Source organism: Bacillus cereus group sp. MYBK5-2 (genome assembly GCF_051915685.1).
In the GTDB taxonomy this organism is placed as follows: Bacteria; Bacillota; Bacilli; order Bacillales; family Bacillaceae_G; genus Bacillus_A; species Bacillus_A cereus.
Map to the genome: position 1 here is coordinate 1 of NZ_JBQAFE010000001.1, position 112,913 is coordinate 112,913.

Genomic DNA, 112,913 nt, shown 5'->3' on the forward strand with positions numbered 1-112,913 from the left:
AAGCTAGTAAGATCCCTGAAAGATGATCAGGTTGATAGGTTCGAGGTGGAAGCATGGTGACATGTGGAGCTGACGAATACTAATAGATCGAGGACTTAACCATATAATATGTAGCAATGTTATCTAGTTTTGAAAGAATATAAAAAACTTGTTGACTTTCAGAAGCGAATAAGTTATAATGATTCTTGTCTTAAATGAATACAGTCTGGTAATGATGGCAGAGAGGTCACACCCGTTCCCATACCGAACACGGAAGTTAAGCTCTCTAGCGCCGATGGTAGTTGGGACCTTGTCCCTGTGAGAGTAGGACGTTGCCAGGCAAAATGGAGGATTAGCTCAGCTGGGAGAGCACCTGCCTTACAAGCAGGGGGTCGGCGGTTCGATCCCGTCATCCTCCACCATATATGTCGGAGGGGTAGCGAAGTGGCTAAACGCGGCGGACTGTAAATCCGCTCCTTCGGGTTCGGCAGTTCGAATCTGCCCCCCTCCACCATTCTTAATTAATGGGCTATAGCCAAGCGGTAAGGCAACGGACTTTGACTCCGTCATGCGCTGGTTCGAATCCAGCTAGCCCAGCCATTAAGAGCCATTAGCTCAGTTGGTAGAGCATCTGACTTTTAATCAGAGGGTCGAAGGTTCGAGTCCTTCATGGCTCACCATTTTAATAAAATATGCGGGTGTGGCGGAATTGGCAGACGCACTAGACTTAGGATCTAGCGCCTTTGGCGTGGGGGTTCGACTCCCTTCACCCGCACTTTTAATAAAATAACTCATACATGTCTTGCGGAAGTAGTTCAGTGGTAGAATACAACCTTGCCAAGGTTGGGGTCGCGGGTTCGAATCCCGTCTTCCGCTCCAATTTTCAATATGACATGCCGGGGTGGCGGAACAGGCAGACGCACAGGACTTAAAATCCTGCGGTGGGTGACCACCGTGCGGGTTCGACCCCCGCCCTCGGCACCATATGCGCCCGTAGCTCAATTGGATAGAGCGTTTGACTACGGATCAAGAGGTTAGGGGTTCGACTCCTCTCGGGCGCGCTTTTATTAACGGGAAGTGGCTCAGCTTGGTAGAGCACCTGGTTTGGGACCAGGGGGTCGCAGGTTCAAATCCTGTCTTCCCGATATTCCCAAAAAACATGGGGCCTTAGCTCAGCTGGGAGAGCGCCTGCCTTGCACGCAGGAGGTCAGCGGTTCGATCCCGCTAGGCTCCACTTTATTTAATATATGTCTCGGAGGTATACCCAAGTTCGGCTGAAGGGATCGGTCTTGAAAACCGACAGGCGGTGAGAATCGCGCGGGGGTTCGAATCCCTCTACCTCCTCCATTTTTTCTTTAATGGTTTAGACATATAATAATAAAATATTTATTTTTTCCTTCATGGAGGTATACCCAAGTTCGGCTGAAGGGATCGGTCTTGAAAACCGACAGGCGGCGAGAGTCGCGCGGGGGTTCGAATCCCTCTACCTCCTCCATTTTTTAAAACTTTATATTGTCGCGGGGTGGAGCAGCACGGTAGCTCGTCGGGCTCATAACCCGAAGGTCGCAGGTTCAAATCCTGTCCCCGCAACCAAATGGTCCCGTGGTGTAGTGGTTAACATGCCTGCCTGTCACGCAGGAGATCGCCGGTTCGACCCCGGTCGGGACCGCCATTTATGTTGGCTCGGTAGCTCAGTCGGTAGAGCAGAGGACTGAAAATCCTCGTGTCGGCGGTTCGATTCCGTCCCGAGCCACCATTTTTTTTATGCCGGCTTAGCTCAATTGGTAGAGCAACTGACTTGTAATCAGTAGGTTGGGGGTTCAAGTCCTCTAGCCGGCATCATTTAGGGGCATAGTTTAAAGGTAGAACTGAGGTCTCCAAAACCTCCAGTGTGGGTTCGATTCCTACTGCCCCTGTAAAGTATATGGGCCTATAGCTCAGCTGGTTAGAGCGCACGCCTGATAAGCGTGAGGTCGATGGTTCGAGTCCATTTAGGCCCACCATATATTATTCCGCAGTAGCTCAGTGGTAGAGCTATCGGCTGTTAACCGATCGGTCGTAGGTTCGAGTCCTACCTGCGGAGCCATGGCCCGTTGGTCAAGTGGTTAAGACACCGCCCTTTCACGGCGGTAACACGGGTTCGAATCCCGTACGGGTCATACAAAAAGAGTCAGCATTATGCTGGCTCTTTTTTATTTTGTTAATCCTTTTTATTACGTTACTTTCCAGAAATAAATAAAGGAATTTTGGAAAAGCTATGGTATGTATAAAAAGGAGGAAATCATAATGACACGAGTGAGAGACTTAATGAGTACCCATATTGTACATTGTACACCGCTAGACAATGTATATGAGGCAGCTGTAAAAATGAAGGAAGAATCGGTTGGATTAATTCCTGTTGTTGAAAATGAGCAAGTTGTTGGGCTTGTTACTGATCGTGATTTAGTCGTTCGAGGGATTGCTGAAAAACATCCTGGATCTAATAAGATTACAAATGTAATGACAACAAATATTATCTCAGTTTCTCCAAATGATTCTATTGAAAAAGCTACAGAGCTAATGGCACAGCATCAAATTAGACGATTACCAGTAGTTGATAGTGGTCAACTTATTGGCATGTTAGCACTAGGAGATTTAGCTATAAGGGAATCAGCAGATGATCAAGCTGGATTTGCCTTGAGCGAAATCTCAGAGCGTACAGAGTAAATTGAAACTTTCATTAACCGAGAGTTTAATGGTCACTCATAAAGAGCTAAATTATATATAAATTTCAGATACATTATTCTAGTATATATGGATTAAACTAATATGTTAGCGTGATGTATCTGAGACATTATATAATAAGTATGTGGTTAATAATTTCGACATTTTTTTAAAATTTGTTATTCTTAATTTTTAATAAGAGAAAAGATGATATACTGATAGATATAAGTATTATGAGAGATTTTGAATATAACAATATTAATTTTTAGTGGTGCGATAATAAATTAATATTTCCTACATAGATGAAAAGGGAAGGGGAATTATATGAAGGCTGTACAGGGCGATCCAAATTGGAATTTGGTTACAGATACATATATAGAACCAAATAATTTCGCTGAATTATTTTCTTTGCTTGTACCTTGTCACCCAAAAGGTGAGGGGAAAGAACGAACTATATTAGTATGGAAAGAGAAAGAATTTTATAAAGAAGAAAATTTAGCGGCATTTATCGTATATGGCATGAATAAAGCAAAGAAATTACCGCAGTTTCATAAAGATGAAATTCCAACTTTAGTGCGTATTCTTCGCTTATGCCAAGAGATTGGTTGGTATGAAGAGGCAAATGATTTTATGATAGCGCAAGGATTAGCTGAGTTTGTTCATACTTCATTGGAATATGAAACATGGGATCTTTTGACGCAATCAGTTGCTTTAAATTATTTAATTATTAAATATCGTATAGGTGAATTGACAGATAGGGATATTGAAATTTGGGATAGAGTTAAATTTAATGAGAAGTGTATAACCGATTGTAAACATTTATTATCTCATAAAGAAGTATTGGAATTTACATTCTTTTATATGTGCAAGAGAGCGAAATCATTATCAAAAGAGCAATTAAATAGTGATATGATGAGTTTAGCAATGTATTGTAATACTTTTGTATATGATTTGTATACACATGATTTATTACGGAAATATCGTAAGTGTACAGATTTCCTATCATATTATGGACCTAGTCAGGCAGTTTTAGCATGTCAAAGAGCTGTATTATCTCAAATTTCCGATCGCTTAGACCCATTAAAGACAACGCATGTAGATGATTATTTATATGTGATGAAAGAAATGATGGAGCATATGACGATAGGAGTAATGGATCGATATGGTCATTTTATTGGAAAGCTACTATCTTATGTGCCATTTTTCGAAATGATACAAGTTCCACAGCATGCATATTATTGTGAAGAATTACTGTATATTTGTAAGGGCATTGAATATAAAGAAGAAACACTACGCAATTATATATTTATACAATTACATGATTGTTTACCATCATTCTTTAGGCTATTTCTTAAAAATAAGCGTTACGCAACGATTCATGATATTCTTTTCTATTGGTGCGATGACGAACAGCGAATGAGCTTAGAGAAAAAATATAACCTGAGCTTTATTTATGAAAAATATGCTTGTGGATAAACAATATTTTCGATATGAAAAATTAATATAAATTAAAAAGGATCTCCAGTTTATGTGAGATCCTTTTTTGTTAGTAAAACAAGGAGAAAGTGATTAAGACAAGAAACAACATTCCATATAGGAGAAGTTGTGCAGTATAACTTCCTTGTATACCAAAAAAAGTATTGGCTTTCTTATACAAATTCAATATGTATTTTATTGGAGTATCTTTGAAAGATTGGTACACAGTGTCTCCTCTTTCTAAGCTTCTTGTTTTTGTTTTTGTTTTTGGTTATAAGGGACATTAATATATCTAGCTACAAATAATAAAACAGCCATAAAGAATACTGGAAATACAGTAGATAAATAAAAGCCATTACTAATTATATTTGTTATGAGAGCACTCAAAAGAAAAATAGCATTATAAATATGGGCAATTTTTTGTTTTAGTTGCACTTGAAATGATTCCATCATAATTTCTAATGCAACAAAAGCAATAATAATAGATAAAAATACAATGTTTGTATTGTAAATGATTAAACAACAGATTAAACCTAAAAAGGCTACGTATTCAATTATAAGAGGTATATTGCGTGGCATACAATTTACCTAACTAAATATGGCAGTGGATTTACTGCATTTGTTTTTTCAAAATTCCATTCTCCATTATGTAATTCAAAATGAAGATGTTGCCCGTATGAATGACCTGTGTTTCCCATATGACCTATTAATTGTCCAGTTTGTACTTGATCACCAGCTTGTACAGTGCGATCCCTCATATGAGCATAAACAGTTGTATATAATTTCCCATTGATTTGATGCGCAATGAAAACAACATTGCCATAGCTAGCTGAATAATAAGATTTCACAACTTTACCTGCAGCAGCAGCTTGGATAGAGACGTTTCCTGGAGCGGCAATATCTATACCATAATGCATTTGTTCCCAGCGTATATCAAAGGTTGAGCTAATTCTTCCTTGAGCGGGGAATTTGAAAGCAGCTGGAATTGATGAAGGCTGATCTGTTTTAGCTTGTGGTTGATTTTGTACTACATAGTGTTTTGCTACATATCCGTATCCTGTGCCAAAACGAATTTTATACCAAGTACCTACAGTTTCTACTACTTGTACTTGTGTACCGTTTTGTAATGAACCGAGTAGAGCGCTACTTGTACTAGCGGTGCTACGTACATTTAGATTAGGTGTTGCAACAGTATATTTTGTATTATTTTGAACGGTGATTCCTTTTACTAAGGGTTGTGAACCATTAGAGATGAATGCTTTTTGTACGTAACCTGTTTGGCCATTATGTGATATTTTATACCATTCGCCTTGATCTTCTTGAACGGTAATAAACTTACCATTTGGTAATACATCTAAAATGGAAGATTCTAAATTAGGTTCAGAGCGAACGTTTAATGCATTAGCATTAACGATGTATTGATCATTAGATTGAAGTTTGTTTTTTAGTAAAATAGCATCTTTTTGTACATAACCTACTTTATTATGAACAGATACTTTATACCAACCATTAGTTGTTTCAAGGATGTTCACTTTTGTATTAAAGCGAATTGTATCAATTGATGTGCTTTTTACGTTATCTTCTGTATGTAATGCTACTTGATCGACTTTGACATACCCAGTTTTAATATTAGATAATTGTTCAGCGTTTGCTTTTTGTACATTTGTTTCACCCATAGAAGGAAGTAAAGAAGCAATCGCTACAGTAGTTGCTGTTAAAGCAGTAGCTTTCATATTCATGGAATAGAGACCTCCTCTAGTTGTATAGTTGTAATTTTATTATAGTATAAAGATATAATATAGTGGGGGTATTCACATAAATGTAATATGAAATCAATATAAAAATAAATTTTTTGAGGATAATGATTCCTTTTTATACAATTAATTGGGGTTTTATTTTCTAAAATAGAATGTATGTATTGTATAATTTTGATATTATGTTGATAATTAAGAAAATTAAAAAAGTTGATGATGTCTTATTAGGGTGTTATACTGACAGTGATAATTTTATAGTTTGCTAGGAGAGCTGGTGTTGCCAGCTGAGAGTAGGCCGTAAGCCTTTGATCCTTTTTATTACCTGATCTAGATTATGCTAGCGTAGGGAAGCAATTCGGACACTAACAATGAGTCCCCGTTTCTTTGCGTATAGAAACGGGGCTTTTTTATTTGAAAATTTCATATTGAAACCACTAGGGGTGCTTGACTTGCTGAGAGAGGAATAATCCTTAACCCTTACAACACCTGATCTAGGTAATACTAGCGAAGGGAAGTGGAACATCGAATAAATGTATAACTTTATTTGCTGTAACCACTTCTTATATATAGAAGTGGTTTTTTATTTAGATACATATATTGAAAGGGGATAGAGAAATGAAATTTTGCGATAGATTATTAGAAACTGTGCAACCGGTTTGGGAGATGAGTCATAATCATCCGTTTGTAGTGGGTATGGGAGATGGCACGTTAGAAAAAGATAAATTCCAGTATTATATTATTCAAGATTATTTATATCTGCTAGATTATGCAAAGTTATATGCGATTGGTGTTGTAAAAGCAACGAATCCACAAGTAATGGGAAAGTTCGCTGAACAAATTGATGGAATATTAAATGGCGAAATGACAATCCATAAACAATATGCAAAAAGACTTGGAATTTCTATAGAGGAGATAGAGTCTGCGAAACCATCTGCTAAAAATTTAGCTTATACAAATTACATGATGTCTGTATCTCAAAATGGCACACTTGCGGAATTAATAGCAGCGCTTCTTCCATGTATGTGGAGCTATTGGGAAATTGGAAAGCGTTTAAATGATATTCCTGGAGCAAGAGATCATGAGTTTTTTGGTGAGTGGATTCAAGGATATAGTTCGGAAGAATACGGTAATCTTTGTATTTGGTTAATAGATTTATTAAATGAAATGGCAGTTGGAAAGTCTGAGAAAGAACTAGAAAGATTAGAGGAGATCTTCTTATATTCCAGTCGATTTGAATATTTATTCTGGGATATGTCCTATCGTAAGGAGATGTGGGGATTTGAGGAGCAAGAACATACTACAGTTTCATAATGTTTCTTTTCATTACGATGAGAAACCAATCATCCATGAATTAAATGCTTCTATACATGAGAAAGAGTTTGTCAGTATTATCGGACCGAGTGGATGTGGAAAAAGTACTTTATTTCGCCTTATTACAGGTCTAGAAAAGGTAAGTACTGGACAGATAGAACTGACAGAAACAAAGAACCATCCTGTAGGATATATGCCGCAAAAAGATATGCTTTTGCCGTGGAGAACAATTATTGAGAATGCTGCCCTGCCGCTAGAGTGCCAAGGTGTACAGAAGAAAGAAGCAGAAGTAAAGGCAAAGGAACTGTTACATAAATTTGGTTTGCAAGGGTATGAGAAAAAATATCCGAAAGATTTATCTGGTGGTATGAGACAACGTGTATCTTTTATTCGAACTTTATTAACAGGCGGGGAGATATTGCTGTTAGATGAACCATTTAGTGCGTTGGATGCTTTAACGAAGACCTCTTTGCAAGAATGGTTGTTTGAACAATGGCAAGAGTGGGAAAAAACAATTTTATTCATTACTCATGATGTTGAAGAAGCGTTATTTCTTTCAAACCGAGTTTTAGTAGTGGAACAGCAGCCGATAACGACTTTGACTGAACGGACTGTACCGCTTGATCATAACAGAACACGAAAAGATTTATATAAACCGGAAGTATTAGCGCTGAAAGATGAGCTTCTTAGTATGTTACAAAGGCAGGTACTTGTGTGATGAACCGATTGAAAGAATTAGTTCCTGCTATTACACTTTCTAGTATTTTACTAGCTGTGTGGGAAATAGGAGCAAGAATTGTAGATGAGATGTACATTTTACCGTCACCTTCTGCGATTTTAATGAAGATATGGAAACTAAAAGACATATTATTTACAGTTCATTTACCTGCAACGTTATACGTCGTTTTAATAGGTGTTGTTATCTCTATCGTATTAGGTGTAGGGCTAGCGATGTTAATGGATGCGAGTACATGGATGGAGAGAGCATTTTATCCATTATTAGTTGCTTCACAAACGATTCCGATTACTGCGCTTGCTCCGCTATTTGTTTTATGGTTTGGATATACAATTTGGAGTAAGGTTGTTGTCACAGTTTTAATTACGTTTTTCCCAATTGCGGTCAATACGTATGATGGACTGCGTAGTACGAAAAAAGAATGGGAGGAGCTCTTAGTTACATATGGAGCAACAAAAAGAGATATTTTTCTTAAATTAAAGTTGCCGTCTGCTCTTCCTTATTTTTTCTCAGCTTTAAAAATTGCAGTTCCGCTTAGTGTTATCGGAGCAGCAATTGGAGAATGGCTCGGTGCACAAGCTGGGCTTGGATATTTCAGTAAGAGAATGATGACGCAGTTAGATGGAGCTGGCGTATTTGCACCTATTGTATTGTTATCATTATTAGCTATTTTCTTCGTCGTAATTATTTCCATATTAGAAAAGAAATTCATTAGTTGGAGGAAGCATTCATGAAATTTTTAAAGCGCATCTTTGTGTTTACATTATTAATTGCAATAATTGCAGGATGTTCGAGTAATTCAGCATCAGACAAAAGTAAAAAAGAGAAAGAAATAACAGTTATGTTAGATTGGTATCCAAATGCGGTACATAGCTTTATCTATGCAGCAATTGAAAAAGGATACTTTAAAGAAGAAGGTGTAAAGGTAAATATTAAATTCCCTTCTAATCCGACTGATCCATTAACGCTGGCAGCAGCAGGGAAGGTGACAGTTGGCTTGTATTATCAGCCAGATGTTGTTATGGCGAGAGCGAATGAGCAAATTCCAGTGAAATCAATTGGGGCTGTCGTACGTTCACCATTAAATCATGTTGTATCACTGAAATCAGCGGGCATTCAATCACCGAAAGATTTAGAAGGAAAAACAGTAGGATACTCTGGAACACCATTAAGTGAGATGTATTTAAAAACGATGGTAAAAGAAGCTGGTGGTAATCCTGATACAGTGAAAGTAGTAGATGTTGGCTTTGATTTAGTACCAGCATTAATTACGAAGAAAGTAGATGCGGTAACAGGGGCATACATTAACCATGAAGTACCTGTTATGCGTCATGAAGGCCATGAACCAGCGTACTTTAATCCAGCTGATTACGGAGTACCAAACTATCATGAGCTTGTGTTTGTAACAGGTGATAAAACGTTGAAAAAAGATAAAGAGGCGTTGCAAGCTTTCTTACGTGGTACGAAAAAAGGCTATGATTTCATGAAGAAAAACCCAGATGAAGCATTGAATATTTTATTAAATCATCAAGAAAAAGAAAACTTCCCACTTGTGCCAGAAGTTGAAAAGGAAAGTATGAAAATTTTATTAGAGAAGATGGAAACGAAAGATGAGCCATTCTTATCAGATTCAAAAGAATCTTGGGAGAAACAAAATAAGTGGCTGAAGGACAAAGGAATGACGAAAGAAACCGTCCCAGCCGATGAATTATTCGAAAATATTTTAAAGTAGGCGAATGAATATGAAAAATGAGCTCCACGTAATCTCAAATGGCCATATGCCATTCGAAGAGTTAGTGAATGTAGCGATGCAAATTGAGAGTGAGATTGATTATTTGCATATTCGTGAGCGTGAGAAGAGTACGAAGGAATTATATGAAGGTGTGGAAAGTCTATTAATGGAGGGCTTTCCGGCTTCTAAAATTGTCATAAACGATCGAATTGATATTGCAATTTTATTAAATATTCCTCGTGTTCAACTAGGATATCGAAGTACAGATGTAAAGTCAGTGAAAGAAAAGTTTTCGTATTTGCATGTCGGTTATTCTGTGCATTCGCTAGATGAAGCAATAGTAGCTTTTAAAAATGGAGCGGATTCACTCGTTTATGGCCATGTATTTCCGACAGATTGTAAAAAAGGTGTGCCAGCGAGAGGGCTTGAAGAAATTTCAGACATTGCAAGGTGTTTATCTATACCGATTACAGCAATTGGAGGAATTACCCCAGAAAACACAGTGGATGTTCTTACTAACGGTGTAAGCGGTATAGCAGTTATGTCTGGAATTGTAAGTAGTAGTAACCCGTATAGCAAAGCGAAATCTTATAAGGAATCAATAAGAAAGTGGGCGGAAAAACATGTGTGAGAAGTATGATGTAGCGATTATTGGTGGTGGTGTAATTGGTAGTTCAATTGCACATTTTCTAGCAGAAAGAGGACATAAAGTAGCGATTGTGGAGAAGCAAAGTATTGCATCGGAAGCTTCAAAAGCAGCTGCTGGTTTACTTGGTGTTCAGGCAGAATGGGATGCGTATGATCCGCTATTTGAACTTGCTAGAGAAAGCCGAGCTATATTTCCACAACTTGCAGCAGTTTTACGTGAAAAGACGGGTGTTGATATTGGATATGAAGAAAAAGGAATTTATCGTATTGCTCAAAATGAAGATGAGAAGGAAAGAATTCTTCACATTATGGATTGGCAGCAGAAAACAGGTGAAGATTCTTATTTTCTAACGGGAGACCATGTGCGGGAAAAAGAGCCATATCTATCCGAATCTATTATAGGAGCAGTATATTATCCGAAAGACGGTCATGTTATTGCACCAGAGCTTACGAAAGCATTCGCACATTCTGCAGCGATTTCCGGTGCTGATATATATGAACAGACAGAAGTATTTGATATCCGTATTGAAAATAATAAAGTGACTGGAGTTATTACAAGTGAAGGTATTGTCACATGTGAGAAAGTCGTTATTGCAGGAGGTTCATGGAGCACGAAGTTACTCAGTTATTTTCACCGCGATTGGGGTACATATCCAGTTAAAGGAGAAGTGGTTGCGGTAAGAAGTAGAAAACAACTTTTAAAAGCACCTATTTTTCAAGAAAGATTTTACATTACTCCAAAGCGCGGTGGACGTTACGTAATTGGGGCAACAATGAAGCCACATACGTTCAATAAAACTGTGCAGCCAGAAAGTATAACTTCTATATTAGAGCGTGCTTATACAATATTGCCAGCTTTAAAAGAAGCAGAATGGGAAAGCACGTGGGCAGGATTAAGACCACAATCGAATCATGAAGCTCCTTATATGGGAGAGCATGAAGAAATAAAAGGTTTATATGCTTGCACGGGCCATTATCGAAACGGTATTTTATTAAGTCCTATTTCTGGCCAATATATGGCTGATTTAATAGAAGGAAAGCAAGAGAATCATTTGCTAGATTCATTGCTTTCTAGAAGAGTTTAGAAAGGGGATGGAAGTTTGAATTTAAAAATTAATGGTAACCAAATTGAAGTGCCAGCGAGTGTAAAAACAGTAGCTGAGCTACTTACACATTTAGAGCTAGATAACAGAATTGTTGTAGTAGAGCGTAATAAAGATATTTTACAAAAAGATGATCATACAGATACATCTGTTTTTGATGGAGACCAAATTGAGATTGTAACTTTCGTAGGAGGCGGTTGATTATGTTAAACATTGGACCATTTTCATTTCATTCTAGACTTTTATTAGGAACAGGTAAATTCCCTGATTTTGACGTACAGCAAAAGGCAATTGACGTTTCTGAAGCTGAAATTTTAACGTTTGCAGTACGTCGTATGGATATCTTTGATGCAAAGCAACCTAATTTATTAGAGAAACTTGATGTGAAAAAATATACGTTATTACCAAATACAGCAGGAGCAAAAAACGCTGAAGAGGCTGTTCGTATTGCAAAATTAGCAAAAGCTTCTGGGCTTTGTGACATGATAAAGGTAGAAGTTATTGGTGATGATAGAACGTTATTACCTGATCCGGTAGAAACATTAAAGGCATCTGAAATGTTACTGGAAGAAGGATTTATCGTACTTCCGTATACATCTGATGATGTTGTATTAGCACGTAAATTACAAGAGCTTGGTGTGCATGCGATTATGCCAGGAGCATCTCCAATCGGATCAGGACTTGGTATTGTAAATCCATTAAATTTGAGCTTCATTATTGAACAAGCGACAGTACCAGTTATCGTTGATGCCGGTATTGGTAGCCCAGCTGATGCGGCATTTGCAATGGAATTAGGAGCAGATGGCGTGTTATTAAATACAGCTGTATCAGGAGCAAAAGATCCTATTAAAATGGCACAAGCAATGAAATTAAGTATTGAAGCAGGCCGTTTAGGATTTGAAGCAGGTCGCATTGCACGTAAGCGTTGTGCAACTGCAAGTAGTCCTTTAGAAGGAATGAGCGTAGTTGAATAATCGATATTCTCGCCAAGAACTATTTTCTCCAATTGGAGAAGAAGGACAGCAAAAGATAAGAGAAAAGCATGTGCTTATTATCGGTGCAGGTGCATTAGGTAGTGCAAATGCAGAGATGTTTGTAAGAGCAGGTGTTGGCAAGATAACAATTGTTGACCGTGATTATGTAGATTGGAGTAATTTACAAAGACAACAATTGTATGCAGAGAGCGACGTAAAGAATAATCTTCCAAAAGCTATAGCGGCTAAAAAACGTTTAGAAGAGATTAATAGTGATGTAACAATAGAAGCTCTCGTTCAAGATGTAACAGCTGAAGAGCTAGAAGAACTTGTTATAAATGTTGATGTAATTATTGATGCGACTGATAATTTCGAAACGCGCTTTATTGTAAATGATATATCACAAAAATATTCTATTCCATGGATTTACGGTGCATGTGTAGGTAGTTACGGTCTTTCTTACACAATCCTTCCTAGTAAAACACCATGTTTATCATGTTTATTACAGTCGATTCCGCTTGGCGGGGCAACATGTGATACAGCGGGTATTATATCACCTGCTGTATCTCTTGTCGTTTCTCATCAAGTAACAGAAGCTCTTAAACTGTTAGTAGAAGATTACGAATCACTTCGAGATGGGCTTGTATCGTTTGATATGTGGAAGAATGAGTATTCATGTATGAATGTGCAAAAACTTCGCCAGCATAATTGTCCTTCATGCGGAGAGAATGCATTATATCCGTATTTAAATAAAGAAAACACATCAAAAACAGCAGTTTTATGCGGGCGAAATACAGTTCAAATTAGACCACCTCATAAAGATGAAATGAATTTTGAACAATATAAAGAGTTGTTGGAAGGTCGTGTAAATGATTTAAATATAAATCCATATTTACTATCATTTTCTGTTGAAGACAAGAGGTTAGTAGCCTTTAAAGATGGCCGTGTGCTCGTACATGGAACGAAAGATATAAGCGAAGCAAAAACGATTTATCATCGCTATTTTGGATAGAAAAGGATGAGTGGGATGAAAGTGAATAAAGCTTTAACAATTGCAGGGTCTGATAGCGGCGGCGGTGCTGGAATTCAGGCAGATTTAAAAACATTCCAAGAGCTTGGTGTATACGGAATGACGGCTATTACGGCAATTACTGCTCAAAACACGCTTGGCGTTCAAGGGGTATATCCTGTTCCATTAGAAGGTATTACAGAACAGCTGAATTCAATTGGTACGGATGTAACACCAGATGCAGTGAAACTAGGAATGTTATTTAGTAGTGAAATAATTCAAATTGTTGCAGAACAAATTAAAAAGTTTGGCTGGAATAATATTGTGCTAGATCCCGTTATGATTGCAAAAGGCGGTGCATCATTATTACAGCAAGAAGCAGTTCATGCATTAAAAGAATATTTATTACCAGTAGCAACCGTTATAACACCGAATGTTCCAGAAGCAGAAGTGTTAACTGGGGTGGAGATTCATAATGTTGAAGATAGTAAGGAAGCTGCAAAAGTATTGCACGAATTAGGTGCTAAATATGTGCTTATGAAGGGCGGACATGCAGAATATCAAGGTAATGAAGTAATTGATTTCCTCTTTGATGGAGAAGAATTTATTGAGTTTAGAAGCGAGCGAATTCCTTCAAAGCAAACGCACGGAAGTGGGTGCACATTTGCTTCAGCGGTCACAGCAGGACTTGCGAAAGGATACTCAATTGAAGATGCTGTTCAAGAAGCAAAACGATTTATTAGTATAGCAATTGAAGAGCCATTGAATATTGGTAGTGGTCATGGACCGACGAATCATTTTGCGTATAAAGTGAATAGAACGCGTGTATAGATAAGTGAAAAGCCAGTTTTATAACTGGCTTTTTTTCTGTTTACTTTTTCAAAATACAGGAGTAATATATCAGCCAGAATACATTTTTTTGTAAACGCTGAGTCCAATTATATGGAGCGGAGGAACCAATTTGTGCAGTGTCACTAGGGGTGAATCTTTCAAGTTTGAAAGTAGGGCTACTCTCAAAGTCCGAATCCGACAGCTAACTTCGTAAGCGTCTTGAGAGAGGACGGTGCCATGATGGATACATCACTTCATCGATCTGATTAGTATAGGGGAATATCAATCTATGTTTGATTTCTTTTATACTAAGGAGGATGAGGTACATGGAACTAACACTTATTTGTGTTGGAGAAGAAAGTAAGGTAAATAGTTTAAGAGATTTAGTATCATTTCAACATGAGTTAATTATTTTTACAGCAAATGAAGAGATAGCGGCTGAAGTTAGGAATTGTGGGTTTGATTGGACTTATAGCTGCAGTAAGGAGCAGGACTTTACTAGTATTTGTGAGTGTATTAAGAAGGTGATTTTACTAGGGGATGAGCTTCCAATCGTTAGTTTTTTCACAGAACACATTCGCTTTTCTTTTCAAGCACCTATTACTGTTGTTACAAGGAATAAACGATATCCAGCGAGGCTCTATGAAACAATTGGAGCTAAGTTTGTCGTGTTTACAAATTGTGATAATATTTCTTTTTTATTTTTTGAATAGGGCGGGGGAAGAAATGATGAAGGTACTATTACTTGGAGATATAGCAAATCGTTGGGCAGTATCGGTAGAGCGAGTTCAAGAATTGGTTCAGATCGATCCCCTTTTTCCAGGGCCGTATATTATATTACCATCAAAAGATGCTTTGTATTTAGAGGTAGATATTACCGAGTATGAGCAGCTACATGCAGAATTGACACAAGTTTATATTCGCGGGAGAAATTTACGTGCATTTTTACGAGGAGAATAAAGGTTGAATAAAAAAGAGCGAATGCTGAGTGCAACAAGCTATGCACTTCATGTCATTCGCTCTTTTTATTTCATATTTAAAAGGTCATTTTTAAGAAAAGAGAAGAGAAATAAAGAAAAGAGATGAAATAATAGTAATAATCTTCAATGTAAGCGTTTAAATGAATGTAAATATTATTATTTTCAGTAATTTACTCCTTTACAAGTGAAATATAGAGGAGTATATTTACTCTCATAAATCATTCATAAAATTTCCAAAAAAACCTAAAATCGCTGAGTTCCAGAAATGGAGCGGGGGAACCAATTTTGTGCATCGTCACTTGGGGTGAATCTTTCAGTTTTGAAAGTAGGGCTACTCTTTAGGCCCGAATCCGACAGCTAACCTCGTAAGCGTTTAGAGAGGAGGTTTACTTTTTGTTGTTCATTTTTTGAACACTGAGTAGAGCTCAGTGTTCTTTTTTAATATTTAAATGGTAAATTTTAACAAAAATAAAGTGAGGGATAGCTATGTTAGATGTTGTAATGGTCGGGATTTTTATTTTATTAGTTGCATCAATGGCAAGTCTTGCAAGTTGGTCAGATAAAGTTGTGAAAGAAGGAAAGCAATCATGATGATTGTCTTATCGGTTATTGTCGCAGCAATTACAGTGTATTTAGTGTATGCATTATTAAATCCAGAGAAGTTTTAATTAGGGGGAATCATTCATTATGATTTGGGTTGCAGTCATTATTACAATGCTCTTGTTTATTTTAGTAGCAAAGCCAACGGGGGTTTATTTAGAAAAAGCTTTTCAAGGTAGCAAAACGCTAGATAAAGTATTTGGGCCTTTTGAAAAACTTATTTTTAAAATTACGGGTGTAAAAGAATACAATCAAACGTGGAAACAGTACGCATTATCATTAGTTTTACTCAACGGATTTATGATTGTTGTTGTATATTTCATTTTCAGATTACAAGGTGTGCTGCCGCTAAATCCAGCGCATATTGAAGGGATGGAGCCTACGCTCGCTTTTAATACAGCGATTAGTTTTATGGCTGATACAAATTTACAGCATTATAGCGGTGAAAATGGTTTATCCTATTTATCACAATTAATCGGGATTACATTTTTAATGTTTGCGGCACCAGCAACGACATTAGCGCTCGTTATGGCTTTTATAAGAGGACTTGCTGGAAAAGAACTTGGTAACTTTTTCGTTGATTTTACGAGAGCGTTAACGAGAGTGTTTCTTCCTATCGCATTTATTGCGGCACTAGTTTTTGTCGCACTTGGCGTACCGCAAACGTTAGATGGGGCGGTTACAGCACAAACGATTGATGGGGCAAAGCAAAGTATATTACGTGGACCTGTTGCATCATTCGTTTCCATAAAGGAACTTGGAAATAACGGCGGTGGATTTTTCGGAGCGAACTCTACGCATCCTTTTGAAAATCCAGGACAAATGAGTAATATTTTGCAAATGATGCTTATGATGTTATTACCAACAGCACTTCCATTTACGTACGGACGAATGGTAGGAAATAAAAAACAAGGTCGCATCCTTTTCGTATCACTTTTTATGGTGTTTTTACTAGGATTTATAACGATTACGACATCTGAACTAAATGGGAATCCGGCATTAAATGGAATGGGTATCGAACATGTACAAGGAAGTACAGAAGGGAAAGAAGTACGATTTGGAACAGTATTTTCTTCACTATACGCAACGGTAACGACAGCTGCTGAAACAGGCGCTGTTAATACGATGCATGATACGTTAACACCAATTGGCGGTTTAGTTCCGCTTGTAAATATGATGTTAAATACTGTGTATGGCGGCGTTGGAGCAGGTTTTGTAAACATTATTATGTATGCAATTATCGCGGTGTTTATATCTGGGTTAATGGTTGGACGGACACCAGAGTTTTTAGGTAAAAAGATTGAAGGTAAGGAAATGAAATTAATCGCGGTCACGATTTTATTTCATCCATTGCTCATTTTAGGATTTTCGGCATTAGCTCTTTCAACAAATTTAGGGACGGATGCTATTTCTCATTCCGGTTTCCACGGTTTGACGCAAGTGGTATATGAATATACATCGTCAGCTGCGAATAACGGATCTGGATTTGAAGGATTAGGAGATAATACACCGTTTTGGAATATTACGACTGGTTTAGTTATGTTTTTAGGACGTTACTTCAGTTTAATTACGATGCTAGCTGTGGCAGCTTCATTGAAAGAAAAAACGGTAGTGCCAGAAACAGTCGGAACGTTCCGTACAGATAATAGTTTATTTGGTGGCATCTTCATCGGAACAATTGTAATTGTCGGTGCATTAACATTCTTCCCAATGTTAGTACTCGGTCCAATTGCAGAATTTCTTACATTGAAGTAATGGAGGGTAAATGATGAGACCGGTAGTAGTAAAAGAAAAACAATTAAATGAGTCCCAAATACATGCTGTAGAAGATGAAGTTAGACAAGCGAAAACGATGGATCGTGATATCGTAACACATGCGATGAAGCAATCCGTTGCGAAATTGAATCCGAAGGTCATGATAAAGAATCCGATTATGTTCGTTGTGGAAATTGGATTTATCATTACGTTCATTTTATCTTTTCTTCCAAGCAGTTCTAGTAGTATACCAGGATGGTTTAATATAACAGTTTCTCTCATTCTATTATTTACAGTTTTATTTGCGAATTTTGCAGAAGCATTAGCAGAAGGTCGTGGTAAAGCGCAAGCCGATTCTTTAAAGCAGTCGAAGAAAGATGTGTTTGCAAATGTAGTAAAAGAAAATGGAGACATTGTCCAAGTTTCAGCAACTGATCTTAGAAAAGGTGATGTTGTTATCGTAAAACAAGGAGAAATGATTCCAAGTGATGGCGAAGTAATCAAAGGATTAGCATCTGTAGATGAATCTGCAATTACAGGTGAATCAGCTCCTGTTATAAAAGAAGCAGGCGGTGATTTTTGTTCCGTAACAGGTGGAACGATGGTCGTAAGTGATGAAATTACAATTGTCATTACGAGTAATCCTGGTGAATCATTTATCGATAAAATGATTTCTTTAGTAGAAGGAGCTGCTCGTCAAAAAACGCCGAATGAGATTGCTTTAAATACAGTATTAACGAGCTTAACTCTTATTTTCTTGATCGTCGTTGTGACGTTGCCGATTTTTACAAATTATTTAGGTTTTCAAATTGATACTGCTGTACTTGTAGCGTTGTTAGTATGTTTAATTCCAACGACAATTGGTGGTTTGCTATCAGCGATTGGTATTGCTGGGATGGACCGGGTAACAAAATTTAACGTGTTAGCGATGTCAGGGAAAGCAGTAGAAGCTGCTGGCGATATTAATACAATTATTTTAGATAAAACAGGTACAATTACTTTTGGGAACCGAATGGCTCATACATTATTACCTGTAGGAAATGAAACGATTGAGCAAGTTGGAAAGTGGGCCGCTATTAGTTCTGTTTTAGATGAAACACCAGAAGGTCGATCTGTTATCGAGTATGTGCAGGGAAAATCTATATCATATAATAGAGAACTTGCAGAACAAGGTGAGTTTGTTCCGTTTAAAGCAGAAACGAGAATGAGTGGTGTTGATTTACAAGACGGAACGAAAGTGAGAAAAGGTGCTGTAGGTGCCGTTATTGAATGGGTTGAGTCACAAGGCGGAACAATTCCGAAAGATGTAAATCAAAAAGCTGACTTAATTTCAAAAGAGGGCGGAACACCACTTGTAGTTGCAGTAGATAATCGTATTTATGGCTTAATTTATTTAAAGGATACAGTAAAACCGGGTATGCGTGATCGTTTTGAACAGTTGCGCCAAATGGGGATTAAAACGGTTATGTGTACAGGTGATAATCCGTTAACAGCAGCAACGATTGCAAAAGAAGCTGGAGTAGATGAATTCGTTGCCGAGTGTAAACCGGAAGATAAAATTGCTGTTATTAAAGCAGAGCAAGATAAAGGGAAACTTGTAGCGATGACAGGTGATGGTACAAATGATGCTCCAGCATTAGCACAGGCGGACGTTGGATTAGCGATGAACAGTGGTACGACAGCAGCGAAAGAAGCGGCGAACATGATTGATCTAGACTCAAATCCAACGAAAATTATTGAGGTTGTAGGAATCGGTAAGCAATTGTTAATGACGCGAGGTGCTTTAACGACGTTTAGTATTGCGAATGATATAGCGAAATATTTTGCAATCATTCCAGCAATGTTTACACTTGCGATTCCGCAAATGGAAGCATTAAACATTATGAAACTAACATCACCACTGTCAGCAATTTTATCAGCATTAATATTTAACGCTGTTATTATTCCATTACTCATTCCGTTAGCGATGAAAGGTATTGCATATAAACCGATGAGTTCTAATGCATTGCTTAGCCGAAACTTACTTATTTATGGGCTTGGCGGAGTTATCGTTCCGTTCATTGGAATTAAGGTAATTGATATGATTGTCGGCTTGTTTATATAAGGAAGAGGGGAAAAAGATGGAGAAGAAACAAAGTATACTATCACCAATTATCCGTATTACTTTTACATTTCTAGTGTTGTGTGGACTTGTATACCCACTTATTGTTACTGGTATTGCACAAGCAGTAATGAAGGATAACGCGGATGGAAGTCTAATATATAATGATAAAAATGAAGTGATTGGTTCTAAATTAATTGGTCAAAACTTCACGGATCCACGTTATTTTCAAGGGCGTGTTTCTAGTATTGAATATAAGGCTGAAGCATCTGGTTCAAATAACTATGCACCATCTAATCCAGATTTAGCAAAGCGAGTAGAGAAAAGTATTGCGGACTGGAAGGAAAAAAATCCAGCTGTTCCGGTTACAGAAATACCAATAGATTTAGTGACAAATTCAGGTTCAGGGCTTGATCCTGATATTAGTCCAAAGGCGGCCTCGGTGCAGGTGGATCGCATCTCGAAATTAACGAATATTCCGAAAGAAAAACTTAATCAATTGATTAAAGATCAAACAGAAGGTGCTGCACTTGGTTTATTTGGAGAGACCCGCGTAAACGTCTTAAAGCTAAATTTGGCATTACAGAAATTAATGAAATAGTAACAGTGCTACCTCAATCTAACGGATTGAGGTAGCGTTGTTTCGAATGAAAGGTAGTGTTTATTTTGTATGCAGATGATTATGAACCGAAGTTTCAAAGGCGAACGCCAGAGGAATATTTAGAATATATTCGTCAGCAAAATCGCGGAAAGTTAAAGCTATATGTAGGAGCAGCTCCAGGCGTAGGAAAAAGTTATAAAATGCTCTTTGATGCAAGGGAAATGAAAAAAGATGGAATTGATATTGTAATTGGTTTAATTGAAACGCATGGAAGAAAAGAGACGGAAGAAGCAATTGCTGATTTAGAAAAAGTTCCTTTGAAAGAAATACAGTATAAAGGAAAGGTATTTTATGAGCTTGATGTGGAAGGAATAAAAAAACGCGCGCCGCAAGTAGTTGTAGTGGATGAACTTGCGCATAGTAATGTTCCTGGTTCTAAACATAAGAAACGTTATATGGATGTGCAGGAATTGTTAGAGGCTGGTATATCGGTATTATCAGCTTTTAATATTCAACATTTAGAAAGTGTTCATGATATTGTAGCTCAAATTACGAATGTAAAAGTAAGAGAACGAATTCCAGATTTTATTTTACAAAAAGCAAATGAAATTCAGCTCGTTGATGCAACGCCCGAGGTATTAAGGAAGAGACTAATAGACGGAAAGATATATAAAGAAGAAAAAATTCAGCAAAGCTTACAAAACTTCTTTACACTTAATAATTTAGGAGCACTTAGGGAATTATCACTTCGAGAAGTTGCGGATGATATGGACGAGAAAATTAGCCAAACAGTAATAGAACCGATTGGCGTAAAAGAAAAAATTCTTGTTTGTGTACAATACAGTTCAACAGCGGAGAAATTAATACGACGGGGATGGCGCATGGCTGATCGGTTAAATGCTGAATTGTACGTATTAAACGTTGAGAGGGAAAATATAGATTCTATTTCAGCTGGAAAAAAGCAGACGATTGAAGAGTGGAAGGCGCTCACGAATCAATTTGATGCAAGTTTTGTATTAGAAGAAGCAAAGGGAAGAAAGCCAGCGGATGTTATTATTGAAGTCGCGAAAAGATTGCAAGTAACACAAATTTTACTTGGGCAATCAGCGAGAACGCGGTGGGAAGAAATTCGAAAAGGTTCTATTGTAAATGAAATTATGAGACAAACAAAGTATATTGATATTCATATTGTTGCGGATCAAAGAGGGTAAAATAGAGCCGACATTTTTGGGGCTCTATTTTAATTTTTGTACAGCATGAAGGCTTAGCATTTTCATTGTATATAAGATTACAAGTAAAAACATAATTGCGCCTAGGAAGAAAATCCAAAAGTAATTTTGGTTAAATAAAAGAAATCCACCTATAAGTGGCCCTGTGCCCATACCAAGATAGCGGATGAAGTTGTACATACCGATAGCTGTTGCGCGTTCTTGTACGAATTCTTCTGTTAATAAAGTGGTGTGAGTTGGCATAGAAAGTCCCATACTAAAACCGTACAAAGATGTAACGATAATGATGAATGGGATATTGATGTTATATATGAAAGAGAATAAAACGACACATATAATATTGAAGAAACTCGTAATAAATAAAGCTTGCTTTGTTGTGAGGCGTTTTTGCAAAAATTTGTAGCAAAAACTTCCTAGCATGATAGAAAGAGACATTGGTACAAACATAAGACCAATTTTATTTACAGTTAAATGAAATGAATTTGTTAAAATACTCGGTAAAAAAACGAGAAAGCAAAAGTAAATACAAAATTGAATGAAGCCAATAAGAGTAATAGAAAATCCAGTTTTATTTTTTAAGATAAGAGAGTAATTCTTTTGTGCTTTAGCTTGTTTAATTATATTTGGCTTTGTTTCTGGGAGTAGTGAAATGTTTATAATTAATAAGATAATGCCAAGTGTAGATAAAAAGAGAAATACAGATAAGTGACCATGTATACTGCCAAGATAACCGCCTATGAGAGGAGCCATTGCAGGTGCGAGGGCAAGTAACATTTGGTATAGGCTCATCGCTTCTCCGCGCTCTTTTCCTTCAAATAAATCGCCGATAATCGTTGCTGAAACTACAGGTATAGCCGCTATTCCTATAGCTTGAACAGCTCTAAAAAAGAGAAATAAATAAATGTTTGCCGAAAAAGCACATCCGATTGAACCAATTGTACTAATGACTAAACTAGGAATAAGGACAGATTTTCTTCCTTTTGTATCAATTAAAGGTCCATATACGAGCTGCATAATTGCAAGAACGAATGTGAAAAGTGAAACGGTTATATTTACAAGATAAAGAGAAGTGTGAAAAGAATTTTGAATCATCGGTAAGATAGGTGTGTAAATATTTTGCGTGAAGGAACCGAATAAGGCACTAATACAGACAACATATAAAATAAAAGTTAGTTTAGAGTTTTTCATCATGTTAACCTCCTTGTGATTTGGTTTCCTAGGAAACCAAATTTATTTTAACATGATTTTCTTACTTGTAAAGATGAAAAAATGGTTTTAAAATGGTATATAGTTAAATTGTTTCTTTGGAAACTTAGGAGGCGAACGGATTGAAGCATGCAATGAAGCAAATGGAAATACTTTCGGACATTCGTACACTTTTGCATAAAAAAGAAGAACATTTAAAACGACAAAATGAGAAGTTTCTTCGTGAGACAGGCGTAAGTAGTATGTCTTTATCTGAGTTACATGTAATCGAATGTATCGGAAAAAATGGTTTGATGAATGTAACGGCAATTACGACAGAAATGGGCATGACGAAGGGAGCAATCTCTAAAATTTGTACAAAGTTGTTTCAAAAGCAATTCGTTGAGAAGATGCAAATGTTAGATAATCAAAAAGAAATCTTCTTCAGCTTAACGGAGAGTGGGAATGAAATATATAAAGCTCATGAAAAATTGCATAAGCAAGCTGAAGAAAAGTGGTTGTTACTTTTAGATGGATATACGAAAGAAGAGCAAGACTTTATTCAAAGGTTTATAAAGGATGTCTCCGGTCATTTGGAAATATAATTGGAAGAAAAAACTCCTTTTTCTCAAGGCTTTTAAATATAATTTCTGAAAGAACTCATATATAATAGAAAAAGATACTTAACATGGTGAATAATTAAAGAGTCAATATATATAGAGGAGAGAGTAACATGCTTGAAAATACGGGGTTAGTATTAGAAGGCGGCGGTATGCGTGGTGTATACACGGGCGGGATATTAGAATACTTTATGGAACAAGATTTATATTTTCCATATGTAATCGGTGTATCAGCTGGTGCTTGTCATGCAGCGTCGTATCTTTCCAGACAAAGAAATAGAAATAAAACGGTCAATATTGAGTATGCATCACATCCGAAATATTTATCGTATAAAAATTTATGGAGAAAACGTCAGCTATTTGATATGGATTTCATTTTTCATGAAATTCCAGAAAAGCATGTGCCGTTTGATTTTGAAACATACTTTAATAGCCCAGAACGTTTCCTTGTAGGAACGACGGATTGTGAAACAGGACAGTCTGTTTATTTTGAAAAAGAAGGAACGAATGATGATGCACTAAATTTATTACAAGCGTCTAGTTCATTGCCTTTCATTGCACCAGTAGTAAATTATCGTGGTAAGCAACTGTTAGATGGCGGGATTTCTGATCCAATTCCAGTTCGTAAAGCACAGGAAGATGGATTTAAAAAATCAGTCGTAATTTTAACGAGAAATCATGGTTACGCAAAGAAAAAATCAAGATTTGGGTGGATTGCTGCGAAAGCTTATAAAAAATATCCGAACCTTGTGAACACGATGCTAAATCGTTATGAAGTGTATAATGAAACACTTCACTATATTGAAAAAGAAGAACAAGCTGGGAATTTATTTGTTATTCGTCCAGAAGTACCGCTTCAAGTAGATCGTATGGAAAAAGATACAGAAAAACTACAAAATCTATATGAGCAAGGCTATGAAGATGCAAAGAGACAGTTTGCAGATTTGCAGGCGTTTTTGCAAAAATAAATATTAGGCTGTGGAGATGGAGTTCTCTGCAGTCTTTTTATTATTGGTTTCAATACCGAATGTTGGTTATACACGTTTTTAGATTATGGTATAATATGGATAAAAGTATGTGGAGAGGTGATACATATGGAAAATGTATATAAAGGGCTTAGACATACTGGATTTATCATGATGCTTATTTTTGGGGGTGTATTTTTACTTCGCTGGTTTATTCATGATGAAATGTTATTAGATCAACTTATTGGTTTTAGTGTGGGCATAGTAATGGTTATTTCATCAGTGTTCATTCAAAAGTATAGTAAAGAATTACAGGTAGAAGAGAAGTATTAAAAGGTTATAAGCTCCTTCATATTTTGGAGGTGCCTTTATAGTTTGAATGATTGTTATAAAAGAAAAGTAGAGCATCGGATTTCGATGCTCTACTTTTTTAATGTGGTAAGAATATCAATTGATAAGCAAACAAAATTCCAAATACATATACAAGTGGGTGAACAGCACGGAATTTACCTTTTGCCACTTTCATAAGTGGGTATGAAATAAATCCAAGTGCGATACCTGTTGCGATACTTGATGTAAGTGGCATGCTTAAGATTACTAAAAATGCTGGGAATGCTTCATCAAATGCGTCCCAATCGATGTGGCGAACTGAACCCATCATAAGACTACCAACGATAATTAATGATGGAGCAGTAATAGCTGATACACCAGAAACGGCACTTACTAATGGTCCGAAGAATGCTGCTAGTGCGAATAGAACCGCTACTGTAACAGTTGTTAAACCAGTACGACCACCAGCTGCAACACCAGCAGATGATTCAATGTAAGCTGTTGATGGTGTCGTTCCGAACATAGAACCAATAGTTGCTGAGAATGAGTCAGATAGAAGAGCTCGTCCTGCTTTTGGAAGCTTTCCGTCTTTCATAAATCCACCTTGTTGTGCAACGCCAAGTAATGTACCTGTTGTATCGAATAGTGTAACAAGGAAGAATGAGAATACAACGCCGTATAATCCGTAGTTAATTACGTCAGATACAGCAGTAATTGGATTTGAAACGATAATTCCTTCTGGTAAACCAGGCATTGATGTAACACCGTTTGAGAATGATAATTGTCCCGTGAAGAAAGCGATAATACCAGTTAATAGCATTCCGATAAATAGTGCGCCATTTACATTTAAAGACATAAGGACAATTGTAATTCCAAGTCCAGCTAATGCTAGTAGTACTGGAGCAGAGTGAAGATCACCAAGTCCAACTAAGTTTGCATCATTTTTTGTAACGATACCTGTTAAACGTAAACCGATAAAGGCGATAAATAGCCCGATACCAGCAGTAGTTGCATGTTTTAAGTTTTCAGGAATTGCTTCCATTAATTTTGTACGGAAAGATGTAAATGATAGCAAAATTAAAATCATACCTGCTACGAATACAGCAGAGAATGCAATTGCGAAAGTCATGCCTTCATGCGCTTTTACAACAGAGTAAGAGAAGTAAGCATTTAATCCCATACCTGGCGCGATTGCGATTGGTAAGTTTGTAAAGATTGCCATAAATAATGTTCCGACAACAGCAGCAATAATTGTTGCTGTAAATGCTTGTTCAAATGGAACACCTGCATCTCCAAGGATAACAGGGTTTACGACAATGATATATGCCATTGTTAAGAAGGTAATAATACCTGCCATAATTTCAGTTTTAATAGAAGTTCTATGTTTTGAAAGGTTAAACATATAAACATCCTTTCTGTTTACGAATAATTTTCACAACAGTTATATATAATATTCGTTTTTTATCTATTTTGCAATAGTTTTGCATAAAAAGTTTATAACAATTCATATTTTGTGTCTTAAATTCGAATATTAATCGTAAACCGATGTGTGAATTTCAGCTTTTTATTGTGCACATGCTAAGGAAAAGGAGTTGAAAGCAGCTATGCCACAGCAAAAAAACTTTATAACAATGCCTGCGCAACATCAAAATAAGCAGCCTGGTATTGAATCATTAATGAGCCCCCTTCCGCAGTTTGAAGATGCAAACTATAAAGGAAGTGAAAAGTTAAAAGGGAAGAATGTGTTAATTACGGGAGGAGATAGCGGAATTGGACGAGCAGTTTCCATCGCTTTTGCAAAAGAGGGAGCAAATGTTGCGATTGCTTATTTAGATGAGGAAGAAGATGCAAATGAGACGAAACAACGTGTTGAAAAAGAAGGTGTAAAGTGTGTATTGTTGCCGGGGGATTTGAGTAATGAACAGCATTGTAAAGATATTGTGGAAGAGACCGCCCGGCAGTTAGGTAGTTTAAATATTTTAGTAAATAATGTCGCGCAGCAATATCCGCAGCAAGGGCTAGAGTATATTACAGCAGAACAGCTAGAAAAAACATTTCGTATTAATATTTTTTCTTATTTTCACGTTACGAAAGCAGCTCTTTCTCATTTGAAGAAAGGGGATGTCATTATAAATACGGCATCTATCGTTGCATATGAAGGAAATGAAACGTTAATTGATTATTCCGCAACGAAAGGAGCAATCGTAGCTTTTACAAGATCACTTTCTCAATCGTTAGTGCAAAAAGGGATTCGTGTAAATGGTGTTGCACCAGGCCCGATTTGGACACCGCTTATTCCATCGAGCTTTGATGAGAAGAAAGTCTCTCAGTTTGGGAGCAATGTTCCGATGCAAAGACCTGGTCAACCATATGAATTAGCGCCGGCATACGTATACTTGGCATCTGGTGATTCATCCTATGTTACTGGGCAAATGATACATGTAAATGGGGGCGTTATTGTAAATGGATAGTTTTCATTTATAAGAGCAAAGTAATGTTAATTCCACTTATTATAGGGAGCGCTAGGGGGGATATAGCTGAAAAAGTTATGTTTCATCATACTATTATTTTTCATCCTACCGGTTAGTGCTTTTGCTAATACAGATCATTTAATATTAGTAAATCTTACGACGAACCAGTTGTCTTTTTTTGAAAATGGAAATTACACAAAAACATTTCCAGTAACGACTGGAAGAGATCGTACACCTACGCCTGAAGGTAATTTTTGTATTATAACTAAATTTAAAAATAAAGAATACCATCGAAAAAAAATACCTGGGGGTGCACCGAATAACCCTCTTGGTACGAGGTGGCTTGGACTAGATAAGAATGAATATGCAATTCACGGGACGAACCGGGAATGGACGATTGGAAGTAGGGAATCAAATGGCTGTATTCGTATGCATGACAGGGATATACAATGGTTATATGACCGAGTACAATTACAAACAAAAGTAATCATTTCTCGTTTTCATACGAGCCCCGAATATGAAGCGAATAAACTTGGTTATCGCGTTGTGAGCTGGAATGGTCGAAAAATAGAAAAAGAACAAATTGGAGTACTTACGTTAGTAGACCGCGCGGATATATATTGGCAAGAACCAAATGGACAGTTAACGAAAGTGAAAACGGTATTGCCAAATGAAAGATATTCAGTGTACTCAAAACGAAAAGATGGAATATATTATATAGGAAACAATTCGTATATTATAGATGAAACAGGAGAGAAAGTTCGTTACGAGCAAATTCCTTCTTCGATTTTAAGTAATATATATAAACGGAAATACAATGTTCCGTAATGGCTACCGTATTATAGACGGTAGCTTATTTATACTTGGAGTTTAACTGCAACTATTGTATTTTGCTGAATATAATACAGTACAGATAGGGGGCGGTTATATTATGAAAAGTGAATTTGCGTTTAAAGTTTTCTTAGTAACGACCTGTTTATTTATCGTGTATTTATATGCGTTTCTCGTCTTTTCTTTTTATGTTCCATATGTTGATTTAATATTATTCTTCGGATTTATTTGGGCGTTTGTGAAAGCGAGGGAAGGAGAGAAGAGTATATATCGGCGCATTACCCTATGCGGGACGGCCGTTCTCGTTATTTTGTACTTTTTTATTATGCATGATTTTTGGAGAGGAATGTAAAAAAAGCATACGATTAATCGTATGCTTTTATATCTGTTAATGATGGAAGAGAGGCAATTGCACCGTAATTTGTACATGTGATAGCGCCTACTTTATTTGCAAAGGAGATAAATGCTGTTAAGTCTTTGAAATGATACGAAAGTGTATGTTCACTTTGGGCAATCTGATATAACATTGCTCCAACGAAAGCGTCACCAGCACCAGTTGTATCGACTTGTTGAATGGAAATAGAAGAGACAATAGTTTGACCTTCATTTGTCGCAAGAAGGGTACCGTCTTTTCCAAGTGTAATAGCTACTACTTTTGCGCCATAATTTAATAATTTGAGTGCAGCTTGTTGTAAATCACTCTCTTTAGAGAGCATAGTAGCTTCCTCTTGACTTACTTTTACGAAGTGTGCATGTTTTATAAAGGTTAGACAATCTTGAGAGAATTGTTCTGTATTTGTAATGAGTGCACTTCGATAATTTGGATCAAAAGAAATAAAATGCCCTTTATCTTTCGCATATTGTAACAACTGAAAATACGTTTCTTTTAATGGGCTTGATAGTAAAGCTGTCGCTGAACCGAAATGTATTAAATCATTCGTTTGTATTTTTGATAAATCAATGCTATTGAATTGATATTCACCATCTGCACCACGCATAAAAGTAAAATCACGTTCGCCATCTTGATCGATGGATACGAATGCAAGTGTTGTTTGTTTATCTTTTATGAGCATGGATGTATCGACTTTCGCACGCTGTAAAGTTTGTTCAAGAAACTCACCAAATGGGTCGTTTCCTACTTGCCCCATAAATGTAGCGTGTCCACCTAATTTTGTAATCGCAGCAGCAACGTTAGCGGGTGCTCCACCAGCTTTTTTTTCGAAATCTGAACCGTTTACTAAAGAAACATTAGTATTTCGGCACACAAAATCAATTAATAGTTCACCTATACAAAAGACATTTCTCATACAATCCCTCTTTTCAGCTTATATTGTGTGATGGTAAAGTTTAGTTTTGCATCTGAAAAGATTGCGATATGATGTTTCATGTCTTTTCGAGGAAAAACTCGGGACGTAAAGACTGTTGAACCATCGTATAAGAAAATTTCCACGATGCTTTTATCTACAAATATTTGTAGTTCTATCGTATCTTGAATATCGATTTTTTTACAGCGTTCAAATCCATATTCTCCGCCAAATTGATGGTAGAAGTTGCCCCTGTCTATAGAAATAGTACCTTGTTCCCGATTAAATGTAATGGGGAAACATTCCTCCTCATTGTGGAAGAGAGAAAGACCAAAACGCTTTGCATCTTCTGTTTTAAGTGTAACAATTAATTCATAGGAGTCTTCATCATCAAGCGTTGATAATACATTTAATCCAGCTGTTATATCTCCTGAAATGTCTTTTTTTGTTGTTCGTAGTTTTGTTAATTCTGAAACTGGTTTTTGTTTTAAGATGTTATCTTCTAATGTTAATTCACGTGGAAGTGTTAGGCAATGAGCCCACATATAATCATCAGAAGGATATGTGATTTCACTTGATCCTGCCCAAGCAAACAATAGGCGACGACTAGTAGAGTCTTCTAAAGTTTGAGGGGCATAAAAATCGAATCCTTTATCAGCTTCGTAATAGGAATCAACATGGAAATATAAATTTTTAATATCGAAATGGCCTATAGCATAAACGACATTGTATACATTGTGAAAGTTTTCTCCGTCTTTTTCAATTCCTTGCGGTGAAAAGAGAAGTACATCTTTCCCTGATAATTGGAAGTAATCGGGGCATTCCCACATAAATCCGAATTCTTTTAAGTTTGTTGTAATTTCGCCTTGGAAATGCCAATTGTATAGGTCTTGTGATTTGTATAGTAATAGAGTTCCTGTTTTATTTTCACGTTGGGCACCGAGTAACATATAGTACATATCATTATGTTTCCAGACTTTTGGATCACGTACATGTTTTGTATATCCGTCAGGAATTATATCAATAACAGGATTATTACTATATTTCGTCATCGTATATTGTGAATCCATTGTTGCCATACATTGTTTTGCATCACGGGAATCATCAGGCTTTTTTATATTCCCTGTATAAAGTAGATGAAGAAGGCCATCTTTTACGATAGCACTACCAGAATATGCACCGTGTGATTCATAGCTTTCAGTAGGGATGATGGCTACAGGCATACGCTCCCAGTTAATAAGGTCTTTTGACCTCACATGCCCCCAATGCTTCATTCCATGAATGGGACCAAATGGATACCACTGATAAAAAACGTGATATTCATCATTGTAGTATGATACACCGTTAGGATCATTCATTAATCCAAATGGTGGGTGGATATGATAAATTGGTTTCCATGAATCTTGGTTTGCAATTTCATATAAAGAATGTAATTCGTCTTTATTAGATTGCAGTATTGTTTTATATTTTGACATAGGTTTTCACCCCGTTATTATTTACTTTCTTTATATAAAATGAATGTGGCAACAAAAGCAGTGATAACTGCAATGGCGAAACCAATTATATAGTGAATCATGTTCATCATGCCAAGAGGTGCAACAATTGTAAGCATCGGAATACCTGTTAAACCGTATGCATTAGCCGCTACTTGCATCCAAACAACGTAAGCGCCTCCAATTGCGCCGCCAATAGCTGCTGCAATAAATGGTTTACCAAGTTTTAAATTGACACCAAAGATAGCTGGTTCTGTAATTCCTAAAAATGCTGAAGCTGCTGCTGGAATTGCAATTTCTTTCGTTTTTTTGTTTTTTGTTTTGAAATAGACAGCTAAAGTAGCACCGCCCTGTGCAACGTTCGCCATTGACCAAATAGGGAGTAAGAAATTGACACCGATATCTTTATTTGCGAGTAAGCCCGCTTCAATAGCGTGGAAGCTATGATGTAAGCCAGTAAGAACGATTGTTGAATACAATCCACCGAATATAAGTCCAGCTACTGGTCCTGCAAATTGATAAATTGTATTTAAAAGGTACGTAATGCCGTCACCGATTTTATATCCAATTGGTCCGATAATAATAAGTGATAAAAAGCCAGTTATAATAATTGTTAAGAATGGTGTAACTAATAAATCTAAAGAGTTCGGAACACGTTTTCGAAGTTCTTTTTCAATTGTACTCATAACATATACACATAATAAAATAGGTAAAACAGTACCTTGATAGCCAATCATATCAATATCCATACCAAGGAAATGTAAAACAGTGGGTTTTGCATTTGAAAGAGTCCAAGGATTTGTTAAGTTTGGGTGAGTTAATATACCACCAACAACTGCACCTAAGAAAATGTTTCCACCAAATTCTTTAGCGGCACTAACTCCAATTAAAATAGGTAAAATGATGAAAGCTGCACTTGAGAACATATCAAGTAATTGGATAAGTGAGTGATCTCCGGGAACTAATTTAAACGCTTTCAACATTCCGAGTAGACCCATAAGTAAACCGCTTGCGACGATAGCTGGAATAATTGGAACAAAAATATTAGATAGTGTCTTTGCTAGGCGGGCGATAGGATTCATTTTTTTCTTAGGTATATCGTTTGATGTTGTAGAATCTAGTTCGGCTATTCCAATTAGTTTTGAGAATTCATCATATACTTTGTTTACTATGCCAGTTCCAAAAATAATTTGATATTGCTCGGTCGTTGCAAAAGCACCTTTTACTCCATCGATGTTTTCGATTTCTGCAGCGTTTATTTTCGTATCATCCTTTAATATAAGACGAAGGCGAGTCGCGCAATGTGTGGCACGAACAATGTTTTCCTTTCCACCAATATTCTGTATTACTTGAGTTGCAATTTGTTTCATATCCATAAAAATTCCCCCTTACTATAAATTTTCTTTTGTGGAACCGGTTCCGCAAAAGGTTAAAATAAAAAACAGGGAAATGATGTTGAAAATCCTGTTTTTAAAATGTGGAACCGGTTTTAATTTTATTATAGAGCGCCTTTATATTTTGTCAACGCTTTCTTGGATTTTTAATGTATAACGAGAGTGTAATATTTTTGGTATAGTTTTGTTTTCAACAAGCTGTGAAAGAGAAGTGGCAGCAAGCTTTCCAGCATACTCATAGTCAAACGCAATTGTCGTTAAACTAGGGTGTACCATTTCTGAAATATCATATCCACCGAATCCTGTTACAGAAATATCACCTGGTACAGAAAGAGAGTGGGAGTGAATGACTTTCATTGCGCCAAGAGCGATGTTATCTGTAGCACATACGATAAGAGTTGGGCGATTATTATCTAAAATATGTTGTACTTGTTTCATGGCATCTTCTATGCGGAAAGTTGTTTCGTAATATGAAACGTTGCAAGTCGGTTCTAAATTTTCAATTGCTTTTTGAAAACCATTTTTTCGATTTATTCCAACAGAAATATCATCTTTTTCTATCCCTAAATAGGCAATATGTCGATGGCCTTGCGATAAAACGTATGCCCCTAACTCATAAGCTGCATCATAATCATCGTGAACGAGGCAATATTGATCTTTATATTCTTGCCCGACGAATAAAATAGGGATGTTTGAATTAGCCATAATTTTTTGATGTTCATTCGTTAATGTTTTTGTTAATAAAATAATGCCAGCTACCTTTTGTTTTATAAAGTTTTCAATTGCTTGTATTTCAGTTCCGGTTGTTTGATTTGCATTTGCTACAAGCATTTGATAGTTATTTTCCTGTAATGTTTTATCGATCCCGATAAGTGTTTTCATTGTAGCGAAGGAGTCTAATCGGGGGATGATGACACCAATTAAATTTGTTGTTTTTGCTTTTAAACTTTGAGCAAATGTATTGGGAGAGAAATTTGTTTCCTGAATAATACCTTCGATTTTAAGTTTTGTTTTATCACTTACATATCCGCCGTTTAAGTAACGAGAGACTGTGCTTTTTGCAACTCCAGCCAATTTGGCGATATCTGCAATTGTTTTAGCCATAGTATTTCACCTTCGTATTCATAAAAATGTTAACTTTATTATAGGGAGAATTAGAGATGACGTAAACAAGAAGAGAGAAAGAAAAAACCACCTCACGTATATGAGGTGGAATAATTGTTAATATCTAGGCTTAAATGTATGACAACAAGTCTCTACACTCGTTGCTACAGAACTTTCTAGCGTTTCGTTTGTTAAAACGGCAGCTGTATATGAATCATTTTCAGTTTGACCAGTTTCATCTGCATCAGGCTGAACGATGATCGCACTTGCTTGACAAAAGTTACCTTGTCCCCAAAAAGAACAGTTGGAAACAGAACATCTTACTTCTGGCATAAAACCCCCTCCTTATACATTAGTGTGGGATTTTACGCCCATTTCATGTGTAGAAGGAGTTTCCTTTTCTCGTTACTTTTTCGTTTGCTCAAGCCATTCTTTTAATTTGTCTTTCGGCTGTTCACCGCTAATACGGCTCACTTCTTTGCCATCTTTAAAATGAATGATTGTTGGTGTACCTTGAATTTTATATTCATCCCAAGGAGCATCTAATTTTTCAATATCCATAACTTTCATATCAACGTTTAAGTCTTTAGCCATTGGCACTAGGACAGGAGATAATTTTTGGCAATGAACGCAAGATGTTTGATAAAAGTATACTGTTTCTTCTTTTTTCTCTTTTAAGTTCTTTTGAAGATCTGAAAGAGAAATTTTATTTGTGTAGTAGTCAGGACCGTTTGTCTTACTTTCAGTAGGATTATCAATCTTTTGACTAGTAGCATTTTTTTCTTCCATTTGTGTTACAGCGAAAATTGCCACGAACAAGGCGATAATAATACCACCAAATATAAGCATTTTTTTCATTCTTTCATCTCCTTATTTGTTTTTGATGACAATAAAGCTACAAACAGCGATTGTAATAAAGCCGATAAGTGCTAAAAACGGGATTGTCACAAAGCCGAACCAGTTTATGTATTCTCCCGTACATGGTACACGTCCACAAGCTGCCCCAGCAGCTGAAAATGCTGCGACTTTTTGAATTGCATAGTGATATAAAGAAATACAAGCACCAATACTTGCAATTGGTAAAGAATAACTTGCAATGCGATAATCTTTCTTTGCTACAGCGATACCAAGCCATAAAACGAATGGATACATAAAAATACGTTGATACCAACAAAGAACACAAGGCTCAAATTTCATGATTTCGGAAAAGTACAGACTTCCTAGTGTAGCGATAAAAGAAGCTCCCCATGCGGTAAGTAAAGCATATTCTTGCTTTTTTTCTCGTCCCATATTTTATACCTCTCTTATAATAGTTACATACTAAATTATAGTATGAAGTGGTATGGAAAAGAAAGAAAAAATATGTTTATCAATAAAAGTTTTATAAGGAGAAACTTTTATTGATATAAACATTTTAAAAAAGCGCCATTCTCCGGAAGAGAATAGCGCTATAGTTTACATTTGAATTTGTTCTACTTCTTCTACATGCGACTTTTGGGATGCGTGGTCAATATATTGAAATAGGAGCTGCAATTGTTTATCAACTTCTGGTAGTTCCTTGCTGTATTGATAAGCGTGTAAAAAATGCTCAATACGCTTAGAAAATAATTGATCGTTCGTTTGAACCATGAGAACGAGTAATTTATCCCAATTACAGCAATACGTGTAATAGAGAGCTTTATCATAGTCGTTATATGTTTGCACTGTGTACCCTCCTTACCGAGAGTTATATATAGTGTGTGATAAGTAAGGGGAAATACACTTGAAAGAATTTGTTAAGAAAAAAAGTGAATGAAAAGAAAAAACGAGGAGTTTCCTCGTTTTTTAAGCTTTTGGCATTGGCGTAGGTGTTGGTTTGCCATAGCCTTCTTTATATTTATTATCAATATAGTTACGAATTTCTAGCGTTGATTTTCCTTTTTGTTTCATGGAAGCAGATTCAACTGCGATTTCTAGGCAATTGACGCAAGTCGTTGCGTGGGAATCCCAAACAACTTCACCATTCTTTTTAATTTCACGGATAAAGCAGTTTTTATTATTTTTATGTCCTACACTTTCGCCGCAACCACAATAGCATGGAATCCAATCTAATAGCTCTGCATTTTGTCCAGCGACGGTGTAGATATCTTTCATTTGTGGATCAAGCTTATCTAGGAAGGTCGGAAGTGTGTCGACTCCTTTTGTTTTCTCTTGAATGTCAGCTTGCTGAGTGTGCGATGCGTGGTCATGTTCTTCTTTTTTTGATTCAGAAGATTTTTGGTCATTTGTACCAGTACTTCCGCATCCAGCAAGAATTAAGCTTAGTACTGCAAGTAAAGAAAATACATACTTTTTCATTCGCTTGTCCCCTTTACAAATGTATTAATCAAATTGTATCAGAGATTACGGTGTATCGGTTGAAGATTTTTTTGACTGATTTTTGAAGCGCCACCTTAGCGAATGAACTAGAAATAAAATTGGGATATAAGCGTATACAATATACAATCCCGCTTGAGATAGTACAGTATTTAATGCGTTGATACTTTCCCGATTTTTAAAAAATAAAGAAGCTGTAAAAACGATGAAAATAAAAAATGGTAGTGTAAATTTAAATGAAATATGAAAGGAACGCTTCATCGTTTGACATGATGACCAAATAGTTAAACAAAGATTCGGCAAAATTATTAAAAACCAAACAAAAATAATAATATATTCGAACCGTTGAATAAAAGGAACTTTAATTATTTTTAACATCGTTAAAGTAGGCCAAATAGTGTGATTCAATTGTCCTTCACTATAATACATAAATGATACAATAGCTAAAACTACATAAATTAGAGTGCTAAAAACAATCCCTGCGTGAGCCCATCTTTTTAAAGATTTTCCTTTTTCAATAAAGGGATAGAAGATAAGAATTGTTTCAAATCCGAGAAATTCTAATGCAGATTGTTTTGCTGACACAAGTATGTCGAAAGGGGAATGCGTAAAAATAGGTAAAATATTACGAAAATGTGCATACTTCATCGGATAGACTAAAAAGAATACAACGAACATAGGAAGAACAATACCCCAAAAACATATCCCTGTCACAGAACGGAAGCCACCTTTTATAATGTAGTAAGTGACCAATAAAAACATTAGGGTAAGTTTCCATAACTTAATGGTAGGAAAGATCCAAACTTGTATTACTTCCATATATGTACGAAGAACAGTAAGGCAAAATAATAAGCAATAGAGAGTGAAAATTACAGAAAATATAGAGCCAATCCATTTTCCAAAGGTTGTTGTATGAATGCTAATTAAATCTCCGTCTTTTTCAAGCATTTTTAACATACAAAACAGTACAATATGAGTTGCAATACCTGCAATAATAAGAGAAATCCAAGCATCATAACCTGCATTTTTCAAAATTACACGTTGATATCCGAGAATTCCTATTCCGATTTGGAGAGAATGCAATAAAATAAATGCAAAATATGGAGAGACAGTTTTTGTTTTATTCATTGTATTCATTGCTCATTTCACCTCACTATTCCCCGATTCCAGATTGTACAATATTAAGATCTAAATTTATATCCACCGCTACATTTTGATACATATTTCGAATTTGTTTTATATTCCATTTTCTCGTACGGCTTCTAATTTCATCTCGTATTCCTAAAGGATCAATTTTCTTTTCTTGAAATTGTTTTATTAAATCTTCACAGTCTTTTTCAACATTTCTTTCAATTTGTTTTTTTATATAGTTGATATTTGTTTTTTCTCTTAGATCAATCCAATTTGGAGAGTTTTTAATTAATCCATTTAATTTTAAATTGATTTTTACTTTTGGTATGTCGCCGGTTTGATCTATATCATACTTATTTTCCCCAGCTAAGTTTTGTATAACAACCATACCTTTATGTTTATCCTTTGTTATCGCTGCTTCGTAACGTCCATTTTTCGTAGGGTTAATAAGTAATTTTGCTAAAACAGAATGTCTTTTGTCCGTATACATAACGACTTTATCGCCTTTTAAAAAAGCAAGTCCTTTGACAGCGACGGAATGATTATCGTCCATTTTAAGATAAGGGACATAGGCATCACATACAGAAGAGTAGTAATTATATAAAAAAATGTCTAATGCGGTTTGTGGAATGTTCTCATTTCGGATATTTTGTTCAAGTAAATCAGCAATGTATAAAGATCCATTTTTTTTTCCGTAATTTAAAAGTTCCTCAGCTGATCCATCTACAATTGCTAGTTGTACATCGCGCCCGATATTTGGGTCACGTTGTAAGTTAGTAATAATCTCTCCCATTCCGCGTTCTCCTAGAGCCTTTCCAAATAGGACGACACGCATTTGACCTACAACGACATTGTGAGGTGATTTTGCATTTAATCGTGAAGCGATTGTCTCAAGTGAACGGGCAGATGTTGATTGAGTTTCTGGTTTAGACTTTACACCATGTGTGTACTCTGGGAAGAGAATAGTTCCTTGGAATCTTTTGTTTTTAGTGATGTCAAATCCAGCGACATGAATAATACGCTGCGTATCCACTATATACGTTTGTGTACAGCCAGTTTGTAAAATGAAGAAGATAATGATAATAAGGTGCAATAAAATTTTCTTCATTCATTCTCACCATCATGTTTTTGCTTCGATTTGTTTGGATTGTAGCGCCATTTTGATTTTGGTCTAAGAAAAGAAGGTCTTTGTGCCGTTTGACTAAATGGTAATCGAAGAAAACCTTCTGCTGTACCTAAACCACGAAATGGATATAAAGGTAACAAATAAGGTGATCCAAGTGATTTTAATTTAATTAAATGAGCTAAAATAAATACAAATCCGACAGCGAGGCCTAATCCTCCGAATGCACCGGCTAAAAGAATAAGCGGAAAGCGTAACAACCGGATAGTAGAAGACATTTTTACTGTTGGTGTTGTGAAAGATGCAAGAGCGGATAAAGCAACTGCAATTAATAAAATTGTACTTGTCAAAGCTGCCTCCACGGATGCTTGGCCAATTACAATCCCCCCAACAATCCCGATTGTTTGTCCGACTTTTGTCGGTAAACGCGCTCCCGCTTCACGGAGCAATTCAATTGTAATTTCTAAAAAGAGTGCTTCTAGAATAGGAGGGAAAGGTACGTTAGCTCTCGAGAAAATAATAGGACCTAGTAAATCGGCAGGGATCATTTGATAATGATATGTTAAAGCCGCTGTATAAATAGCGGAGGAAAAAAGAGAAAATATAGCTCCGAAAAAACGAATAATACGAAAGAACGATCCAATCATCCACGGTAAATAATAATCTTCTGGTGAAATGAAAAAATCCAGTAACGTTGTTGGTCCTGATAAAGCATATGGAGAGCCATCTGTTAAAATTAAAACTTCCCCGTTAATTAATGCAAATACAGCTCGATCTAATCGTTCTGTAGGCAATAGAACAGGAAAAGGTGAATTGCTATTATCACTAATAAATTGCTCAATCATAGTTGAATCAAATGGGACATCAAAGTCAATGTCTTCTAGCCGTTGAATTGCGGTGTTGACAAATTGTTCATTTGTAATTCCTTCTATATAAGCAACTGCTACTTTCGTTTTTGATATAGATCCGACGGTAACTTCTTTAAAAATGAGTTGCTCCGTTACGATATTTCGGCGCAATAAGTGGATATTTGTATCAAGGTTTTCAACGAAACCGATTTTAGGCCCGATTACACTATACTCATTTTCTGTATCGTTATATAATCGTTTTCCTAAAACAGTACTTTCGGCACGAATTAAAGCATATTGATCAGGATTCGAATTGTTTTTTAAGCGTATTAAAATATATCCACCTAATAATTTTTCACGAATATCATCAATAGAAGGGGAGGTAATAATGTCTTCAATAGAGATGATATTACATAAATCAGAGATGTTTTGGATTTGTTCCGATTCTTTTTTTATAGGAGTTAAAATAAATTGTTTAATAATAAGTGCTTCCACGACAGATTTATAATAAAACAAGCACAACGTTTCATCTTTAAGTATGTTATAAGAGACAAAATCGCTTGATTCTTTCATGGTTTGTATAAATTCTGGGATAGAACAAAGTGTTTTTGTATTAGTCTTTTTTGATTTTTTAGATGATAAACCGAACATTTTCTCACCCCTAACTTACATCATTTACTTGTGTTAGTTTTTGGGAAAGACGGGAATTTATACTTGAAAATTGAAAGTTCATAAAGAAAAGGAAGAGTATTGAAAATCTCTTCCTTTTTGGTATATTAATTTGTTTTCTTTTCCTTAATCGACTTCACTAATTTCATCATTTCCGCTCGTATATCTTCTCTTTTTACATTTAATTTTTCGGCAATTTGTTTAATGTCCATTCCATCTTTTTTCATCTTTAATACATCATCAAGAGGAGTATTGCTTTTTTGAGAGATGATTGTTAACACAGTAAGATGACGCAATTTGATGTTATATTCTTTCATTTTTTGCTTTAGCTGATCCGGTGTGGATTTTTGCATAGTTGCTAACTGTTGTAGCAGTGCTTGCTTTGTTTCTTTATTCATATGATGCTTTTTCAGCTTACTTGGATCTATACCGAAATGCTCGGCTGTTTTCTCCCAAGATTTATTTTGCTTATAGTAAGCTAAAACATCTTTTATTTCTTTATTACTAATTCTTGCAATATGAGCAGCTTTCCAAATTTCATGTTTGTTATAGCCGAGTTTTTCTAGCGATTGCATTTCTTCTTCTGAAATTGGGTTATGGTGATGCAGTGTTACTTCTTTTGGCGTGGCAGCGGATATAGGGAAGGTGGATATCCCGCATAATAATGCTGCCATAGTCATACAAACAGCGATTTTTTTGTACATGTAAACTCCTCCTAGATGGATAATGTAGAAAACTGTACACATATCATTTCCATAAAATGTGAAATACTTGTGAACAAGTTAAGTTTTTTTATTCACAGCATGGAATGACGTTTTTAGAAGTTTTCCAACATAAAACATTGATTAATAGTAAAAAACTAAGGTATAATCGAAATTGAAAATCAATATCAATACTAACGATAAACTTATACATATAGATAAAAATAAGGGAGAGATAAATATGACTACATATACTTCCATCGCAAATGTGATTAAAGAAAGACGTTCTGTACGTACATTTACAGATAAAGCAGTAGAAAAAGATTTATTAATTGAACTATTAAACGACGCAACATGGGCACCTAATCATAAGCACCGTGAACCATGGAATTGTAAACTATACATCGGAGAAGGCCGCAAGAAATTAGTAGACGCAGTATTAAACTCTTTCACAGAAGAAGAAAGAGCGAAACGCGGTAAAATTTTATCAGATCGTTTTTTAAGCACACCTGCACAAATCGTTGTATATATGAATGAAGATCCACGTCAAATTCAGCGTGACGAAGATTACGCTGCAACATGTGCATTTATGCAAAACTTCCAACTTCTTGCTTGGGAACGTGGATTAGGTTGTGTTTGGAAATCAGGCGGATTAAACTACAATCCATTATTTATAGAAGGAATCGGTTTAACAAGAGGCCAACGTATCGTTGGAATTCTTCATATCGGCTATTTCGATAAAGCACCAGAAGGAAAAGCTCGTACTCCGATTACGGAGAAGATGGAGATTATTGAAGGTTAATAGATGAGACATTCTCGTTTTTGCGGGGGTGTCTTTTTATTATGCAATCAATCCTCATGAAAGCTTGTTCTTCATCATACACTTTCTTAAGGGAAAGTGTAAGGAGGGAAAATAATGAGAGCAAGTGACGATAAAGCACTGCAATATGCGATTGCGGAAATTACGGAAATTGCGACTGGATTTGGGCTTGATTTTTATCCGATGCGTTATGAAATATGTCCAGCGGAAATTATTTATACATTTGGTGCATATGGGATGCCGACAAGGTTTTCACATTGGAGTTTTGGAAAACAATTTTTCAGAATGAAATTACAATACGATTTAGGACTTAGTAAAATATACGAACTCGTTATTAACTCTGATCCATGTTACGCCTTTTTATTAGATACGAACTCTTTAATTCAAAACAAATTAATTGTAGCGCACGTTTTAGCACACTGTGATTTCTTCAAAAATAATATTCGTTTTTCAAATACGAAGCGAGATATGGTAGAGAGTATGGCGGCAACAGCGGACCGTGTGAAAGCGTATGAGCATAAGTACGGAAAGGCAGAGGTAGAAACATTTTTAGATGCCGTACTTGCCATTCAAGAGCATATTGATCCGTCGCTTATGCGTCCGAAGCTCGCATGGAGTATTGATGATTTAGAAGATGAAGAAGTAGAAAAGAAAAAGGTGTCGCAATACGATGATTTATGGAATTTAGATAATCGCAATAAAAAGCAGGAACGTTCTAATGTGCGTAAAAAGAAGAAAATTCCACCACAACCAGAGAAAGATTTACTGCTCTTTATTGAAGAATATAGCCGTGAGTTAGAAGATTGGCAGCGTGATATATTAACGATGATGCGCGAAGAAATGTTATATTTTTGGCCACAGCTTGAAACGAAAATCATGAACGAAGGCTGGGCATCCTACTGGCATCAACGCATACTTCGTGAAATGGACTTAACCTCTGATGAAGCTATTGAATTTGCGAAATTAAATGCAGGTGTTGTACAGCCATCAAAAACAAGCATTAATCCATACTACCTAGGTATTAAAATCTTTGAAGATATTGAAGAACGGTACAACAATCCAACAGAAGAAATGAAGCGACGAGGCGTAAAACCAGGATCTGGCCGTGACAAAATGTTTGAAGTACGCGAAATTGAATGGGACGTATCGTTCCTAAGAAACTACTTAAATAAAGATCTTGTTATGCGAGAAGATATGTACTTATTCCAGCGCCAAGGAAAAGAATATAAAGTAATAGATAAAGAATGGGAAAATGTGCGTGATCAACTTGTAAATATGCGGACAAATGGTGGGTTCCCGTACTTAGTAGTAGAAGATGGAGACTACTTAAAGAACGGAGAATTATACATTAAACATAGTTACGAAGGAATTGAGCTCGATTTAAAATACTTAGAAAAGGTATTACCATATCTTCATCAGCTATGGGGAAGAACGGTGCATATGGAGTCTATTGTGGAGAGTAAGGGCGTTGTGTTTTCTTATGATGGGAAGATGGTGCATCGGAAGTATGTGTGAGGGGAAGAACGGACATAGGATACTGTGTCCGTTCTTTTTATTTGGAACTAAGTTAAATATGTTATTCTTGAAAAAAGGGAGTTACATAGAGAAATGGAGAGGTTCAAATGGGCAAAGTAGGGGTAGGTAAGGTGGATATTACGCCGCCTATAGGTATTGATTTTGTCGGATACCATAGAGAGACAGGAATAAATAATATTGAAGAACGTATTTATGGAACGGTTTTTGTATTTGAAAAAGATGAAATGAAAACTGTGTTTATAAGCATTGATAATATTGGAATGTTAATAGAAGATACGAATATGATTCGTGAGCGAGTAGCAAGAGAACTTCATGTTCCATTTGAGCAAATAACAGTTGTTTATACACATACCCACTCTGGTCCAGAAACGGTCGGTGATAATCCGCTCGTACAGTCGTATAAAACGATTTTAGTAAATAATGTAGTACACGGTGCTGTTACTGCGAATAAAAACTTGAAGCGATGCGAAGTAGGCTGGGGTGTTACGACAGGTGATATTGGGGTCAACCGAAGAGAGCGAACATCTGATGGAAGAGCAAAGATGGGCACAAATATAGGTGGTGTTGTAGATAAACGAATTGGCATGTTAGCAATAAGAGATGCTGAAACGAAGGAGTTATCTGGGATTGTAGTATTTTGTACGGCGCATCCGAATGTTTTAAAAGGTGATAGTGATGTATTATCAGCAGACTATCCGGGGATGACAAGAGAGATTCTTGAGAAGACCGTAAATTGTCCTGTTATGATTGTTCAAGGTGCTGCTGGTAATGTGAATGCGAAGTATCGAGGTTCAAGGAAAGCATTAAAACAAATGGCTCACATACTTAGTGGACATATATTAACGATGCTTCCAACAGTTATTTATAGCCCGATTGTAAATGTAAGAACAGTTTCGAGTACGATGCAAATGAAGTTGAAGGATATTCCTGAAATTGATGAGATACGAAGCATGGCCCAGTTAGCTGAAGAGCAGTGGGGTGTGAATACGGATGAATGGCTTACTATCGTTTTAGAGAAATATAAGCAAGGTATTCGGCAGTTAAGTATCAATTTAGAAGTGCAACTGTTTCAAGTTAATGATGGTATGTTTTCAGGTGTACCGATGGAACCTTTTTCGGAAACGGCATTAGAAGTGAAAGAGAATCTTCAAAATGAATTAGCTTTCTTTGGTGGATATACGAATGGATATATTGGTTACTTACCAACGAAGGAAGAATTCTCATATGGTGGGTATGAAGTGGAATTAAACCCTGTTGTGTATGGACCGGTTACGAATTTATTGATGACACCGGAGGAGAATACTGCGGAGTTGGTTGTGGAGAAGGTTACGGGTTTATGTAATAAAGTGAACCTTTAATGAGACAGATTTTTGAACGCAGAGTAAAGAATATAATAATTGTGTGATTTTGTTAAGTCAATGTAATTAATAATGATTATCATTATTAATTACATTGACTTCTGAAAAAAGAAAACCTAGAATTTATAAAGGGATCTTCAATTGTTCGCTATCATTTGTATAGGAGGTAAGTTATGTTGGATAGCTTTATTTCTATAAGATGTAGGTTGGCTCTTTATAGTTTTGGTGTTCTTTTTATCTTTTTTTGTACAGTATTTTTGGTGAATCAGAAGGTGTATGCAGAAGATGTACCGTGGACATCAGTTTCAAATGAGGGAGAACGTGTACTTTTTCAAGAACAATCTTTGTATAGTAATAATCGAAGGGGAGAAGATCTTGTTTCACCTTCATTTGAAGGGCGTAAACATGGTGGGGAAGATTGGGGATACTTATTAAGAGACAGTAATTTTAATTATCCATCTAATATTCTTACACATTCTATAATAGGAAGAGATGATCGAATTAGAGTTACTGATACAACTTTGTATCCTTATAGGGCTATAGTACACTTAGTAATTCAATTTAATGGACAAGAAGTTTATGGATGTACAGGAGCGCTAATTAGTAAAGATACAGTATTTACAGCTGGGCACTGTGTTTATAATAAAAAGCTTGGTGGATGGGCAAAAAATGTTATTGTGACTCCTGGTAGAAATGGAAACCAAGCACCGTATTTGCCTTATAGTTGGACAAAGCTTTATTCAGTAAGTGGATGGACTGATGATGGAGATTCGGAATTTGATTATGGAGCCATTAAATTAAATGGATCTCCTGGAGATTATACAGGTTGGTTAGGATATAGAACTACTAACGTAGAGTCTCCAAAGGGGTTACTCGCAGTAGTTCCAGGGTATCCGTGTGATAAAGTAGGAAATGAAAAATATACTATGTGGACAGATTATGGACCAATTGAAGGCACTAGTCCTAGAATGTTAACATATAGGATGGACACTTATGGATGTCAAAGTGGAGCACCTGTATAGCATGACTATTCTCGTACGGGTGTAACAATAATAGCTACCCATACAGTAGGAAGTAGTTCTTGGAATTCTGGAAACCGGGTGACAGACGATGTTTTTAATAATCTTAAAAAATGGTCTGAATAAATATAATAACCTTATATGGATTTTATGTTGTATATTGGTCATTATCATAATGTCTAGTTCTATAGCAAATAATGAAAAGAAGTTTAGTAAGGTTGTTAATTATGTAACTTTTCACGTGAAAAATAAAGAAAAACAGCCAATAAAAAGTTTTGAAATTATACTTATGAAAGACGAATCACCTGAGCCGAGTAAAGAAATTGGGATTTCAATAGGGAAAACGGATGAAGAAGGGAAAGTTATTTGGAAGAATGTGAGGAAGGGAAATTATATCATATTTTTACCAAATAGTGAGACTCAAATAGTTAGGGTTAATGATAGAGATGAAACGAGAGTAATAAATATATTATTGTAGAAAACGAATCCATTTTGAAAAAAAATAATCAAAATGGATTCGTTTTTATATGGAGTTTTTGTTTACCAGACAGGTCGTATATTTGATGATAATTTCTCTGTATTTTCTTTAGTAACGAATGTTGTTAAATCCTCTTTCAGTATTTGCATTCGTTCTATACCTATGTTTTCAATCCAGCGCTGTTCTATTTCAGCTACTATTTCTTCTTTTGCTTTCATTACTGACAAACCACGTTCGGTTAAAACGATGATTTTACCTCTTTTATCAGTAGGATGTGTTTTGCGTGTAACGTAGCCATTACTCTCAAGAGAATCCACCATTTTACTTACAGCTTGTTTGGAAATCCCCAAATACTCAGCTAGCTCTATACCAGTTGCCCCATTAGGAAGGATGCGTTTGAACATAAAACCATGTGCTGGCCTAATATCCTCAAATCCTAATTCACTTAATTTGTCATGTAGCTCAGTAATTAATGTGCTAAATGATAATGATAAAAGCGATGTAAGATCTAACTCGTTAAATGTTTGATCCATATATATAACCTCCGCACTTGTAGTCAATTAAGTTGACTATATGTAATACCTATTGTACTATACATAATATAGTCAATCAAATTGACTATATTATGTCGGTAGAACAAATAATGATTTATATAATATAGAATCAATGGAGGTTTCACATGGTTAATATCGTGAAAATTAGAGGGAGTGTATTTGCACCGTATGCATCGCTGGAACCTATTAAGGACCCTACAACAGGAAGAGTGTTTGAATATGCTGGAGATGCACGTGAGTTTACACCACAAGCTGTGAACACAAAGCGTTCAAGGTTAGAACAAGAAGTGAATATTGATTTTTATAAAAGAGAAATTTTCACATATGCAGATGCTTGTATCGTCACCGTGAAGATTACAAATTCAGATGGCTCAATTGAGTATCAAAAGGGAGAAACAAGTACAGAAAACATTGTATGTACAAATATTGTATGGAGTGAAGATGAAGTTTCATTTGAAATGAGAGCAAGTGCAAGTAATCCTTTAAACGCAGCAGCACCTGCAGCTGATTATTTTTTGACTATACGAGCTAATGAAAGTGGTACTGTGAATATTGAAGGTGTACATGATGGTTTCCCTTGCTATGAATTTTATAAACAAGTAGATTTTGGTTCGTTTGAATTGATATACACACATGATTTCAGAAAAACGGATGATACCCCAGCAGCACTAGCTGGAGAGATGGAATATAGCTTTAAAACGACAGTCTAAACATAAATATAGCGTTATTTTTTAGAAGGAAATAGAAAAGTAAAAGAGAAATCTATTGGTTTTAGGATTGAAATTATGGTCTGTTTTATTTAATAAGCATTCAGCATCTAAAATAAAATTATAGAGGTGTTTCTTATGACTAATATCGTGAAAATTAGAGCCAGTGTATTTATTCCAATGTCTTGGACTGAGGCTAAGAAGAATATGGAAACAGGAAAAGTAATTCAATTCGAAGGTGATTCACGTGAATTCACACCGTATGCGGTAAATGCGATGCGCTCTAGAGTTGAGCAAGAGGTAGTAGTTGATTTCTATAAAGAAGAAGTGTTTTCATATGCGAACACGGGTATTACGACCGAGAAGATTACAAGTCCAGATGGTTCTGTGAGTAAAAGAACAGGGAAAGCAAGTACAGAAAATATTGTGTGCACTGATATCACATGGAATTCTAAAGGTGTGCAATTCAAAATGAGTGCGAGTGCAAGTAATCCATTAAATGTATATGCACCTCCTGTGGATTATGTATTAAATGTATGTGTGAAACAGGATGGTAGTATTGATATTCAAGGGGAGCATGATGGATTCCCTTGTTTTGAATTTTATAAGCAAGTAGATTTCGGTTCATTTGAAAAAATATATACACATGATTTTAGAGAAACTGGTGATACAGCGGCAGCCCTAGGCGGGAACATGGAGTATAGTTTTACAAAGAGATTATAGGAAGTATGACGATAGAACGATGGATTGCTTCATTCGTAAAGAACTTGGAAATATCTAAGTTCTTTTTTTGTTTCAAATTTGTGAAAGAAAGACATATTGATTGAAAATAAATTTTTTATACTCTATCATATACCCATACAGGTATAGGTTTTTCTGTGTGATGCATGAGAAAATTAAATAATATGGAGGTTCGAAATATGTCTAGAAAAATTGTTGTAGTAGGCGGAGTTGCTGGCGGGGCATCAGTAGCTGCAAGGCTTCGTCGTTTAAGTGAGGAAGATGAAATTATTATGGTTGAACGCGGTGAATACATTTCGTTCGCAAACTGTGGATTGCCATATTATATTGGCGGTGTCATTACAGAAAGACAAAAGTTATTAGTACAAACTGTTGAAAGGATGTCAAAACGTTTTAATTTAGATATACGTGTATTGAGTGAAGTTGTAAAGATTAATAAAGAAGAGAAAACAATTACGATAAAGAATGTAACTACAGATGAAACATATAACGAGGAATATGATGTTTTGATTCTTTCACCAGGGGCGAAACCAATTGTTCCACCTATTCCGGGCATTGAAGAAGCGAAGGCGTTGTTTACGTTACGAAATGTACCTGATACAGATCGTATAAAAGCGTATATTGATGAGAAGAAACCACGTCATGCGACGGTTATTGGTGGAGGATTTATTGGAGTGGAAATGGTTGAGAATTTAAGAGAACGCGGGATTGAGGTTACTCTTGTAGAGATGGCAAATCAAGTGATGCCACCAATTGATTACGAAATGGCTTCATATGTACATGAGCATATGAAGGTGCACAATGTTGAGCTTGTTTTTGAAGATGGTGTAGATGCGTTAGAAGAGAATGGGACTGTTGTACGTTTAAAAAGTGGCTCAGTTATAAAAACAGATATGATTATTTTAGCAATTGGTGTACAACCAGAGAGTAGTTTAGCGAAAGATGCAGGATTATCATTAGGAGTTAGAGGAACGATAAAGGTAAATGAGAAATTTCAAACATCTGACCCATATGTATATGCAATTGGTGATGCGATTGAAGTGAAAGATTTTGTTACAGAAACAGAAACGATGATTCCTTTAGCGTGGCCCGCTAATCGTCAAGGTCGTATGTTAGCAGATATTATTCATGGCCATACGGAGTCTTTATATAAAGGTACGATGGGAACTTCTGTGGCTAAAGTTTTTGATTTAACAGTTGCTTCGACTGGAGTAAATGAGAAAATATTAAAACGATTAAATATACCCTATGAGGTAGTACATGTACAGGCAAATTCTCATGCAGGATACTATCCGAATGCTACGCCAGTGCTAATAAAATTAATTTTTAATAAAGATAGCGGAAAGATTTACGGAGCACAGGCTTTAGGGCGTGACGGGGTAGATAAGCGTATAGATGTTATCGCGACGGCAATGAAGGCAAACTTAGCTGTAATCGATTTACCAGATTTAGAATTATCATATGCCCCGCCGTATTCTTCTGCAAAAGATCCAGTAAACATGGTGGGGTATGCCGCAAGTAATATAGTAGATGGTTTTGTGGAAACGGTACAATGGCATGAAATAGATCGTATTGTTGACAATGGTGGATATCTTATAGATGTTCGGGAGCCCAATGAACTAAAACAAGGAATGATTAAAGGCTCTATTAATATTCCGTTAGATGAATTACGTGATCGATTGGATGAAGTGCCAATGGACAAAGAAATATATATCACTTGTCAACTTGGTATGAGAGGGTATGTTGCAGCGCGCATGTTAATGGAAAAAGGATATAAGGTAAAGAATGTAGATGGTGGTTTTAAATTGTATGGGACAGTACTGCCAGAACGTGTTGTATATTGATATTTTTCATCTTCTACTTCAAGATTTAGTGGAAGATAAAAACTTATAGATTAAGGTTTTATTTTTTGTTTTGCGAACATATAAGGTGAAAATTTAAAATAGGGGTTTACAAAATACCCTATAGGGTATAATATATTGTCATAGGTTATAAATAGTGACATAATGGTAATGAGGTGATTATAGGATGGAATATAATCAAGATATGAAAAATAGATTGAAACGTATTGAAGGTCAAGTTCGTGGTGTGCTTCGTATGATGGAAGAAGGAAAGGATTGCCGAGAAGTTATTACACAGTTAACGGCATCTCGTTCTGCCCTTGATCGTACAATTGGGCTCGTTGTTGGAACGAATTTAGAGCAATGTTTGCGTGAACAGTTTGAAAGTGGTAATGGTTCAAATGAAGAGTTAATTAAAGAAGCTGTTCAATTACTTGTAAAAAGCCGATAATCTGTCAAACGTAAGTATTGACAGATTTTCAAAAACATTTTAACATACCCCTACAGGTATATGTATATAAATTATGGAGGAATCGACTATGAGTATAAAAGTGGATATGAGTTTAGATTGTAAAGGGTTAGCTTGTCCGATGCCGATTGTGAAAACGAAGAAGGCGATAGAAGGATTGGCATCAGGACAAGTGATTGAAATTAAGGCAACAGATAAAGGATCTACAGTAGATATACAAAGCTGGGCAAATAAAGTAGGGCATCAATATATCGGGACGAAACAAGAGGGCGATGTTTTGATGCATTACATTAGGAAAGCGCATGAGCATGAAGTGAATGAAGTAGCAAAGTATCCTCATACAATTACGAATGCAGAGTTGGAAGAGATATTATTAAGTGAGGAAGAGTGTATTGTATTAGATGTTCGAGAAGCAGCGGAATTCGCTTTTGGTCATATTCCATCGGCCATTTCGATGCCGTTAGGAGAGTTAGACAGTGCAGCGTTAGATCAGACGAAACAAATTTATGTTGTTTGCCGAACTGGTAACCGTAGTGATGTAGCTTGCCACATGTTGAAAGAGCAAGGTTATGCAAATGTGAAAAATGTCATTCCAGGTATGTTAGAGTGGCAAGGGAATGTGAAAAAATAAAATTTTTTAAATAAAAATATACCTATGGGGGTAATTAAATGAGTGTTAAATCGTTAAAAGCGAAAGATGTTGCAGAGAAAGTTTTATTCAGAGAGTTGTTTATTTTAGATGTTCGTAATGAGAAGGATTATGAAGATTGGAAAATTGAAGGAAAACAAGTTTCTTCTATTAATAAACCTTATTTTGATTTGTTAGATGGTGTAGAACATATTGTAAGTGAATTACCTAAGGATAAAGATGTTTTAGTAGTATGTGCAAAAGAAGGGTCTTCTATATTTGTGGCAGAGCAGTTAACAGAGGCTGGATTAGAAAATATTTATTATTTAGCTGGTGGTATGAAGGCATGGAGTGAACATGTAAAGCCTGTAAAAGTTGGAGATTTAAAAAATGGCGGAAGTATGTATCAGTTTAACCGTCTTGGAAAAGGCTGTTTATCTTATATGGTCATTTCAAATGGTGAAGCAGCAGTTATTGATGCAGTAAGAACAGCCGAGGCATATGAAGAATTTGCGAAAGAGCATGGCGTTACGATTACGAATGTAATGGATACACATTTACATGCAGACCATATTTCTGGAGGACGTAAGTTAGCGGAAAAGGTAGGTGGTACGTATTGGTTACCACCAAAAGATGCAGAGGAAGTTGTTTTCTCATACGAACCGCTTGTTGAAGGATCTGTTATTACGGTGGGGGGTACTAAAATTGTAATTGACGCATTATACTCACCAGGACATACGATTGGAAGTACGTCATTCATTGTAGATGATTCTTATTTATTATCAGGCGATATTTTATTTGTAGATTCAATTGGGCGTCCTGATCTTGCTGGTAAGGCTGAAGATTGGGTGAGTGATTTACGTAATACTTTGTATAGCCGATATAAAGAGCTATCTCAAAATTTAGTTGTGTTACCGGCTCATTATTCAAAAATAAGTGAAATGAACGAAAGTGGTATTGTTAGTGCAAAATTAAAAGATTTATTTGAGCATAATGCAGGATTAAATATTGAGGATGAGGGAGAGTTCCGTAAAGTTGTAACAGAAAACTTACCACCTCAGCCAAATGCATATGAAGAAATTCGTCAAACCAATATGGGTAAAATTCACCCAAGTGTGGATAAAGAGCGTGAAATGGAGATTGGTCCAAATCGTTGTGCAGTGCACGAATAATGAAATAAATAAAAAATGGAGGAATTGATGATGAATATAAAACAAGTGTTAGATGCGAAAGGTTTAGCATGTCCAATGCCGATTGTAAGAACAAAGAGAGCAATGGATGCTCTACAAACTGGAGAAGTGTTAGAAATACATGTAACGGATAAAGGGTCAGTTAAGGATATTCCAGCGTGGGCAAATAAATGTGGCCATGACATCGTAAAGCTTGAAGAAGAAGGCGATGTGCTGAAGTTTTGGATTAGGAAGGCGTAGTGAAGCAATAGTTTTGTAAATATAGAGAGGTTGGTTATATGAACACAATATTAAGTACGCTTTTCATTGTACTTGCTGCATGGTTTGTTATTTCACGATTTTTACCAGTGAAAGGTGTTCAAAATATAAATGGCAAAGAATTGAAAAGTATAGTGGGGAAAAAAGGGAAGTATTTTATTGATGTCCGTACAGTAGGTGAATATAGAGGGAATCATATGAAAGGCTTTCAAAATATCCCCCTAAATGATCTAGCAAGTAAGGCGAATCAATTAGATAAGAATAAGGAAGTAATCGTTATTTGCCAAAGTGGAATGAGAAGTAAGCAAGCAGCAAAGGTATTGAAAAAACTAGGGTTTCAGCAAGTAATAAACGTTTCAGGTGGTATGAATGGTTTGTGAGGAGGAAATGTAAAATGAAAGAAATGACTACAAAAGAATTAGAAGAAAAATTGTTGCGTAAAGAAGCGGTAAATATTGTGGATGTACGTGAAGTAGAAGAAGTAGCTGAAGGGAAAATTCCAGAAGCATGTAATATTCCACTAGGACTATTAGAGTTTCGTATGCATGAATTAAATAAAAATCAGGAATATATTATCGTTTGTCGTTCAGGCGGGAGAAGTGCAAGAGCTGTTCAATTTTTAGAAAGTTACGGTTTTCAAGTAATCAATGTGGTAGGTGGTATGTTAGCTTGGGAAGGAAAAGTAGAATAGGGAGAAACAATTTTTTATAAATAAAAAAATACCCCTATAGGTAATTGGAGGGAGAACAATATGGAACAACAGAAGAAAACAACAATCGTTTTATTTAGCGGAGATTACGATAAAGCAATGGCTGCTTATATTATTGCAAATGGTGCAGCGGCGTATGATCAAGAGGTAACTATTTTTCATACTTTCTGGGGATTAAATGCTTTAAGGAAAGATGAATATGTGAATGTAAAGAAAACATTTATAGAAAAAGTATTTGGAAGAATGATGCCACGCGGTGCTGATAAGATGGGGTTATCCAAAATGAATTTTGCTGGTATGGGACCAAAGATGATTAAAGGCATTATGAAAAAGCATAATGCAATGCCTTTGCCAGATTTAATTGATTTGGCAAAAGAACAGGGGATTAAACTTGTAGCTTGTCAAATGACAGTAGATTTATTAGGGTTAAAAGAGGAAGAGATTATGGAAGGCGTAGAGTTTGCAGGTGTAGGGGCATATTTAGCAGATGCTTCGGATGGGAATGTAAACTTATTCATTTAATCACCTTCTTTTTAGAAGGAGGGGGATGTAAGGTGAGTGGAGTATTATTACTTTTTATAATTGGGTTTGTAGGATCGTTTATATCAGGAATGGTTGGAATTGGCGGTGCAATTATTAATTATCCGATGATCTTATATATTCCAGTATTGTTAGGATTTACTGGCTATACGTCACATGAAGTGAGCGGTATTACAGCAGTACAAGTATTCTTTGCAACTTTTGCAGGTGCCTGGGCATATCGGAAAAGTACTGATATGAATAAAATGTTAGTTGTGTATATGGGAGCTAGTATATTAATAGGAAGTTTTATAGGAAGTTTTAGTGCAAATCTATTAGATGAACACGCTGTAAATGTTGTTTATACAGTATTGGCGACCATTGCAGCTATGATGATGTTTGTACCGAAGAAAAATAATAGTGGAGCAGTTAAGTATAATAAATGGTTAGCAAGTGTGTTAGCGTTTATTGTAGGAGGTGTTTCGGGCATTATTGGAGCTGGCGGTGCGTTTCTTTTAGTTCCTATTATGCTAGTTATTTTAAAATTACCATTGCGCATGACGATAGCGACATCTATTGCTATTACGTTTATTTCCTCAGTAGGGATTACGACTGGAAAAGTGATTACTGGACAAGTAGTTATCATTCCAGCTCTAATTATTGCGGTTGCAAGTATATTTGCTGCGCCACTTGGAGCGCGAGTCGGGAAGAGGATAAATCAAAAAGTACTACAATATATGTTATCGATTTTAATTGTCGGCACTGCTGTTAAGATGTGGATTGATATGATATCGAAATAAAAGGATGGGCTGCTTGCAGCCCATCCTTTTATTTATGCCCAAATAACTTTCATTAAGTTTTTATATTCGTCATTCGCTAATTTATATAGCATTCTCGTATGTTCAAAGACAAGTGCTGGATTAAAGTTTGGTTCTGAGAATGCAAGAGATGTTGAAATATCAATTGCATTTTGCTTATTTAATGTGAATTTTGCAAAGCGATAAGATGTATTTAATTCATTGATGACATGTAAAATATCATTTGTTGATGTTGCATCAGGTACGTGAGCAACATTGAAGCAGTATATATCCACCGTAGGATGTTCGTTTTGGAAAGCAGCGATAAGTTGAATTTTTGCGCCAGCTTCAGTCTCTAATCCTACTGAAAAATGAACAGAGCCATCATTTTCATCTATATTTTCTTCCATGTATATATCGTTGGATTTTAAGTAGTCTTTAAAATCTGAGATGTTATGTTTTACTGCAGCTTTCATATGTATGAGCCCCCTGATAATTGGAATAGATTGCTACTATTTATTATAATTTAAAAATATTAAAAAAGATAGTTAGAAAGTTCTGATTTTTAATTCTGAAGAAATAAAAAGAAGCCGTACTCTACCTCCATAGAGTACGGCTTCTTTACTATTCATTGTCGTTAGACGATGTTTCTGTATCTTCACTGCTATTTTTGTTCTTATTTTTCACTTCATTGTTACTTGATTCGCGTTCACTTGAATTTTCAGACTTAGATTCTTTTGTCTTTTTCGAATCAGAGTCTGAGTCAAACTTTGTATATGCAGGTAGTCCAAGATGAGTACGAAGTTCATTTGTAACATTAGCTAATTCTTTTTTATCTGGATTGTAGTAGTAAGTTCGACCACCACCAGCAGATTTGCTACAAGTATCGTCACCTTTTGCCATATAGCAATCATCACCTTGGATTTGTAATTTCTCAATTTCCGAATCCGATCCATATTTATAGAATGAAAGCATATCATCAAATGTTAAGTTTGTAACGAATTGGCCGTTAATATCATCAATGATGTTGCCAACTTTTGTTACAGAACCAACACTTGTTAGTTTCTTTAAAATAGCCTCGATAACGAGTTGTTGACGTTGTCCACGCATTGCATCACTATCGATGTGTCTTGTTCTAGCAAGAGCAAGAGCTTCTTCGCCATTTAGCTTTTGAACACCTTTTTCTAGGTGAATAGCCTCAGCATTATCATTGCTATCTTGCTCAGTAAATTCAACTGGTACATCAACTTCAACACCGCCCAAGTCATCGACGATTTTTATAAATGATTTAAAGTTGAATTTTACAAAATAATCGACAGGAACATTCATTAATTTTTCAACTGCATCAATGCTTGCTTGTGGTCCACCATTTTTTCCGTTTTTAGCAGAACCGAATGCATGAGCGTGTGTAATTTTATCTTTTTTCTTTTCTATTGGAATATAAGTATATGTGTCACGTGGGATACTTAATAGTTTAACAGTTTTGCTATCTTTATTAAATGTTGCAAGTAAAAGCGCGTCTGTTCTTATAGCTTCACCATATTCTTTTCCACGGACATCGCTTTCATCAACACCCATTATTAAAACAGAGACATTGTTTGTAATAGGTTTTACAGCCTTATCACGTAAATCAGATTTATCACCGCGTGCTAAATCGTGTGCGGCATTTCGAACAGCAGAAGATGCTTTATTTACTAAAAACCAAGTATAACCGCCGCCTATTAATAAAACGAATAGTATAGCGCTTATAATAATTTTTATTTTTTTCTTATTTTTTTTCGGTTTATTGCGTGTATTTTCTTGCAAAGATGGGTTTTGCTCCATTTCCTGTACTCCTTCATTTGGATTGAAATACGACACTCATATCCACTTATTATAATGAAATTTAGCGAAAAAAAACATTACAAAACATTTACATTTCGTAAAAATTCAATATATTTATAAAAAGTCAGATTTTCTATATTATATTTTTGAGATGTAGAATAAGTATAAGTTGTTTTAGTAGAAATGAAAATATGTATTGTGAGAAAGTGATAGAGAAGTAAGATTTGTTGAAATATAGCCAAGAAGAAACGAGTAGGTTTACTAAGTTTTTCTATATAATAAAGAAGAACTTTACGGATAAAGGAGAGAGCATAATGAATCATACATCATTCCGAGCAATCGTTGTGAACGAAAAGGAAAATCATCAGTTTGTAAGAAAAGTTGTTGAGAGAGAAGTAAGTAGTTTACCTGAAGGAGACGTATTAATACAGGTTCATTATTCTTCATTAAATTATAAAGATGCTCTTTCAGCTACTGGTAATAAGGGTGTTACGAGAACATATCCTCATACGCCAGGAATTGATGCTGCAGGAGTGGTTGTGAGTAGTGAAGATGCTACCATTAAAGCAGGAGATCAAGTTATTGTAACGGGATATGACTTAGGTATGAATACCTCTGGTGGTTTCGGAGAATATATTCGCGTGCCATCATCTTGGGTCGTGCCTTTACCAAAAGGACTGTCATTAAAGGGAAGTATGATGTATGGGACAGCAGGTTTTACTGCGGCTTTGTCGGTATATAAGCTTATTGGAGCAGGAATCAAGCCTAGTATGGGAGATGTTTTAGTAACGGGTGCTACAGGCGGCGTAGGGAGTGTAGCTGTTAGTATATTAAGTAAGTTAGGGTTTAACGTAGTAGGAGCGACAGGAAAAATGGAAGAGGAACAGATGCTACTACGTCTAGGAGCGAAAAAAGTGATTCATCGCGCGGAATTGAATGATGAATCAGGAAGACCAATGTTAAAAGGGATATACGCCGGAGTTATCGATACTGTAGGTGGACATATGTTAGAAACAGCTTTAAAAACAGTAAAGTATGGTGGTTGTGTAACGACATGCGGTAATGTGGCAGGCCAGGAACTACAAACAACAGTATATCCATTTATTTTACGAGGCCTAAGCCTTTTAGGGGTAGATTCCGTGCAATGTCCAGTGGATGTGAGAAGAGATGTGTGGACGCTTTTAGCGAATGAATGGGGAAATAAAGAGTTACTATCTTATACAGAAGAATGTACATTAGAAGAATTAGAGAAGAAGTTTACACTTATATTGCAAGGAAAGTTAAAAGGAAGAACAGTTATTAAAATAAAATGAAAAAAGAGACGCTTAAGTTAGCGTCTCTTTCTTATTATAATGATTGTTTTAGATTGATTTTACCTTGTTCACCTAAAACACCGTCAGCGATATTTACAGCATGATCGCCAATGCGCTCTAAGTTACTTACCATATCGACGAAGATGATACTTGCATCACCTGAACAGCTGCGTTCGTTTAGACGTAATACGTGACGTTTACGAAGAACACGTTCCATTTGGTCGATTTTGCGTTCTTTTGCAATAACAGTTTGAGCTAGTTCAGTATCGAAGTTTGTTAAAGCTTCAACTGAGTCTTGCAGTGTTGAAATTGTTAATTCAAGCATTTCGTTTAACTCAGCTAATGCTTCGTCTGATAGTGTAACACGGTTTGAAATTTGGAAATCTACAAGTTCTACAAGGTTTTCTACATGATCACCGACACGTTCAATATCTCCAACAACACCTGCTAAAACAGAATGTTTTTCAGAATCCGTAGGTGAAAGTGGCTTTTCTGATAGTAAAACTAAATACTCGGTAATTTTTTTATCTAAATTGTTAATAGCTCCTTCTAATTGAGTAGCCATGTCAGCGTGTTTTTTATCTTGTGTGTTTAAAAATTGGTTTGCTTCTTTTAATCCGTGTAATGAGAACTCAGCCATACGGATAATCTCTTTTTGAGCTTCTGTTAAAGCGATGGCTGGAGATTGTTCAATAAAGATTGGATTTAAATGTTGTGGTTTGAAGTCGATAGCTGCATCCTCACCACGAATGATTTTTGTTACAATCCATGCTAACACTGCAATGAACGGGAATTGAATAATAGTATTTGTTACGTTAAACGTTCCATGTGCAAATGCGATTGTCATTTCTGGGTTTAAATTTAATGACGTTTGGAAGTATTGAATTAAATTTGTAAAAGGTATTAATAAAATTGTAAAGATGATCGTACCGACGATATTAAAGATAACGTGAACTAATGCTGCACGTCTCGCTGCAATTGAAGTACCGATAGCTGCTAATACTGCTGTAATTGTCGTACCGATGTTATCACCGAATAATACAGGAAGAGCAGCTTGTAAATCGATTGCACCTTGACCGAATAGTTCTTGTAAAATACCGATAGTTGCACTTGAACTTTGTACAATTAACGTAAAAACTGTACCGACAACAATACCTAAAATTGGATTATCACTCATGCTAACTGTTAATTCTTGGAACGATTCTAAAGAGCGAAGAGGCTTCATACCTGTGCTCATTAACTCTAAACCGAAGAATAACATACCAAAACCGAATATAACTTGACCTAAAGAATGTACTTTTTTATTTTTAAAGAAGAATAATAAGATAGCTCCAACTGCCATAATTGGGAGAGCGTATTCTCCGATTTTAATTCCGATAATAAATGCAGTAACTGTCGTACCGATGTTTGCACCCATAATAACACCGATTGCTTGTCTTAATGTCATAAATCCGGCACTTACAAGTCCGACTGTTAAAGCGGTTGTTCCTGAACTGGATTGGATTAATACAGTAACTAACATACCTGCTAGTACACCCATAAGTGGGTTTGTTGTAAAACGATCTAGAATATCGCGAAGACGATCTCCAGCTGCTTGTTGCAGTCCATCGCCCATGTATTTAATCCCGAATAAGAAAATACCTAATCCACCAATGAACTGGAAGATCATATCTTGAACATTATATTCCACGCATTCCACTCCTTAAATTTCATGTACGATGTAATTATTAACTGAACCTTGAGTCACTGTAAACGGTTTGCTAGTAAAATTTACACTAAATTTACAAAGGGAATAAAAGTTTACAATCCCTTAAAGAAACAACTGCATTTCATTGGTTTTTACCTTGTATAAATCTTAATCTTGTAAAGAAATCACACTTTTTAGAATAATATTGTTCAGTCGAATATCGAGGAAAGTATCTGCGAGTTCATCGTATATTTTTTGATGAAAGTTAAGAAAATATGTAGGGAAATGCATGTAGTTTATAACAGTAACTTGAGGGGAAACAATTCTTTTAACACGATAAAAAAAGCCACTGAATTATCCAGCAGCTTTTTCCGTGTTTTTATCGCCATGCTTTTGTTTTCTTATGCTTGTAATGTAAATGAAGAGAAAAGCAATAAGTAATAGAGAGGAATAACGATATACAGTTGCATAGTTTGTAAAATGAGCAATAAATCCAAATATAATCGCTCCAGCGCCGATTCCAAGGTCAAATGCGGAGAAGAATGTAGCCGTTGCTACGCCGCGTCGATGCGGTGCTACGCGGTCAATCATCCATGCTTGTAGTGCAGGTTGAATCGCTCCAAAACCACTTCCGTAACATGCTGCAGCAATAATTAAGCTCGGAATTGTCGTCGTATACGACAATAAAATAATACCTGTAAATGTTATAATAACTCCCGGAATGATGACGAATGTATGGCCTTTCGCATCATATAGCTTTCCAGAGAATGGACGAGTCACAGCGATTGCTAGTGCGTTACATAAAAAGAAGAGACTAATATCAGCTATGCCGACTTCTGTAGCAAATAGTGTGATAAAACTTCCGATTCCTCCGTACATTAATGTAATACATAATATTAATAATGAAGGAAGTAAAGCTTTACGCTCAATAAATCCATCGAGAAAAGTACTAGATGATTGTTGTGGAGGCTGTTTCGTTTTTTGGATTTGAAGTAGTTTCGTTAATATTAATGAAACAATTGTGCACGATAATGCACATAAAAAAAGAATTGTGAAGTTATATGTTTGCATAAGCCATAGTCCGATAAGTGGACCGAGGGCCATTGCAATTGTTCCAGAAAGGCCAAAATATCCCATGCCTTCTCCGCGGCGAGCTGAGGGAATTAAATCAGAAACGACAGTTCCATATGTAGTCGTTGTAATACCGAAACCAGCTCCGTGCAAAATACGAACAGCAAGCAAGAGAAAAATAGTTGAGGTGAAAAGGTAACTGCCCATAGCGAGTAAACAGATAGCAGTACCGATCATTAAAATGATTTTTTTATTGAATTTTTGCAAGGCGTTCCCAGTTAGCGGTCTAACAAAAAGTGCCGCAACGGTAAACATGCCGACAACAAATCCGATATTTGAACTTGTGCCACCAATTTCTTTCACATAAACAGGTAAGGTTGGAATTAACATTTGAAACCCTAAAAACATACATAAGTTTGCAAAAATTAAAGCAACAAACTCTTTTGTCCATAACGGTTCTCGTTTTACGAGTATTGCTTCTCCCATATATTCATCCCCTATATAAAATTTTCTCTTTTCTTTCGAGTATATGTATTGGCCAATGCAACAGTCAAGGAAGGTGTCTTGAAAACGGATAACAATTTTTAAGATGAAAAACTGACAAATTTGTGTAAAAGCTACACAACTATGAAAAAAAGATGTAAAGTATAGATGTATAGACTTGTAGGTGTTAAGAATGATAGAAATTGTTTTTTCTTTAAAGAAAGCGGATTCAAAAGAGTAGTGAACAAGAAGGGGATATATACTTTTTCACTACATATATTTGAAAAGGTTTACAATATGATGAAGGAAGAGGCGTGTACATATGAGACGATTAGGTATTTCTATTTATCCAGAACATTCAACAGTAGAGAAAGATAAGGAGTATTTAACATTAGCAAGTAAATATGGGTTTACACGTGTGTTCACATGTTTATTATCTGTGGATGGAGAAAAAGAGAAAATTATTGAAGAATTTAAAGAAACGATCTCACATGCGAATGCATTAGGGTTCCAAGTATTAGTGGATATTAGTCCATCTGTTTTTGAACAATTAGGTATTTCGTATAATGATTTATCATTCTTCCATGAATTGGGTGCGTACGGTATTCGTTTAGATGTTGGTTTTTCAGGATTAGAAGAATCAATTATGACTTATAATCCGTATGGTTTGAAAATTGAGATTAATATGAGCAATGGTACGAAGTATGTAGATAACATTATGAGTCATAGACCAAATCGTGAAAATTTAATTGGTTGTCATAATTTTTATCCGCATCGTTATTCAGGGTTATCATACGATCATTTCATTAAATGCTCGAAACAATTTAAAGATTACGGTATGAGAACGGCTGCTTTTATTTCATCATTTGATGCAACATACGGACCTTGGCCAGTAACAGAAGGGTTATGTACATTAGAGCAGCATCGTGAATTACCGATGACAACACAGGCGAAACATTTATTCGCGACGGAATTAATTGATGATGTTATTATTGCAAACGCATATGCGTCAGAAAAAGAATTACAAGCACTAGGTGCATTAAATAAAGAGAAACAAACATTTGATATAGAAATATATGATACAACGACAGAACTAGAAAGAATTATCGTATTAGACGAACCACATTTTTATCGCGGAGATGTATCTGAATATATGATTCGTTCTACACAAAGTCGTGTGAAATATAAAAAAGAAGAGTTTAAACCTCATAATACGCGTGAAATTAAGCGTGGAGATTTATTAATTGATAATGAACAATATGGTCAGTATAAAGGCGAATTACAAATTGCATTAAAAGATATGGTTAATACAGGAAAAACAAATGTAGTTGGTCGAATTGTAGAAGAAGAGATTTTCTTACTAGACTATTTACAAGCATGGGATAAATTCGGATTTACATTAAAAAAATAGAGAGAATATAAAGGGGAAAAACTACTGATTTCAGCAGCTTTTCCCCCTTTATATATAAAGAGCGAGAGGAAGAGCTATGACAAAGGTGCATCAGCGATTAATTTCTATTTTAGAGGAATTTTTAGAAGAGAAATCGATGTTAAATCGAGCTTTTTTAGCAGGCCGTTTACATGTATCAACGAAGACGATTCAAAAGGATATAAAATTATTAAATGATATATTGGAAGAAAACGGAGCGAAAATCGAATCGCAAAGAGGGAATGGGTACGAATTAGAAATTATAAAAAAGAAGAAATTTGAAGACTTTTGTGTGAGTCTATTTCAAAAACAGACGGAAAAAATCCCAACTTCTTATGAAGAAAGAATAGCGTACATTCTGCAGCGTGTTTTAATGACAGAGGGATATGTGAAGCTTTCAGAATTAGCGGAAGAGATGTATGTGAGCAAATCAACGGTCAATTTAATTATGAAAGATGTTACAGATATATGTGGTCGCTATGAATTACAAATTGAGAAGAGACCGTATTATGGTATACGTATTGTTGGAGAGGAATTTAATATTCGTTCTTGTTTATCACAATATGGTTTACCGCGTTATGATCATACTCCGTTTCATGAGCAATTTGAGCAGACGGAGACATATTTATCGCTACCGCATATATCACTCATTCGTTCAATTATATTAAAGTATATTGAAGGCGGAACAATATATTTATCTGATATAGAAATTGATAATTTAGTCATTCATATTGCAATCGCATTAAAGCGTTGTCAAAGTCAACATTATATGAAAGGACTGCATGTGGAGCAATCAGAACTTATAATAAAGAAAGAATATACAATTGCGAAGCAAATTTTAGGAGATTTAGAGAAAGAGTTAAAATTTTCATTTCCAGAAGAAGAAGTATTATATGTGACGATGCATTTATTAAGTACTGCTGTTACAACGAGAAATCGCTATGAAAATGTAGAAGAGCTATTAGGAAAAGATATATATGCATTTATGCAACATATTCTTTTTAAAGTAGCGGAAGAACGGAATCTTATTTTTTATTATGATGAGGAATTATTATTTGGATTTGGTATTCATTTAAAAACGTTATTAAATCGTTTGAAGTATAAGTTAAATACGAGAAATCCTCTTTTGGCAGAAGTGAAAAAGAATTATCCGTATGCTTTTGAAATTGCGGTTCTCGTTGGAGATATCATTGGTGAATATACGGGTGAATCGATCCCTGAAAGTGAAATTGGTTATATTGCAATTCACTTCGGCGGAGCTATGAGCCGTTTGCAGGAGCAAAATCAAAAGAAAAGATGCTTATTAGTTTGTGCGACTGGTCAAGGAAGTGCACAACTATTAAAATATAAAATTTTATCACAGTTCCGAGATAAATTAGAGATTGTAGGTATTACAGGCTATTATCAATTGAAAGTAGAAGATCTTTATAAAGAAAAAATAGATTGTATTATTAGTACGATTCATATACCGAGTGGCTTGCCTGTTCCAGTTATAAAAGTGAATTCAATATTTGATGATAAAGAGATTAAATCGATTGGTCAGCGGTTGTTTACGCATGTGAATACTAGTGTGCAGCCTTATATTAAGGAAGATTTAATCTTTTTAAATCATAGTGCTTCTACGAAAGAGGATGTTATTCAGTTTTTATGTGAGAAAGCTGCTGAGAAACGCTATGTACCAGAAAACTTTTATGCTTCTGTTATGGAAAGAGAAAATACGTCTCCGACAGCGGTTGGGAATTCAGTTGCAATCCCGCATCCGATGCAGTTATTAAGTGAGGAAACTTTTTTGATGTTTTGCACACTTGAAAAGGCTGTTGATTGGGGAGATAAAAAAGTACAAGTAATTATTTTATTTAGTGTAAAGCGCAATAATAATGAAGATTTGCAAAGGCTTTATGATTTTTTATATGATATTATGTCTAGTCAAACTACGATAGAGAAACTTACTCAGACCGAGGTAATTGAAGATTTTCAAGAGATTTTATTATCATTTTGAAAAAGTATATAAAAACTTCCGTTACATAACGGAAGTTTTTTATGTTTAATTGTATGCGTTTTCATAATAAGATAAAAATATAGAAAACATATAGCTTGGGGGAATTTAAAATGGCTGATATGCAAACTCCATTTGCATTAATTTTACATGGTGGCAATGCGAGAAGTGCGGCGCTTGAAGCAATTGCTTTTGCAAGACAAGGAGATTTTGAGAATGCGGGTGAAAAGATGAAACTTGCTAGTGAGGAAATTTCAGCAGCGCATCGTATTCAAACGGATTTAATTCAAGAAGAGGCAAGAGGAAATCATGCAGAAATCAGTTTACTGTTAGTGCACGCACAAGACCATTTAATGAATGCAATTACAGTGAAAGAACTAGCTAAAGAATTTATTACTCTTCATAAACGCGTGGAAGAGAAAGTGACAGTATAAGATGTATATTTTATTATGTTGTGCAGCAGGTATGTCAACGAGTATGGTCGTAAGAAAAATGCAAGAAGAGGCAAAGAAACAGGGGAAGAATTATAAAATTAAGGCGGTTGATTCAGAACTAGTGAAGCTTGAAATTAAGGAAGCCGATGTCGTTTTAATTGGCCCACAGGTGAAATACTTATTTCCAGCTGTAGAGTTTCTTGCAAATTCATACAACATACCAGTTGCGATTATAGACCAACGAGATTATGGCATGTGTGATGGTTTGAAGGTGCTTAAGCAAGCAGAACAATTAGTTTTAGCATAATTATATCTTTTTAAATATAAACATTATAATGTTATAAAGTTTATTTCATTCTTTTATAGTAGAGAGAAAGAGGAGGGCTATTGATGAATGGGTTTATGAGTTTTATGGAACAAAAGATTATGCCAACAACGCAAAAGATTGCAGGACAACGACATTTATTAGCAATTCGAAACGGGGTTATTTCTACATTGCCGTTAACGATCGTCGGATCATTTTTCGTTATCTTTTTAAATTTACCAATTGATGCATATATGGAATGGATTGTACCGTTTCGCCATATTTTAGATATTCCATTCCGATTTACAGTAGGACTAATGGCATTATACGCGGCGTTTGGTGTAGGGGCTTCGCTCGCGAACTTTTATCAGCTCAATCAGTTAAGTGCAGGGTTATTATCTGTACTCGCCTTTTTACTAGCATCAGTGGAACCAATTCAAATTACGAAAGCGGTACCAGGTGTTATTGATGCAGGTAGATATATTTCAGTAGGAACATTAAGTGCAACGTCTTTATTTGGCGCAATTGTTACAGCATTAATTGCAGTAGAAATTTATCATTTTATGATTAAGCATAATATCTCGATTAAATTACCAGATAGTGTACCACCCGCAGTTTCAAATTCGTTTGCAGCATTAATTCCAACGCTAGCAGTTATTCTTTTATTCTGGGGTATTCGCTACGGTTTGAAATTTGATGTGAATACAACGATCACATATTTAATCGCACCATTAAAATCAGTATTAGTAGGAAATAATTTATTCGGTGGTTTATTAACAGTATTCTTAATCGTGTTTTTCTGGTCATTCGGTATACATGGACCAGCGATTTTAGGACCAATTATTCGTCCGATGTGGGATTCAGCAATTCTTGAAAATATGGAAGTATTCACGGCTACAGGAAATGCACATCAGTTACCAAACTTATTTACAGAGCAATTCATTCAATGGTTCGTATGGATTGGCGGATCAGGTTCAACGTTAGCTTTAGTAATTATGTTTATGTTCTCTAAATCTAAGTTCCTAAAAGAGTTAGGTAGATTATCATTCGTACCAGGTTTATTCAATATTAACGAACCAATTATTTTCGGTGCACCAATTGTAATGAACCCAATCTTAATTATTCCGTTCGTTATTACACCGTTAGTGACAACGACAGTATCATATTTCGCAGTTGTTTCAGGTATGATTCCACTTATGATGGCGAAACTGCCATTTACGATGTTAGCACCAATTGCAGCGGTGATTAGTACGGACTGGACAATTATGGCTGGTGTACTTGTACTTGTTAACTTTGTTATCTCGTTCGTTATTTACTATCCATTCTTCAAAATGTATGAGAAACAACAATTAGCAGGAGAGGAGAAAACAGAATGCTCGGAGCAATTATCATCTTAATTACATTCGTGGTCGGACAGTGTATTGCCCATTATTCGAAATGGGTACAAAGTAAATCTTTATTAGTGTTACTACTAGTATCAGTTTTATTTATCGGTTGTTCAATGGGTGCATATGTAATGTTAGGATTGCAATCACCGTACGTAATTATTGTACCGACAATTTTATGTGCAACGTGTTTATCTGCAAAATATAGATTTACGAGCATGGCATTAATACAACGTGTGAAGGAGATGCAAAAGCATGGAGCGTAAATTAGGAATTTCACTTTATCCAGAACATTCAACGAAAGAAAAAGATATGGCTTATATTTCCGCAGCGGCACGACACGGTTTTTCAAGAATATTTACTTGTTTGTTATCTGTGAATCGTCCGAAAGAAGAAATTGTAGCTGAATTTAAAGAGATTATCAATCACGCAAAAGATAACAATATGGAAGTTATTTTAGATGTAGCTCCGGCTGTTTTTGATCAGCTTGGTATTAGTTATAGCGATTTATCATTCTTCGCGGAGTTAGGTGCAGACGGTATTCGTTTAGATGTAGGCTTCGACGGGTTAACTGAAGCGAAAATGACGAATAATCCGTACGGTTTAAAAATTGAGTTAAATGTAAGTAACGATATTGCGTACTTAGAAAATATTCTTTCGCATCAAGCGAATAAATCAGCTTTAATTGGTTGCCATAATTTTTATCCGCAAAAATTCACTGGTCTTCCGTACGATTATTTCATTCGCTGCAGTGAACGCTTTAAAAAGCATGGTATTCGCAGTGCAGCCTTTATTACATCACATGTCGCAAACATCGGTCCATGGGATATTAACGATGGATTATGTACATTAGAAGAGCATCGTAATTTACCAATTGAAGTACAAGCGAAGCATTTATGGGCAACAGGGTTAATTGATGATGTCATTATCGGAAATGCTTATGCGAGTGAGGAAGAGTTAGAGAAACTAGGAAACTTAAATCGCTACATGTTACAGCTAAAAGTGCACTTTGTAGACGAAGCGACTGAAGTAGAGAAGAGAGCTACGCTGCAAGAATTACACGTAAGGCGCGGCGACATAACAGAGTATATGGTACGTTCTACAGAAGTGCGTAAAAAATATAAAGACTATGACTTCCCAGTGCGTGAAAGCGTGCTACAGGAAAGAGGGCAAGTTGTAATTGGTAATAACTCATTCGGAAAGTATAAAGGTGAACTGCAAATCATCTTGAAAGAAATGCCGATAGATGAACGGAAAAATATCGTCGGTACAATTGCGGAAGAAGAGTTATTCTTACTAGATTATGTAGGAGCTTGGACGCAGTTTACTTGTGTGGAATAGGGAAGATAGGGGGCGTTCCAAATTTTGGACCGCCTTTTTAATATTAAAGTACTTTTAACGTCAAAATTTGTCGGTAAATCGATATCTCTTGTCGAATCGTTGATATATTATAAGTTACGATAGATATATTCGAAAAATCGTTGATATATTGTAGGTTACGATAGATATATTTGAAAAATCGTTGATATAATTTCATTTACTATGTTATTTTTCAGTAGTTTAATAGAGTAAAAAAAGAGCCAGTCTCAACGATGAGACTGGCTCTTTTTTATAACTAGTTTAATACTTTAACTGTAACTGTTTTACGTCCCCAGCTACTTGATGAACCTTTATCTGGCATTAAAACGTCGATTTTATTACCTTTAATAGCTCCACCAGTATCACCAGCGATTGCTACTCCGTAACCTTCAACCCATACTTTTGAACCTAATGGAATGACACTTGGATCAACTGCAATTAGTTTCATGTTTGGATTAGCTGTTAAGTTGTGGCCTAAAGCTGATTTTACTTGGTCGCCTGCTTTATAACCATTTTCAAGTGGATCTGCTGTGTAAGCTGTTGCTACAACACGTAACTCACGAGAAGATGATGGTGCACTTGTTTCAGTTTCTTTTGCAACAGGTTGTTGTGTAGCTGGTTTTTTAGCTTTAGCCGCTTCTTGAGCCTTAGCCGCTTCACGAGCTTCAGCTGCTTCTTGAGCCTTAGCTGCTTCACGAGCTTCAGCTGCCTCTTGAGCTTTAGCTGCTTCACGAGCTTTAGCTGCTTCTTGAGCCTTAGCCGCTGCTTGAGCTTCAGCATCTGCTTGAGCTTTAGCTGCTTCACGAGCTTTAGCTGCCTCTTGAGCTTCAGCATCTGCCTGAGCTTTAGCTGCTTCTTGAGCCTTAGCTGCTTCACGAGCTTTAGCCGCTTCTTGAGCTTTAACTTCTGCTTGAGCTTCAGCTGCTTCGCGAGCTTTAGTTGCTTCCACTGCTTTAGCTTTTGCTTGAGTTTCAGCTACTTCCTGAGCTTTAGCTGCTTCACGAACTTTAGCTGTATCTTGAACTGTAGTCGTTTTTTCAACTTTAGCTACTGGTTGAACTTTAACTGGTGCTTTACCTGTTAAGTAAGGAACATGAACATAAGCTGTTTTTCCGTTATATTCAAATTGAATCCAATCATTTTGTACTTGGTGTGTTGTTTCAATTACATCATCTTTTTTCAACTTACCAAGAATCTCTGAGTCTGTGTTTGCCCCAGCACGTACGTTTAATACGTTTGCTGTTACGTAGTAAGTGTCTTTTGTATAGTCAGCGCTTATGAAAGCTTCTTTACCGCTATTCAATTGAACTTTTGACCAACCATTTTCTGTATGTAAAACATTTACTTTATATCCATCTAATAATTTTCCTACAACTTTTGATTCAGTAGTTGGGTTTTCTCGTACGTTTAGTACGTCAGTCGTTACGATTGTTTCTGCTTTAGCAGATGTTGTGAAAATCCCAAGACCAAAAACCGCTGCTGTTGCTATACCCATAAATTTTTTCATAATAGCCTCCATTGCATTTGTTTTCGTTGACCTCATTATAGCAACCATTATTTTCTTATTTGCGAAAAACATAAAATTACAAAGCTTTCGTAATGGGGCATTAATATTCTGTAACAATTCCATAAATATCCTGATAGCGCTTCCTTGTTGTTTTTTGGCGTATTAGGGCATATGAAACATAAAATGAGTAGTATTTCAATTACTGTAACATTAATAATGTTACAGTAATATTTCTTGATGATATCTATAGTGTTACAAAAATAGCTTATTTTACTGTTTGAATGGAAATTTAGTTATGAAACGATAATCTTTTTAGGCGTGAAAATATATAAATGAGGTGAAATTTAATAAAATATCGATATAATTGTTACAAAATCAGTCGAAGTATGGAAAAAATTACGCCTTGATTTTCGTCTGTTACATAGTATTTTTGCAATAATAGAATTAGATAATAGCCTTAGTACCTATAAATAATGAAGAGTATTAGAATGATAGTTGTAACGTGAAACATATATAATAGAAGAAACTCAATTTAGTAGATAAATAAAAAACGCAGGAGTGTAAACTCCTACGTTTTTGTTTATTCATATCGTAAACATTCAATTGGATCCAGTTTGGCAGCTTTGTTAGCTGGCAGTAAACCGAATATAATACCGATTAACATTGAGATACCTACTGCAAGAAGTCCAAGTTCTTTTGAGACAACGAGTGGCCATCCAGCAAAGATTGAGACGATCCAAGCGAAGAAAATACCGAGCATGAATCCGATGAAACCACCAAGTCCTGTTAATATACAAGATTCGATTAAGAATTGTGTTAATACTTTACCACGTGTTGCACCAAGTGCTTTACGAATACCAATCTCACGTGTACGTTCTGTTACAGATACGAGCATGATGTTCATTACACCGATACCACCAACAAGTAAGGAGATAGCGGCAATACCACCGAATACCATTTTCATCATACCAATTGATTCGTCTAGTTGTTTCGTAAATTCACCTAAATCTTGTGCTTCGAATTTGTGCTCAAATTTAGGAGCTTTCATTTCGTTTAAGACAGAAACAGCTTGTTTTTCTACACTTTTACGTTCTGTCGGAGAGGTCATTGTTAATCTTACAGAGTCATACTCATTTACTCCTGAAATGACAGGCGCATTTTCAAGTGATGTATAACCTTCAGGCATAGGCATTCCAAAGTCATTTTTCGTTTCGTATACACCAACTATTTTATACGGCTTTCCTTTTATATCTGTGTATTGATTTGATTCCCAACCACTACTAAATAATTTGTTGAAAGCTTCTTCATTTAATATAACAGCAGGGATTGCTTGATTTAGTTCACTGTCATTTAATTCACGACCGTGAACTAATTTTATTTTCGAATCTGTCATAAAGGCGCCTGTTCCACCTTTTAAATCAAGATTTACATCTTTTGAACCAGCAGATGCTTTTACTTTCATACTTACGTCTGGATACACATCTTTAACGCCTGGTACAGTTTGCAGACGGTTTAGCATATCAGGTGTGATTTTGGCACTATCTGTTCCGTAATCAGGATTGTTGTAGTAAATCGTTACTTCGTTATCTTTTCCTTGGCCTAATTCTTTTTTAAACTTTGCGTTTGTACCATCACCCATTGAAATGATAGTAATAATGGCACTAATACCGATAATAATACCTAACATCGTTAAGATAGAACGCATTTTATGAGCAAAGATAGAGGAAAGGGCCATGCGTATATTTTCACTCGTATTCAAAATTAACCTCTCCAATCTTGGACGATATTTCCGTCACGAATTACAATTTGACGTGCTGCAGCTTCCCCGATTTCACGGTCATGGGTAATCATAATGATTGTTGAGCCTTGTTTATTTAATTCGTAAAAGAGGTCCATAATTTGTGTGCTTGTTTTCGTATCAAGTGCTCCCGTCGGTTCATCGGCTAAAATGAATTTTGGGTTATTTACGATTGCACGTGCAACGGCGACACGCTGCTTTTGTCCACCTGATAATTCGTTTGGTAAGTGAGTAGCGCGATCAGCTAAACCGACTTTTGTTAAAGCAGCTAATGAGCGCTCGCGTCTTTCTTTTTTATCGACTCCAGCGTAAATAAGAGGTAGTTCTACATTTTGAAGCGCTGTAAGTCTCGGTAATAACATGAAGTTTTGGAATACGAATCCAATCTCTTTATTACGTACGTGTGCAAGTTCTGTTTCAGACATGTTTGAAATATTTTGACCGGCTAGTTCGTACGTACCTGTCGTCGGTTTATCTAAGCAACCGATAATGTTCATTAATGTTGATTTACCAGAACCAGAAGGTCCCATAATTGAAGTGAATTCTCCTTGGTTCAATGTTACGTCAATTCCGTGTAATATTTGAACGGACTCTGCACCATTTTGGAAGGATTTCGTGATGCCTTTTAAGTTAATCACTGGGCGACAACCTCCATACCATCTTTTAAGTCTTTTTCAGGTTTAGAGATAATTTCCTCTCCTTTTTTCACTCCAGAAACTTTTGCTTCGCTATCAGTCTCGAATTCAACAGTAACTGCTTGTTCTTTCGCCTTACCGTCTTTTACAACGAAGACAACATTTTTGTCACCTTTTTTCACGATACTGCTTTTCGGAACAATTGTACCAGTTGCTTCGCCAGATTTACTTGTTACGTAAACGTGGAAGCCGTTTTGTAATTCGTCACTATTATCTAATGTGACAGTGAATTGATAGTTAGAAACAGTTTTATTTTCATCCATGCTCTTTAATGGTGTAGAACCGATTTCTGTTACTTTTCCTGTCCAAGTCTTACCAGCGACAGTTTTTGATGAAACAGTTACTTCTTGCCCAACTTTCATACTAGCAAGCTCATATTCAGAAAGTGGACCTTTTACCTTAAATTGACCAGCGTGGCGAAGAGTAACGCCGCTCATACCTGTTTTTTCGTCAGCAGTTTTCACGATATCATCAATTACGCCATCAGCAGGACTTGTTACAGAAAGATTGTTTACTTTCTCTTTTGCTGTTTTAATCATTTCATCAAATTTTTCAACATCAAACTTTTTCATTTCAAGTTGTGATTCTAATTGCCCAACTTCAGCTTCTGATGCTTTTAATGCTTCAGCGGGAAGGCCTGCATTTTTATCTTTTTGTAACTTTTGTTTCGCTGCATCAAGTTGTTTTTGGAACAACGTTACTTCTTTTTGTGCGATTTTCTTTTGCATTTCTGCTTCTGTTACACCTTGTTTAGCAGTCGGGTCATTGTATTTAAATAGAAGCTGACCTTTTTTCACTTCATCGCCTTTTTTTACAGCTAATTCATATGTTCCTTTTGTTGGATCGAATGAAATAGTTTCAATTCCGTTTGGAATAACTTCGCCACCAAATTTTTGCGCGTTTTGGATTTGTTTTTCAGTTACTTTATATCCGCTATATGCCATTGCTACTTCTGAACCGCCTCCAGCAAATGCAAAGTATGATCCAGCTGCAATTCCGATTGCTACTACACTAGTAATTAACACTTTATTTTTCTTTTTCATCTATTTATCACCTTTTCGTTCGTTTTAGTATCTACATTAAGTATAGAAGAGGTGAAGAATCTGACAAATCGTTTTAGCTTACAATAACCTTACAGTTTTGTAAGGTATGAATATATAAATGTAAGGTAGAGGTTGTCCTAGTGTAAGCAAATGAATTGACTCGTCGTTTCTTTCTTACAATAATATTGTATGGAGGAAAGGAGGAAGGAAGATGGAAGCTTATTTTAGCGCACACCCATTAAAACCATTTATTCCATACTCAAGGCAACATGCCCTTATATTATTTATTATGTTGGTGGGGATATTTTTTCTGTATCAATACCAAGATGTATTACGTCAAAGTGAGTGGAATATAACGGTTCGATATGCAATTGCATTTTTATTTATAGGTAGTGAAATTGGGCTTCATATGTGGGAGTGGAAAGCGGGGATTTTTGAGCTAGCTACTTCATTACCGTTTGAATTATGTACGATTAGTTTATTATTAGCGTCGATTATGATCGTAACGAAAAGTTACCGCATATATGAGATTGTATTTTTCACGGGAATTATTGGTGCATCACAAGCTATTTTAACGCCAAACTTGCAGTATGCTTTTCCGCATTTTCGTTTCATTGAATATTTTATCGCGCATATATTGCTCATTTGGGCACCACTCTTTATGACTTGGGTGGAAGGCTATAGACCGACCTTGCAATCTATTAAGCGTACGATGATATTTTTAAACATATTGATTCCGCTTGTTTCGTTTGTGAATTATAAAACAGGCGGTAATTATATGTTTTTAGCTCATAAGCCAGAAACAGCTTCACTACTCGATATGTTAGGACCGCATCCTTACTATATTATTTCATTAGAACTCGCAGCACTTATTGGGTGTTTTATTTTGTATATGGCGTTTGCAAAAAGAGAAAGGCATGCGCATAAAGAATCACTAGGATCATAACCTAGTGATTTTTTATGTTTGAATATTTACAATTCAGAAAATTAAGAATAAAATTAGAGAGTAAAATATAAAGAGAGAGAAGGGAAAACGTGGTCAAAAAAGTTTTTCTGAATGGGATGGAAGTGACAATTCAATTTATTATTTCGATTTTGGGGATTATTATGTTAGGGGCTCTGCCGAAATTGTTTTATGGATTTAAGCTGGATGTATCAAAGTACATACAGAGTTTAAAAGAAGTGTTTGTGAACTTAATGGATATTTCCAATTTGCAATACGTGAAAGGTAAATTTTTATTTCCGCAGCTGTTCGTCCATTATAAAGAAACGATTATTATTTTTTTAGCTGCTTTTTTTATTTCATTATTTGTAGCATTTTGTATTGTTTATGTAATTATGAGTAGTTCACCGCGTATACAACATCGAATTAAATCATTTCTTATCTTCCTAGAATCTATTCCAGATATCCTTCTTATTTTAGTATCACAAATTTTAGTTATATGGTTTTTTAAACAAACAGGTTTTTTACCTTTTCAAATTGCTTCAATTGGAGGCGAGTCAATTAGAGGATTGCCGATACTTTGTTTGAGCATCCCGACTACGATTATGTTTGTAAAAATGGTCGTGCTTCGTTTTGAAAATGAACTAGAAAAAGATTATGTACTATTTGCTAAGGCGAAAGGGCTGGGGCGCTTTCATATTTTAAATCGTCATATTTTACGAAATGTGTTGCTTAGTACATTATTCTTTGCGAAAACGAATATCTTTTTTATGTTATCTAATTTATATATTATAGAATGGATTTTTAATACGGGTGGTATTTTTATGTTTTTGAAATCGTATTTTGGTATTAGAGTTGAGGTTTTCATCGTTAGTGTGCTTCTTATATATATTCCGATTTTTATTTTATTTAAATTATTTCATTATCTCATTCCGGCTGCGATGAAGGAGAGATTATAATATGTGGACGTATATAAAACGTGATAAAAGATTTTGGATAAGCATTGGGTTTCTTCTCCTATTAGTTCTTTTGAGCATCGGAAATACGTTATGGAATGATGGACATATTAGACAAGTTACATTGCAATATGATGCGGATGAAAATCCACAAGTGCCACCGTTTCCACCTTCATTACAATTTTTACTCGGGACAGACCGGAAAGGGTATGACCTGTTACATTTAGTCATTGAGGGCGCGAAGTGGACGATTGGTATATCTATTTTAATTGCGGCACTTAGAATGGTAATAGGTGTGTTTTTCGGTGTCGTACTCGGAACGTATATAAAAAGAGGATTTTCAAAAATTGAGGCTTTCTTTGATAGTTTTACAGTTATTCCGACAGTTATGATTGCGTATTTTTTTCTTCAATCTGCAAATGCATTTGGAAGCGGAGAGGAGACAACAACCTTTTTTGAAAGGGCTTCGTTTCAAGTTGTCTTACTTGTAATGCTTGTAATGCCAGTTATTGCACTGTATGTTGCGAAGGAAGTTCGTAAATTGCGAACGGAGGAATTTGTTGATGCCGCACGCATATTAGGTGGATCGAGAAGACATATTGTTATAAAGCATCTTTTCCCGCACCTTTATATGACGTTTATACTTGTATTTTTTCAGCAGTTTACGCAGACTCTTACTATTTTACTGCACTTAGGGTTACTAGAAATATTCTTTGGCGGAACGGTTAAGTTTTTAGGACCGATAGAAGAAATAGAATCTTACACACATGAATGGTCAGGGCTAATTGGAGTCTATTTTAGATCTTTAACAGTGCATCCATGGATTCCTCTCGTCCCAATTACATTTTTCGGGCTTACCATTTTTTCAGGAAATATGATTGTAAAAAGTCTAGAAGAGGCGATGATGAAAGTTCGATTAGGGGGAGAGATAAAGAAGGAAGTTGTAGAAGAGGAACAATCTGCTGTACAGTCAAAGGAAGAGTTGTTTACGTTTAAACATACGATGTGAAGAGAAAAAGAAGCAAGCATGGATTTCATGCTTGCTTCTTTTTACTTTGCAGAAACTTCACCTTCAGCTTCTGTTTGCGGAATAAAGTATCCGATTATACCACCAATTATTGCTGGAACGATCCAGCCGATTCCTAAGTTATAAAAAGGAATCGTGTGTACGATATTAGCGATAAAACTTGGTATCATTCCCACATTATCAAGTGCATGAATACAGCTAATAATGAATGCTGCGATCATTGCTCCGATGTAGACAGAAGGTTTACGTTTCGTATATTTATCGATAAATGATACGAAAATTAAAATGATTGTAATTGGGTACAAAATAATTAATACAGGTAGTGTGATTTTAATTAATAAGCTTAATCCTAAGTTTGAAATAACGAAACTAAAGATACAAACGTATAGTACGAGCTTTTTGTAAGAAACATTTGTTAATACTGTTGCGAAATAGTTGGCAAATGCACTTACAACACCAATTGCTGTTGTTAAACAAGCGAAGATAATGGCGATACTTAATAAAACATTACCGCTTGTCCCAAAGAATTGGTACATAACAGTTGCTAATAGTTGACCACCGTTCTCGAATTGTCCCAAGTTTCCGTTTGAAGCTCCGATATAACCGAGTAAGAAGTAAACAATTGTTAAGAATAGAGCAGCGATACTTCCGCAAATGATTGTATATTTCGCGATAGATTTCTTCTCTTGTATACCGTTTTGACGAATTGCATTTACAACAATTGTTGATAGTACGAGAGCGCCAATTGCATCTAACGTTAAAAATCCTTCAAGAAATCCTTTGAAAAACGGGATGTCTTTATAGTCACCGATAGGCTCTGCAAACGTTCCTGGTGAAAGAATCGCTTTTGTTGCCATAATTGCAATAATTACAAGTAAAATTGGCGTTAATATTTTACCGATATGATCTACTAGCTTGGATGGATTTAATGATAAGAAGTAAACGACTGTAAAGAAAATCGCACTAAAAACTAACATAGAATACCATTGATCTGGGAAAAGTGGTGCAATCCCAATTTCATAAGATACAGATCCAGTTCGTGGAATAACAAATAGTGGGCCGATTGAAAGATAAATAATGATAGCGAATACTGCTGCGAATTTTGGATGAACACGGCTCGCTAAAGTGTTAAAACTACCACCAGCAAGGGCAACAGCAACGATAGCAAGTAAAGATAAACCGACGTCTGTAATAATAAACCCTGTAATGGAAACCCACATATTTTCTCCGGAAGAAAGACCAAGAAGGGGCGGGAAAATCATATTACCAGCACCGAAGAAAACTGCGAATAGTAATAAACTAATCGAAAGTATTTGCGCTGGTTTCAAAGTTGTACGCATATAAAGAAAATCCTCCTAATGAGTATTTTTGTCGAAAATTCAAATAATTTGTCGAGTAACTGTTATTATTTTAAAGGTCTGATGACTAGAAAGCAATAGGGAATTTTGAAAAAATTAAAAAATAATGCATTAAATCGAATAAATATACTATTTGTATGTTTAATAGGGAGGATTTAACTTTTAACGCAAAAAAACACATATCGCTAGGATATGTGTATTAAAAATATATTTTTCTATCGCGTTCTTCTTTTAAAATTTCAACGGCTTCTCGGAAGCGTTGTGAATGGACAATTTCTCGTTCGCGTAAAAAGCGTAAGCTGTCATTTATGTCGGGATCGTCAGATTGGTTGATAAGCCATTGATATGTGGCACGCGCTTTTTCTTCAGCCGCAATATCTTCGTATAGGTCGGCAATTGGATCACCTTTAGCTTGTATATAGGTTGCAGTAAATGGAACACCAGCTGCGTTATGGTAATGAAGTGCGCTGTCATGATCGACGTAATGAGGGTCGAGACCAGCTGCCTTCATCTGTTCAGGAGTCGCATCTTTTGTCAGCTTATAAACCATCGTAGCAATCATTTCAAGATGCGCAAATTCTTCTGTACCAATATCGGTAAGGAGGCCAATGACTTTATCCGGGATTGTATAACGCTGATTTAAGTAACGTAGTGCAGCAGCTAATTCTCCATCTGCACCACCGTATTGCTCAATTAATAATTTTGCAAGTGCTGGATTACAAGTTCCTACTTTAACAGGGTATTGTAATTTTTTTTCATAAATCCACATAGTTTCTCTCCTTTATATTTGCCATGGCCAAGGACCTTTACTCCATTCCCAAGGGGCATTAGAATAACTGTTCCCAAACTGTTGGAGTGGTCCGTATTTTTCTTCCATCTTTTGTTTTAATACTCTTCGTTTATAGGAGAAATCATTAAATTGATTAATAGCAGCGGTGTCATCTGGATGTGTATCTAAATAAAGAGTTAATTCAACTAGTACAAAGTCTAGTTCTTGAAGCTCCAGTAACAGCTGATAATATTCTTCTGGTAGCGATTGAGTCACGTCAGTAGTCACCGCCCTTTTTTATAAGGATTTTCATAATAGTCATAAAAAACTGGCCATAAAGTCCCTTTTTGTAGCGCTTCTTTTGGTGTGAATTGTGGTAAGTTTGGCGGTTGAAAACCTAAAAATAAATTAGGAGGAGTAGAATAATATTTCTTTCCAATAGGAGGACAAGGATCGAGAGGACTATGATAGGGCACGAATGATCGCATATATTTATTCATGGATAAACCTCCTTAAATGTTCATTACTACGTATTGTATTCAGACATAATAGGCCTTTATGACACATATAAAAAAGTAATAGGTACGGGGGGAATGAATGTGGAGAATGTGAAACAATTCATTGTATTGGAAGTGAAAAACTTAAAGGAAACTTTGTATTTTTATGAAGGGATTTTAGGAATCAAGCCTAGTTTAGAAAGACCCCAATTAGATGTAACAGGGGTTTGGTATGATGCTGATTCAATGAGAGTTAGTTTTGTAATGAATCGTAGTTTGGGTGGGCGTGAGAAGAGTGTTACGGATTCGATTGATGTACTAATGTTTTCAATTTCTAACATAGAGAACTTAAAGAAGAGGTTAGTGTTTTATAAAATTGCATATACAGAAAACAAAAGTGAGAAGAGTATTGTAGTACAAGACCCAGATGGATATAAAATTCAAGTGATAGAGAAGGACGAATAAACGGAGGGGATTTAGTGGAGAGGAATTATGAAGAAAGTGCATTGTTTGAGCATCAATTTTGGCTAAAGGTGCTTACTGATCATTCGCAATTTTTACTTGATGCATTAGCTCCGAAGGAAAAAGAGGATATAAAAAAGGCCACTTATTTTGTTGAAACATTTACGAATCTGTTAAATAAAGTTCGTAATGTGAATCTCATTGCGTTTTCAAAAGAGGCAGAACGAGCCGCAAAGGAAATACGAACGTTTAAATTAAGTATTATACAGAAACAACTCGAGGGAAAAATCACTATTCATTTTACGCCAACTTTCATCAATCATATGGTAAACGAAGTAGAAGAGTATATAACAGTGTTAGAATTTTTAAAGAAAGGAGAAGTTCCGCCTGTTTTTCATGAATTACATTATCATCTCGTTTGGTTAACGGATGCGGCTGGCCATGCAGGGTCTATTTCTGGTGGATTAGATCTTGTTGAAAAAAGATTAAAAGAGAAAAGCGAAGAATTTACGAAGCACTTTGAACAATTTTACTTAAAGGCAGTTGAAATGACGGGGTATTTACGGACAGAGCTTCATCATTTTCCTGCATTAAAGAAGTTTACAAAAGATGTTTCACTTGAGTTAAAATTATTTTCGCATTTTCTCCATGAGGTTGAAGAGCTGGAGTTATCGAATGAAATATTAAGTGCATTATCTGCTAGAATGGCGGATCATATGGCAAGAGAAGAATGTTATTACTTATTAAAATTAGCACAATCGTCTGGACTTGAGATGCCAAAATGTAATCCGCTTTAAAGAAAAAAGAGGTCAATCTTATTTGGCCTCTTTTTCTGCTTTATTTTCTCTTTTTATTTTTGCTTGTTCAATACTTGCCTGTAATGTCTCCATAATATTGATGATGTTTGGAGTTGGAGAGATTGTTTCGGTTTTTTCCTGTTGTTCAATTTTGTTTTCGATTAGGTCGGTAAGGGCTTCTTTATACTCATCTGTATACATCTCTTGTTCAAAAGGATTTGTAAGATGGTGGATTAAATTGATTGCTGCTGTGAGTTCTTGTTTTTGAATCGGATAATTTTCGTTACTTGGTAAGTTAGGTGTATTTGTTATATCGCGAATTTCATTAGGGTAGTGAATAGTTTGTAATATAAGCCCATCTTCAAAGTTACGGATAATAGCTAAATGTTGTTTTTTTCTAATGGAAATATGGATAAGACCAAGTTTATTCGTACGTTCAAGTGCTTCTTTTAATAATAAATACGATTTTTCATGTCCTGAGGTAGGGCCTATAAAATAAGAACGATCGTAGAGAACAGAATCAATTTCGTTATTTTGGATAAAAGATATAATACGAATAGATCTTGGTTCGTGAGCTTTTTGCAATTCAGCTAATTCTTTTTCATCCATAATAATGTACTTATGAGGTGCGTATTCATAGGCTTTTACAATATCTTTATCATCAATTTCTTCATCCGTACAATCAGGAGCAAATTTTTTATATTTAATAGGTGTTAAGCATTCTTTATGAAGACTTAAAAATTTTATATCGTTTTCTTCTACGGCACTGTATAGTTTGATTCCTATATTTAATAGTCCAAGTGAAAGGGCACCTTTCCATACGGTATGCAAATGAAGCCTCTCCTTTCATTCAAAAATGATTATGTATATTATGAGATAGTAAGAAATTTCCTATACGTTTTTTGTTTTTACGGAATGTTAAGCAGGAGGATGTGGGATATAAAATATATTGACAAGCCCTCCAAAATATTTTAATGTGATTGTATAAAATTGTGTATATAAAGGGGAGTAACTTATTACAGTAAAGTCGTCATTACAGGGAGAAACCCTCGGCTTTATTGGCAACGTTTCGTTGTTAGTGAGACCTTTACCAGCAATGGTAAAGGCCCCTTATTGTCTTTTTTAGGACCCTTACCATGTTTGGTAGGGGCCTTTTTGTATACAAAGAGAGGAGATATAAAAATGAAAAAACTTATTAGTAGATTAAGAGTTGTATTTCATGTTCGCCGATTTGTTCCATTCCTATTTGACTTTTTCACTTCAAAAGAGGTTTCAATAAAGAAGAAAATTTTATCTATTGCGTTTTTAGTTGGTTATGTTGCGATGCCGCTCGATTTAATTCCAGACTTCTTACCGTTTATCGGTATTTTAGATGATATTGGAATTGTATTATTTATTTTGAACCGAATTGTAAAAATGGCGCCAGTTCAATTACAAGAAAAGCATAACGTAAACGTAGGATAGGAGTTGAGGTAGAAAATATGGAGCAAATTATTTTAGATATAATCGAGTTTTTAAAGCAATTTTCTTATTTTGGAGTTGTGTTAGCATTAACGTTTGAATTTATTCCAGCAGAAGTAGTTTTGCCCATGGTTGGTTATTGGGTGTACGAGGGAGATATGAATTTTTGGCTTGCTGTATTAGCCGGAACCCTCGGCGGAACGACAGGACCTTTAACGTTATATGCACTCGGTTATTACGGTGGTCGTCCTCTATTAATAAAATACGGGAAATACTTCTTCATTAAAGAAGAACAAATTCAAAAAGCAGATGATTTCTTTGAGAAATATGGACCGGTTGTAGCATTTGTTGGACGCTTTGTGCCAGGAGTTCGAACGCTTATTTCTGTTCCATGTGGTATGGCGAAAATGAACATATGGAAATTTAGCATATATACATTTGTAGCAATGTTCCCGTTAACGACTTTGTATGTTTATTTTGGAATGAAATTAGGTCCACATTGGGAAAAAGCAGCGGATGTTGTTGGGCAATATATGTTACCGATATTAGTGGTCGTAGTTATTATTGTAGGTGGTATATTAATCTATAAATTTATGAAAAAAAGAAACAGAACGGAATCTATCTAGTCATTAGCACTCAGGTTAAATTTTTGAAAATAGATGAATAGTACAGGCAAAAGACTCTGAGGGACATACACATATAGGGAATATAAAAGAGAGAGGGGAAACAACTATGTCTTGTGAGTGCTCAGGGTCAGCATTAACTTGTTGTCCAGATAAAAATTATGTGCAAGATAAAGTGTGTAGTCCGTGGTCTGCTACTGTAGTTGCAACAGCAATTGATAATGTTCTCTATACAAATAATATCAACCAAAACGTAGTTGGTACTGGTTTTGTTAAATATGATGTTGGACCGGGCCCAATTACTGTAGAAGCGCTTGATTCTGCTGGGGGTACAATTGATACACAAACATTAAACCCAGGAACGAGTATTGCTTTTACGTATCGTCGCTTTGATAGTATACAAGTTGTGTTACCTGCAACACCTGCTGGAACGTATCAGGGAGAATTTTGTATTACAACACGTTATCCACTTTCATAGCAGAATAGGAGAGGATCGAAATGGGAATGAGAAGTTCCAGTTTGTCTTGTTGTTCTAATAAAACACTTGTGCAAGACCAAGTATGTACAGACTGGTCTATTACAGGTGCTGGTACTCAAATTGTATATACAAATAATATCACGCAAGAAGTATATGGTTCAGGTTACGTGAAATATGATGTAGGTGCCAACCCGATTACAGTTGATTTTTTAGTAGGTGCAACAGTAGTTGATACAATTACTGTACAACCACAAAGTAGTGGTACTTTCACTGTCCGATATTTTACTACTGTCCGAATTACTACGACAGGAACGACTGTTAATCAAGGTGAGTTTTGTATTACAGTACGTTATCCAATCTCATAAAAAGCATACCGTAAACGGTATGCTTTTTATATTAAGGAAATAATGAAATTGGTATTCTATAAGCAACATGTAAATTCACAACAGTACTTGCCTTCTAAATATAGTGAAGGATTACTTGTTATATTGATAATATTGACCGACTGTAGGTCTTTTCCTGTGTACGATATTGTATTACCAGGAAACACAGTGAAAATATTGGTTACTGTTCCAACAATTTGAATTGTAATTGCTTCGGTGCTGCTAGTACTATTGTAAACCGAGACAGTACCTGATATAAGTAGTATCCCATCACTTTGCCATAGTATCATTGATTGTGATGCATCTTTGGCAGATGGGATGGTGTTATTAGTTATGAGGAAGTTCCCTGCAAATTCATTTGTTACTCGCTCGCAATTTGGATTTGGAGGAGGGGGCGGTGGACAAGGGTCTGGACAAATAATAGATAAAGGAGCGAAACAGCCGATATTTTTTTATTCTTCAATATACCCCCTCCTTTTAAGTTGTCTTTTATTACTATTAAATGTAAAAGCATGGCCGATGTGTTAAAAAAAGAAGGAAATATTAAAAATTAAGATTGTCTAATAGGCTTAAACCTTAACTTATCATTAGTGTTATAGAAAAGATTATATGTGAATAGTCATAGGAAAAGAATGATCAGACTCTTTTAGACAAAAGGTGGTTGTATACAATAGTACGAGGAATGTTGGACTTAATTTCTAATTAACTGTATATTTACAAAAATCTAATAAAGTTCATTTGTTATTTAAACGACATTAACATGTATTAGATAAAATAGCCCTTGTAATGAATCAATTATTATGAGGAGGATTCAAGTGGACAGAAATGCTTTAAGAAAAGTAAAAGGCCTTATTGGATTATTAATGGTTTTTGTATTAGCATTCGTATCATTTCCGTGGAGTACATCAGTCAAGGCGGAAGAGAAAAAGCAAGAAAGGGCATCAAGTGAGAAGAAGATAGTTTTTCCAGTTGTAAGTGATGTGCATATTAAAAACAGTGGAACAGATGATACATTTCGCTGGAAAAGAGCGATTGAACAATTTAATACACTAGCACCAAAGCAAGATGCATTTGTTATTGTAGGTGATTTCACGGATACAGGGTCAGTGCAGCAATATGATCGTTTCATGCAAGTGTATAATGAAAATGCAAATAAAGATGCCGTGAGAATGAATTCTCTTGGTAACCATGATTATTGGAACGGTTTATCTGTAGAGGGCGCACAGAAGCGTTTCTTAGAAAAAACAGGTATGGAATCAATTTATTATCATAAAGTGGTAAAAGGTTATCACTTCCTTGTTATGTCTCCCGAGAATGGAACAACTCATGGCTATTATTCGGACAAGCAAATTAATTGGTTAAAAGAAGAAATGGTAAAAGCACAAAAAGATGATCCAGAAAAACCGATTTTTGTATTTTTACATCAGCACATTAAAGATACAGTATACGGTAGCCAAGAATGGGGAACGCAAGATAGCGCAAAAATTAATGCAGTATTAAAAGAATACCCACAAGTTATTACGTTTTCAGGTCATTCACATTATCCGTTAGATGATCCGAGATCGATACATCAAAAAGACTTTACATCAGTTGGTACATCTTCAGTAAGTTATATGGAAGTTGAAGGTGGTAAAGTACAAGGGAATATCCCGCCAGGAGCTAGTACGTTAAGCCAAGGTTTATTAGTAGAAGTAGATGAAGAAGAAGTGACGATTAATCGCCGTGATTTCCATACAAATTCTTGGACAGGCGAGCCTTGGAAAATTAAATTACCAGCAAAGAAAGAAACATTTACACATGTAGAAGATCGTGATAAAGAAAAGCCTTACTTTGCTAAGGATGCAAAGCTTGCTGTATCAAATGTAACAGAAAATGCAGCAACAGTAACATTCCCACAAGCGTTGGACAACCTTCTTGTTCATTCTTACCGTGTACAAGCTAGAGATAAGCAAACGGGAGAAATAAAGAATAAATTGTTAGCATTCTCAGAGTTTTATCGTGATCCAGTGCCGAAAGATCTTACGTTTACGCTTGCAGGGTTAGATGGCGGGAAAACATATACACTTGAAGTCGTTGCAATTGATTCGTTTGGTAATGAAAGTGCGCAACCGTTAACGGCAGAAATTACTACGAAAAAAGATGATATTGATCCGAATGTAAAAGTGCCAAAGGCTGATGTTTTTGATGTGAATTTTGCAGATGGTACATTTAAAGACAATTCACCATTTGGAACAAATGGTGATGTGAAGGGCAATGTGACTATTGAATATGATAAAGCATTGAAAAAGAATGTTATGAAGTTAAACGGACAATCTAATACATTTGGATACCTTCCATTTTCAGCAGCACAAAAAGAGAAAGTAGCAAATACATTTACGTTAGAAACGGTATTTTCAATGAATCAAATCCGTGGACAAGGTATTTTGCAAAATACAGAGAGCGGTGGAATTGGATTTGAGTCTACAGGAAGCGGCTATGTTGAATTATGGGCTCACATTGGCGGCAGTTATAAACGTGTTGGAGTTCAATTAGAAGCAAACAAAACATATCACTTAACAGGAACGTATAACGGAAGTGAAGTAGCTATTTATGTCGATGGTAAAAAAGTAAATAGCCAACCAGCTACAGGAAAAGTGTATCATCCAAATGTACCATTTGCACTTGGAGCTGATCCTGATAGTAACGGCAATGGTGGTATTCCGTTAAACGGTAAAATCGCGCTTGCGAAATTATATAGTAAAGCGTTAAGTTCTTCAGAAGTATTAGCAGCGTACAATGAGTTTTCTAACCGTACGAAGTTAGAGCAAGTAAATGCGTTATTTGAAGAACTTGGAAAAGTAAAAGAAGTGTTAGCTGGTACGTATGAATTTGGTGATAAGCCAGGTCAATATTCAAAGGAAGCATTTCAAGAACTAGAGAAAAGCTATAATAATGCAAAACAAGTGTTTGAAAATGTAGCAAGTAATGGAGAGCAAATTGTTCAAGCGTATAATGAATTAAAAACTGCAAATCAAACATTTATACAATCTAAAGTAGTAGAACAACCGAAAACATTGAAAGAAAAATTACAAATTCATATTGAATCTGCAAAAGTAGTAGTGAAAAAGGCGCAAGCTGCAAACGTAACGGACGGTTCAGTGAAAGCACTGAGTCAAAAAATTACAGTGGCAGAAGCTGTAGTGAAAGATGTAAAAGTAAAAGATACACAGGTAGAAACAATGAATCGTACGATGGAATATGCAATTTCACTCGTTGAAAAAAGCATAAACAAGTAAGAGAGAAGAAAAGAAGCTTATCATGATAGGCTTCTTTTTTGTTATACTAAAAATAGCATAGAAAAAAGGAGCGAATAATTTGGAACAGAAAAAGCTAAAAAGAATTCTTGAATATGTATGGATCGCGGTTGTGCTCCTTGTAGGATATTATCTCTTAAAAGAGAAAAGTATTTGGGTTTTATTTTTAATGACTTTCTTATTAGCAGGACTAGGAACGTTATTTATTAACTTTTTCTTTGATAGTTTGAATGCCTGGAAGAATAAAAAGAAGGGAACGAAGTAAAGGAGGGAATATATGCAAAAGTGGAAGCTCATATATCAGGTGATTATTTTTCTATTGCTTGTAGGTATTGGAATGGTTAAATACTCGACATCAATAGGAAATTGGGCATGGTTTACAGCTTGCATCGGCATATTTTTCATTTTACAATCGTTGACGAAAAAATATAATAGTACAGAAAGATAGCTCGCCGCTAAAACGGCGAGCTATTTTGTTATGCTTTTTTCTTTTCATCATTTGTTTTTTCAATAGCTAAATGACTATGTTTCCTAGAGTAGAAGAAATAGAAGCATAAGCCGACTATAAGCCAAACTGCAAAGCTAATCCATGTTGTTTTAGACAAATTGATCATTAAATATAAGCAGCAAAGAATCGCGACAACTGGTAATACAGGTACGAAAGGTGTACGGAATCCACGTTTTAAATCAGGGTGTGTTTTTCGTAAAATAAGTACTGCGCAGCAAACGAATGTAAAGGCTGTTAACGTGCCGATGTTTACTAAATTCGCTAGCAAATGTAAGTCTAAAAGGCCTGCTAATAAAGCAGCAACAACGCCAGTAATCCACGTATTTAATAAAGGGATTTTTACTTTTTTATTTACACGTGCTAACGCTTTTGGAAGTAAACCGTCACGGCTCATCGCATACGAAACGCGAACTTGTCCATACATAACGACTAAGAGAACGGTTGTCATTCCAGTCATCGCTCCAACAGCGAGTAGTCCTGCAATTGTATCCTCACCAACGAAATGCAATGCAAATGCAACTGGATCAGAAACGTCTAATTGCGTATAAGGAACCATACCTGTTAAAACGAAAGATACAATCATATATAAAACAGTACAAATAAGAAGCGAACCGATAATACCAATTGGTAAGTCGCGCTGCGGTTTTTTCGTTTCTTCTGCAGCGGTTGCGATTGCATCAAATCCTAAGAAGGCGAAGAATACAGTGGCAGCTCCGGTAATAATACCATCGTATCCGAACGGGATGAACGGTGTCCAGTTTTCAGGTTTTACATATTTTGCACCTGCTACGATAAAGGCAATGATAACAGCTAGTTTAATAAGAACCATAATATTATTAATGCGTGCACTTTCACGTATACCAAAACTTAAAAGGCCAGTAATAAGAAGTAAAATACAGACAGCAGGTAAATCGATGAGACCACCTTTTCCTACGCCGGGGGCCGAGGCGATTATGGTGGGCAGGTGTATATTGAACCCTTGTAGTAATGATTGCAAATAACCAGACCAACCGACAGCTACTGCTGCAACGGCAAGTAAATATTCGAGCATTAAACACCATCCGACGATGAAGGCGACGACTTCTCCGACTGTCATGTATGCGTAAGTATACACACTTCCTGAGACAGGAATAGAAGAAGCAAATTCAGCGTAACAAAAGGCTACACAAGCACAAGTAAATGCAGCAATAAGGAATGATAGCATAATACCAGGACCAGAATGTTTTGCTGCAACAATACCTGTTAATACAAAGATCCCTGTCCCAATTACGGCGCCGATTCCTAAAAATGTTAAATCGAGTGCAGTTAATGTTCTAGCTAGCTGCTTTGGTGATTCAGTACTAAGCGCTTTTTTTCGTAATAATGACTTCACTTTGGACTCTCCCCCCGTTTTTTCATTTCCATAACTGCGACTATAGTATGAGTCCATTAAAAAAGAGTAAGTAAGGAAGTGGAGGTGCAGTTATGGTATGTAGTTTTTTAAAATTGCTGGATTAATCTTAATATAATTCAGAATATTTTGTCAAATAAAAATATGACAAATAAAATGCGGATCAATAGGGGAAACTACTTGCAGAAATGGACGGGGGTTAACGACCCACTGATTAAAGTTAAAGTAGGAGCAGATGCTATGTTATTTTATTTTGAACTTGTCGTCATTTTACTTTGTACGAAATTAGCTGGTGACATTAGTGTAAGACTTGGTCAGCCTTCTGTACTTGGTAAGTTAATTGTCGGTATTATTATCGGTCCGGCTGTACTTGGTATTATTAATAGTTCTGAACTGATTGATGAATTGAGTGAGATTGGTGTTTTGTTACTTATGTTTATGGCGGGACTTGAAACAGATTTAGAAGAGTTAAATCGGAATTTGAAATCGTCGTTTGCAGTAGCGGCCGGTGGAATTATTTTTCCTTTCATCGGTGGTTATGTAACAGGATTGCTGTTTGGATTAATACAATCCCATGCCATTTTTTTAGGGTTATTACTTTGCGCAACATCGGTTAGTATTACGGTGCAGACGCTACGTGATCTAGGAAAAATGAATACGAGAGAAAGTACAACAATTTTAGGTGCTGCCGTATTTGATGATGTCATTGTCGTTATTTTATTAGCATTTGTAATGAGTTTTTTAGGAACACAAGATGTGAATATAACACTGGTCATTGTAAAGAAAATTATTTTCTTTGTAAGTATTGTTTTTATTGCTTGGAAAGTCGTTCCTTGGATTATGAAAATGCTTGTCCCGCTTCGTGTAACAGAAGCGTTAATTAGTGCAGCTCTTATTATTTGCTTCTCTTTTTCTTATTACAGTGAAATGATGGGAATTGCAGGCATTATTGGAGCATTCGCAGCAGGAATTGCTATTTCTCAAACAGAGTATAAGCATGAAGTGGAACATAAAATTGAACCGATCGCTTATGCAATATTTGTTCCAGTATTCTTCGTAAGTATCGGAATGGAAATTACATTTCAAGGCATTGGAAGCCAGCTTTGGTTCATTATTATTATGACTCTCATTGCGATTTTCACAAAGTTAATCGGATCAGGTTTAGGAGCAAGGCTGACAGGGTTTAATCTCCAATCTTCTATTAGTATTGGCGCGGGGATGGTATCACGTGGTGAAGTAGCGCTTATCATCGCTGCAAATGGACTTACGGCGAATTTATTAGCGAAAGAAAATTTCACAGCGATTGTTATTGTTGTTATATTGACGACGATTATTACACCGCCACTTTTGAAGAAATATTTTGTATAGACGGGAAGGGCTTATCTGATGTAGGTAAGCTCTTTTTTATTCCCAAAAGCAATAGTCATATAGCATGAAGGGTTTGTAATTATGGTAAAATCTATGTATGTGATATGACAAGGAGAGGGAAGTGTGAAGATTACGAAGGAGAAGGTTATCGGTGTAATCGTACTTATTGCAGTATGTATACCATTTACTGCATGGAAAGAATCAAAAGTGAAAGATTTTCCGGTTTCTATTTTTTCGGAAGAAGCAGATGGTGAGTACGGTCAGAAGCTGAAATATACTGCTTTTTTACCTGATGTTGCGATTTGGATGAACGGTTGGGAAAAGAAGTGGACAGAAGGGGAAAGAACTGTTTATCAAAAAGGGAATCGCATTGTAAATGTGTTTCATCCTCCTGGCGATGATGGTTATTACCTTCTTGAAGCAAGAGAAAATAAGTGAACGCAACCGTAAGAAGTGGAGGTTAAATAGTGAAAGCTTCAACATTACTATTTAAAATTGAAAGTAATATGGATCAATTTTCACCAGCTGAGAAGAAGGTTGCCATGTACATAATGGAGAATGCAGAGATTGTACCGAATTTAACGACGAAAGAAGTGTCAACGAATGCAGGCGCAAGTGAAGCGAGTGTCGTTCGCTTTTGTAAATCGATTGGAATCGGAAGTTTTAAAGCATTTAAGATAGCACTCGTTCGTGAATTAACGATTGCTGATTATAATATTAACGATTTTTCAGTGATGAATACAGAAGATGGACCGTATGATTTATTTAATAAAGTTACTTATGTGAATAAAGCTGCAATTGAGGCGAGTGTTACTGCAATAGATAAGAGGGAACTTGAGAAAGCTGCAGATCTTATTGTAAATGCGAATAAAATTATATTTTACGGCGTAGGCGGATCAGCTACGCCAGCAATGGACGGGGCTTATAAATTTACGCGGCTCGGATTTACAGCGATGATGCTATCTGATTTTCATATGATGTTGCCGCTTGTGACAAATTTAAAAGAAGGCGATATATTTGTTGCGATTTCAACATCTGGTCGAACGAAAGATGTGCTTGAAATGGCGCAGTATGCAAAGAGACAAGGTGCAACTGTTATTGGAATTACGAAATTAGATCAATCATCACCCCTATATAAAGAAGCGGATATTCGCCTTTGTATGCCAGATGTAGAACAAGATCATCGTATTGCGAGTATTGCTTCGAGAATGACACAATTGAATATGATCGATGCTTTATATGTTATTACTTTCAATCGAATTGGTAATAAAGTATTGGATCAATTTATGGAGACGCGAGAAGAAGCGTTGCGGTTACGGAAGTTAAAGTAGAAGAAAAGATGAGGAGACTCATCTTTTTTTTATCCCGTAAAAGCCCGAGTGGTGCGGGCTAATAATCAGTGGGGATGAACAAAACCCCCACTGATTAAAGTTTCACTTTATTATCTTTGACAAAAATATGTCATGTCTTGAAATTTTATTTCATAAAATAATAAAGAGTTATTGATTTTTAGTTTCTTAAAGTTATAATAAAAGTGTGAAATATAATTTCAAAGAGGGTGGCAATATGTTAGAAAATTTATCGACAGAACATCGTAATGAGAAAACAATGAATCTGGATGAAATGAGTATAAAAGAAGTGTTGCAAAGTATGAATGAAGAAGATCGAACTGTTGCGTTAGCAGTTGAAAAAGAGATAGAACAAATTGAAAAGGTTGTACAGACTGTTATTAAATCTTTTGAAGAAGAGGGACGCTTAATTTACATTGGTGCTGGTACAAGTGGTCGTTTAGGTATTCTAGATGCAGTGGAATGTCCGCCGACATTTGGCACGGATGATAAAATGGTGCAAGGGTTTATAGCAGGTGGATTGAAAGCGTTTACTAAAGCGGTGGAAGGTGCCGAAGATCGCGAAGAGTTAGCGGAAGAAGATTTAAAAAGTATTGGATTAAATGAGAAAGATACAGTGATTGGAATTGCTGCAAGTGGCAGAACTCCTTACGTAATTGGCGGCTTGAAATACGCACAGAGCGTAGGAGCGAGTACAGCGAGTATTTCTTGTAATAAAAATGCTGAAATAAGTAAATATGCAAAGTTAAATGTGGAAGTAGAGACAGGTGCAGAAATATTAACAGGATCAACGCGTTTAAAAGCTGGTACAGCACAAAAATTAGTGCTGAATATGATTTCAACAGCTTCGATGATTGGTGTAGGAAAAGTATATAAAAACTTAATGGTAGATGTTCAATCCACAAATGAAAAGTTAGTAGAACGGTCAAAACGAATTATTGTGGAAGCAACAGGCGCTAGTTATGAAGTAGCGACAGAGTATTATGAAAAGGCAGAACGTAACGTAAAAGCTGCAATTGTTATGGTGTTGTTGCAGTGTGAATATGGGGAAGCACTGGAGAAACTAAAATACGCTAAAGGGTTTGTGAAGAAAGCACTATAAAATAATAGGGAGGGGGATTCTATTATGAAGAAAGAAGAGAGAATGGCCAAGGAAATTTCGGAGCAACTTGGAGGAATAAAAAATATTCGTAGTATTGCTCATTGTATGACGAGACTACGATTAACGCTTCATGATGAAAGTAAAGTAAACATGGACCTTTTGAAAAAAGTTGAAGACGTTATGGGTGTTATAGAAGATGAGACGCTTCAAGTTGTCGTTGGTCCAGGAACAGTAAATAAAGTAGCAGCTGAAATGGAAGGTTTGACAGGACTACGAATTGGTGAGGTAGCAGATCATCACCTTGAAGATATTGGGCAAGAGATGAAATCAGAGATTAAGAAGAAAAATAATACACCGGTGAAAAACTTTTTACGAAAAATAGGGAGTATTTTCATCCCATTAATTCCAGGTCTTGTTGCGTCAGGAATTATAAACGGGGTTGCTAACTTTGCGAAAAACGCTGGTGCTGATCCAAATGCAACGTGGTTACAAATGTTACTACTCATTGGCGGCGGTATCTTTACATTCTTAGGAATTTTAGTCGGCTGGAATACAGCGAAAGAGTTCGGCGGGACACCGGTTCTTGGGGCAATTGCTGGTATTTTAATTTTCAATCCGGCGATGGCAAACGTAAAATTGTTTGGTGAAGCATTAGTGCCCGGACGGGGCGGATTGTTTGCAGTTATTTTTGCAGCATGGCTTATGGTTGTAGTGGAAAGACAAGTTCGAAAAGCAGTGCCGAATGCAGTTGATATAATCGTGACGCCACTCATTACTGTATTAGTTGTAAGTATCGTAACGATGTTAGCCATTCAGCCATTAGCAGGTTTCTTATCAGATGGTATTACGAGCGGAATTAATGCTATTTTAAATATTGGCGGAGCATTTGCTGGCGCAGTACTTGCGGGAACATTTTTACCTCTCGTTATGGTCGGATTGCATCACGGTTTAACACCAATTCATATGGAATTTATTAATCAAACACACGTAACACCTTTATTACCAGTACTCGCAATGGCTGGTGCTGGCCAAGTGGGCGCAGCAATTGCGATTTATGTGAAAACAAAAAACAAACGACTTCGTAACGTAATTAAAGGTGGATTGCCAGTTGGCTTTTTAGGAATTGGTGAGCCGTTATTATACGGGGTGACATTACCACTTGGGAAACCGTTTATTACTGCTTGTTTAGGAGCGGCTGTCGGTGGTGCATTCCAAGCAGTTATGCAAACAGCTTCTCTTGGAATTGGCGTATCAGGGCTATCTTTAATTCCATTAATTGCTGACAATAAATATTTACTATATTTCTTAGGTTTAGTAATTGCATATGCTTTCGGATTTATCTTTACGTACTTCTTCGGATTTAAAGAAGAAATGGCAGAAAACATATAGAGAAAGGGATTCCTTTCTCTTTTTCTATTAATAGAAAGGGAGATTTATATGATCGGAGTTTCCATTTATCTTTCAAAAGAACGAGTAGAGAAACAAGAAGAGTGGCTAAAAGTAGCGAAGGAAAATGGGTTTACATCTATTTTTACATCACTGCACATTCCAGAAGATGATCCAAATACGTATAAAGAGTTAATTCAAATATTAGGGAAACAAGCTCTTGCACATGAAATGGAGTTAATGGTTGATGTTTCTCCAAAATCGTTACACCATTTAGGGCTAACATATGAAAATGTGGAAGAACTATTGGACTGGGGCATTACCGGTTTAAGAATGGATTACGGCATTGCGCCAAAAGAAATTGCAAGCGTATCTCATAAGATGAAAGTAGCTTTAAATGCGAGTACGATTACAAATTCATTTTGGAAAGAATTACTTGCAGAACATATAAGAGTAGAGAATGTAGAAGCATGGCATAATTTTTACCCACGTCCAGAGACAGGACTAGCAAAGTCCTTCTTACAAAAACAAAATCAATATTTACAGAAGTGCGGAATAAAGACGATGGCATTTATTCCAGGAGATGCGGAAAAACGAGGTCCGTTATATGAAGGGCTACCAACGTTAGAAAAACATCGCAATATGCGCCCGCTTGAAGCGTACTTAGAACTTGTTCAAGATTGTGGTGTTGATAAAGTATTGATTGGAGATATAAGCGCAAGTTTGGAAAGTATGCAAGAAGTAGCTAGTGCAAGTAGAGGGATTATTCCATTGCGTTACAAATCATTTATAACTGATAAAGAAGTATTAAAAGTGGTAGAGCAAGTGCATACAAATAGACTAGATCCAGCTCGTGATGTTATTCGATCTGTAGAATCAAGGGAAGGAAATAGAGTGGTGTTACAGCCGATGCATACAATTGTAAGAAAGAAAGGTAGTATTACAATTGATAATGAATTGTACGGTAGATATGCAGGGGAGATGCAAGTTGCCACACATGATTTACTTGTAGATGAGAAAGTGAATGTTGTTGGAATGGTTGTGGAAGAGGACGTTTCTTTGCTGCCCTATATTGGCGCTGGAAAAATGTTTCAACTTTTTTTATGCGATAGAATAAAAGCTTGAATTAGCGCTATTTTGTAAGAAAACATTATCTGTAAAACGGATAATGTTTTTTGTTTTCTTTAAAAAAGTATTTGACGAATGAAATAAAATACCGTATTGTTTTGACTTGTAAATAAAAGTTCACCATAACAAAACAAAAAGGAGAGTTCAAAATGAATCAATATATTGGGAATTTAATTATTCGTATCGTGTTAGGAGTTACGTTCTTTGCACACGGTTTAGCAAAGTTTCAATCAGGTATCGATAATGTAGCAGGATGGTTTACAAGCATCGGTTTACCAGGTGGCCTTGCATACGGCGTAGCAACTGTAGAATTAGTTGGTGGTATATTATTAATTATCGGTTTAGGTGTACGATATGTAGGATTGTTATTCGCTCTTATTTTAGCTGGAGCTATCGTAAAGGTAAATGGAGCAGCAGGTTTATTAGGAGATGGAAAGAATCCAGGATATGAATTAGATCTTGCATTATTATCAATGGGTGCGTATTTATTCGTAGTAAAAGCAGAAGGATATGTAGATCGTTTCTTAAAAGAGAAAGTAATGAAAACGAAGTAAATTTTATTTATAAATGTTGACTTGAAAAAGTATTGTAACTATAATGATTACAACAAATGGATTAAGAGTAAAACAATTTAAATATTTTTTTACACAAGATGTAACTATGTTAGTTACGTCTTGTGTAAAAATAAATAAACGGGAGGAAGTAATATGCCTAAATCAAATTTAGAAATTATTCAAAGCACGTATGAAGGATCAGCGTCTTCGAATGCAAAGCATTTAGCAGAAGCCTTCTCTGAAAAAGTGGAATGGACAGAGGCAGAAGGTTTCCCGTACGGCGGAACATATAAAGGCGTAGAAGCTATAATGGAAAATGTATTTAGCCGTTTAGGATCAGACTGGGATGATTATAAAGCAAGTGTAAATACATATCATGAAGTAAACGGAAAAGATGTAATTATTGCTGAAGGTATGTATTCTGGAGTTTATAAAGAAACAGGAAAATCATTTGAAGCAGAATTTGTTCATGTATGGCAACTTGAGAACGGAAAAATCGTGAAGTTTAAGCAATATGTAGATAGTCATATTGTTAGGGAAGCGATGAAGAGATAATGCTTTTTAAATGGATCGTAGGTATATGTATTACCATTATGGTAATCATCTCTTCTATAGTTGGCGGAAAGAAATTGCTTGCATATGTGGAAAAAGAAAATACAAATATTCAAATCGAGCGAGCGGCAAACGAAAAAGAGAAAAAAGCTGCAGAAGAAGCCCCGCAAATTAGTGAAGGTGAAATTATTTCTACTATGCATAAAATGGTGCACCAAAAGGTAAAATCCTCTGAAAAATGGGGATTTGTAGAAATGACAAAAAAGGAAATTTCTAATGTAAAAAGGGATATTGAAAATAGTACAGGTTTTCAATATAAAATGAAGTTACTTTCTATTATAAATAGATGGGAAAAAGGAGATTTTTCTCAAACTGTTGAGGATCATAACTTTTTATGGAGCCTTCAAGGTGGAGATACTGGTAAGGCGACGGAACGTTTATCGCCAGAAGAGGAAAAGCAGTATATAAAAGAAATGAAGAATAAATAAAAACATCGCCAACCCAGATGACGATGTTTTTTCATTAAGAATGTTTTCGCATTAAAGCTCTAGTTGGCTGAACAGCGACAGTTTTGAAATGAGAAAATAAATAACATCCTGTTACAACGACAATTGTTCCTAAAATTTGTATCCACGTTAATTCTTCTCCGAGAAATATGAATGCTAAAATGGCTGTGAAAATTGGATTGAAGTTTAGAAAAATACCTGATGTAGTTGCGCCTAATTTTTGTACGCCAATATTCCAAAATACCATACAAAGAACTGTCGAAATAAGCCCAGTATATAAAAGTGATGTGATGAAAGAAGTATTTATATTTGAAACAGTGAAGCTACCTATGTTAAACGGTAGTAATAAAATAACGCCGAAAATACCAGAGTACAACGTTGCCATAAGTGGTGTAGTTGTTTTTGTTGCCCATTTACTACAAACAGAATAGATTCCCCAAATACAAACTGCTGCAATCATCCATAAATCACCGCTATTAAAATGTAGTGAAAATAAAAGCGAGAAATCACCTTTTAATAGGACGAGGATAACCCCGAAGAATGAAAGAATCATGGATAGAATTTGAAGTGTATTTACTTTTTCTTTTAGAAATAATACTGAAAATAATGCGATTGAAATTGCATTCAATGTAGAGATAAGACCTACATTCGTAGCGGATGTTTTTTCTAATGCTAAAAATTGAAAGATGTTAAAAAGAGCGACTCCTGAAATTCCCATCAATATTAACGGAAGTATTGCGGTACGTGGTGGAAGGATTTTCTTTTCTTTAAACCATACCATTGGTAATAAACAAACAATCGCAATCATCCACCTTAAATTTGTCAGTGTCATCGGTGATGCATGATTGACGAGTGATTTTCCAACGACGAAATTTCCTCCCCATAATAAGCTCGTTAGTAATAGTAAAAAGACGTAAAAATAAGGCATGCTAAAATCCCCTTTTTTGTAATCAATACGAATTGTAAATAATTTTAGCATTTTTCTTTATTGTGTAATATATTCTTTTGTATAATGGTGAAAACTCGATAAAACATTTAGTATAAAATGGTATTTGCAGAAAAATATTCAGTTTTATATAAATTATAAGTTGTTTTTTCGAATAATCATCGGTAAGAAAAAAGGGGGAATTGTAATGGAGTCGTCTGTTATTAAAGTGTTGGATGATTTGGATGTACAAATTTTAGATATATTGCAGAAGGAGTCACAAGTAAGTAATGCAGAGTTGGCACGTCGCGTTAATTTATCACCAGCTGCGATGCATGCAAGAATAAAAAGGTTAGATGGGGAAGGTTTCATCGATAAGCAAGTTGCGATTTTAAATCAAGAAAAGCTTGGGTTTGATTTATTATGCTTTATTTTTATGAGTACGAATATTCATCAATTTGACAAGTTAGAAGTGTTGGAGAAAGAATTAGAATCGATGCCGGAAGTGTTAGAATGTCACTGTTTAACAGGGGAGTACGATTATTTATTAAAGGTTGCAAATCGTGATCGTAAAGAACTAGAGCAGTTTATTAGAAAGCTGAATAAGCTTGGTATTACAAGGATACAGACAAGTTTAGCACTTCGTGAAATTAAATATTCGACGGTATTGCCGATACGAGATGAGGAACCGAGCATCGATTAGATTGCTTGGTTTTTTGTTTGTATAAATTGATTGACGAGGAGAAAAGAGAGATGTATTATTATATAAAATTATGAATTAAAATTCATTTTAAGTTATAAATATTAATATTGAGGGGCAAGGGATGTAATATGAAAATCTGTAATGCGGTGACGAGTGATGTGAAAGAAATTTATAGTCTTATTGAGGTTTATGCAAAAGAGGGAGTTGTTTTACCACGTTCTCTTTTGTCTCTTTATCAATATTTGCAATGTTTATATGTTATGAAAGAAGACGAGAGAATTGTTGGAGTTGCTGGTTTACATGTATTAGGGGAGGACCTAGCAGAAGTCCGGTCGTTAGTCGTTTCGCATACATATGCAGGAAAAGGGATTGGACGTATGTTAGTGAATCATGTCATGAATGAAGCTGCGAAAATAAAAGTGAGTAGAGTTATTTCTTTAACATATGAAACGGAATTTTTTCAAAAGTGCGGGTTTGATTTTGTGAATAGAGATGCATTGCCAGAGAAAGTATGGATTGATTGTAGGCATTGTCCAAAGGTTGATTATTGTGATGAGGTGGCGATGATTCGGTATGTTGGGTGAATTTTTCAGACAGAAAAAGTCCCACTATTATTTACGTAATAGTGGGCATCTATGTTTTAGGGGAAATTAAGAACTTGAATTCGTTTTTCTTACTGCAAAATTATAAAGTGGATCTTTAAGTTCATAGTTATACGTTAAACCGTCAACAATTCCTACAACTTTATCATTATCATAAAGATCAAGCATAAATTGTGCCATTTGTTTTGCAGTGTGGAATGTTGGTGCAACATTATCGTATTGGAATTCATCAATATCAAATGAACGTTTCGCAAATTCTGTTTCAGTTGCAGCAGGAGCTAAAACTTTTGCTTGCAGTTTTGCACCTTGTTCTTTCAGTTCGTGAGACAACCCTTCTGTAAATGCACTTACATAAAATTTCGTAGCGCAATACGTAACAGCATCAGCAACAATCGTGTATCCGCCGCCCGATGAAACGTTAATAAGTTGTGTTCCGTCAACCATTGAATAATCTCGAACGAAAAGAGAAGAGAGTATTGTTAGTGCTTCTATATTGACATGCAACATCGTCTCGATTTTATTTAAATTTTGTTCGGCAATTGAGGCGAAATTACCAAAACCTGCGTTATTAATCCACGTTTCAATTTGAAAAGCTTGTAGGCTTTCATAAAGTTTATAAACATCTTCAGTAACAGATAAATCAGTTCTTCGAATGACAACATCCAATTCTGGATGCATTTCGTTAATTTTTAATTTTAATCCGTCTAATTCTTCTTGTCTTCGAGCTACAAGTACTAAATTTTTTCCACGAGATGCAAATGCTAAAGCTGCTTCATAACCAATTCCGGAACTTGCGCCAGTAATAACAGTGTATTTCATATAAAATCCCCCTAAGTTCAAATGAATTTATTATGGTTAGATTGTATTTGTTAGAGTATACTCTAAGTCAAATGTTTTTTATAAATTTGATACGGTCATAAAATATATGAGGGTAAGCATGTGGAGGGAGTTTTAGTATGTACACAATTAGCGAGGTAGCAAAATTATTAGGCGTGAGCACACATACACTACGTTATTATGAAAAGGAAAATATATTAATTGCAAATCGTGATACAAATGGAAATCGACTTTACGAAGAGTCACATATAAAGTGGTTGCAGTTTGTAATGAAATTAAAACAAACGCAAATGCCAATAGCGAAAATAAGAGAATACGCTAGATTATATACAGAAGGGGAGCATACAACAGAAGCTCGTTTACAGCTCCTAGAAGATCATAGGAAATCTATTCAGATTCAAAGAGAAAACTTAGAAGTTACAGAGAAGATGCTCGAGAATAAAATTCGTGCTTACAAAAGCTCATTGGAAAATAAATAGAAAACAAAATTCGCTCCTTAGTTATAGGATAAACATGGATTTGATCTCATAGTGTGTTGGTAAATAAAGAAGAGCAGCTAGCAAAAGCTAACTGCTCTATTCAAGGGATCTCTCCAAGGGGGAGTGGAGAAAATATTATGTTACTAGCAGTATTGACAGATTATTGAGAAATATACAAATCAGATGAAAGAAATTTTAAATAAACTTTCGCCATTGACAGTTTTTAAAATGTTCATGTACAATATATATGAATGACATTCAGTCATTTTTATGTGACAGGATGCAGTTAGCTTAGAAATGGAACAAATACAATGGTAAATGAGGATGATAGTTGTTTTTATATAGTATTGATGAAAGAGTATATTTTTTTAAAACAAAAATGACTGATAGTCAGTCATAAGAGGGGAGAGGTATGAAAAATAAAGCTTGGTTATATGTCATATTAACATGTATCTTTGAAATTTTTTGGGTGTTTGGTTTTAATACAGCCAATACTTGGTGGCATTGGATTATTATTTTAGGAGTTATCGCTGTTGATTTTCACTTCCTTTCTAAAGCGTGTGAACATCTTGCAACAGGGACTGTATATGCTGTTTTCGCCGGAGCTGGTACGGTAGGTACTTTCTTAATGGATGTATTTCTTTTCGGTGGAAGTTTCAGTGTAGGGAAGTTATTTTTTATCGTGATGGTTGTAGCTGGCGTTATCGGTTTAAAGCTAGCTGATAATAAAGAAGAAACTGTGGAAGGAGCTGCTTAAAAATGGGTTGGTTTTTCGTATTTTGTGCTGCAATTAGTGAAATAGTCGGTGTGATAGGACTTAAAATGTATAGTAAAGATAAGACATTAGCCAATGGTGCGATTTATATCGGTGGGTTTGCTACATCCTTCGCATTTTTGTATACTTCCTTCTTATTTTTACAAGTAAGTGTCGCGTATGCGGTTTGGATTGGTATCGGAACAGCAGGTGCAGTTTTGTTAAACATGTTCTTGTTTGGTGAGTCGAAAAGTAAAGCGCGTATCATTAGTGTGTTTCTTATTGTATGTGGAGTGACAGGATTAAAGGCACTTTCTTAAAGATATATTGCATTTTTATCTCCTAATTGTTTATTAGGAGATTTTATTATAAAAAAACGATTTCCTCTTAGAGTTCACTATCATTGACAGTACAATCGATTATCTTATAAAATGAGTGACAGTCATTCAATATGCGTGTGAAAGGGTTTAGATGATGAATAAAAAAGAGAAAATTGTCTATGCAGCTATTGAAGTGTTTCAGGAAAAGGGCGTCGAAAAAACGAAGATTTCTGATATCGTGAAATTAGCTGGCATTGCGCAAGGAACTTTCTATTTATATTTTCCTTCTAAGCTATCTGTTATGCCTGCAATAGCAGAAGTGATGGTTGAAAAGATGATACTTGCAGTGAAAGAAAAAGTACAAAAAGATGTACCTTTTTCAAATAAAGTGGCACAAGTAATCGATGCGGTGTTTCAATTTATAGAGGAATACCGTGAAATACAAGCTTTAATGTATGCAGGTCTTGCATCTACTGAACATATAAAAGAGTGGGAAGCTGTGTATGAGCCTCTTTATATGTGGTTAAGCGAATTTTTAAGTGAGGCGAAAGAAGCCGGTGAAATTCGTGATTCGGTTCACGCAGAGCGAACAGCGAAGTTATTTATCGCTCTTGTTGAATCAGCAGCGGAACAAGTTTATTTATATGATCATAAAGATGATGAGCAAGTGGATTTGCAAAAGGCAGAAGTACTAGATTTTTTAACACATGCACTACATATAAAGAAGTAGTAAGATGAACCTGTCTGAAAAGGTAGGTTCATTTTTGAGGAAAACTGAATGATAGTCATTCACCTAATACTTATGTATGTGTAGAAGGATAGAGTGAAATTCTAATGAGTGGAGGCATCCTCACTCATTACTAGCCCGCAAAGAGCAGGATAAAGAAAAAGCTTCTTGGGTATTATTTTTTGAGAGGAACTTACGGGAAGAGGTGTTAAAAAGTGAAGAAACCGATAAAAGAACAAAAGATGGTATTGGTTATTCTTTTGAGTAATATATTTATCGCTTTTTTAGGGATTGGATTAATCATTCCGGTTATGCCGTCCTTTATGAATGATATGCATTTAACTGGGAAGACGATGGGCTATCTCGTTGCAGTGTTTGCAATGGCACAGCTCATTACTTCACCTATTACAGGCCGATGGGTTGATCTTTACGGTAGGAAGAAAATGATAATCATTGGATTATTTATTTTTGGTGTTTCAGAGCTTCTTTTTGGATTGGGAAAAGATGTATGGATGCTTTATGTAGCAAGGGTATTAGGCGGAATTAGTGCTGCTTTTATTATGCCTGGTGTTACGGCATATGTTGCGGATATTACATCTATTCAGGAGCGTCCAAAGGCGATGGGATACTTATCTGCGGCTATTAGTACTGGATTCATTATAGGGCCTGGAATCGGCGGATTTATTGCAGAATACGGTATACGTGTGCCGTTTTTCGTTGCAGTAGCAATTGCTTTTATAGCATGTGTGATTTCAATCTTTATTTTAAAAGAACCGTTAACGAAAGAAGAACTTGCAGAGATTTCTTCTAATACGAAAGAATCAAGTTTTATTGGTGATTTAAAGAAATCATTAAATCCAATGTATGCAATTGCATTTATTATCGTATTTGTACTCGCATTCGGATTATCGGCGTATGAAACTGTGTTTAGCTTATTTTCTGATCATAAATTTGGTTTCTCGCCGAAAGATATTGCAGCAATTATTACAATCAGTTCAATCTTTGGGGTAGTTGTGCAAGTATTTATGTTTGGCAAATTGGTAGACATGTTCGGTGAGAAAGTATTAATCCAAATATGTTTAATTGTAGGGGCAGTATTAGCATTCGTCTCAACTGTAGTCTTTAATTATTGGATTGTACTTCTCGTTACTTGCTTCATTTTCTTAGCATTTGATTTACTTCGTCCAGCTTTAACGACGTTTTTATCAAAAGCAGCTGGAAAAGAGCAAGGATTCGTTGCTGGAATGAACTCGACTTATACGAGTTTAGGTAATATCGCAGGACCAGCGATGGGCGGAATATTATTTGATATGAATATTCATTATCCATATGCATTTTCAGGAGTTGTTTTAATAGTTGGTCTCGGCATTACATTTATGTGGAGAGAGAAACAGTTGGCTGAGAGTTTTGCGAAGTAATAAAACCCCTTACGACGGTAAGGGGTTTTTGTTTTATAAACTTAATCCAAACCGTTTTAATTCAATAAAAATCCCCTCTAATTGCTTTCCTTTATCCGTTAATGTGTACTCTACACGAGGCGGAACTTCTGGATATACTTTTCTCGTTATAATGCCTTGAGATTCTAATTCCTTTAGTCGAAGCGATAATGTTTTTGGACTAATCCCATCCATTGATTTTTGTAAATCACTAAAGCGTAATGTTCCTTCGATAAGAAGATCACGAATGATTAAAAATGTCCATTTTGTACGAATTACATCAAGCGTTTTAGCGATAGGACAAGGTATGCCAGGTAAACCTTTCGTTAATTCAACTGGATCTATATTGTTCATGGAACTAGCCTCCATAAAATTTTTTTTGATGAATTTGCTTTATAGTATCACAAAACTATACTTTTGGTAACTATATGAAAAAAATATCACTACTTCCATAAAGGAAGTTAGTGCATATACAATAGCAATACGAAACAAAAAGGATTTATATAAGGAGGTGGTGATTTCCATGGGGATAAAAAAGTTACTTGGATTTCTTAGTTTGTTTGTTATTTGTATTGTGCTTGTAGCATGCGGCGCGGAACAAAAAGGTGAAGTTCAGTTATTAAAAGAAATGCCAAGGCCAAAAGCAATGACAATTGATCCCTCACTAAGTAAAAAAGAAGCGACAGAAATGGTTCATGCGGCGCAGCGTTTTTATGCATTTTGGGATACAGGTAAGGAGGAACTTATTCCGCAAACTGTTACTGAAAATTTTTTCGATAATACATTGCCGAAAGGGCGACCACAAGGCATTGAAGGATTAAAGTTTGCAGCGCAAAATTTTCGTAAAGTTGTGCCTGATATACATTGTGAGATTGAAGACTTATTAGTTGTTGGTGATAAAGTAACAGCCCGTCTTTCTTTTACAGGAACGCATAATGGTAAGAAAATTAATTTTTTTGCAATTGATATTTTACATGTGAAAGACGAAAAGATAACGGAAGATTGGCATTTAGAAGATAATCTTACACTACAGCAGCAACTCGGCTTAATAGCCGAAGGGTAGATCATATAGGGGAGAGAAAAACGATGAAAAATATATTTATTATAAATGGACATGAAAAATACGGTACAAAGGAAGGACGATTAAATAGAACGTTAGTAGATTATATGGTTACTGTATTAGGCGAGAATCATCATGTGAAAACAACAACGATTCAAGATGGTTACAATATTAAAGAAGAACAAGATAAGTTTTTATGGGCCGATGTTGTTATTTATCAAACACCGATTTATTGGTTTAGTGTACCGGGCTTATTTAAAACGTATATGGATGAAGTATATGAATACGGTTTGTTCTTTAAAGGTGCAGATGAATATGGAACAGGTGGTTTATTAAAAAAGAAAGAGTATATGTTCTCTACAACTTGGAATGCACCTGAAAAAGCATTTGGAGATAAGACAAAGTTCTTTGAAGGAGAAAGTTTAGAATCAGCGCTTAGTCATTTACACCGCGTGCAAAAGTTTCTCGGTATGAGTCCGTTAAAGAGTTTTGCTTGTTATGATGTGGTGAAGAATCCGGATATAGAGAAGTTTTTAGTGAACTTGAAAGATCATTTAGATGGAGTAATTAAATAATAGTATGTGAAGAAGGTACTACTAAGGATGTAGTACCTTCTCCTTTTATAAAAACTCACACTTTAATACGTGGATGGCTGTATCCATAACTTCGCAAAATTTGCCCAACCAAATGAATCAATTGTTACGTTTTTTAAAGAAGAAGGGTATGTTTTTCTTTTTAAAACGTGATAGTTAAATAAAATGATGTGTTCTGTTTGTAAAAATTCTTCGACCTCATACATGAGCTCGTAGCGTTTTTCTTTATTTTCTTCTAATAAAAAGGTATCAAGTAAACAGTTAATTTGTTTTTCATAGTGTGGGTCCATGAACCGATTTATGAAGCAACTTTTATTTTTAAATACATTTAAGAATGCAAGTTCATGATCGGCAGCAAACACTTCTCCCATGAAAATAATATCGGCATGTTGATCGATAGAACGGTTCATATAATCTGAAACGAGAAAGGGGTGAAGCTCTACTTGTATACCTAAACTTTCACATCGTTCTTTTAGGAAATATGCGTCATTTGCACTATCTTTAAATGCGAAGAAGTAAATATGTATCGTTTCTCCATTATAGGTGCTCTTTTTTAAATACTCTTTCGCTTTTTCTAAAGAGTAAGCTCTTTTAGAAGCTTGGCGACTTCTTTCAGGGAAAAAGCTTGATGCAGCAATTGTTCGTCTACCCTCTATGCTACGAAGTATCGTTTCAACATCATATAGTTCTCTCCAAGCCTTTCGAAAGTAAATATCGTGATGAGGACCAGGTTTTGTAAAGTTGAAGCTAGCATAAATACAACCTATTTCTTCTATTTGTATATCATGCCTTTCATTTTCCTCTTCGTTTGGTAGTTCATAATCAGCATCTATTTGCACATGGTCAGGAATACCCCAAAATTCAATACGGTCTAATAATGCGCGCTCTTTAAAATAATGAGTGAACGCTTCGAGTACGATATTATCTTCAGAGTAATGAGCAAGTTTGAAAGGTCCAGTACCTATATAATGATGATTTTGAATACTCGTATCACGCGGTAAAATTGCGAGCTGCATGGAACTTACATAGTGTAAGAAAAATAAATTTGGTTTTGCTAAATGGAATCGAATTTGCAGTGGTGATGGCGTTTCAATTTGAATAATTTCTTCTGTTAACCATTCGAAAGGAGAGTGAACTTCTTTTAGTCTTTCAAATGAAAATTGTACATCTTTAGAAGTTAAAACTGTTTCGTTATGAAAATATACATCCTTTCGTAAATAAAAAGTCCACGTAAGCCCGTCTTCACTTAATTCCCACGTATGCGCAATGTGTGGTTCCATTTTTTCAGTAACATCGTTATAGACGACTAACGTATCAAAAATTTGACTCGTAAGATGGCTCTCTGTAGTTACAGCCACAAAAGCCGGATCTAATGGGAATATCTTTCTCGATATAGGAATCTTTAATACGTCGTACATATCATTTGAAGGTTCGTATCCAAAATGATGATGTAGTTTATTTTCTATCTTTTTTTGAAGTGCAAGGGGTAGGGGTTCTTTTAAAAGAAGAAAGATATCTTTTAATTTTTCTTGCGCTAACAGTTCATCTGTGTAGCATTCAATCGCTTCTATGAAATTATGTATAAATAGAATTTCTGTTTTATTCCCGCGGCCTCGTCCTGGAGTCCAGCGAATTAATTGTTCCTCGCTCATTTTCTTTAATAAAATCTTTACGTTTTTCGTACTGCAATATAAAACATCAGCTAATTCTTGTAAGCTATTTCGCATATGTTGTTGATCTTGTGCATGTAGTCTTAGTCTAATGTAATAGTCCATAATTTTCATATATACACTTCCTTCTATCTATAAAAGGGGAAACTCTTTAGAATATTCTAACCTTTTTCTTCCTTTTTTTCAAAGTAAAATAAGTAAGCATAAGGAGGGGGAAACAATGGGATTTTGGAGTATGCATCGAAATATAAAAATTAGAATTATAACTTCGTTTTTAACACGTACTGTGTCCACGATGATTTTTCCATTTATGGCGATTTATTTTTCAATAAAGTTAGGTAGTGCGATTGCTGGTGCTTTACTACTCATTAATGTCGTAGCTTCATTAGTAATTGGTTTATACGGTGGATATGTTGGGGATCGGCTTGGGCGTAAAAAGGTTATGATTATCGGTCAAAGTATACAAGTCATTTCCATTGCTTGTATGGGAGTTGCGAATTCGGATTATGTAGATTCACCGTGGTTAACATTTATCTTTATGCTAGTGAATAGTTTAGGATCTGGACTTATGAATCCTGCGACAGAGGCGATGTTAATTGATGTGAGTACACCTGAAAATCGAAAAGTAATGTACAGCATTAATTATTGGGCTATTAATTTATCCATTGCGATTGGAGCAATATTTGGTGGATTACTATTTGAAAACTATAGATTGCAATTGTTTATCGTATTAACTCTTGTTGCGATTATTACTCTATATGTGATGGCTGTGTATATGGAAGAAGTGTATGTAGCACGAAAAACGGTGGAGAAGAAAAATGTATTAAAAGGTATGGCAGATAGTTATAAAGTCGTGATGAAAGATAAAGCATTTTTAATTTTTTGTGCAGCGAGTATATGTACATTGTCTTTAGAGTTTCAAATTAATAATTATTTAGGTGTTCGCTTGCAGAAGGAATTTGAAACGGTGCACTTTTTATTCGGGAATGGTATTACGTTTGATTTAACAGGGATTCGCATGCTGAGCTGGATTTCTGCAGAGAATACAATTTTAGTTGTGTTATGTTCAGCACTTCTTATTAAAATGCTGAAAAGCTTCAACGATTTGAAAATCTTATATGTAGGTTTATTCATTTATACAATTGGATTTACAATACTCGGAACGAGCAATAGCTTATGGATTTTATTAATTGCAGGGCTTTTCCAAACGGTAGGTGAGATGATGTATGTGCCAGTGCGTCAATCTATTATGGCAGATATGGTGCCAAATGAGGCAAGAGGTTCTTATATGGCGATTAACGGAATGGTCTTTCAAGTGGCAAAAATGAACGGGGCATTAGGTGTTATGCTGGGTTCATTTATTGCATCTTGGGGCATGAGTGCTCTGTACTTTATCGTTGGTATGAGCAGTATTTTACTATTTATGAAAGCGATAGGGAAAGAGAAGTATGAGGATGAGAGAAATGTTTCTCAAATTGGATGAAACTATATAAAAGCGAACCAGCTATACTGGGATTCGCTTTTTATATAATTTTTAGAACGGATCAACTTCAGCTAAATTTGGAGTGGTATTCGGCTGTAGCAAAAGATTTTTTAATGTGCCTACTTCAGAAAGCGCTACTAATATGTAGCCACTAATCAGTACAATTAGCCCAATAACGCGTAACGTTTGTAAGCTCACTTCATTATTATTTGTTTCCGTTGGATTTGGGGGCGTTGAAGGTGGATTGTTATTCATAAATAAGGCTCCCATCTTTTGTATTTATATATGTGCGAAATCATTATTTAACTTATGGATAGGAATTATATAGTCATTTTCACTATATGAGAACTGCCTATGAAAAGTGATAAGGAATTTTTGGGCGAGAAAAGGGGGGAATCTAAAAGATTATTAAAACTGAACTTTTGGATTCCCCTCTTTTTATTTATCTTGCTATTTGTGGTGGTCGGATTGCCTGTAAACGACCAGTTGGTGAGGGCTAATTAATCAGTAGGGGATGAATAAAACCCCAATGATTAACTATTTTCATGTAAATAAAGGGAGGTTAGTTATCCTAATATACGCAACGATTCTTCAATAAACGCTGGGATGTCCTCTGGCTGTCTACTTGTTACTAGCTGATTTTGACATACGACAACCTCTTTGTCATGAAAGTTCCCGCCAGCATTTTTCAAATCGACTTCAATAGATTTATATCCAGTGACATCACGTCCTTCAAGTGTTTGTGCAGTGATGAGTAGCTGAGGTCCGTGACAAATAGCGAAAACTGGTTTGTCTGCATCCATAAATGCTTTACTAAAGCGAACAAAACGTTCATCTGCACGAAGTATATCTGGGGAGAACCCGCCTGGTATGAAGAGGGCATCAAAGTTTTCTGGAGAAACATCGTCAATACTTTTATCAATTACGACTTCACTTTTTCCTTGTTTACCGTGTACCGTTTTCCCTTTTTCCATTTCAATAGTTGTTAATTCATATCCCTTTTGTTTAAAAGCTTCTACTGGCTCTGTGTATTCTGTGTCCTCGAAATAATCCGTTATTAAAATAGCAATTTTTTTACTCATTCTAATCCGCTCCTTATATTATCGGTTCCAGAATCTTCCTTGGGCAATGGCTTCTATAAATGATTCAATTGAAGTGTTTGTTAAGTTGTAAACTCCTGCTCCATCCAGTTTAATCTTACTATGGTCCAAAGCATGAGGATTACTAAGGACATGAGCTATCGGTTTAAAATGTTTAAAAGTAGTTTCTGCAAATTCTAAAACAGGGGGTTGAATGACAGACTCACTACTAAACACTAATACTGCATCAAAAAGGGAGGAGTCTGTTGTTGTATAAGTATCAGTTACTTTAATGGAATCATTGAACTGATAAATTTTATTATCTATGATGCTATAGTTAATTCGGTGTTGTACAAAAGCTTGAATCCATTCGGACAGAAGTGAGACGCTTGGGTCACCATTTAATAGAATTGCAACATTTTTGGAATCAGATTTAAAAATAGTATTGGACATACTTAGTGCAGGTGATTTTGCATCTGAATTTACTTCTTGATTTTCCTTAGGTAAAGGAGCTCCAATAATGTTAGCGACTTCTTGTGCTAATTGACGATCGACGTGGTTTAGGAGAGCAATTACATTTGCCTTCACCATGTCTGATTTACACTTCCCAACTTCAAAGCAAAAAGCTTCTTTTATGTGCTGCTTTTCAATAGGGCTCATACTATTGTAGAAAAGTTTAGCCTGAGAATAAAAGTTAAGAAAGCTTTTACTGCGACCTCTAATTTTATGCCCATCAATCTTTTCTTGATAATGTTCATATCCTCCTTGTTCGGCTTGGACGGTTGCAGGTTGATTGTTATTTAATCCATTAGGATGATAGCTTGTTTGACCGCGATGAATCTGCATTTGATGCATACCATCACGTTGATTATTATGAAAAGGACATACGGGCTGATTGATAGGGATTTGATGGAAATTAGGGCCCCCTAAACGAGATAATTGTGTATCTGTATAGGAGAATAATCTTCCTTGCAGAAGAGGGTCATTTGAAAAATCAATACCTGGTACGACATGACCAGGGTGAAAAGCTACCTGCTCTGTTTCAGCAAAGAAGTTATCAACATTTTTGTTCAATGTCATTTTACCAACTAATTTTACGGGAACTTCTTCTTCTGGCCATAATTTCGTTGGATCTAAAATATCAAAATCAAATTTATGTTCATCTTCTTCTGGAATTAATTGTAATCCAAGCTCCCATTCAGGATAATCCCCTTTTTCAATTGCTTCGTATAAATCTTGACGATGAAAATCAGGATTTTTCCCAGCAATCCTTTGAGCTTCATCCCATACTAATGAATGAACCCCGAGGGTAGGTTTCCAGTGAAACTTTACGAAATGGGCTTTTCCTGCTGCGTTAATGAGTCGAAATGTGTGAACTCCAAAACCTTCCATCATTCGTAAACTACGCGGAATAGCTCGGTCGCTCATTTGCCACATGACCATATGAGTGGACTCAGGATTATGCGCAACAAAGTCCCAAAAGGTATCATGAGCGCTAGCTCCTTGAGGAATATCATTATGTGGTTCTGGTTTAACTGCATGGACAAAATCAGGAAATTTAATAGCATCTTGGATAAAGAATACTGGCATATTATTACCCACTAAATCATAGTTTCCTTCATCTGTATAAAATTTTGTGGCGAATCCGCGTACATCTCTTACTGTGTCGTTGGATCCTTTAGAACCTTGAACGGTTGAGAACCGTACAAATACAGGTGTTTTCTTTGAAGGATTAGTAAGAAAATCTGTTTTCGTATATGTTTCTAAAGATTTATAAAGCTGAAAATAACCATGAGCGCCAACCCCGCGTGCATGAACAATCCTTTCGGGAATTCGTTCGTGATCAAAATGGGTCATTTTCTCGCGAAAGTGGAAATCCTCCATTAAGGTTGGGCCTCTTAAGCCCATCTTTAAAGAAAATTCATCTTCAGCTATTATTACCCCTTGATTTGTTGTTAAAGCATGTTTGCATTGATTGTCAGTAACGTGATGCTTCAATTGTTCCGTTTTTTTATTCACAATATAGGCCCCTCCTTTACTCTGTTAATTTAATAGATACCCTTTTTATTAGTATGTAAACATGTATTATGATTTTTGTATGTAAAAATCATAATTAAACCCTAAAACATCAAGGGGAAGAAAGGGAGTTTGTATAGCACTCTATGCTTAAGAAAAACAGGAGTAACATACCTAAAGTTTTTAATTAAGTATGAACGATAGGTTTAACATTAAAAAATAAAAAAGCCAAGGAGAAAATTTATTTGCTCCTTGGCTTTTAAGATAATTCTTTTCGTTAAAATGCGGAAATTCTTTGCTTCGTTTTTGGTACAATAATAAATTTGATCCAGAGTAACCCGACAATCATAATGATAAGGCTATGTAAAAATTGACCTGTAGCAATGAGTATAACAATTGAAAATACAATGAGTTGAATACTTAGCAATATAAAGATTAAGCTAAGAAATTGCTTCATCCTTTCTTCAGTATGGGTTGGATATAATGCTACAATAATATTTCCCGAAAAATATTTCCACAGAGAGCGAAGTTGCATAGAAATCATATATAGGACGATATAAGCGATAGCACCTTTTACGTATATATTTGGTATGAAATATAAGGCGAAAGCACCGATCAATCCTAAGCGAATATATATACCGAAATAATCATTTCCACGTAAAAATGCTAGTGTATGTAAGTAGAAGAAAGTTGCTCGTTTTTTATGTAATAAAGGTTCAATCCAATTTGTAAGCCATTTTCTTTTATTTACTTGTTTATTCAGTTGCGGAACATCTGTGAAAATGCTAGCAAATTGATAAAAACGAACGTTCATTTTTTCTTCTTGCTCGATTATGTAATCCCACGGTATTCGTTTTGTAGGCTGTTTTTTCGTATATAGAAGTAGGAAAGCAAGTAGTAAGAGTAGTCCGCCCAATATGAGAACATTTGCGGAATAAAACAGCATGTAAATGATTAGGGCGTTACAAGTAATACGAATGATTAGCCATATATTTTTTTCGTGACTATCACGCCACATCCAATGTATGTACATGTTCCAGGCTTTCGTAATCATTAACACGATAAAGATTGTACATAAAAAAGGTACCGTTAATTGTAATGATTGCATAGCAAGTGGAACGAGAATAAGGAACGTAAATAACAATGGGAAAAGCTGAATGATGTAATTGTATAGAAGAGATTTTTTGAAATAAGATGTTAATTTCTCTTCTAGTGCTAGTAAATAGACAGCATCAGGTTTTTGAATAAATGTACGGATAGGGCATCTCGTTATAATGAATGTAAGTACAATCGTTATAATTATTAAAGATATTCCTTTAGAAGGAGATGCTTTTAGAAACTGAGCATAATAATATGCACCAACGCATGAAATAAAGATAAAGCTATATAGTAAACCGTTAATCATACGTGCAAAGTATGTAATGATATTTTGAATATGTTGTTGGAAGCGACTGCTCCATAGCGATTCGATTGACATGTTTTTCACCTCTTTGTTCTATTATATATGTTTTACAAAAGAAAAAACGAGCAAATTGCGTTATGCAACTTGCCCGTTTTTCTTTTCGTTATTTTTTTTCTGATCACGATTCATTAATGGATAGAAAGCAAATCCGATTACGAATAAACCAATTCCGAGAAGGAACGTTTTTATATCGGATGCGCCCGTTTTAATAACCCATAGTGCGTAGCAAAGTGCGATAACTGCGACTATGCCATCTGTAATTCTTGCCCGCATTTCATTTTTATATGTTTCACCAGTTGCGACTAGTTTTAACTGGAAGATTGGTGAAACGAGATATGGAATGAGGTAGGCCAGTGTTGATACGGTAATAACGAATGTATAAGCTTCCGCAATGGTTCCTGATAATGTTGAGAATAGGAATACTTGCGACATAATGTTTGTTAATCGTAATGAGTAAATTGGACTTCCTTTTTTATTTGTTTTCGTGAAGAAGGAAGGGAAGAAACCTTCTTTTGCTGCTTGATAAGGTACTTCTGAGCTTAATAAAATCCAGCCTAAGATAGAACCGAACAGGGAAGTAAGAGCAAGTAATGCCATCAGTTTCCCGCCGCCGTGACCCATTGCAGCGTTTAGTGCATCTGCTAATGGACGTTCAGAAGCTTGTAATTTATCAACGTGAAGTACACCCATTGTTAAAATTGTGATTCCTAAGTAGATGGCAACTGTAATAAGTAATCCCGCAACTGTTGCGCGTTTTACCGTTTTTGGAGAAACAGCACGGTTTGATAAAAGAACGGCTGATTCAATTCCGATAAACGCCCAAAGTGTTGTAAGAGCAGCTAAATTCACTTGTGAAAGAAGACCGTGTGATGCCCCTGATTTATCAATCATCGGTGTGTACCATTGTCCAAATTTAGAAGCTTCGAATGCAAATAACGTAACGACGATGAATAAAAGGAATCCAGTTACTTTCGTTGTTGTTGCTAAGAAGTTTAGTTTTCCAGCTCCGCTTACACCGTTTGTTAATATAATATGAGTTCCCCAAAGTAAGATGGAACAAATCGTAAATGTAATTAGTTTTCCGACTTCTACGTTAAACGAACCGATTGAAAATAGTAGTCGCGTATCTTTCATAATTGGGAAGAAGAGTGATAAATATCCCGCAAATGATGTAATGATGGCAACGTTACTTGCCCAGTTTGCAACCCAATATCCCCATACCATACTGAAGCCAGCCATTTTTTTCTTTTTTGGTGTTGAGAATAAAGCATATGCATGACTTTGTGGCCCTGTCGTTAAATCAGGACGACGAATTGCTAAATTACCGAAAACAAGAGCTAGCATTAAAACACCAAACCCTGTAGTTAACCAAGCTAAAGTGACACCGAGTGGGCTTGCTGTTTGTGCCAACGTACTTGGCACCATGAAAATACCAGCGCCAACCATGTTACCGACAACGAAAGCTGTTAGTACCCAAAAGCCCCATTTTTTTTGTTGCATAGAAAATACCTCCAAAGTTAGTATAACCAAGTCAAGCGAGGAGATATGTATGTCTTCCTGAGTCAGGAAGAGAAGTCCCAAACAAAACAAAAAAAGCACGTAATTTGCCGCTACATGCTTTCTATCTTATAAGAAACCCACGACATACCTCTCGATAGCTCTCCACAAACGAAGCGTTTGTGACAGTTCTGCACTTATTAAATGCAGACCCAGCAAGCGTGCATGGTGGACACGACTTACTTCGGCAACCATTCCTTTCTCATTCCTTCATCAATGCCACTACATCTCCTGAAATGATACTCTTAATGATTGCAACCTCTACCTCACCGAGATACGAATGAGGATTTAAATATTAAATTAACGTCTTTAAGAGTAACAA

124 protein-coding genes, 20 tRNA genes, 2 rRNA genes, 1 pseudogene and 5 riboswitches are annotated in these 112,913 nt (G+C 35.8%); of the genes and pseudogenes, 105 read left to right on the forward strand and 42 right to left on the reverse strand.

Going from position 1 to position 112,913, the window contains the following annotated elements:
• From ACTFP3_RS00005 to ACTFP3_RS00120, 24 genes are all read left to right on the forward strand, one after another.
• Positions 1-103 (forward strand): 23S ribosomal RNA (locus tag ACTFP3_RS00005); the annotation flags it as partial.
• A 101-nt stretch (positions 104-204) separates the two neighbouring features.
• Positions 205-320 (forward strand): 5S ribosomal RNA (gene rrf / locus ACTFP3_RS00010).
• A gap of 5 nt (positions 321-325) precedes the next feature.
• Positions 326-401 (forward strand) — tRNA-Val (locus ACTFP3_RS00015).
• Positions 402-409: 8 nt separating this feature from the next.
• Positions 410-493: transfer RNA gene (locus ACTFP3_RS00020), tRNA-Tyr, on the forward strand.
• A gap of 11 nt (positions 494-504) precedes the next feature.
• Positions 505-579: transfer RNA gene (locus ACTFP3_RS00025), tRNA-Gln, on the forward strand.
• A gap of 4 nt (positions 580-583) precedes the next feature.
• Positions 584-659 (forward strand) — tRNA-Lys (locus ACTFP3_RS00030).
• 14 nt (positions 660-673) lie between these two features.
• A tRNA-Leu gene (locus ACTFP3_RS00035) sits at positions 674-754 on the forward strand.
• A 29-nt stretch (positions 755-783) separates the two neighbouring features.
• A tRNA-Gly gene (locus ACTFP3_RS00040) sits at positions 784-858 on the forward strand.
• A gap of 16 nt (positions 859-874) precedes the next feature.
• Positions 875-963: transfer RNA gene (locus ACTFP3_RS00045), tRNA-Leu, on the forward strand.
• 3 nt (positions 964-966) lie between these two features.
• Positions 967-1,040: transfer RNA gene (locus tag ACTFP3_RS00050), tRNA-Arg, on the forward strand.
• Positions 1,041-1,050: 10 nt separating this feature from the next.
• Positions 1,051-1,124, forward strand: a tRNA-Pro gene (locus tag ACTFP3_RS00055).
• Between the two features lie 16 nt (positions 1,125-1,140).
• A tRNA-Ala gene (locus tag ACTFP3_RS00060) sits at positions 1,141-1,213 on the forward strand.
• Positions 1,214-1,233: 20 nt separating this feature from the next.
• Positions 1,234-1,326 (forward strand) — tRNA-Ser (locus ACTFP3_RS00065).
• A gap of 55 nt (positions 1,327-1,381) precedes the next feature.
• A tRNA-Ser gene (locus tag ACTFP3_RS00070) sits at positions 1,382-1,474 on the forward strand.
• 21 nt (positions 1,475-1,495) lie between these two features.
• Positions 1,496-1,572: transfer RNA gene (locus tag ACTFP3_RS00075), tRNA-Met, on the forward strand.
• A gap of 3 nt (positions 1,573-1,575) precedes the next feature.
• Positions 1,576-1,651: transfer RNA gene (locus ACTFP3_RS00080), tRNA-Asp, on the forward strand.
• Positions 1,652-1,659: 8 nt separating this feature from the next.
• Positions 1,660-1,735: transfer RNA gene (locus ACTFP3_RS00085), tRNA-Phe, on the forward strand.
• A gap of 10 nt (positions 1,736-1,745) precedes the next feature.
• Positions 1,746-1,818, forward strand: a tRNA-Thr gene (locus ACTFP3_RS00090).
• Between the two features lie 6 nt (positions 1,819-1,824).
• Positions 1,825-1,895, forward strand: a tRNA-Trp gene (locus ACTFP3_RS00095).
• 10 nt (positions 1,896-1,905) lie between these two features.
• Positions 1,906-1,982 (forward strand) — tRNA-Ile (locus ACTFP3_RS00100).
• A gap of 8 nt (positions 1,983-1,990) precedes the next feature.
• Positions 1,991-2,065, forward strand: a tRNA-Asn gene (locus ACTFP3_RS00105).
• A 1-nt stretch (position 2,066) separates the two neighbouring features.
• Positions 2,067-2,138, forward strand: a tRNA-Glu gene (locus ACTFP3_RS00110).
• Between the two features lie 127 nt (positions 2,139-2,265).
• Positions 2,266-2,685 (forward strand): CBS domain-containing protein, encoded by a 420-nt coding sequence (locus ACTFP3_RS00115; RefSeq protein ID WP_000199011.1) that lies wholly within the window; start codon positions 2,266-2,268, stop codon positions 2,683-2,685.
• Between the two features lie 321 nt (positions 2,686-3,006).
• On the forward strand, positions 3,007-4,158 hold the full coding sequence (locus ACTFP3_RS00120; RefSeq protein WP_000648912.1) for a DUF3965 domain-containing protein: 1,152 nt from the start codon (positions 3,007-3,009) through the stop codon (positions 4,156-4,158).
• 240 nt (positions 4,159-4,398) lie between these two features.
• Here ACTFP3_RS00120 and ACTFP3_RS00125 read toward each other — a convergent pair whose 3' ends face one another.
• Positions 4,399-4,737 carry a hypothetical protein gene (locus tag ACTFP3_RS00125; RefSeq protein ID WP_049108207.1) on the reverse strand — a complete coding sequence of 113 codons (339 nt, stop codon included), beginning with the start codon at positions 4,735-4,737 and terminating at the stop codon, positions 4,399-4,401.
• Between the two features lie 5 nt (positions 4,738-4,742).
• Complete coding sequence (locus ACTFP3_RS00130; RefSeq protein ID WP_016121917.1) at positions 4,743-5,897, reverse strand: SH3 domain-containing protein; 1,155 nt, start codon at positions 5,895-5,897, stop codon at positions 4,743-4,745.
• 269 nt (positions 5,898-6,166) lie between these two features.
• Positions 6,167-6,278: riboswitch (TPP riboswitch) on the forward strand.
• Between the two features lie 60 nt (positions 6,279-6,338).
• Positions 6,339-6,442: riboswitch (TPP riboswitch) on the forward strand.
• Between the two features lie 85 nt (positions 6,443-6,527).
• Between ACTFP3_RS00130 and tenA the strand changes: the two genes are divergently transcribed.
• From tenA to kdpDN, 19 genes are all read left to right on the forward strand, one after another.
• Positions 6,528-7,223, forward strand: coding sequence for a thiaminase II (gene tenA, locus ACTFP3_RS00135; protein ID WP_000666827.1), 696 nt, complete (start codon positions 6,528-6,530; stop codon positions 7,221-7,223).
• On the forward strand, positions 7,192-7,941 hold the full coding sequence (locus ACTFP3_RS00140; RefSeq protein WP_001256797.1) for an ABC transporter ATP-binding protein: 750 nt from the start codon (positions 7,192-7,194) through the stop codon (positions 7,939-7,941). The genes tenA and ACTFP3_RS00140 overlap by 32 nt, the downstream gene beginning before the upstream one ends.
• Positions 7,941-8,693, forward strand: a complete 753-nt coding sequence (locus ACTFP3_RS00145; protein WP_016121919.1) for an ABC transporter permease — start codon at positions 7,941-7,943, stop codon at positions 8,691-8,693. The genes ACTFP3_RS00140 and ACTFP3_RS00145 overlap by 1 nt, the downstream gene beginning before the upstream one ends.
• Positions 8,690-9,691, forward strand: a complete 1,002-nt coding sequence (locus ACTFP3_RS00150) for an ABC transporter substrate-binding protein (protein ID WP_000670416.1) — start codon at positions 8,690-8,692, stop codon at positions 9,689-9,691. Before ACTFP3_RS00145 ends, ACTFP3_RS00150 begins: the two co-directional genes overlap by 4 nt.
• Before the next feature lie 10 nt (positions 9,692-9,701).
• Complete coding sequence (tenI, locus tag ACTFP3_RS00155; protein WP_000787170.1) at positions 9,702-10,322, forward strand: thiazole tautomerase TenI; 621 nt, start codon at positions 9,702-9,704, stop codon at positions 10,320-10,322.
• The gene (thiO, locus tag ACTFP3_RS00160; protein WP_000333287.1) at positions 10,315-11,424 is read left to right on the forward strand and encodes a glycine oxidase ThiO; all 1,110 of its coding nucleotides are present in this window, start codon (positions 10,315-10,317) and stop codon (positions 11,422-11,424) included. Before tenI ends, thiO begins: the two co-directional genes overlap by 8 nt.
• Before the next feature lie 15 nt (positions 11,425-11,439).
• On the forward strand, positions 11,440-11,643 hold the full coding sequence (gene thiS, locus ACTFP3_RS00165) for a sulfur carrier protein ThiS (RefSeq protein ID WP_001049502.1): 204 nt from the start codon (positions 11,440-11,442) through the stop codon (positions 11,641-11,643).
• A gap of 2 nt (positions 11,644-11,645) precedes the next feature.
• Entirely contained in the window at positions 11,646-12,416 is a 771-nt protein-coding gene (gene thiG, locus ACTFP3_RS00170; RefSeq protein ID WP_000931981.1) for a thiazole synthase, read from the forward strand.
• On the forward strand, positions 12,409-13,428 hold the full coding sequence (thiF, locus tag ACTFP3_RS00175; protein ID WP_001065417.1) for a thiazole biosynthesis adenylyltransferase ThiF: 1,020 nt from the start codon (positions 12,409-12,411) through the stop codon (positions 13,426-13,428). The genes thiG and thiF overlap by 8 nt, the downstream gene beginning before the upstream one ends.
• A gap of 15 nt (positions 13,429-13,443) precedes the next feature.
• Positions 13,444-14,256, forward strand: a complete 813-nt coding sequence (gene thiD, locus ACTFP3_RS00180; protein ID WP_061456805.1) for a bifunctional hydroxymethylpyrimidine kinase/phosphomethylpyrimidine kinase — start codon at positions 13,444-13,446, stop codon at positions 14,254-14,256.
• A gap of 85 nt (positions 14,257-14,341) precedes the next feature.
• Positions 14,342-14,489: riboswitch (cyclic di-AMP (ydaO/yuaA leader) on the forward strand.
• 93 nt (positions 14,490-14,582) lie between these two features.
• The gene (locus tag ACTFP3_RS00185; protein WP_000424090.1) at positions 14,583-14,969 is read left to right on the forward strand and encodes a hypothetical protein; all 387 of its coding nucleotides are present in this window, start codon (positions 14,583-14,585) and stop codon (positions 14,967-14,969) included.
• Between the two features lie 13 nt (positions 14,970-14,982).
• Positions 14,983-15,216, forward strand: coding sequence for a hypothetical protein (locus tag ACTFP3_RS00190; RefSeq protein ID WP_001985933.1), 234 nt, complete (start codon positions 14,983-14,985; stop codon positions 15,214-15,216).
• Positions 15,217-15,219: 3 nt separating this feature from the next.
• Positions 15,220-15,342, forward strand: coding sequence for a hypothetical protein (locus tag ACTFP3_RS00195; RefSeq protein ID WP_269435330.1), 123 nt, complete (start codon positions 15,220-15,222; stop codon positions 15,340-15,342).
• A gap of 134 nt (positions 15,343-15,476) precedes the next feature.
• Positions 15,477-15,622, forward strand: a riboswitch (cyclic di-AMP (ydaO/yuaA leader).
• A gap of 100 nt (positions 15,623-15,722) precedes the next feature.
• On the forward strand, positions 15,723-15,827 hold the full coding sequence (locus ACTFP3_RS00200; RefSeq protein ID WP_000887894.1) for a SipW-dependent-type signal peptide-containing protein: 105 nt from the start codon (positions 15,723-15,725) through the stop codon (positions 15,825-15,827).
• Positions 15,827-15,904, forward strand: coding sequence for a K(+)-transporting ATPase subunit F (gene kdpF / locus ACTFP3_RS00205; protein WP_223153441.1), 78 nt, complete (start codon positions 15,827-15,829; stop codon positions 15,902-15,904). Before ACTFP3_RS00200 ends, kdpF begins: the two co-directional genes overlap by 1 nt.
• 19 nt (positions 15,905-15,923) lie before the next feature.
• Positions 15,924-17,591 (forward strand): potassium-transporting ATPase subunit KdpA, encoded by a 1,668-nt coding sequence (kdpA, locus tag ACTFP3_RS00210; RefSeq protein ID WP_006914749.1) that lies wholly within the window; start codon positions 15,924-15,926, stop codon positions 17,589-17,591.
• A 13-nt stretch (positions 17,592-17,604) separates the two neighbouring features.
• Positions 17,605-19,695 carry a potassium-transporting ATPase subunit KdpB gene (gene kdpB, locus ACTFP3_RS00215; RefSeq protein ID WP_001248002.1) on the forward strand — a complete coding sequence of 697 codons (2,091 nt, stop codon included), beginning with the start codon at positions 17,605-17,607 and terminating at the stop codon, positions 19,693-19,695.
• Positions 19,696-19,711: 16 nt separating this feature from the next.
• Positions 19,712-20,293, forward strand: coding sequence for a K(+)-transporting ATPase subunit C (gene kdpC / locus ACTFP3_RS00220; RefSeq protein WP_000412594.1), 582 nt, complete (start codon positions 19,712-19,714; stop codon positions 20,291-20,293).
• Positions 20,294-20,349: 56 nt separating this feature from the next.
• Entirely contained in the window at positions 20,350-21,504 is a 1,155-nt protein-coding gene (gene kdpDN / locus ACTFP3_RS00225) for a KdpD-like non-kinase potassium sensor (RefSeq protein WP_074619043.1), read from the forward strand.
• A 24-nt stretch (positions 21,505-21,528) separates the two neighbouring features.
• Here the strand turns inward: kdpDN and ACTFP3_RS00230 are convergent, their stop codons facing one another.
• Positions 21,529-22,710 carry an MFS transporter gene (locus ACTFP3_RS00230; protein ID WP_086385339.1) on the reverse strand — a complete coding sequence of 394 codons (1,182 nt, stop codon included), beginning with the start codon at positions 22,708-22,710 and terminating at the stop codon, positions 21,529-21,531.
• A 140-nt stretch (positions 22,711-22,850) separates the two neighbouring features.
• Here ACTFP3_RS00230 and ACTFP3_RS00235 point away from each other — a divergent pair, with 140 nt between their 5' ends.
• From ACTFP3_RS00235 to ACTFP3_RS00245, 3 genes are all read left to right on the forward strand, one after another.
• Entirely contained in the window at positions 22,851-23,312 is a 462-nt protein-coding gene (locus ACTFP3_RS00235) for a MarR family transcriptional regulator (RefSeq protein WP_086412674.1), read from the forward strand.
• Between the two features lie 128 nt (positions 23,313-23,440).
• On the forward strand, positions 23,441-24,295 hold the full coding sequence (locus ACTFP3_RS00240; protein WP_163093089.1) for a patatin-like phospholipase family protein: 855 nt from the start codon (positions 23,441-23,443) through the stop codon (positions 24,293-24,295).
• Between the two features lie 126 nt (positions 24,296-24,421).
• Positions 24,422-24,625, forward strand: a complete 204-nt coding sequence (locus tag ACTFP3_RS00245; RefSeq protein WP_000432810.1) for a hypothetical protein — start codon at positions 24,422-24,424, stop codon at positions 24,623-24,625.
• Between the two features lie 97 nt (positions 24,626-24,722).
• On the opposite strand, the gene ACTFP3_RS00250 is transcribed toward ACTFP3_RS00245, so the two are convergent.
• A complete protein-coding gene (locus tag ACTFP3_RS00250) occupies positions 24,723-26,024 on the reverse strand; it encodes an NCS2 family permease (protein ID WP_440009007.1) in 1,302 nt (433 codons plus the stop codon).
• A gap of 202 nt (positions 26,025-26,226) precedes the next feature.
• On the opposite strand from ACTFP3_RS00250, the gene ACTFP3_RS00255 reads away from it, so the two are divergent.
• The 3 genes from ACTFP3_RS00255 to ACTFP3_RS00265 all read left to right on the forward strand — a co-directional run bounded on the left by ACTFP3_RS00255 (position 26,227) and on the right by ACTFP3_RS00265 (position 28,276).
• Positions 26,227-27,093, forward strand: a complete 867-nt coding sequence (locus ACTFP3_RS00255; RefSeq protein WP_001136261.1) for an SDR family oxidoreductase — start codon at positions 26,227-26,229, stop codon at positions 27,091-27,093.
• Between the two features lie 66 nt (positions 27,094-27,159).
• Entirely contained in the window at positions 27,160-27,921 is a 762-nt protein-coding gene (locus ACTFP3_RS00260) for a L,D-transpeptidase (protein ID WP_326035740.1), read from the forward strand.
• A gap of 103 nt (positions 27,922-28,024) precedes the next feature.
• The gene (locus ACTFP3_RS00265; protein ID WP_000834195.1) at positions 28,025-28,276 is read left to right on the forward strand and encodes a hypothetical protein; all 252 of its coding nucleotides are present in this window, start codon (positions 28,025-28,027) and stop codon (positions 28,274-28,276) included.
• A gap of 13 nt (positions 28,277-28,289) precedes the next feature.
• Here the strand turns inward: ACTFP3_RS00265 and ACTFP3_RS00270 are convergent, their stop codons facing one another.
• The 13 genes from ACTFP3_RS00270 to ACTFP3_RS00330 form a co-directional block, all read right to left on the reverse strand.
• Complete coding sequence (locus ACTFP3_RS00270) at positions 28,290-29,231, reverse strand: carbohydrate kinase family protein (protein WP_074047470.1); 942 nt, start codon at positions 29,229-29,231, stop codon at positions 28,290-28,292.
• Positions 29,228-30,703, reverse strand: coding sequence for a beta-fructofuranosidase (gene scrB, locus ACTFP3_RS00275; protein WP_000049750.1), 1,476 nt, complete (start codon positions 30,701-30,703; stop codon positions 29,228-29,230). Before scrB ends, ACTFP3_RS00270 begins: the two co-directional genes overlap by 4 nt.
• A gap of 17 nt (positions 30,704-30,720) precedes the next feature.
• The gene (locus tag ACTFP3_RS00280; RefSeq protein WP_000367318.1) at positions 30,721-32,097 is read right to left on the reverse strand and encodes a sucrose-specific PTS transporter subunit IIBC; all 1,377 of its coding nucleotides are present in this window, start codon (positions 32,095-32,097) and stop codon (positions 30,721-30,723) included.
• A 135-nt stretch (positions 32,098-32,232) separates the two neighbouring features.
• Positions 32,233-33,219 (reverse strand): LacI family DNA-binding transcriptional regulator, encoded by a 987-nt coding sequence (locus tag ACTFP3_RS00285; protein ID WP_001140402.1) that lies wholly within the window; start codon positions 33,217-33,219, stop codon positions 32,233-32,235.
• A 117-nt stretch (positions 33,220-33,336) separates the two neighbouring features.
• On the reverse strand, positions 33,337-33,552 hold the full coding sequence (locus ACTFP3_RS00290; protein ID WP_001115482.1) for a DUF1540 domain-containing protein: 216 nt from the start codon (positions 33,550-33,552) through the stop codon (positions 33,337-33,339).
• Positions 33,553-33,624: 72 nt separating this feature from the next.
• Positions 33,625-34,077: a thioredoxin family protein gene (locus ACTFP3_RS00295; protein WP_000738450.1), complete on the reverse strand. Its 453-nt coding sequence runs from the start codon at positions 34,075-34,077 to the stop codon at positions 33,625-33,627.
• 12 nt (positions 34,078-34,089) lie between these two features.
• A complete protein-coding gene (locus ACTFP3_RS00300) occupies positions 34,090-34,509 on the reverse strand; it encodes a disulfide formation protein C (RefSeq protein WP_000532263.1) in 420 nt (139 codons plus the stop codon).
• A 165-nt stretch (positions 34,510-34,674) separates the two neighbouring features.
• Positions 34,675-34,923, reverse strand: coding sequence for a YhdB family protein (locus ACTFP3_RS00305; RefSeq protein WP_001195459.1), 249 nt, complete (start codon positions 34,921-34,923; stop codon positions 34,675-34,677).
• A gap of 120 nt (positions 34,924-35,043) precedes the next feature.
• Entirely contained in the window at positions 35,044-35,556 is a 513-nt protein-coding gene (locus tag ACTFP3_RS00310) for a PCYCGC domain-containing protein (protein ID WP_000761026.1), read from the reverse strand.
• 45 nt (positions 35,557-35,601) lie between these two features.
• Positions 35,602-36,711 (reverse strand): GerAB/ArcD/ProY family transporter, encoded by a 1,110-nt coding sequence (locus tag ACTFP3_RS00315; RefSeq protein WP_001095034.1) that lies wholly within the window; start codon positions 36,709-36,711, stop codon positions 35,602-35,604.
• 16 nt (positions 36,712-36,727) lie between these two features.
• The gene (locus ACTFP3_RS00320) at positions 36,728-37,813 is read right to left on the reverse strand and encodes a Ger(x)C family spore germination protein (RefSeq protein ID WP_440009011.1); all 1,086 of its coding nucleotides are present in this window, start codon (positions 37,811-37,813) and stop codon (positions 36,728-36,730) included.
• Positions 37,810-39,327: a spore germination protein gene (locus tag ACTFP3_RS00325; protein ID WP_440009013.1), complete on the reverse strand. Its 1,518-nt coding sequence runs from the start codon at positions 39,325-39,327 to the stop codon at positions 37,810-37,812. The genes ACTFP3_RS00320 and ACTFP3_RS00325 overlap by 4 nt, the downstream gene beginning before the upstream one ends.
• Before the next feature lie 125 nt (positions 39,328-39,452).
• Positions 39,453-40,049: a hypothetical protein gene (locus ACTFP3_RS00330; RefSeq protein ID WP_069604139.1), complete on the reverse strand. Its 597-nt coding sequence runs from the start codon at positions 40,047-40,049 to the stop codon at positions 39,453-39,455.
• A gap of 238 nt (positions 40,050-40,287) precedes the next feature.
• Here ACTFP3_RS00330 and ACTFP3_RS00335 point away from each other — a divergent pair, with 238 nt between their 5' ends.
• From ACTFP3_RS00335 to ACTFP3_RS00355, 5 genes and pseudogenes are all read left to right on the forward strand, one after another.
• Positions 40,288-40,848, forward strand: a complete 561-nt coding sequence (locus ACTFP3_RS00335; RefSeq protein WP_000214821.1) for a nitroreductase family protein — start codon at positions 40,288-40,290, stop codon at positions 40,846-40,848.
• A 114-nt stretch (positions 40,849-40,962) separates the two neighbouring features.
• Entirely contained in the window at positions 40,963-42,381 is a 1,419-nt protein-coding gene (gene spoVR / locus ACTFP3_RS00340) for a stage V sporulation protein SpoVR (RefSeq protein ID WP_001202693.1), read from the forward strand.
• 107 nt (positions 42,382-42,488) lie between these two features.
• Entirely contained in the window at positions 42,489-43,760 is a 1,272-nt protein-coding gene (locus ACTFP3_RS00345) for a neutral/alkaline non-lysosomal ceramidase N-terminal domain-containing protein (protein ID WP_149149330.1), read from the forward strand.
• Positions 43,761-43,933: 173 nt separating this feature from the next.
• Positions 43,934-44,905: pseudogene (locus ACTFP3_RS00350) on the forward strand (trypsin-like serine peptidase).
• The gene (locus ACTFP3_RS00355; protein WP_440009016.1) at positions 44,871-45,257 is read left to right on the forward strand and encodes a DUF2606 family protein; all 387 of its coding nucleotides are present in this window, start codon (positions 44,871-44,873) and stop codon (positions 45,255-45,257) included. Before ACTFP3_RS00350 ends, ACTFP3_RS00355 begins: the two are co-directional and overlap by 35 nt.
• A 62-nt stretch (positions 45,258-45,319) precedes the next feature.
• Here ACTFP3_RS00355 and ACTFP3_RS00360 read toward each other — a convergent pair whose 3' ends face one another.
• On the reverse strand, positions 45,320-45,790 hold the full coding sequence (locus tag ACTFP3_RS00360; protein ID WP_016121932.1) for a MarR family winged helix-turn-helix transcriptional regulator: 471 nt from the start codon (positions 45,788-45,790) through the stop codon (positions 45,320-45,322).
• A 146-nt stretch (positions 45,791-45,936) separates the two neighbouring features.
• Here ACTFP3_RS00360 and ACTFP3_RS00365 point away from each other — a divergent pair, with 146 nt between their 5' ends.
• The 11 genes from ACTFP3_RS00365 (at position 45,937) to ACTFP3_RS00415 (ending at position 53,673) form a co-directional block, all read left to right on the forward strand.
• Entirely contained in the window at positions 45,937-46,521 is a 585-nt protein-coding gene (locus ACTFP3_RS00365) for a DUF3238 domain-containing protein (RefSeq protein ID WP_000247267.1), read from the forward strand.
• 135 nt (positions 46,522-46,656) lie between these two features.
• Entirely contained in the window at positions 46,657-47,241 is a 585-nt protein-coding gene (locus tag ACTFP3_RS00370) for a DUF3238 domain-containing protein (protein WP_349560950.1), read from the forward strand.
• Positions 47,242-47,438: 197 nt separating this feature from the next.
• The gene (gene cdr / locus ACTFP3_RS00375; RefSeq protein WP_440009019.1) at positions 47,439-49,103 is read left to right on the forward strand and encodes a CoA-disulfide reductase; all 1,665 of its coding nucleotides are present in this window, start codon (positions 47,439-47,441) and stop codon (positions 49,101-49,103) included.
• A gap of 184 nt (positions 49,104-49,287) precedes the next feature.
• Complete coding sequence (locus ACTFP3_RS00380; protein ID WP_000456206.1) at positions 49,288-49,551, forward strand: metal-sensitive transcriptional regulator; 264 nt, start codon at positions 49,288-49,290, stop codon at positions 49,549-49,551.
• Between the two features lie 88 nt (positions 49,552-49,639).
• Entirely contained in the window at positions 49,640-50,200 is a 561-nt protein-coding gene (locus ACTFP3_RS00385; RefSeq protein ID WP_025709935.1) for a sulfurtransferase TusA family protein, read from the forward strand.
• Positions 50,201-50,238: 38 nt separating this feature from the next.
• Positions 50,239-51,369 (forward strand): MBL fold metallo-hydrolase, encoded by a 1,131-nt coding sequence (locus ACTFP3_RS00390; RefSeq protein WP_440009022.1) that lies wholly within the window; start codon positions 50,239-50,241, stop codon positions 51,367-51,369.
• Between the two features lie 27 nt (positions 51,370-51,396).
• On the forward strand, positions 51,397-51,627 hold the full coding sequence (locus tag ACTFP3_RS00395; protein WP_002093886.1) for a sulfurtransferase TusA family protein: 231 nt from the start codon (positions 51,397-51,399) through the stop codon (positions 51,625-51,627).
• Positions 51,628-51,665: 38 nt separating this feature from the next.
• Complete coding sequence (locus ACTFP3_RS00400) at positions 51,666-52,025, forward strand: rhodanese-like domain-containing protein (RefSeq protein ID WP_001092318.1); 360 nt, start codon at positions 51,666-51,668, stop codon at positions 52,023-52,025.
• A 14-nt stretch (positions 52,026-52,039) separates the two neighbouring features.
• The gene (locus ACTFP3_RS00405; RefSeq protein WP_000661810.1) at positions 52,040-52,336 is read left to right on the forward strand and encodes a rhodanese-like domain-containing protein; all 297 of its coding nucleotides are present in this window, start codon (positions 52,040-52,042) and stop codon (positions 52,334-52,336) included.
• Between the two features lie 60 nt (positions 52,337-52,396).
• Positions 52,397-52,876, forward strand: coding sequence for a DsrE/DsrF/DrsH-like family protein (locus ACTFP3_RS00410; RefSeq protein WP_000437746.1), 480 nt, complete (start codon positions 52,397-52,399; stop codon positions 52,874-52,876).
• A 32-nt stretch (positions 52,877-52,908) separates the two neighbouring features.
• On the forward strand, positions 52,909-53,673 hold the full coding sequence (locus ACTFP3_RS00415; RefSeq protein ID WP_086395480.1) for a sulfite exporter TauE/SafE family protein: 765 nt from the start codon (positions 52,909-52,911) through the stop codon (positions 53,671-53,673).
• Positions 53,674-53,705: 32 nt separating this feature from the next.
• Here ACTFP3_RS00415 and ACTFP3_RS00420 read toward each other — a convergent pair whose 3' ends face one another.
• Both ACTFP3_RS00420 and ACTFP3_RS00425 read right to left on the reverse strand, forming a co-directional pair.
• On the reverse strand, positions 53,706-54,146 hold the full coding sequence (locus ACTFP3_RS00420; protein WP_000642362.1) for a hypothetical protein: 441 nt from the start codon (positions 54,144-54,146) through the stop codon (positions 53,706-53,708).
• Positions 54,147-54,294: 148 nt separating this feature from the next.
• On the reverse strand, positions 54,295-55,494 hold the full coding sequence (locus ACTFP3_RS00425) for an LCP family protein (RefSeq protein ID WP_000437390.1): 1,200 nt from the start codon (positions 55,492-55,494) through the stop codon (positions 54,295-54,297).
• Between the two features lie 314 nt (positions 55,495-55,808).
• Between ACTFP3_RS00425 and ACTFP3_RS00430 the strand changes: the two genes are divergently transcribed.
• Positions 55,809-56,807, forward strand: a complete 999-nt coding sequence (locus ACTFP3_RS00430) for a YhdH/YhfP family quinone oxidoreductase (protein ID WP_088362297.1) — start codon at positions 55,809-55,811, stop codon at positions 56,805-56,807.
• Between the two features lie 34 nt (positions 56,808-56,841).
• On the opposite strand, the gene ACTFP3_RS00435 is transcribed toward ACTFP3_RS00430, so the two are convergent.
• Together ACTFP3_RS00435 and ACTFP3_RS00440 are read right to left on the reverse strand one after the other, a co-directional pair.
• Complete coding sequence (locus tag ACTFP3_RS00435; RefSeq protein ID WP_088362298.1) at positions 56,842-58,497, reverse strand: Na/Pi cotransporter family protein; 1,656 nt, start codon at positions 58,495-58,497, stop codon at positions 56,842-56,844.
• A gap of 351 nt (positions 58,498-58,848) precedes the next feature.
• Positions 58,849-60,051, reverse strand: coding sequence for an MFS transporter (locus ACTFP3_RS00440; protein ID WP_440009027.1), 1,203 nt, complete (start codon positions 60,049-60,051; stop codon positions 58,849-58,851).
• 319 nt (positions 60,052-60,370) lie between these two features.
• Here ACTFP3_RS00440 and ACTFP3_RS00445 point away from each other — a divergent pair, with 319 nt between their 5' ends.
• The 7 genes from ACTFP3_RS00445 (at position 60,371) to ACTFP3_RS00475 (ending at position 66,937) form a co-directional block, all read left to right on the forward strand.
• Positions 60,371-61,459: a DUF871 domain-containing protein gene (locus ACTFP3_RS00445; RefSeq protein WP_049108233.1), complete on the forward strand. Its 1,089-nt coding sequence runs from the start codon at positions 60,371-60,373 to the stop codon at positions 61,457-61,459.
• 76 nt (positions 61,460-61,535) lie between these two features.
• Positions 61,536-63,476, forward strand: coding sequence for a BglG family transcription antiterminator (locus tag ACTFP3_RS00450; RefSeq protein ID WP_086411490.1), 1,941 nt, complete (start codon positions 61,536-61,538; stop codon positions 63,474-63,476).
• A 110-nt stretch (positions 63,477-63,586) separates the two neighbouring features.
• Positions 63,587-63,907: a PTS lactose/cellobiose transporter subunit IIA gene (locus ACTFP3_RS00455; RefSeq protein WP_000774624.1), complete on the forward strand. Its 321-nt coding sequence runs from the start codon at positions 63,587-63,589 to the stop codon at positions 63,905-63,907.
• A gap of 1 nt (position 63,908) precedes the next feature.
• Positions 63,909-64,214, forward strand: a complete 306-nt coding sequence (locus ACTFP3_RS00460; protein ID WP_000275642.1) for a PTS sugar transporter subunit IIB — start codon at positions 63,909-63,911, stop codon at positions 64,212-64,214.
• A gap of 83 nt (positions 64,215-64,297) precedes the next feature.
• Positions 64,298-65,608, forward strand: coding sequence for a PTS sugar transporter subunit IIC (locus tag ACTFP3_RS00465; RefSeq protein WP_440009030.1), 1,311 nt, complete (start codon positions 64,298-64,300; stop codon positions 65,606-65,608).
• Entirely contained in the window at positions 65,584-65,862 is a 279-nt protein-coding gene (locus tag ACTFP3_RS00470; protein WP_000900048.1) for a hypothetical protein, read from the forward strand. The genes ACTFP3_RS00465 and ACTFP3_RS00470 overlap by 25 nt, the downstream gene beginning before the upstream one ends.
• Entirely contained in the window at positions 65,852-66,937 is a 1,086-nt protein-coding gene (locus ACTFP3_RS00475) for a DUF871 domain-containing protein (protein WP_000440054.1), read from the forward strand. Before ACTFP3_RS00470 ends, ACTFP3_RS00475 begins: the two co-directional genes overlap by 11 nt.
• A 274-nt stretch (positions 66,938-67,211) precedes the next feature.
• On the opposite strand, the gene entC is transcribed toward ACTFP3_RS00475, so the two are convergent.
• From entC to ACTFP3_RS00495, 4 genes are all read right to left on the reverse strand, one after another.
• Positions 67,212-68,585, reverse strand: a complete 1,374-nt coding sequence (entC, locus tag ACTFP3_RS00480; protein WP_440009032.1) for a cell wall-binding protein EntC — start codon at positions 68,583-68,585, stop codon at positions 67,212-67,214.
• A gap of 457 nt (positions 68,586-69,042) precedes the next feature.
• Positions 69,043-70,197: an ABC transporter permease gene (locus ACTFP3_RS00485; RefSeq protein WP_001986269.1), complete on the reverse strand. Its 1,155-nt coding sequence runs from the start codon at positions 70,195-70,197 to the stop codon at positions 69,043-69,045.
• 26 nt (positions 70,198-70,223) lie between these two features.
• On the reverse strand, positions 70,224-70,898 hold the full coding sequence (locus ACTFP3_RS00490) for an ABC transporter ATP-binding protein (protein WP_000609100.1): 675 nt from the start codon (positions 70,896-70,898) through the stop codon (positions 70,224-70,226).
• Entirely contained in the window at positions 70,895-71,998 is a 1,104-nt protein-coding gene (locus ACTFP3_RS00495; protein ID WP_440009034.1) for an efflux RND transporter periplasmic adaptor subunit, read from the reverse strand. The genes ACTFP3_RS00490 and ACTFP3_RS00495 overlap by 4 nt, the downstream gene beginning before the upstream one ends.
• 211 nt (positions 71,999-72,209) lie before the next feature.
• On the opposite strand from ACTFP3_RS00495, the gene ACTFP3_RS00500 reads away from it, so the two are divergent.
• The 3 genes from ACTFP3_RS00500 to ACTFP3_RS00510 all read left to right on the forward strand — a co-directional run bounded on the left by ACTFP3_RS00500 (position 72,210) and on the right by ACTFP3_RS00510 (position 74,906).
• Positions 72,210-72,944 carry a YwaF family protein gene (locus ACTFP3_RS00500; RefSeq protein WP_000388697.1) on the forward strand — a complete coding sequence of 245 codons (735 nt, stop codon included), beginning with the start codon at positions 72,210-72,212 and terminating at the stop codon, positions 72,942-72,944.
• An 89-nt stretch (positions 72,945-73,033) separates the two neighbouring features.
• Positions 73,034-73,900, forward strand: coding sequence for an ABC transporter permease subunit (locus tag ACTFP3_RS00505; RefSeq protein ID WP_000239670.1), 867 nt, complete (start codon positions 73,034-73,036; stop codon positions 73,898-73,900).
• Position 73,901: 1 nt separating this feature from the next.
• Positions 73,902-74,906, forward strand: a complete 1,005-nt coding sequence (locus ACTFP3_RS00510; RefSeq protein WP_153581742.1) for an ABC transporter permease subunit — start codon at positions 73,902-73,904, stop codon at positions 74,904-74,906.
• A gap of 41 nt (positions 74,907-74,947) precedes the next feature.
• Here ACTFP3_RS00510 and brnQ2 read toward each other — a convergent pair whose 3' ends face one another.
• The 4 genes from brnQ2 to ACTFP3_RS00530 all read right to left on the reverse strand — a co-directional run bounded on the left by brnQ2 (position 74,948) and on the right by ACTFP3_RS00530 (position 77,551).
• A complete protein-coding gene (brnQ2, locus tag ACTFP3_RS00515; protein WP_001260934.1) occupies positions 74,948-76,264 on the reverse strand; it encodes a branched-chain amino acid transport system II carrier protein BrnQ2 in 1,317 nt (438 codons plus the stop codon).
• 217 nt (positions 76,265-76,481) lie between these two features.
• Positions 76,482-77,051 carry a spore coat protein CotJC gene (gene cotJC / locus ACTFP3_RS00520; RefSeq protein WP_000265278.1) on the reverse strand — a complete coding sequence of 190 codons (570 nt, stop codon included), beginning with the start codon at positions 77,049-77,051 and terminating at the stop codon, positions 76,482-76,484.
• 12 nt (positions 77,052-77,063) lie between these two features.
• Positions 77,064-77,327, reverse strand: coding sequence for a spore coat protein CotJB (locus ACTFP3_RS00525; RefSeq protein WP_000194492.1), 264 nt, complete (start codon positions 77,325-77,327; stop codon positions 77,064-77,066).
• Positions 77,328-77,335: 8 nt separating this feature from the next.
• The gene (locus ACTFP3_RS00530) at positions 77,336-77,551 is read right to left on the reverse strand and encodes a spore coat associated protein CotJA (protein ID WP_001046257.1); all 216 of its coding nucleotides are present in this window, start codon (positions 77,549-77,551) and stop codon (positions 77,336-77,338) included.
• A 33-nt stretch (positions 77,552-77,584) separates the two neighbouring features.
• On the opposite strand from ACTFP3_RS00530, the gene ACTFP3_RS00535 reads away from it, so the two are divergent.
• Positions 77,585-78,013, forward strand: a complete 429-nt coding sequence (locus ACTFP3_RS00535) for a VOC family protein (RefSeq protein ID WP_171009800.1) — start codon at positions 77,585-77,587, stop codon at positions 78,011-78,013.
• A 14-nt stretch (positions 78,014-78,027) separates the two neighbouring features.
• Positions 78,028-78,807, forward strand: coding sequence for a DUF2935 domain-containing protein (locus tag ACTFP3_RS00540; RefSeq protein ID WP_049108247.1), 780 nt, complete (start codon positions 78,028-78,030; stop codon positions 78,805-78,807).
• 18 nt (positions 78,808-78,825) lie between these two features.
• Here the strand turns inward: ACTFP3_RS00540 and ku are convergent, their stop codons facing one another.
• Positions 78,826-79,638 carry a non-homologous end joining protein Ku gene (ku, locus tag ACTFP3_RS00545; RefSeq protein ID WP_000557735.1) on the reverse strand — a complete coding sequence of 271 codons (813 nt, stop codon included), beginning with the start codon at positions 79,636-79,638 and terminating at the stop codon, positions 78,826-78,828.
• A 351-nt stretch (positions 79,639-79,989) separates the two neighbouring features.
• Here ku and ACTFP3_RS00550 point away from each other — a divergent pair, with 351 nt between their 5' ends.
• The 4 genes from ACTFP3_RS00550 to ACTFP3_RS00565 all read left to right on the forward strand — a co-directional run bounded on the left by ACTFP3_RS00550 (position 79,990) and on the right by ACTFP3_RS00565 (position 81,734).
• Positions 79,990-80,271 carry a YkvA family protein gene (locus tag ACTFP3_RS00550; RefSeq protein ID WP_000733844.1) on the forward strand — a complete coding sequence of 94 codons (282 nt, stop codon included), beginning with the start codon at positions 79,990-79,992 and terminating at the stop codon, positions 80,269-80,271.
• Between the two features lie 17 nt (positions 80,272-80,288).
• A complete protein-coding gene (locus tag ACTFP3_RS00555) occupies positions 80,289-80,894 on the forward strand; it encodes a DedA family protein (RefSeq protein ID WP_000435023.1) in 606 nt (201 codons plus the stop codon).
• A 106-nt stretch (positions 80,895-81,000) separates the two neighbouring features.
• Positions 81,001-81,369: a DUF3992 domain-containing protein gene (locus tag ACTFP3_RS00560; RefSeq protein ID WP_001277540.1), complete on the forward strand. Its 369-nt coding sequence runs from the start codon at positions 81,001-81,003 to the stop codon at positions 81,367-81,369.
• Positions 81,370-81,389: 20 nt separating this feature from the next.
• Positions 81,390-81,734 (forward strand): DUF3992 domain-containing protein, encoded by a 345-nt coding sequence (locus ACTFP3_RS00565; RefSeq protein ID WP_000525819.1) that lies wholly within the window; start codon positions 81,390-81,392, stop codon positions 81,732-81,734.
• A 56-nt stretch (positions 81,735-81,790) separates the two neighbouring features.
• On the opposite strand, the gene ACTFP3_RS00570 is transcribed toward ACTFP3_RS00565, so the two are convergent.
• Positions 81,791-82,174, reverse strand: a complete 384-nt coding sequence (locus ACTFP3_RS00570) for an S-Ena type endospore appendage (RefSeq protein WP_231009435.1) — start codon at positions 82,172-82,174, stop codon at positions 81,791-81,793.
• On the opposite strand from ACTFP3_RS00570, the gene ACTFP3_RS00575 reads away from it, so the two are divergent.
• The 4 genes from ACTFP3_RS00575 to ACTFP3_RS00590 all read left to right on the forward strand — a co-directional run bounded on the left by ACTFP3_RS00575 (position 82,086) and on the right by ACTFP3_RS00590 (position 85,493).
• Positions 82,086-82,280 carry a hypothetical protein gene (locus tag ACTFP3_RS00575; protein WP_368936484.1) on the forward strand — a complete coding sequence of 65 codons (195 nt, stop codon included), beginning with the start codon at positions 82,086-82,088 and terminating at the stop codon, positions 82,278-82,280. The two genes, ACTFP3_RS00570 and ACTFP3_RS00575, sit on opposite strands and share 89 nt — an antisense overlap.
• Positions 82,281-82,567: 287 nt before the next feature.
• Complete coding sequence (locus ACTFP3_RS00580) at positions 82,568-85,027, forward strand: LamG-like jellyroll fold domain-containing protein (protein WP_440009040.1); 2,460 nt, start codon at positions 82,568-82,570, stop codon at positions 85,025-85,027.
• A gap of 79 nt (positions 85,028-85,106) precedes the next feature.
• Positions 85,107-85,310, forward strand: a complete 204-nt coding sequence (locus ACTFP3_RS00585) for a hypothetical protein (RefSeq protein ID WP_000435803.1) — start codon at positions 85,107-85,109, stop codon at positions 85,308-85,310.
• Between the two features lie 12 nt (positions 85,311-85,322).
• Positions 85,323-85,493 carry a hypothetical protein gene (locus ACTFP3_RS00590; protein ID WP_001174840.1) on the forward strand — a complete coding sequence of 57 codons (171 nt, stop codon included), beginning with the start codon at positions 85,323-85,325 and terminating at the stop codon, positions 85,491-85,493.
• 28 nt (positions 85,494-85,521) lie between these two features.
• On the opposite strand, the gene ACTFP3_RS00595 is transcribed toward ACTFP3_RS00590, so the two are convergent.
• Entirely contained in the window at positions 85,522-86,925 is a 1,404-nt protein-coding gene (locus tag ACTFP3_RS00595) for an amino acid permease (protein WP_086385352.1), read from the reverse strand.
• Positions 86,926-87,087: 162 nt separating this feature from the next.
• On the opposite strand from ACTFP3_RS00595, the gene ACTFP3_RS00600 reads away from it, so the two are divergent.
• The 9 genes from ACTFP3_RS00600 (at position 87,088) to ACTFP3_RS00640 (ending at position 94,870) form a co-directional block, all read left to right on the forward strand.
• Complete coding sequence (locus tag ACTFP3_RS00600; RefSeq protein WP_061113410.1) at positions 87,088-88,311, forward strand: cation:proton antiporter; 1,224 nt, start codon at positions 87,088-87,090, stop codon at positions 88,309-88,311.
• Positions 88,312-88,434: 123 nt separating this feature from the next.
• Positions 88,435-88,749, forward strand: coding sequence for a hypothetical protein (locus ACTFP3_RS00605; RefSeq protein ID WP_000704958.1), 315 nt, complete (start codon positions 88,435-88,437; stop codon positions 88,747-88,749).
• Between the two features lie 29 nt (positions 88,750-88,778).
• The gene (locus ACTFP3_RS00610; RefSeq protein WP_000648170.1) at positions 88,779-89,642 is read left to right on the forward strand and encodes a MurR/RpiR family transcriptional regulator; all 864 of its coding nucleotides are present in this window, start codon (positions 88,779-88,781) and stop codon (positions 89,640-89,642) included.
• 235 nt (positions 89,643-89,877) lie between these two features.
• Positions 89,878-90,762, forward strand: a complete 885-nt coding sequence (gene murQ / locus ACTFP3_RS00615; protein ID WP_000892348.1) for an N-acetylmuramic acid 6-phosphate etherase — start codon at positions 89,878-89,880, stop codon at positions 90,760-90,762.
• Between the two features lie 24 nt (positions 90,763-90,786).
• The gene (locus ACTFP3_RS00620; RefSeq protein ID WP_440009044.1) at positions 90,787-92,151 is read left to right on the forward strand and encodes a PTS transporter subunit EIIC; all 1,365 of its coding nucleotides are present in this window, start codon (positions 90,787-90,789) and stop codon (positions 92,149-92,151) included.
• 48 nt (positions 92,152-92,199) lie between these two features.
• Positions 92,200-93,273, forward strand: coding sequence for a DUF871 domain-containing protein (locus tag ACTFP3_RS00625; protein WP_086411479.1), 1,074 nt, complete (start codon positions 92,200-92,202; stop codon positions 93,271-93,273).
• 152 nt (positions 93,274-93,425) lie between these two features.
• Positions 93,426-93,830 carry a DoxX family protein gene (locus ACTFP3_RS00630; RefSeq protein WP_001077751.1) on the forward strand — a complete coding sequence of 135 codons (405 nt, stop codon included), beginning with the start codon at positions 93,426-93,428 and terminating at the stop codon, positions 93,828-93,830.
• 153 nt (positions 93,831-93,983) lie between these two features.
• Positions 93,984-94,385, forward strand: a complete 402-nt coding sequence (locus ACTFP3_RS00635; protein WP_071739646.1) for a nuclear transport factor 2 family protein — start codon at positions 93,984-93,986, stop codon at positions 94,383-94,385.
• Entirely contained in the window at positions 94,385-94,870 is a 486-nt protein-coding gene (locus tag ACTFP3_RS00640; RefSeq protein WP_086411477.1) for a PRK06770 family protein, read from the forward strand. Before ACTFP3_RS00635 ends, ACTFP3_RS00640 begins: the two co-directional genes overlap by 1 nt.
• A 34-nt stretch (positions 94,871-94,904) precedes the next feature.
• On the opposite strand, the gene ACTFP3_RS00645 is transcribed toward ACTFP3_RS00640, so the two are convergent.
• Complete coding sequence (locus tag ACTFP3_RS00645) at positions 94,905-95,816, reverse strand: DMT family transporter (protein WP_086411476.1); 912 nt, start codon at positions 95,814-95,816, stop codon at positions 94,905-94,907.
• 205 nt (positions 95,817-96,021) lie between these two features.
• On the opposite strand from ACTFP3_RS00645, the gene ACTFP3_RS00650 reads away from it, so the two are divergent.
• The gene (locus tag ACTFP3_RS00650) at positions 96,022-96,516 is read left to right on the forward strand and encodes an Lrp/AsnC family transcriptional regulator (protein ID WP_000446095.1); all 495 of its coding nucleotides are present in this window, start codon (positions 96,022-96,024) and stop codon (positions 96,514-96,516) included.
• A gap of 128 nt (positions 96,517-96,644) precedes the next feature.
• Positions 96,645-97,100, forward strand: a complete 456-nt coding sequence (locus ACTFP3_RS00655) for an N-acetyltransferase (protein WP_000686669.1) — start codon at positions 96,645-96,647, stop codon at positions 97,098-97,100.
• A 66-nt stretch (positions 97,101-97,166) separates the two neighbouring features.
• On the opposite strand, the gene ACTFP3_RS00660 is transcribed toward ACTFP3_RS00655, so the two are convergent.
• Positions 97,167-97,937 carry an SDR family NAD(P)-dependent oxidoreductase gene (locus tag ACTFP3_RS00660; RefSeq protein WP_440009048.1) on the reverse strand — a complete coding sequence of 257 codons (771 nt, stop codon included), beginning with the start codon at positions 97,935-97,937 and terminating at the stop codon, positions 97,167-97,169.
• A gap of 137 nt (positions 97,938-98,074) precedes the next feature.
• On the opposite strand from ACTFP3_RS00660, the gene ACTFP3_RS00665 reads away from it, so the two are divergent.
• The 5 genes from ACTFP3_RS00665 (at position 98,075) to ACTFP3_RS00685 (ending at position 101,653) form a co-directional block, all read left to right on the forward strand.
• Positions 98,075-98,434 carry a MerR family transcriptional regulator gene (locus ACTFP3_RS00665; RefSeq protein WP_000288066.1) on the forward strand — a complete coding sequence of 120 codons (360 nt, stop codon included), beginning with the start codon at positions 98,075-98,077 and terminating at the stop codon, positions 98,432-98,434.
• Positions 98,435-98,846: 412 nt separating this feature from the next.
• Positions 98,847-99,191, forward strand: coding sequence for a DMT family transporter (locus ACTFP3_RS00670; RefSeq protein ID WP_000790626.1), 345 nt, complete (start codon positions 98,847-98,849; stop codon positions 99,189-99,191).
• Positions 99,192-99,193: 2 nt separating this feature from the next.
• A complete protein-coding gene (locus ACTFP3_RS00675) occupies positions 99,194-99,508 on the forward strand; it encodes a DMT family transporter (RefSeq protein WP_000539671.1) in 315 nt (104 codons plus the stop codon).
• Positions 99,509-99,659: 151 nt separating this feature from the next.
• Complete coding sequence (locus tag ACTFP3_RS00680; protein WP_002023345.1) at positions 99,660-100,238, forward strand: TetR family transcriptional regulator; 579 nt, start codon at positions 99,660-99,662, stop codon at positions 100,236-100,238.
• Between the two features lie 212 nt (positions 100,239-100,450).
• A complete protein-coding gene (locus ACTFP3_RS00685; protein ID WP_440009051.1) occupies positions 100,451-101,653 on the forward strand; it encodes an MFS transporter in 1,203 nt (400 codons plus the stop codon).
• 33 nt (positions 101,654-101,686) lie between these two features.
• Here ACTFP3_RS00685 and ACTFP3_RS00690 read toward each other — a convergent pair whose 3' ends face one another.
• Positions 101,687-102,025, reverse strand: a complete 339-nt coding sequence (locus tag ACTFP3_RS00690) for a winged helix-turn-helix transcriptional regulator (RefSeq protein ID WP_001059468.1) — start codon at positions 102,023-102,025, stop codon at positions 101,687-101,689.
• 169 nt (positions 102,026-102,194) lie between these two features.
• Between ACTFP3_RS00690 and ACTFP3_RS00695 the strand changes: the two genes are divergently transcribed.
• Complete coding sequence (locus tag ACTFP3_RS00695) at positions 102,195-102,734, forward strand: ester cyclase (RefSeq protein ID WP_440009054.1); 540 nt, start codon at positions 102,195-102,197, stop codon at positions 102,732-102,734.
• Positions 102,735-102,757: 23 nt separating this feature from the next.
• Positions 102,758-103,306 carry an NAD(P)H-dependent oxidoreductase gene (locus ACTFP3_RS00700; RefSeq protein ID WP_000789193.1) on the forward strand — a complete coding sequence of 183 codons (549 nt, stop codon included), beginning with the start codon at positions 102,758-102,760 and terminating at the stop codon, positions 103,304-103,306.
• Positions 103,307-103,368: 62 nt separating this feature from the next.
• Here ACTFP3_RS00700 and ACTFP3_RS00705 read toward each other — a convergent pair whose 3' ends face one another.
• Positions 103,369-105,108: an ABC transporter substrate-binding protein gene (locus ACTFP3_RS00705; RefSeq protein WP_440009056.1), complete on the reverse strand. Its 1,740-nt coding sequence runs from the start codon at positions 105,106-105,108 to the stop codon at positions 103,369-103,371.
• Between the two features lie 106 nt (positions 105,109-105,214).
• Between ACTFP3_RS00705 and ACTFP3_RS00710 the strand changes: the two genes are divergently transcribed.
• Positions 105,215-106,477 (forward strand): MDR family MFS transporter, encoded by a 1,263-nt coding sequence (locus ACTFP3_RS00710; protein WP_290102167.1) that lies wholly within the window; start codon positions 105,215-105,217, stop codon positions 106,475-106,477.
• A 51-nt stretch (positions 106,478-106,528) separates the two neighbouring features.
• Here ACTFP3_RS00710 and ACTFP3_RS00715 read toward each other — a convergent pair whose 3' ends face one another.
• The 5 genes from ACTFP3_RS00715 to ACTFP3_RS00735 form a co-directional block, all read right to left on the reverse strand.
• Complete coding sequence (locus tag ACTFP3_RS00715; RefSeq protein ID WP_001063863.1) at positions 106,529-106,732, reverse strand: hypothetical protein; 204 nt, start codon at positions 106,730-106,732, stop codon at positions 106,529-106,531.
• Positions 106,733-107,043: 311 nt separating this feature from the next.
• Entirely contained in the window at positions 107,044-107,559 is a 516-nt protein-coding gene (locus ACTFP3_RS00720; RefSeq protein WP_326035722.1) for a type 1 glutamine amidotransferase domain-containing protein, read from the reverse strand.
• An 18-nt stretch (positions 107,560-107,577) separates the two neighbouring features.
• Positions 107,578-109,575 (reverse strand): catalase, encoded by a 1,998-nt coding sequence (locus tag ACTFP3_RS00725; protein ID WP_440009059.1) that lies wholly within the window; start codon positions 109,573-109,575, stop codon positions 107,578-107,580.
• A gap of 274 nt (positions 109,576-109,849) precedes the next feature.
• Positions 109,850-111,049, reverse strand: coding sequence for an ABC transporter permease (locus tag ACTFP3_RS00730; RefSeq protein ID WP_086411390.1), 1,200 nt, complete (start codon positions 111,047-111,049; stop codon positions 109,850-109,852).
• 60 nt (positions 111,050-111,109) lie between these two features.
• Entirely contained in the window at positions 111,110-112,534 is a 1,425-nt protein-coding gene (locus ACTFP3_RS00735) for an amino acid permease (protein WP_001186301.1), read from the reverse strand.
• 147 nt (positions 112,535-112,681) lie between these two features.
• A riboswitch (Lysine riboswitch) is annotated at positions 112,682-112,863 on the reverse strand.
• Positions 112,864-112,913: the final 50 nt, after the last annotated feature.

What these genes read in the sequence shown, in the direction of transcription:
- ACTFP3_RS00120 (WP_000648912.1), top strand. Translation starts at nt 3,007, where the DNA reads ATGAAGGCTGTACAGGGCGATCCAAATTGGAATTTGGTTACAGATACA.
- cotJC (WP_000265278.1), bottom strand. Translation starts at nt 77,051, where the DNA reads ATGTGGATTTATGAAAAAAAATTACAATACCCTGTTAAAGTAGGAACT.
- ACTFP3_RS00590 (WP_001174840.1), top strand. Translation starts at nt 85,323, where the DNA reads ATGCAAAAGTGGAAGCTCATATATCAGGTGATTATTTTTCTATTGCTT.
- thiO (WP_000333287.1), top strand. Translation starts at nt 10,315, where the DNA reads ATGTGTGAGAAGTATGATGTAGCGATTATTGGTGGTGGTGTAATTGGT.
- ACTFP3_RS00315 (WP_001095034.1), bottom strand. Translation starts at nt 36,711, where the DNA reads ATGAATACAATGAATAAAACAAAAACTGTCTCTCCATATTTTGCATTT.
- ACTFP3_RS00665 (WP_000288066.1), top strand. Translation starts at nt 98,075, where the DNA reads ATGTACACAATTAGCGAGGTAGCAAAATTATTAGGCGTGAGCACACAT.
- ACTFP3_RS00710 (WP_290102167.1), top strand. Translation starts at nt 105,215, where the DNA reads ATGGGATTTTGGAGTATGCATCGAAATATAAAAATTAGAATTATAACT.
- brnQ2 (WP_001260934.1), bottom strand. Translation starts at nt 76,264, where the DNA reads ATGCGTACAACTTTGAAACCAGCGCAAATACTTTCGATTAGTTTATTA.
- ACTFP3_RS00475 (WP_000440054.1), top strand. Translation starts at nt 65,852, where the DNA reads ATGGAGCGTAAATTAGGAATTTCACTTTATCCAGAACATTCAACGAAA.
- ACTFP3_RS00565 (WP_000525819.1), top strand. Translation starts at nt 81,390, where the DNA reads ATGGGAATGAGAAGTTCCAGTTTGTCTTGTTGTTCTAATAAAACACTT.
- ACTFP3_RS00675 (WP_000539671.1), top strand. Translation starts at nt 99,194, where the DNA reads ATGGGTTGGTTTTTCGTATTTTGTGCTGCAATTAGTGAAATAGTCGGT.
- ACTFP3_RS00500 (WP_000388697.1), top strand. Translation starts at nt 72,210, where the DNA reads ATGGAAGCTTATTTTAGCGCACACCCATTAAAACCATTTATTCCATAC.
- ACTFP3_RS00395 (WP_002093886.1), top strand. Translation starts at nt 51,397, where the DNA reads ATGATGAATATAAAACAAGTGTTAGATGCGAAAGGTTTAGCATGTCCA.
- ACTFP3_RS00245 (WP_000432810.1), top strand. Translation starts at nt 24,422, where the DNA reads ATGGAAAATGTATATAAAGGGCTTAGACATACTGGATTTATCATGATG.
- ACTFP3_RS00510 (WP_153581742.1), top strand. Translation starts at nt 73,902, where the DNA reads ATGTGGACGTATATAAAACGTGATAAAAGATTTTGGATAAGCATTGGG.
- ACTFP3_RS00200 (WP_000887894.1), top strand. Translation starts at nt 15,723, where the DNA reads ATGTTAGATGTTGTAATGGTCGGGATTTTTATTTTATTAGTTGCATCA.
- ACTFP3_RS00400 (WP_001092318.1), top strand. Translation starts at nt 51,666, where the DNA reads ATGAACACAATATTAAGTACGCTTTTCATTGTACTTGCTGCATGGTTT.
- kdpA (WP_006914749.1), top strand. Translation starts at nt 15,924, where the DNA reads ATGATTTGGGTTGCAGTCATTATTACAATGCTCTTGTTTATTTTAGTA.
- ACTFP3_RS00495 (WP_440009034.1), bottom strand. Translation starts at nt 71,998, where the DNA reads ATGAAAAAGAAAAATAAAGTGTTAATTACTAGTGTAGTAGCAATCGGA.
- ACTFP3_RS00695 (WP_440009054.1), top strand. Translation starts at nt 102,195, where the DNA reads ATGGGGATAAAAAAGTTACTTGGATTTCTTAGTTTGTTTGTTATTTGT.
- ACTFP3_RS00145 (WP_016121919.1), top strand. Translation starts at nt 7,941, where the DNA reads ATGAACCGATTGAAAGAATTAGTTCCTGCTATTACACTTTCTAGTATT.
- cdr (WP_440009019.1), top strand. Translation starts at nt 47,439, where the DNA reads ATGTCTAGAAAAATTGTTGTAGTAGGCGGAGTTGCTGGCGGGGCATCA.
- ACTFP3_RS00380 (WP_000456206.1), top strand. Translation starts at nt 49,288, where the DNA reads ATGGAATATAATCAAGATATGAAAAATAGATTGAAACGTATTGAAGGT.
- ACTFP3_RS00385 (WP_025709935.1), top strand. Translation starts at nt 49,640, where the DNA reads ATGAGTATAAAAGTGGATATGAGTTTAGATTGTAAAGGGTTAGCTTGT.
- ACTFP3_RS00460 (WP_000275642.1), top strand. Translation starts at nt 63,909, where the DNA reads ATGTATATTTTATTATGTTGTGCAGCAGGTATGTCAACGAGTATGGTC.
- ACTFP3_RS00310 (WP_000761026.1), bottom strand. Translation starts at nt 35,556, where the DNA reads ATGAAAAAGTATGTATTTTCTTTACTTGCAGTACTAAGCTTAATTCTT.
- ACTFP3_RS00370 (WP_349560950.1), top strand. Translation starts at nt 46,657, where the DNA reads ATGACTAATATCGTGAAAATTAGAGCCAGTGTATTTATTCCAATGTCT.
- ACTFP3_RS00465 (WP_440009030.1), top strand. Translation starts at nt 64,298, where the DNA reads ATGAATGGGTTTATGAGTTTTATGGAACAAAAGATTATGCCAACAACG.
- ACTFP3_RS00330 (WP_069604139.1), bottom strand. Translation starts at nt 40,049, where the DNA reads ATGTACAAAAAAATCGCTGTTTGTATGACTATGGCAGCATTATTATGC.
- ACTFP3_RS00185 (WP_000424090.1), top strand. Translation starts at nt 14,583, where the DNA reads ATGGAACTAACACTTATTTGTGTTGGAGAAGAAAGTAAGGTAAATAGT.
- ACTFP3_RS00410 (WP_000437746.1), top strand. Translation starts at nt 52,397, where the DNA reads ATGGAACAACAGAAGAAAACAACAATCGTTTTATTTAGCGGAGATTAC.
- ACTFP3_RS00355 (WP_440009016.1), top strand. Translation starts at nt 44,871, where the DNA reads ATGTTTTTAATAATCTTAAAAAATGGTCTGAATAAATATAATAACCTT.
- ACTFP3_RS00190 (WP_001985933.1), top strand. Translation starts at nt 14,983, where the DNA reads ATGATGAAGGTACTATTACTTGGAGATATAGCAAATCGTTGGGCAGTA.
- ACTFP3_RS00630 (WP_001077751.1), top strand. Translation starts at nt 93,426, where the DNA reads ATGAATCAATATATTGGGAATTTAATTATTCGTATCGTGTTAGGAGTT.
- ACTFP3_RS00575 (WP_368936484.1), top strand. Translation starts at nt 82,086, where the DNA reads ATGAGGAAGTTCCCTGCAAATTCATTTGTTACTCGCTCGCAATTTGGA.
- ACTFP3_RS00420 (WP_000642362.1), bottom strand. Translation starts at nt 54,146, where the DNA reads ATGAAAGCTGCAGTAAAACATAACATCTCAGATTTTAAAGACTACTTA.
- ACTFP3_RS00450 (WP_086411490.1), top strand. Translation starts at nt 61,536, where the DNA reads ATGACAAAGGTGCATCAGCGATTAATTTCTATTTTAGAGGAATTTTTA.
- ACTFP3_RS00430 (WP_088362297.1), top strand. Translation starts at nt 55,809, where the DNA reads ATGAATCATACATCATTCCGAGCAATCGTTGTGAACGAAAAGGAAAAT.
- entC (WP_440009032.1), bottom strand. Translation starts at nt 68,585, where the DNA reads ATGGAATTGTTACAGAATATTAATGCCCCATTACGAAAGCTTTGTAAT.
- ACTFP3_RS00635 (WP_071739646.1), top strand. Translation starts at nt 93,984, where the DNA reads ATGCCTAAATCAAATTTAGAAATTATTCAAAGCACGTATGAAGGATCA.
- ACTFP3_RS00445 (WP_049108233.1), top strand. Translation starts at nt 60,371, where the DNA reads ATGAGACGATTAGGTATTTCTATTTATCCAGAACATTCAACAGTAGAG.
- ACTFP3_RS00660 (WP_440009048.1), bottom strand. Translation starts at nt 97,937, where the DNA reads ATGAAATACACTGTTATTACTGGCGCAAGTTCCGGAATTGGTTATGAA.
- ACTFP3_RS00240 (WP_163093089.1), top strand. Translation starts at nt 23,441, where the DNA reads ATGCTTGAAAATACGGGGTTAGTATTAGAAGGCGGCGGTATGCGTGGT.
- ACTFP3_RS00250 (WP_440009007.1), bottom strand. Translation starts at nt 26,024, where the DNA reads ATGTTTAACCTTTCAAAACATAGAACTTCTATTAAAACTGAAATTATG.
- ACTFP3_RS00600 (WP_061113410.1), top strand. Translation starts at nt 87,088, where the DNA reads ATGACAAATAAAATGCGGATCAATAGGGGAAACTACTTGCAGAAATGG.
- ACTFP3_RS00265 (WP_000834195.1), top strand. Translation starts at nt 28,025, where the DNA reads ATGAAAAGTGAATTTGCGTTTAAAGTTTTCTTAGTAACGACCTGTTTA.
- kdpF (WP_223153441.1), top strand. Translation starts at nt 15,827, where the DNA reads ATGATTGTCTTATCGGTTATTGTCGCAGCAATTACAGTGTATTTAGTG.
- ACTFP3_RS00485 (WP_001986269.1), bottom strand. Translation starts at nt 70,197, where the DNA reads ATGGCCCTTTCCTCTATCTTTGCTCATAAAATGCGTTCTATCTTAACG.
- ACTFP3_RS00360 (WP_016121932.1), bottom strand. Translation starts at nt 45,790, where the DNA reads ATGGATCAAACATTTAACGAGTTAGATCTTACATCGCTTTTATCATTA.
- ACTFP3_RS00690 (WP_001059468.1), bottom strand. Translation starts at nt 102,025, where the DNA reads ATGAACAATATAGATCCAGTTGAATTAACGAAAGGTTTACCTGGCATA.
- ACTFP3_RS00555 (WP_000435023.1), top strand. Translation starts at nt 80,289, where the DNA reads ATGGAGCAAATTATTTTAGATATAATCGAGTTTTTAAAGCAATTTTCT.
- ACTFP3_RS00405 (WP_000661810.1), top strand. Translation starts at nt 52,040, where the DNA reads ATGAAAGAAATGACTACAAAAGAATTAGAAGAAAAATTGTTGCGTAAA.
- ACTFP3_RS00280 (WP_000367318.1), bottom strand. Translation starts at nt 32,097, where the DNA reads ATGGATATGAAACAAATTGCAACTCAAGTAATACAGAATATTGGTGGA.
- ACTFP3_RS00345 (WP_149149330.1), top strand. Translation starts at nt 42,489, where the DNA reads ATGGGCAAAGTAGGGGTAGGTAAGGTGGATATTACGCCGCCTATAGGT.
- scrB (WP_000049750.1), bottom strand. Translation starts at nt 30,703, where the DNA reads ATGTCAAAATATAAAACAATACTGCAATCTAATAAAGACGAATTACAT.
- ACTFP3_RS00620 (WP_440009044.1), top strand. Translation starts at nt 90,787, where the DNA reads ATGAAGAAAGAAGAGAGAATGGCCAAGGAAATTTCGGAGCAACTTGGA.
- ACTFP3_RS00720 (WP_326035722.1), bottom strand. Translation starts at nt 107,559, where the DNA reads ATGAGTAAAAAAATTGCTATTTTAATAACGGATTATTTCGAGGACACA.
- ACTFP3_RS00470 (WP_000900048.1), top strand. Translation starts at nt 65,584, where the DNA reads ATGCTCGGAGCAATTATCATCTTAATTACATTCGTGGTCGGACAGTGT.
- ACTFP3_RS00290 (WP_001115482.1), bottom strand. Translation starts at nt 33,552, where the DNA reads ATGCCAGAAGTAAGATGTTCTGTTTCCAACTGTTCTTTTTGGGGACAA.
- ACTFP3_RS00440 (WP_440009027.1), bottom strand. Translation starts at nt 60,051, where the DNA reads ATGGGAGAAGCAATACTCGTAAAACGAGAACCGTTATGGACAAAAGAG.
- ACTFP3_RS00320 (WP_440009011.1), bottom strand. Translation starts at nt 37,813, where the DNA reads ATGAAGAAAATTTTATTGCACCTTATTATCATTATCTTCTTCATTTTA.
- ACTFP3_RS00270 (WP_074047470.1), bottom strand. Translation starts at nt 29,231, where the DNA reads ATGAGAAATGTCTTTTGTATAGGTGAACTATTAATTGATTTTGTGTGC.
- ACTFP3_RS00150 (WP_000670416.1), top strand. Translation starts at nt 8,690, where the DNA reads ATGAAATTTTTAAAGCGCATCTTTGTGTTTACATTATTAATTGCAATA.
- ACTFP3_RS00645 (WP_086411476.1), bottom strand. Translation starts at nt 95,816, where the DNA reads ATGCCTTATTTTTACGTCTTTTTACTATTACTAACGAGCTTATTATGG.
- ACTFP3_RS00560 (WP_001277540.1), top strand. Translation starts at nt 81,001, where the DNA reads ATGTCTTGTGAGTGCTCAGGGTCAGCATTAACTTGTTGTCCAGATAAA.
- ACTFP3_RS00255 (WP_001136261.1), top strand. Translation starts at nt 26,227, where the DNA reads ATGCCACAGCAAAAAAACTTTATAACAATGCCTGCGCAACATCAAAAT.
- ACTFP3_RS00530 (WP_001046257.1), bottom strand. Translation starts at nt 77,551, where the DNA reads ATGAATAAATATATGCGATCATTCGTGCCCTATCATAGTCCTCTCGAT.
- ACTFP3_RS00125 (WP_049108207.1), bottom strand. Translation starts at nt 4,737, where the DNA reads ATGCCACGCAATATACCTCTTATAATTGAATACGTAGCCTTTTTAGGT.
- ACTFP3_RS00335 (WP_000214821.1), top strand. Translation starts at nt 40,288, where the DNA reads ATGACTACATATACTTCCATCGCAAATGTGATTAAAGAAAGACGTTCT.
- ACTFP3_RS00230 (WP_086385339.1), bottom strand. Translation starts at nt 22,710, where the DNA reads ATGAAAAACTCTAAACTAACTTTTATTTTATATGTTGTCTGTATTAGT.
- ACTFP3_RS00550 (WP_000733844.1), top strand. Translation starts at nt 79,990, where the DNA reads ATGAAAAAACTTATTAGTAGATTAAGAGTTGTATTTCATGTTCGCCGA.
- ACTFP3_RS00295 (WP_000738450.1), bottom strand. Translation starts at nt 34,077, where the DNA reads ATGAAAAAAATGCTTATATTTGGTGGTATTATTATCGCCTTGTTCGTG.
- ACTFP3_RS00650 (WP_000446095.1), top strand. Translation starts at nt 96,022, where the DNA reads ATGGAGTCGTCTGTTATTAAAGTGTTGGATGATTTGGATGTACAAATT.
- ACTFP3_RS00425 (WP_000437390.1), bottom strand. Translation starts at nt 55,494, where the DNA reads ATGGAGCAAAACCCATCTTTGCAAGAAAATACACGCAATAAACCGAAA.
- ACTFP3_RS00735 (WP_001186301.1), bottom strand. Translation starts at nt 112,534, where the DNA reads ATGCAACAAAAAAAATGGGGCTTTTGGGTACTAACAGCTTTCGTTGTC.
- ACTFP3_RS00130 (WP_016121917.1), bottom strand. Translation starts at nt 5,897, where the DNA reads ATGAATATGAAAGCTACTGCTTTAACAGCAACTACTGTAGCGATTGCT.
- ACTFP3_RS00640 (WP_086411477.1), top strand. Translation starts at nt 94,385, where the DNA reads ATGCTTTTTAAATGGATCGTAGGTATATGTATTACCATTATGGTAATC.
- tenI (WP_000787170.1), top strand. Translation starts at nt 9,702, where the DNA reads ATGAAAAATGAGCTCCACGTAATCTCAAATGGCCATATGCCATTCGAA.
- ACTFP3_RS00655 (WP_000686669.1), top strand. Translation starts at nt 96,645, where the DNA reads ATGAAAATCTGTAATGCGGTGACGAGTGATGTGAAAGAAATTTATAGT.
- tenA (WP_000666827.1), top strand. Translation starts at nt 6,528, where the DNA reads ATGAAATTTTGCGATAGATTATTAGAAACTGTGCAACCGGTTTGGGAG.
- kdpC (WP_000412594.1), top strand. Translation starts at nt 19,712, where the DNA reads ATGGAGAAGAAACAAAGTATACTATCACCAATTATCCGTATTACTTTT.
- ACTFP3_RS00715 (WP_001063863.1), bottom strand. Translation starts at nt 106,732, where the DNA reads ATGAATAACAATCCACCTTCAACGCCCCCAAATCCAACGGAAACAAAT.
- ACTFP3_RS00325 (WP_440009013.1), bottom strand. Translation starts at nt 39,327, where the DNA reads ATGTTCGGTTTATCATCTAAAAAATCAAAAAAGACTAATACAAAAACA.
- ACTFP3_RS00670 (WP_000790626.1), top strand. Translation starts at nt 98,847, where the DNA reads ATGAAAAATAAAGCTTGGTTATATGTCATATTAACATGTATCTTTGAA.
- ACTFP3_RS00730 (WP_086411390.1), bottom strand. Translation starts at nt 111,049, where the DNA reads ATGTCAATCGAATCGCTATGGAGCAGTCGCTTCCAACAACATATTCAA.
- kdpB (WP_001248002.1), top strand. Translation starts at nt 17,605, where the DNA reads ATGAGACCGGTAGTAGTAAAAGAAAAACAATTAAATGAGTCCCAAATA.
- ACTFP3_RS00700 (WP_000789193.1), top strand. Translation starts at nt 102,758, where the DNA reads ATGAAAAATATATTTATTATAAATGGACATGAAAAATACGGTACAAAG.
- ACTFP3_RS00390 (WP_440009022.1), top strand. Translation starts at nt 50,239, where the DNA reads ATGAGTGTTAAATCGTTAAAAGCGAAAGATGTTGCAGAGAAAGTTTTA.
- ACTFP3_RS00625 (WP_086411479.1), top strand. Translation starts at nt 92,200, where the DNA reads ATGATCGGAGTTTCCATTTATCTTTCAAAAGAACGAGTAGAGAAACAA.
- ACTFP3_RS00115 (WP_000199011.1), top strand. Translation starts at nt 2,266, where the DNA reads ATGACACGAGTGAGAGACTTAATGAGTACCCATATTGTACATTGTACA.
- ACTFP3_RS00365 (WP_000247267.1), top strand. Translation starts at nt 45,937, where the DNA reads ATGGTTAATATCGTGAAAATTAGAGGGAGTGTATTTGCACCGTATGCA.
- ACTFP3_RS00680 (WP_002023345.1), top strand. Translation starts at nt 99,660, where the DNA reads ATGATGAATAAAAAAGAGAAAATTGTCTATGCAGCTATTGAAGTGTTT.
- ACTFP3_RS00705 (WP_440009056.1), bottom strand. Translation starts at nt 105,108, where the DNA reads ATGAAAATTATGGACTATTACATTAGACTAAGACTACATGCACAAGAT.
- ACTFP3_RS00455 (WP_000774624.1), top strand. Translation starts at nt 63,587, where the DNA reads ATGGCTGATATGCAAACTCCATTTGCATTAATTTTACATGGTGGCAAT.
- murQ (WP_000892348.1), top strand. Translation starts at nt 89,878, where the DNA reads ATGTTAGAAAATTTATCGACAGAACATCGTAATGAGAAAACAATGAAT.
- thiG (WP_000931981.1), top strand. Translation starts at nt 11,646, where the DNA reads ATGTTAAACATTGGACCATTTTCATTTCATTCTAGACTTTTATTAGGA.
- spoVR (WP_001202693.1), top strand. Translation starts at nt 40,963, where the DNA reads ATGAGAGCAAGTGACGATAAAGCACTGCAATATGCGATTGCGGAAATT.
- thiD (WP_061456805.1), top strand. Translation starts at nt 13,444, where the DNA reads ATGAAAGTGAATAAAGCTTTAACAATTGCAGGGTCTGATAGCGGCGGC.
- ACTFP3_RS00285 (WP_001140402.1), bottom strand. Translation starts at nt 33,219, where the DNA reads ATGGCTAAAACAATTGCAGATATCGCCAAATTGGCTGGAGTTGCAAAA.
- ACTFP3_RS00300 (WP_000532263.1), bottom strand. Translation starts at nt 34,509, where the DNA reads ATGGGACGAGAAAAAAAGCAAGAATATGCTTTACTTACCGCATGGGGA.